The organism is Pantoea sp. EABMAA-21 (assembly GCF_030053335.1).
GTDB lineage: Bacteria > Pseudomonadota > Gammaproteobacteria > Enterobacterales > Enterobacteriaceae > Pantoea > Pantoea communis.
In genome coordinates, this window is sequence record NZ_JASGBX010000001.1 from 572952 (window position 1) to 680310 (window position 107359).

142 protein-coding genes and 1 tRNA gene (2 of these 143 only partly in view) are annotated in these 107359 nt (G+C 51.9%); 52 read left to right on the forward strand and 91 right to left on the reverse strand.

Annotated elements, in window-relative coordinates; all coding sequences use genetic code 11:
* Nucleotides 1–213, forward strand: partial view of a type I glyceraldehyde-3-phosphate dehydrogenase gene (gene gap, locus QMZ65_RS02695; protein WP_097116819.1) — the 3' portion only. The gene continues 798 nt to the left of window position 1, outside the view; 213 of the gene's 1011 nt are visible here — the last part of the coding sequence; its start codon lies off the left edge, out of view; the stop codon is at nucleotides 211–213.
* A 66-nt stretch (nucleotides 214–279) separates the two neighbouring features.
* Here the strand turns inward: gap and phoA are convergent, their stop codons facing one another.
* Nucleotides 280–1686, reverse strand: a complete 1407-nt coding sequence (phoA, locus tag QMZ65_RS02700) for an alkaline phosphatase (protein ID WP_283215322.1) — start codon at nucleotides 1684–1686, stop codon at nucleotides 280–282.
* Between the two features lie 245 nt (nucleotides 1687–1931).
* Between phoA and QMZ65_RS02705 the strand changes: the two genes are divergently transcribed.
* A tRNA-Ser gene (locus tag QMZ65_RS02705) sits at nucleotides 1932–2019 on the forward strand.
* A 63-nt stretch (nucleotides 2020–2082) separates the two neighbouring features.
* Here the strand turns inward: QMZ65_RS02705 and QMZ65_RS02710 are convergent.
* A complete protein-coding gene (locus tag QMZ65_RS02710) occupies nucleotides 2083–2958 on the reverse strand; it encodes a LysR family transcriptional regulator (protein ID WP_160832801.1) in 876 nt (291 codons plus the stop codon).
* 93 nt (nucleotides 2959–3051) lie between these two features.
* Between QMZ65_RS02710 and QMZ65_RS02715 the strand changes: the two genes are divergently transcribed.
* Both QMZ65_RS02715 and QMZ65_RS02720 read left to right on the forward strand, forming a co-directional pair.
* On the forward strand, nucleotides 3052–4065 hold the full coding sequence (locus QMZ65_RS02715; protein WP_160832800.1) for a nitrilase family protein: 1014 nt from the start codon (nucleotides 3052–3054) through the stop codon (nucleotides 4063–4065).
* A gap of 91 nt (nucleotides 4066–4156) precedes the next feature.
* Nucleotides 4157–5026 (forward strand): pepsin/retropepsin-like aspartic protease family protein, encoded by an 870-nt coding sequence (locus QMZ65_RS02720; protein ID WP_283215323.1) that lies wholly within the window; start codon nucleotides 4157–4159, stop codon nucleotides 5024–5026.
* Between the two features lie 71 nt (nucleotides 5027–5097).
* Here the strand turns inward: QMZ65_RS02720 and phoH are convergent, their stop codons facing one another.
* From phoH to putP, 5 genes are all read right to left on the reverse strand, one after another.
* Complete coding sequence (phoH, locus tag QMZ65_RS02725) at nucleotides 5098–5886, reverse strand: phosphate starvation-inducible protein PhoH (RefSeq protein ID WP_034824330.1); 789 nt, start codon at nucleotides 5884–5886, stop codon at nucleotides 5098–5100.
* 574 nt (nucleotides 5887–6460) lie between these two features.
* Nucleotides 6461–7741: an iron uptake transporter deferrochelatase/peroxidase subunit gene (gene efeB / locus QMZ65_RS02730; protein ID WP_097116814.1), complete on the reverse strand. Its 1281-nt coding sequence runs from the start codon at nucleotides 7739–7741 to the stop codon at nucleotides 6461–6463.
* A gap of 2 nt (nucleotides 7742–7743) precedes the next feature.
* A complete protein-coding gene (efeO, locus tag QMZ65_RS02735; RefSeq protein ID WP_283215324.1) occupies nucleotides 7744–8862 on the reverse strand; it encodes an iron uptake system protein EfeO in 1119 nt (372 codons plus the stop codon).
* A 54-nt stretch (nucleotides 8863–8916) separates the two neighbouring features.
* Nucleotides 8917–9750, reverse strand: a complete 834-nt coding sequence (gene efeU / locus QMZ65_RS02740; protein ID WP_058959854.1) for an iron uptake transporter permease EfeU — start codon at nucleotides 9748–9750, stop codon at nucleotides 8917–8919.
* A gap of 525 nt (nucleotides 9751–10275) precedes the next feature.
* Complete coding sequence (gene putP / locus QMZ65_RS02745) at nucleotides 10276–11760, reverse strand: sodium/proline symporter PutP (RefSeq protein ID WP_283215325.1); 1485 nt, start codon at nucleotides 11758–11760, stop codon at nucleotides 10276–10278.
* A 445-nt stretch (nucleotides 11761–12205) separates the two neighbouring features.
* On the opposite strand from putP, the gene putA reads away from it, so the two are divergent.
* Nucleotides 12206–16150: a trifunctional transcriptional regulator/proline dehydrogenase/L-glutamate gamma-semialdehyde dehydrogenase gene (gene putA, locus QMZ65_RS02750; protein WP_283215326.1), complete on the forward strand. Its 3945-nt coding sequence runs from the start codon at nucleotides 12206–12208 to the stop codon at nucleotides 16148–16150.
* 89 nt (nucleotides 16151–16239) lie between these two features.
* On the opposite strand, the gene QMZ65_RS02755 is transcribed toward putA, so the two are convergent.
* The 11 genes from QMZ65_RS02755 to QMZ65_RS02805 form a co-directional block, all read right to left on the reverse strand.
* On the reverse strand, nucleotides 16240–17322 hold the full coding sequence (locus QMZ65_RS02755; RefSeq protein WP_097116809.1) for an acyltransferase family protein: 1083 nt from the start codon (nucleotides 17320–17322) through the stop codon (nucleotides 16240–16242).
* Nucleotides 17323–17731: 409 nt separating this feature from the next.
* Nucleotides 17732–18820 (reverse strand): acyltransferase family protein, encoded by a 1089-nt coding sequence (locus QMZ65_RS02760; RefSeq protein ID WP_097116808.1) that lies wholly within the window; start codon nucleotides 18818–18820, stop codon nucleotides 17732–17734.
* A gap of 236 nt (nucleotides 18821–19056) precedes the next feature.
* Nucleotides 19057–19809, reverse strand: coding sequence for an L-cystine ABC transporter ATP-binding protein TcyN (gene tcyN / locus QMZ65_RS02765; RefSeq protein ID WP_034824347.1), 753 nt, complete (start codon nucleotides 19807–19809; stop codon nucleotides 19057–19059).
* On the reverse strand, nucleotides 19806–20474 hold the full coding sequence (gene tcyL / locus QMZ65_RS02770; RefSeq protein WP_045815117.1) for a cystine ABC transporter permease: 669 nt from the start codon (nucleotides 20472–20474) through the stop codon (nucleotides 19806–19808). The genes tcyN and tcyL overlap by 4 nt, the downstream gene beginning before the upstream one ends.
* Nucleotides 20474–21274 carry a cystine ABC transporter substrate-binding protein gene (gene tcyJ, locus QMZ65_RS02775; RefSeq protein ID WP_283215327.1) on the reverse strand — a complete coding sequence of 267 codons (801 nt, stop codon included), beginning with the start codon at nucleotides 21272–21274 and terminating at the stop codon, nucleotides 20474–20476. Before tcyJ ends, tcyL begins: the two co-directional genes overlap by 1 nt.
* Before the next feature lie 142 nt (nucleotides 21275–21416).
* Nucleotides 21417–22403, reverse strand: a complete 987-nt coding sequence (locus QMZ65_RS02780; protein WP_097117246.1) for a D-cysteine desulfhydrase — start codon at nucleotides 22401–22403, stop codon at nucleotides 21417–21419.
* Nucleotides 22404–22534: 131 nt separating this feature from the next.
* Complete coding sequence (gene fliZ, locus QMZ65_RS02785) at nucleotides 22535–23038, reverse strand: flagella biosynthesis regulatory protein FliZ (RefSeq protein WP_034824353.1); 504 nt, start codon at nucleotides 23036–23038, stop codon at nucleotides 22535–22537.
* 49 nt (nucleotides 23039–23087) lie between these two features.
* The gene (locus QMZ65_RS02790) at nucleotides 23088–23810 is read right to left on the reverse strand and encodes an RNA polymerase sigma factor FliA (RefSeq protein ID WP_038646384.1); all 723 of its coding nucleotides are present in this window, start codon (nucleotides 23808–23810) and stop codon (nucleotides 23088–23090) included.
* A gap of 143 nt (nucleotides 23811–23953) precedes the next feature.
* Nucleotides 23954–24922 carry an HNH endonuclease signature motif containing protein gene (locus tag QMZ65_RS02795; protein ID WP_283215328.1) on the reverse strand — a complete coding sequence of 323 codons (969 nt, stop codon included), beginning with the start codon at nucleotides 24920–24922 and terminating at the stop codon, nucleotides 23954–23956.
* A gap of 226 nt (nucleotides 24923–25148) precedes the next feature.
* A complete protein-coding gene (locus tag QMZ65_RS02800; RefSeq protein WP_283215422.1) occupies nucleotides 25149–28664 on the reverse strand; it encodes a glycosyltransferase in 3516 nt (1171 codons plus the stop codon).
* Between the two features lie 202 nt (nucleotides 28665–28866).
* Entirely contained in the window at nucleotides 28867–30153 is a 1287-nt protein-coding gene (locus QMZ65_RS02805) for a FliC/FljB family flagellin (RefSeq protein WP_283215329.1), read from the reverse strand.
* Between the two features lie 335 nt (nucleotides 30154–30488).
* Between QMZ65_RS02805 and fliD the strand changes: the two genes are divergently transcribed.
* The 3 genes from fliD to fliT are packed head-to-tail and all read left to right on the forward strand — an operon-like array spanning nucleotide 30489 to nucleotide 32689.
* Entirely contained in the window at nucleotides 30489–31916 is a 1428-nt protein-coding gene (gene fliD / locus QMZ65_RS02810; RefSeq protein ID WP_211728383.1) for a flagellar filament capping protein FliD, read from the forward strand.
* 12 nt (nucleotides 31917–31928) lie between these two features.
* Nucleotides 31929–32336: a flagellar export chaperone FliS gene (gene fliS / locus QMZ65_RS02815; protein WP_034824372.1), complete on the forward strand. Its 408-nt coding sequence runs from the start codon at nucleotides 31929–31931 to the stop codon at nucleotides 32334–32336.
* Nucleotides 32336–32689: a flagella biosynthesis regulatory protein FliT gene (gene fliT / locus QMZ65_RS02820; RefSeq protein ID WP_283215330.1), complete on the forward strand. Its 354-nt coding sequence runs from the start codon at nucleotides 32336–32338 to the stop codon at nucleotides 32687–32689. The genes fliS and fliT overlap by 1 nt, the downstream gene beginning before the upstream one ends.
* Before the next feature lie 72 nt (nucleotides 32690–32761).
* Here the strand turns inward: fliT and yedD are convergent, their stop codons facing one another.
* Nucleotides 32762–33229 carry a lipoprotein YedD gene (gene yedD, locus QMZ65_RS02825; RefSeq protein WP_058959874.1) on the reverse strand — a complete coding sequence of 156 codons (468 nt, stop codon included), beginning with the start codon at nucleotides 33227–33229 and terminating at the stop codon, nucleotides 32762–32764.
* Between the two features lie 148 nt (nucleotides 33230–33377).
* Here yedD and QMZ65_RS02830 point away from each other — a divergent pair, with 148 nt between their 5' ends.
* Nucleotides 33378–33701, forward strand: a complete 324-nt coding sequence (locus QMZ65_RS02830) for a DUF6388 family protein (RefSeq protein WP_034824381.1) — start codon at nucleotides 33378–33380, stop codon at nucleotides 33699–33701.
* A 197-nt stretch (nucleotides 33702–33898) separates the two neighbouring features.
* Here QMZ65_RS02830 and iraP read toward each other — a convergent pair whose 3' ends face one another.
* Nucleotides 33899–34192, reverse strand: a complete 294-nt coding sequence (iraP, locus tag QMZ65_RS02835; protein WP_058959875.1) for an anti-adapter protein IraP — start codon at nucleotides 34190–34192, stop codon at nucleotides 33899–33901.
* A 171-nt stretch (nucleotides 34193–34363) separates the two neighbouring features.
* Between iraP and QMZ65_RS02840 the strand changes: the two genes are divergently transcribed.
* Complete coding sequence (locus tag QMZ65_RS02840) at nucleotides 34364–34603, forward strand: DinI-like family protein (RefSeq protein ID WP_160832792.1); 240 nt, start codon at nucleotides 34364–34366, stop codon at nucleotides 34601–34603.
* Nucleotides 34604–34622: 19 nt separating this feature from the next.
* On the opposite strand, the gene QMZ65_RS02845 is transcribed toward QMZ65_RS02840, so the two are convergent.
* From QMZ65_RS02845 to QMZ65_RS02860, 4 genes are all read right to left on the reverse strand, one after another.
* Nucleotides 34623–34889 (reverse strand): hypothetical protein, encoded by a 267-nt coding sequence (locus QMZ65_RS02845; RefSeq protein ID WP_034824391.1) that lies wholly within the window; start codon nucleotides 34887–34889, stop codon nucleotides 34623–34625.
* Nucleotides 34890–35016: 127 nt separating this feature from the next.
* On the reverse strand, nucleotides 35017–35619 hold the full coding sequence (locus tag QMZ65_RS02850; RefSeq protein WP_283215331.1) for a hypothetical protein: 603 nt from the start codon (nucleotides 35617–35619) through the stop codon (nucleotides 35017–35019).
* A gap of 82 nt (nucleotides 35620–35701) precedes the next feature.
* Nucleotides 35702–36031 (reverse strand): hypothetical protein, encoded by a 330-nt coding sequence (locus QMZ65_RS02855; protein WP_097116800.1) that lies wholly within the window; start codon nucleotides 36029–36031, stop codon nucleotides 35702–35704.
* Nucleotides 36012–36401: a hypothetical protein gene (locus QMZ65_RS02860; RefSeq protein ID WP_283215332.1), complete on the reverse strand. Its 390-nt coding sequence runs from the start codon at nucleotides 36399–36401 to the stop codon at nucleotides 36012–36014. The genes QMZ65_RS02855 and QMZ65_RS02860 overlap by 20 nt, the downstream gene beginning before the upstream one ends.
* A 144-nt stretch (nucleotides 36402–36545) precedes the next feature.
* On the opposite strand from QMZ65_RS02860, the gene QMZ65_RS02865 reads away from it, so the two are divergent.
* Entirely contained in the window at nucleotides 36546–37193 is a 648-nt protein-coding gene (locus QMZ65_RS02865; protein WP_160832790.1) for a helix-turn-helix domain-containing protein, read from the forward strand.
* Between the two features lie 57 nt (nucleotides 37194–37250).
* On the opposite strand, the gene QMZ65_RS02870 is transcribed toward QMZ65_RS02865, so the two are convergent.
* Entirely contained in the window at nucleotides 37251–37499 is a 249-nt protein-coding gene (locus QMZ65_RS02870; RefSeq protein ID WP_038646357.1) for a hypothetical protein, read from the reverse strand.
* A 248-nt stretch (nucleotides 37500–37747) separates the two neighbouring features.
* On the opposite strand from QMZ65_RS02870, the gene QMZ65_RS02875 reads away from it, so the two are divergent.
* A complete protein-coding gene (locus QMZ65_RS02875; protein ID WP_097116797.1) occupies nucleotides 37748–38959 on the forward strand; it encodes a diguanylate phosphodiesterase in 1212 nt (403 codons plus the stop codon).
* A 51-nt stretch (nucleotides 38960–39010) separates the two neighbouring features.
* Here the strand turns inward: QMZ65_RS02875 and QMZ65_RS02880 are convergent, their stop codons facing one another.
* From QMZ65_RS02880 to QMZ65_RS02890, 3 genes are all read right to left on the reverse strand, one after another.
* Nucleotides 39011–39193, reverse strand: a complete 183-nt coding sequence (locus QMZ65_RS02880; protein ID WP_045815127.1) for a hypothetical protein — start codon at nucleotides 39191–39193, stop codon at nucleotides 39011–39013.
* Between the two features lie 229 nt (nucleotides 39194–39422).
* Nucleotides 39423–40130 carry a YnfC family lipoprotein gene (locus tag QMZ65_RS02885; protein ID WP_283215333.1) on the reverse strand — a complete coding sequence of 236 codons (708 nt, stop codon included), beginning with the start codon at nucleotides 40128–40130 and terminating at the stop codon, nucleotides 39423–39425.
* Nucleotides 40131–40398: 268 nt separating this feature from the next.
* Nucleotides 40399–40719: a S24/S26 family peptidase gene (locus QMZ65_RS02890; RefSeq protein WP_283215334.1), complete on the reverse strand. Its 321-nt coding sequence runs from the start codon at nucleotides 40717–40719 to the stop codon at nucleotides 40399–40401.
* Nucleotides 40720–41110: 391 nt separating this feature from the next.
* Between QMZ65_RS02890 and QMZ65_RS02895 the strand changes: the two genes are divergently transcribed.
* Nucleotides 41111–41356, forward strand: a complete 246-nt coding sequence (locus QMZ65_RS02895; RefSeq protein ID WP_283215335.1) for a hypothetical protein — start codon at nucleotides 41111–41113, stop codon at nucleotides 41354–41356.
* Between the two features lie 292 nt (nucleotides 41357–41648).
* Nucleotides 41649–41870, forward strand: coding sequence for a hypothetical protein (locus QMZ65_RS02900; RefSeq protein ID WP_283215336.1), 222 nt, complete (start codon nucleotides 41649–41651; stop codon nucleotides 41868–41870).
* A gap of 142 nt (nucleotides 41871–42012) precedes the next feature.
* On the opposite strand, the gene QMZ65_RS02905 is transcribed toward QMZ65_RS02900, so the two are convergent.
* The 58 genes from QMZ65_RS02905 to QMZ65_RS03185 all read right to left on the reverse strand — a co-directional run bounded on the left by QMZ65_RS02905 (nucleotide 42013) and on the right by QMZ65_RS03185 (nucleotide 77565).
* The gene (locus tag QMZ65_RS02905; protein ID WP_283215337.1) at nucleotides 42013–43056 is read right to left on the reverse strand and encodes a glycosyltransferase domain-containing protein; all 1044 of its coding nucleotides are present in this window, start codon (nucleotides 43054–43056) and stop codon (nucleotides 42013–42015) included.
* A gap of 28 nt (nucleotides 43057–43084) precedes the next feature.
* Entirely contained in the window at nucleotides 43085–43507 is a 423-nt protein-coding gene (locus QMZ65_RS02910) for a tail fiber assembly protein (RefSeq protein ID WP_283215338.1), read from the reverse strand.
* The gene (locus QMZ65_RS02915) at nucleotides 43507–44847 is read right to left on the reverse strand and encodes a glycine-rich domain-containing protein (RefSeq protein WP_283215339.1); all 1341 of its coding nucleotides are present in this window, start codon (nucleotides 44845–44847) and stop codon (nucleotides 43507–43509) included. The genes QMZ65_RS02910 and QMZ65_RS02915 overlap by 1 nt, the downstream gene beginning before the upstream one ends.
* Nucleotides 44825–45511, reverse strand: coding sequence for a DUF2612 domain-containing protein (locus tag QMZ65_RS02920; protein ID WP_283215340.1), 687 nt, complete (start codon nucleotides 45509–45511; stop codon nucleotides 44825–44827). The genes QMZ65_RS02915 and QMZ65_RS02920 overlap by 23 nt, the downstream gene beginning before the upstream one ends.
* Nucleotides 45508–46746 carry a baseplate J/gp47 family protein gene (locus QMZ65_RS02925; protein WP_283215341.1) on the reverse strand — a complete coding sequence of 413 codons (1239 nt, stop codon included), beginning with the start codon at nucleotides 46744–46746 and terminating at the stop codon, nucleotides 45508–45510. Before QMZ65_RS02925 ends, QMZ65_RS02920 begins: the two co-directional genes overlap by 4 nt.
* Nucleotides 46747–46753: 7 nt before the next feature.
* Entirely contained in the window at nucleotides 46754–47113 is a 360-nt protein-coding gene (locus QMZ65_RS02930) for a contractile injection system sheath initiator (RefSeq protein WP_283215342.1), read from the reverse strand.
* Nucleotides 47114–47149: 36 nt separating this feature from the next.
* Nucleotides 47150–47527 carry a hypothetical protein gene (locus tag QMZ65_RS02935; RefSeq protein WP_283215343.1) on the reverse strand — a complete coding sequence of 126 codons (378 nt, stop codon included), beginning with the start codon at nucleotides 47525–47527 and terminating at the stop codon, nucleotides 47150–47152.
* A gap of 58 nt (nucleotides 47528–47585) precedes the next feature.
* Nucleotides 47586–48287 (reverse strand): Gp138 family membrane-puncturing spike protein, encoded by a 702-nt coding sequence (locus QMZ65_RS02940; protein ID WP_283215344.1) that lies wholly within the window; start codon nucleotides 48285–48287, stop codon nucleotides 47586–47588.
* A 1-nt stretch (nucleotide 48288) separates the two neighbouring features.
* Complete coding sequence (locus QMZ65_RS02945) at nucleotides 48289–49146, reverse strand: hypothetical protein (protein WP_283215345.1); 858 nt, start codon at nucleotides 49144–49146, stop codon at nucleotides 48289–48291.
* Complete coding sequence (locus QMZ65_RS02950; RefSeq protein WP_283215346.1) at nucleotides 49143–49454, reverse strand: phage baseplate plug family protein; 312 nt, start codon at nucleotides 49452–49454, stop codon at nucleotides 49143–49145. The genes QMZ65_RS02945 and QMZ65_RS02950 overlap by 4 nt, the downstream gene beginning before the upstream one ends.
* Entirely contained in the window at nucleotides 49454–50260 is an 807-nt protein-coding gene (locus QMZ65_RS02955) for a hypothetical protein (protein WP_283215347.1), read from the reverse strand. The genes QMZ65_RS02950 and QMZ65_RS02955 overlap by 1 nt, the downstream gene beginning before the upstream one ends.
* Complete coding sequence (locus QMZ65_RS02960; protein WP_283215348.1) at nucleotides 50260–52098, reverse strand: hypothetical protein; 1839 nt, start codon at nucleotides 52096–52098, stop codon at nucleotides 50260–50262. Before QMZ65_RS02960 ends, QMZ65_RS02955 begins: the two co-directional genes overlap by 1 nt.
* Nucleotides 52098–52292, reverse strand: a complete 195-nt coding sequence (locus QMZ65_RS02965; protein ID WP_283215349.1) for a transglycosylase — start codon at nucleotides 52290–52292, stop codon at nucleotides 52098–52100. The genes QMZ65_RS02960 and QMZ65_RS02965 overlap by 1 nt, the downstream gene beginning before the upstream one ends.
* A 14-nt stretch (nucleotides 52293–52306) precedes the next feature.
* Nucleotides 52307–52711, reverse strand: coding sequence for a hypothetical protein (locus QMZ65_RS02970; protein ID WP_283215350.1), 405 nt, complete (start codon nucleotides 52709–52711; stop codon nucleotides 52307–52309).
* A gap of 8 nt (nucleotides 52712–52719) precedes the next feature.
* The gene (locus tag QMZ65_RS02975; protein WP_283215351.1) at nucleotides 52720–53160 is read right to left on the reverse strand and encodes a phage tail fiber protein; all 441 of its coding nucleotides are present in this window, start codon (nucleotides 53158–53160) and stop codon (nucleotides 52720–52722) included.
* A 12-nt stretch (nucleotides 53161–53172) separates the two neighbouring features.
* Nucleotides 53173–54651, reverse strand: a complete 1479-nt coding sequence (locus tag QMZ65_RS02980; RefSeq protein ID WP_283215352.1) for a DUF3383 domain-containing protein — start codon at nucleotides 54649–54651, stop codon at nucleotides 53173–53175.
* A complete protein-coding gene (locus QMZ65_RS02985) occupies nucleotides 54652–55191 on the reverse strand; it encodes a phage neck terminator protein (RefSeq protein WP_283215353.1) in 540 nt (179 codons plus the stop codon).
* Nucleotides 55188–55559, reverse strand: coding sequence for a hypothetical protein (locus QMZ65_RS02990; RefSeq protein WP_283215354.1), 372 nt, complete (start codon nucleotides 55557–55559; stop codon nucleotides 55188–55190). The genes QMZ65_RS02985 and QMZ65_RS02990 overlap by 4 nt, the downstream gene beginning before the upstream one ends.
* A complete protein-coding gene (locus QMZ65_RS02995) occupies nucleotides 55556–56008 on the reverse strand; it encodes a hypothetical protein (protein WP_283215355.1) in 453 nt (150 codons plus the stop codon). Before QMZ65_RS02995 ends, QMZ65_RS02990 begins: the two co-directional genes overlap by 4 nt.
* Before the next feature lie 2 nt (nucleotides 56009–56010).
* Nucleotides 56011–56454, reverse strand: coding sequence for a DUF4054 domain-containing protein (locus QMZ65_RS03000; protein ID WP_283215356.1), 444 nt, complete (start codon nucleotides 56452–56454; stop codon nucleotides 56011–56013).
* 2 nt (nucleotides 56455–56456) lie between these two features.
* Entirely contained in the window at nucleotides 56457–56786 is a 330-nt protein-coding gene (locus tag QMZ65_RS03005) for a hypothetical protein (RefSeq protein WP_283215357.1), read from the reverse strand.
* A 2-nt stretch (nucleotides 56787–56788) separates the two neighbouring features.
* Nucleotides 56789–57823, reverse strand: a complete 1035-nt coding sequence (locus tag QMZ65_RS03010; protein ID WP_283215358.1) for a major capsid family protein — start codon at nucleotides 57821–57823, stop codon at nucleotides 56789–56791.
* On the reverse strand, nucleotides 57823–58305 hold the full coding sequence (locus QMZ65_RS03015) for a structural cement protein Gp24 (protein WP_283215359.1): 483 nt from the start codon (nucleotides 58303–58305) through the stop codon (nucleotides 57823–57825). The genes QMZ65_RS03010 and QMZ65_RS03015 overlap by 1 nt, the downstream gene beginning before the upstream one ends.
* Nucleotide 58306: 1 nt before the next feature.
* Nucleotides 58307–59626 carry a DUF2213 domain-containing protein gene (locus QMZ65_RS03020; protein ID WP_283215360.1) on the reverse strand — a complete coding sequence of 440 codons (1320 nt, stop codon included), beginning with the start codon at nucleotides 59624–59626 and terminating at the stop codon, nucleotides 58307–58309.
* Between the two features lie 12 nt (nucleotides 59627–59638).
* Nucleotides 59639–60325, reverse strand: coding sequence for a phage head morphogenesis protein (locus tag QMZ65_RS03025; RefSeq protein WP_283215423.1), 687 nt, complete (start codon nucleotides 60323–60325; stop codon nucleotides 59639–59641).
* A 52-nt stretch (nucleotides 60326–60377) separates the two neighbouring features.
* Nucleotides 60378–61901 (reverse strand): DUF1073 domain-containing protein, encoded by a 1524-nt coding sequence (locus tag QMZ65_RS03030; protein ID WP_283215361.1) that lies wholly within the window; start codon nucleotides 61899–61901, stop codon nucleotides 60378–60380.
* On the reverse strand, nucleotides 61901–63241 hold the full coding sequence (locus QMZ65_RS03035; protein WP_349306763.1) for a PBSX family phage terminase large subunit: 1341 nt from the start codon (nucleotides 63239–63241) through the stop codon (nucleotides 61901–61903). Before QMZ65_RS03035 ends, QMZ65_RS03030 begins: the two co-directional genes overlap by 1 nt.
* A gap of 15 nt (nucleotides 63242–63256) precedes the next feature.
* The gene (locus QMZ65_RS03040; RefSeq protein ID WP_283215362.1) at nucleotides 63257–63802 is read right to left on the reverse strand and encodes a terminase small subunit; all 546 of its coding nucleotides are present in this window, start codon (nucleotides 63800–63802) and stop codon (nucleotides 63257–63259) included.
* Between the two features lie 3 nt (nucleotides 63803–63805).
* Complete coding sequence (locus tag QMZ65_RS03045) at nucleotides 63806–64009, reverse strand: hypothetical protein (protein ID WP_283215363.1); 204 nt, start codon at nucleotides 64007–64009, stop codon at nucleotides 63806–63808.
* Entirely contained in the window at nucleotides 64009–64947 is a 939-nt protein-coding gene (locus QMZ65_RS03050) for a collagen-like domain-containing protein (protein WP_283215364.1), read from the reverse strand. Before QMZ65_RS03050 ends, QMZ65_RS03045 begins: the two co-directional genes overlap by 1 nt.
* A gap of 70 nt (nucleotides 64948–65017) precedes the next feature.
* The gene (locus QMZ65_RS03055; RefSeq protein ID WP_283215365.1) at nucleotides 65018–65215 is read right to left on the reverse strand and encodes a hypothetical protein; all 198 of its coding nucleotides are present in this window, start codon (nucleotides 65213–65215) and stop codon (nucleotides 65018–65020) included.
* Nucleotides 65216–65424: 209 nt separating this feature from the next.
* On the reverse strand, nucleotides 65425–65709 hold the full coding sequence (locus QMZ65_RS03060; RefSeq protein WP_283215366.1) for a hypothetical protein: 285 nt from the start codon (nucleotides 65707–65709) through the stop codon (nucleotides 65425–65427).
* A gap of 169 nt (nucleotides 65710–65878) precedes the next feature.
* The gene (locus tag QMZ65_RS03065; RefSeq protein ID WP_283215367.1) at nucleotides 65879–66229 is read right to left on the reverse strand and encodes a DUF7940 domain-containing protein; all 351 of its coding nucleotides are present in this window, start codon (nucleotides 66227–66229) and stop codon (nucleotides 65879–65881) included.
* Nucleotides 66226–66696, reverse strand: coding sequence for a lysozyme family protein (locus QMZ65_RS03070; RefSeq protein ID WP_283215368.1), 471 nt, complete (start codon nucleotides 66694–66696; stop codon nucleotides 66226–66228). Before QMZ65_RS03070 ends, QMZ65_RS03065 begins: the two co-directional genes overlap by 4 nt.
* A complete protein-coding gene (locus QMZ65_RS03075; protein WP_283215369.1) occupies nucleotides 66693–66923 on the reverse strand; it encodes a hypothetical protein in 231 nt (76 codons plus the stop codon). Before QMZ65_RS03075 ends, QMZ65_RS03070 begins: the two co-directional genes overlap by 4 nt.
* On the reverse strand, nucleotides 66920–67330 hold the full coding sequence (locus tag QMZ65_RS03080) for a hypothetical protein (RefSeq protein ID WP_283215370.1): 411 nt from the start codon (nucleotides 67328–67330) through the stop codon (nucleotides 66920–66922). Before QMZ65_RS03080 ends, QMZ65_RS03075 begins: the two co-directional genes overlap by 4 nt.
* 521 nt (nucleotides 67331–67851) lie before the next feature.
* On the reverse strand, nucleotides 67852–68391 hold the full coding sequence (locus QMZ65_RS03085) for a Rha family transcriptional regulator (RefSeq protein WP_283215371.1): 540 nt from the start codon (nucleotides 68389–68391) through the stop codon (nucleotides 67852–67854).
* A 326-nt stretch (nucleotides 68392–68717) separates the two neighbouring features.
* Nucleotides 68718–69320, reverse strand: coding sequence for a hypothetical protein (locus tag QMZ65_RS03090; protein ID WP_283215372.1), 603 nt, complete (start codon nucleotides 69318–69320; stop codon nucleotides 68718–68720).
* Nucleotides 69310–69438 carry a YlcG family protein gene (locus QMZ65_RS25320; RefSeq protein ID WP_166931467.1) on the reverse strand — a complete coding sequence of 43 codons (129 nt, stop codon included), beginning with the start codon at nucleotides 69436–69438 and terminating at the stop codon, nucleotides 69310–69312. The genes QMZ65_RS03090 and QMZ65_RS25320 overlap by 11 nt, the downstream gene beginning before the upstream one ends.
* A 154-nt stretch (nucleotides 69439–69592) precedes the next feature.
* Entirely contained in the window at nucleotides 69593–70186 is a 594-nt protein-coding gene (locus QMZ65_RS03095; protein WP_283215373.1) for a recombination protein NinG, read from the reverse strand.
* Nucleotides 70179–70475 carry a hypothetical protein gene (locus QMZ65_RS03100; protein WP_283215374.1) on the reverse strand — a complete coding sequence of 99 codons (297 nt, stop codon included), beginning with the start codon at nucleotides 70473–70475 and terminating at the stop codon, nucleotides 70179–70181. Before QMZ65_RS03100 ends, QMZ65_RS03095 begins: the two co-directional genes overlap by 8 nt.
* 267 nt (nucleotides 70476–70742) lie before the next feature.
* Nucleotides 70743–70949, reverse strand: coding sequence for a hypothetical protein (locus tag QMZ65_RS03105; RefSeq protein WP_283215375.1), 207 nt, complete (start codon nucleotides 70947–70949; stop codon nucleotides 70743–70745).
* On the reverse strand, nucleotides 70946–71119 hold the full coding sequence (locus QMZ65_RS03110; protein ID WP_283215376.1) for a NinE family protein: 174 nt from the start codon (nucleotides 71117–71119) through the stop codon (nucleotides 70946–70948). The genes QMZ65_RS03105 and QMZ65_RS03110 overlap by 4 nt, the downstream gene beginning before the upstream one ends.
* On the reverse strand, nucleotides 71106–71324 hold the full coding sequence (locus tag QMZ65_RS03115) for a hypothetical protein (RefSeq protein WP_283215377.1): 219 nt from the start codon (nucleotides 71322–71324) through the stop codon (nucleotides 71106–71108). Before QMZ65_RS03115 ends, QMZ65_RS03110 begins: the two co-directional genes overlap by 14 nt.
* Complete coding sequence (locus QMZ65_RS03120; RefSeq protein ID WP_283215378.1) at nucleotides 71317–71772, reverse strand: YbcN family protein; 456 nt, start codon at nucleotides 71770–71772, stop codon at nucleotides 71317–71319. Before QMZ65_RS03120 ends, QMZ65_RS03115 begins: the two co-directional genes overlap by 8 nt.
* A 341-nt stretch (nucleotides 71773–72113) precedes the next feature.
* Nucleotides 72114–72290: a hypothetical protein gene (locus tag QMZ65_RS03125; protein ID WP_283215379.1), complete on the reverse strand. Its 177-nt coding sequence runs from the start codon at nucleotides 72288–72290 to the stop codon at nucleotides 72114–72116.
* Nucleotides 72287–72583: a DUF4406 domain-containing protein gene (locus tag QMZ65_RS03130; protein WP_283215380.1), complete on the reverse strand. Its 297-nt coding sequence runs from the start codon at nucleotides 72581–72583 to the stop codon at nucleotides 72287–72289. The genes QMZ65_RS03125 and QMZ65_RS03130 overlap by 4 nt, the downstream gene beginning before the upstream one ends.
* The gene (locus QMZ65_RS03135; RefSeq protein WP_283215381.1) at nucleotides 72583–73098 is read right to left on the reverse strand and encodes a hypothetical protein; all 516 of its coding nucleotides are present in this window, start codon (nucleotides 73096–73098) and stop codon (nucleotides 72583–72585) included. The genes QMZ65_RS03130 and QMZ65_RS03135 overlap by 1 nt, the downstream gene beginning before the upstream one ends.
* Before the next feature lie 105 nt (nucleotides 73099–73203).
* Nucleotides 73204–73683, reverse strand: coding sequence for a hypothetical protein (locus QMZ65_RS03140; RefSeq protein WP_283215382.1), 480 nt, complete (start codon nucleotides 73681–73683; stop codon nucleotides 73204–73206).
* Entirely contained in the window at nucleotides 73676–73921 is a 246-nt protein-coding gene (locus QMZ65_RS03145; protein ID WP_283215383.1) for a hypothetical protein, read from the reverse strand. Before QMZ65_RS03145 ends, QMZ65_RS03140 begins: the two co-directional genes overlap by 8 nt.
* Before the next feature lies 1 nt (nucleotide 73922).
* Complete coding sequence (locus QMZ65_RS03150; RefSeq protein ID WP_283215384.1) at nucleotides 73923–74045, reverse strand: hypothetical protein; 123 nt, start codon at nucleotides 74043–74045, stop codon at nucleotides 73923–73925.
* The gene (locus tag QMZ65_RS03155; protein ID WP_283215385.1) at nucleotides 74042–74386 is read right to left on the reverse strand and encodes a LexA family protein; all 345 of its coding nucleotides are present in this window, start codon (nucleotides 74384–74386) and stop codon (nucleotides 74042–74044) included. Before QMZ65_RS03155 ends, QMZ65_RS03150 begins: the two co-directional genes overlap by 4 nt.
* On the reverse strand, nucleotides 74383–74532 hold the full coding sequence (locus QMZ65_RS03160; protein WP_283215386.1) for a hypothetical protein: 150 nt from the start codon (nucleotides 74530–74532) through the stop codon (nucleotides 74383–74385). Before QMZ65_RS03160 ends, QMZ65_RS03155 begins: the two co-directional genes overlap by 4 nt.
* A complete protein-coding gene (locus QMZ65_RS03165) occupies nucleotides 74529–75224 on the reverse strand; it encodes a replication protein P (protein WP_283215387.1) in 696 nt (231 codons plus the stop codon). Before QMZ65_RS03165 ends, QMZ65_RS03160 begins: the two co-directional genes overlap by 4 nt.
* The gene (locus tag QMZ65_RS03170; protein WP_283215388.1) at nucleotides 75221–76078 is read right to left on the reverse strand and encodes a hypothetical protein; all 858 of its coding nucleotides are present in this window, start codon (nucleotides 76076–76078) and stop codon (nucleotides 75221–75223) included. The genes QMZ65_RS03165 and QMZ65_RS03170 overlap by 4 nt, the downstream gene beginning before the upstream one ends.
* 9 nt (nucleotides 76079–76087) lie before the next feature.
* Nucleotides 76088–76888 carry an HNH endonuclease gene (locus QMZ65_RS03175; RefSeq protein WP_283215389.1) on the reverse strand — a complete coding sequence of 267 codons (801 nt, stop codon included), beginning with the start codon at nucleotides 76886–76888 and terminating at the stop codon, nucleotides 76088–76090.
* A gap of 34 nt (nucleotides 76889–76922) precedes the next feature.
* On the reverse strand, nucleotides 76923–77201 hold the full coding sequence (locus QMZ65_RS03180; RefSeq protein ID WP_283215390.1) for a CII family transcriptional regulator: 279 nt from the start codon (nucleotides 77199–77201) through the stop codon (nucleotides 76923–76925).
* Nucleotides 77202–77334: 133 nt separating this feature from the next.
* Nucleotides 77335–77565: a helix-turn-helix domain-containing protein gene (locus QMZ65_RS03185; protein ID WP_283215391.1), complete on the reverse strand. Its 231-nt coding sequence runs from the start codon at nucleotides 77563–77565 to the stop codon at nucleotides 77335–77337.
* 80 nt (nucleotides 77566–77645) lie between these two features.
* Here QMZ65_RS03185 and QMZ65_RS03190 point away from each other — a divergent pair, with 80 nt between their 5' ends.
* The 20 genes from QMZ65_RS03190 (at nucleotide 77646) to QMZ65_RS03285 (ending at nucleotide 87494) form a co-directional block, all read left to right on the forward strand.
* A complete protein-coding gene (locus tag QMZ65_RS03190) occupies nucleotides 77646–78353 on the forward strand; it encodes a LexA family transcriptional regulator (RefSeq protein ID WP_502921515.1) in 708 nt (235 codons plus the stop codon).
* 313 nt (nucleotides 78354–78666) lie between these two features.
* The gene (locus QMZ65_RS03195) at nucleotides 78667–78915 is read left to right on the forward strand and encodes a transcriptional antitermination N peptide (protein ID WP_283215393.1); all 249 of its coding nucleotides are present in this window, start codon (nucleotides 78667–78669) and stop codon (nucleotides 78913–78915) included.
* Between the two features lie 6 nt (nucleotides 78916–78921).
* Nucleotides 78922–79404 carry a hypothetical protein gene (locus QMZ65_RS03200; protein WP_283215394.1) on the forward strand — a complete coding sequence of 161 codons (483 nt, stop codon included), beginning with the start codon at nucleotides 78922–78924 and terminating at the stop codon, nucleotides 79402–79404.
* A gap of 68 nt (nucleotides 79405–79472) precedes the next feature.
* Nucleotides 79473–79664, forward strand: coding sequence for a DUF7167 family protein (locus QMZ65_RS03205; protein WP_283215395.1), 192 nt, complete (start codon nucleotides 79473–79475; stop codon nucleotides 79662–79664).
* A 189-nt stretch (nucleotides 79665–79853) separates the two neighbouring features.
* Nucleotides 79854–80606, forward strand: a complete 753-nt coding sequence (locus QMZ65_RS03210) for a methyltransferase (RefSeq protein WP_283215396.1) — start codon at nucleotides 79854–79856, stop codon at nucleotides 80604–80606.
* A gap of 39 nt (nucleotides 80607–80645) precedes the next feature.
* Nucleotides 80646–80792: a hypothetical protein gene (locus QMZ65_RS03215; RefSeq protein ID WP_283215397.1), complete on the forward strand. Its 147-nt coding sequence runs from the start codon at nucleotides 80646–80648 to the stop codon at nucleotides 80790–80792.
* A 70-nt stretch (nucleotides 80793–80862) separates the two neighbouring features.
* Nucleotides 80863–81129: an XkdD/Y8K6 family phage-associated protein gene (locus tag QMZ65_RS03220; RefSeq protein WP_283215398.1), complete on the forward strand. Its 267-nt coding sequence runs from the start codon at nucleotides 80863–80865 to the stop codon at nucleotides 81127–81129.
* A gap of 19 nt (nucleotides 81130–81148) precedes the next feature.
* Complete coding sequence (locus tag QMZ65_RS03225; RefSeq protein WP_283215399.1) at nucleotides 81149–81412, forward strand: hypothetical protein; 264 nt, start codon at nucleotides 81149–81151, stop codon at nucleotides 81410–81412.
* Between the two features lie 152 nt (nucleotides 81413–81564).
* On the forward strand, nucleotides 81565–81717 hold the full coding sequence (locus QMZ65_RS03230; RefSeq protein ID WP_502921514.1) for a protease FtsH-inhibitory lysogeny factor CIII: 153 nt from the start codon (nucleotides 81565–81567) through the stop codon (nucleotides 81715–81717).
* Between the two features lie 106 nt (nucleotides 81718–81823).
* Nucleotides 81824–82129, forward strand: coding sequence for a hypothetical protein (locus tag QMZ65_RS03235; RefSeq protein WP_283215400.1), 306 nt, complete (start codon nucleotides 81824–81826; stop codon nucleotides 82127–82129).
* Complete coding sequence (locus QMZ65_RS03240; RefSeq protein WP_283215401.1) at nucleotides 82129–83040, forward strand: RecT family recombinase; 912 nt, start codon at nucleotides 82129–82131, stop codon at nucleotides 83038–83040. Before QMZ65_RS03235 ends, QMZ65_RS03240 begins: the two co-directional genes overlap by 1 nt.
* On the forward strand, nucleotides 83037–83519 hold the full coding sequence (locus tag QMZ65_RS03245) for a siphovirus Gp157 family protein (protein WP_283215402.1): 483 nt from the start codon (nucleotides 83037–83039) through the stop codon (nucleotides 83517–83519). Before QMZ65_RS03240 ends, QMZ65_RS03245 begins: the two co-directional genes overlap by 4 nt.
* Before the next feature lie 10 nt (nucleotides 83520–83529).
* Entirely contained in the window at nucleotides 83530–83925 is a 396-nt protein-coding gene (locus QMZ65_RS03250) for a hypothetical protein (protein WP_283215403.1), read from the forward strand.
* An 11-nt stretch (nucleotides 83926–83936) separates the two neighbouring features.
* The gene (locus QMZ65_RS03255) at nucleotides 83937–84236 is read left to right on the forward strand and encodes a hypothetical protein (protein ID WP_283215404.1); all 300 of its coding nucleotides are present in this window, start codon (nucleotides 83937–83939) and stop codon (nucleotides 84234–84236) included.
* Nucleotides 84229–84462: a hypothetical protein gene (locus QMZ65_RS03260; protein WP_283215405.1), complete on the forward strand. Its 234-nt coding sequence runs from the start codon at nucleotides 84229–84231 to the stop codon at nucleotides 84460–84462. Before QMZ65_RS03255 ends, QMZ65_RS03260 begins: the two co-directional genes overlap by 8 nt.
* A gap of 51 nt (nucleotides 84463–84513) precedes the next feature.
* The gene (locus tag QMZ65_RS03265; protein ID WP_283215406.1) at nucleotides 84514–84984 is read left to right on the forward strand and encodes a hypothetical protein; all 471 of its coding nucleotides are present in this window, start codon (nucleotides 84514–84516) and stop codon (nucleotides 84982–84984) included.
* A gap of 67 nt (nucleotides 84985–85051) precedes the next feature.
* Entirely contained in the window at nucleotides 85052–85327 is a 276-nt protein-coding gene (locus tag QMZ65_RS03270) for a DUF5405 family protein (protein WP_283215407.1), read from the forward strand.
* A 198-nt stretch (nucleotides 85328–85525) separates the two neighbouring features.
* Nucleotides 85526–85756, forward strand: a complete 231-nt coding sequence (locus QMZ65_RS03275) for a hypothetical protein (protein WP_283215408.1) — start codon at nucleotides 85526–85528, stop codon at nucleotides 85754–85756.
* A gap of 168 nt (nucleotides 85757–85924) precedes the next feature.
* Nucleotides 85925–86182, forward strand: coding sequence for an excisionase family protein (locus QMZ65_RS03280; RefSeq protein WP_283215409.1), 258 nt, complete (start codon nucleotides 85925–85927; stop codon nucleotides 86180–86182).
* A gap of 34 nt (nucleotides 86183–86216) precedes the next feature.
* Nucleotides 86217–87494: an Arm DNA-binding domain-containing protein gene (locus QMZ65_RS03285; protein ID WP_283215410.1), complete on the forward strand. Its 1278-nt coding sequence runs from the start codon at nucleotides 86217–86219 to the stop codon at nucleotides 87492–87494.
* Between the two features lie 35 nt (nucleotides 87495–87529).
* Here the strand turns inward: QMZ65_RS03285 and fliE are convergent, their stop codons facing one another.
* Nucleotides 87530–87841, reverse strand: coding sequence for a flagellar hook-basal body complex protein FliE (gene fliE, locus QMZ65_RS03290; protein ID WP_034824419.1), 312 nt, complete (start codon nucleotides 87839–87841; stop codon nucleotides 87530–87532).
* 234 nt (nucleotides 87842–88075) lie between these two features.
* Between fliE and fliF the strand changes: the two genes are divergently transcribed.
* The 15 genes from fliF (at nucleotide 88076) to QMZ65_RS03365 (ending at nucleotide 102025) form a co-directional block, all read left to right on the forward strand.
* The gene (gene fliF, locus QMZ65_RS03295; RefSeq protein ID WP_097116795.1) at nucleotides 88076–89797 is read left to right on the forward strand and encodes a flagellar basal-body MS-ring/collar protein FliF; all 1722 of its coding nucleotides are present in this window, start codon (nucleotides 88076–88078) and stop codon (nucleotides 89795–89797) included.
* A complete protein-coding gene (fliG, locus tag QMZ65_RS03300) occupies nucleotides 89794–90786 on the forward strand; it encodes a flagellar motor switch protein FliG (protein ID WP_058959881.1) in 993 nt (330 codons plus the stop codon). Before fliF ends, fliG begins: the two co-directional genes overlap by 4 nt.
* Nucleotides 90779–91480 (forward strand): flagellar assembly protein FliH, encoded by a 702-nt coding sequence (gene fliH, locus QMZ65_RS03305; protein WP_034824427.1) that lies wholly within the window; start codon nucleotides 90779–90781, stop codon nucleotides 91478–91480. The genes fliG and fliH overlap by 8 nt, the downstream gene beginning before the upstream one ends.
* The gene (gene fliI / locus QMZ65_RS03310; protein WP_045815130.1) at nucleotides 91480–92844 is read left to right on the forward strand and encodes a flagellar protein export ATPase FliI; all 1365 of its coding nucleotides are present in this window, start codon (nucleotides 91480–91482) and stop codon (nucleotides 92842–92844) included. The genes fliH and fliI overlap by 1 nt, the downstream gene beginning before the upstream one ends.
* A gap of 23 nt (nucleotides 92845–92867) precedes the next feature.
* Nucleotides 92868–93311 carry a flagellar export protein FliJ gene (gene fliJ / locus QMZ65_RS03315; protein WP_038646338.1) on the forward strand — a complete coding sequence of 148 codons (444 nt, stop codon included), beginning with the start codon at nucleotides 92868–92870 and terminating at the stop codon, nucleotides 93309–93311.
* Nucleotides 93308–94585 carry a flagellar hook-length control protein FliK gene (locus QMZ65_RS03320; protein ID WP_166932197.1) on the forward strand — a complete coding sequence of 426 codons (1278 nt, stop codon included), beginning with the start codon at nucleotides 93308–93310 and terminating at the stop codon, nucleotides 94583–94585. Before fliJ ends, QMZ65_RS03320 begins: the two co-directional genes overlap by 4 nt.
* Before the next feature lie 130 nt (nucleotides 94586–94715).
* A complete protein-coding gene (fliL, locus tag QMZ65_RS03325; RefSeq protein WP_034824439.1) occupies nucleotides 94716–95201 on the forward strand; it encodes a flagellar basal body-associated protein FliL in 486 nt (161 codons plus the stop codon).
* Nucleotides 95202–95205: 4 nt separating this feature from the next.
* Complete coding sequence (fliM, locus tag QMZ65_RS03330) at nucleotides 95206–96213, forward strand: flagellar motor switch protein FliM (RefSeq protein ID WP_166932195.1); 1008 nt, start codon at nucleotides 95206–95208, stop codon at nucleotides 96211–96213.
* Nucleotides 96206–96613, forward strand: a complete 408-nt coding sequence (gene fliN, locus QMZ65_RS03335; protein WP_034824445.1) for a flagellar motor switch protein FliN — start codon at nucleotides 96206–96208, stop codon at nucleotides 96611–96613. The genes fliM and fliN overlap by 8 nt, the downstream gene beginning before the upstream one ends.
* Before the next feature lie 2 nt (nucleotides 96614–96615).
* Nucleotides 96616–97011 carry a flagellar biosynthetic protein FliO gene (gene fliO, locus QMZ65_RS03340; protein ID WP_034824448.1) on the forward strand — a complete coding sequence of 132 codons (396 nt, stop codon included), beginning with the start codon at nucleotides 96616–96618 and terminating at the stop codon, nucleotides 97009–97011.
* Nucleotides 97011–97742: a flagellar type III secretion system pore protein FliP gene (fliP, locus tag QMZ65_RS03345; protein ID WP_034825234.1), complete on the forward strand. Its 732-nt coding sequence runs from the start codon at nucleotides 97011–97013 to the stop codon at nucleotides 97740–97742. The genes fliO and fliP overlap by 1 nt, the downstream gene beginning before the upstream one ends.
* A gap of 77 nt (nucleotides 97743–97819) precedes the next feature.
* Nucleotides 97820–98089, forward strand: a complete 270-nt coding sequence (gene fliQ / locus QMZ65_RS03350; RefSeq protein WP_034824451.1) for a flagellar biosynthesis protein FliQ — start codon at nucleotides 97820–97822, stop codon at nucleotides 98087–98089.
* Nucleotides 98089–98877: a flagellar biosynthetic protein FliR gene (gene fliR, locus QMZ65_RS03355; RefSeq protein WP_160832785.1), complete on the forward strand. Its 789-nt coding sequence runs from the start codon at nucleotides 98089–98091 to the stop codon at nucleotides 98875–98877. Before fliQ ends, fliR begins: the two co-directional genes overlap by 1 nt.
* Nucleotides 98878–99506: 629 nt before the next feature.
* Nucleotides 99507–100142 carry a transcriptional regulator RcsA gene (gene rcsA / locus QMZ65_RS03360; RefSeq protein WP_097116789.1) on the forward strand — a complete coding sequence of 212 codons (636 nt, stop codon included), beginning with the start codon at nucleotides 99507–99509 and terminating at the stop codon, nucleotides 100140–100142.
* A 176-nt stretch (nucleotides 100143–100318) separates the two neighbouring features.
* Nucleotides 100319–102025, forward strand: coding sequence for a methyl-accepting chemotaxis protein (locus tag QMZ65_RS03365; RefSeq protein ID WP_097116788.1), 1707 nt, complete (start codon nucleotides 100319–100321; stop codon nucleotides 102023–102025).
* A gap of 78 nt (nucleotides 102026–102103) precedes the next feature.
* Here the strand turns inward: QMZ65_RS03365 and dsrB are convergent, their stop codons facing one another.
* The gene (gene dsrB, locus QMZ65_RS03370) at nucleotides 102104–102298 is read right to left on the reverse strand and encodes a protein DsrB (protein ID WP_034824463.1); all 195 of its coding nucleotides are present in this window, start codon (nucleotides 102296–102298) and stop codon (nucleotides 102104–102106) included.
* Between the two features lie 67 nt (nucleotides 102299–102365).
* Nucleotides 102366–102524: a YqaE/Pmp3 family membrane protein gene (locus QMZ65_RS03375; RefSeq protein WP_034824466.1), complete on the reverse strand. Its 159-nt coding sequence runs from the start codon at nucleotides 102522–102524 to the stop codon at nucleotides 102366–102368.
* A 318-nt stretch (nucleotides 102525–102842) separates the two neighbouring features.
* Between QMZ65_RS03375 and yodD the strand changes: the two genes are divergently transcribed.
* From yodD to QMZ65_RS03390, 3 genes are all read left to right on the forward strand, one after another.
* Complete coding sequence (gene yodD, locus QMZ65_RS03380; RefSeq protein ID WP_038646324.1) at nucleotides 102843–103076, forward strand: YodD family peroxide/acid resistance protein; 234 nt, start codon at nucleotides 102843–102845, stop codon at nucleotides 103074–103076.
* Between the two features lie 360 nt (nucleotides 103077–103436).
* On the forward strand, nucleotides 103437–104234 hold the full coding sequence (locus QMZ65_RS03385) for a mannosyl-3-phosphoglycerate phosphatase-related protein (protein ID WP_097116786.1): 798 nt from the start codon (nucleotides 103437–103439) through the stop codon (nucleotides 104232–104234).
* 23 nt (nucleotides 104235–104257) lie between these two features.
* Nucleotides 104258–105478, forward strand: a complete 1221-nt coding sequence (locus QMZ65_RS03390; RefSeq protein WP_034824481.1) for a glycosyltransferase family protein — start codon at nucleotides 104258–104260, stop codon at nucleotides 105476–105478.
* Here the strand turns inward: QMZ65_RS03390 and dgcQ are convergent.
* Nucleotides 105475–107127 (reverse strand): cellulose biosynthesis regulator diguanylate cyclase DgcQ, encoded by a 1653-nt coding sequence (dgcQ, locus tag QMZ65_RS03395; RefSeq protein WP_097116785.1) that lies wholly within the window; start codon nucleotides 107125–107127, stop codon nucleotides 105475–105477. The genes QMZ65_RS03390 and dgcQ overlap by 4 nt on opposite strands.
* 131 nt (nucleotides 107128–107258) lie before the next feature.
* Nucleotides 107259–107359: the 3' portion of a YodC family protein gene (locus QMZ65_RS03400; RefSeq protein WP_034824498.1), read on the reverse strand. The gene runs 79 nt beyond the window's last position; only the last 101 of its 180 coding nucleotides appear in the window; the start codon falls outside the window, past its right edge; it ends in the stop codon at nucleotides 107259–107261.

Genomic DNA, 107359 nt, shown 5'->3' on the forward strand with positions numbered 1-107359 from the left:
GAAGGTCCATTAAAAGGCATTCTGGGATACAGCGATGAGCCACTGGTCTCCAGCGATTATCAGGGCGATCCACGTTCATCGATCATTGATGGGCTCTCTACCCTGGTGATTGGTGGCAACCTGGTCAAAATCCTCGCCTGGTACGATAACGAGTGGGGCTTCTCAAATCGTCTGGTGGATTTAGCGCGCTTAATGGCGCAGCGCGGATTGTAATTCGCACCAATCTGCAGCCAAAAAAATCCCCGCTGATGCGGGGATTCTCGTTGCTGCCGGGCGTGGTTACTTAATGCCCATCGCATCCTTCAGCGTAAAGAACAAGTCCGTCTGATCGGTCAGGCCCACCACGTTAGCCGCATAAGGACCATAGGCCGCGATGCGCAACTGTGTGCCGGTATGCCCCTGAGAATCCTCTTCAGAGTTACCATAACTGATGGTCATGACCGCACCATCTTTGGTGTTCACCGCCTGGGTCAGGCCTGGGGCTTTGCTGCCATTTTCAATAATCTGGCTGCTATGCGCATGGTCTGCCGTCACTACCACCAGCGTGTCACCGTGTTCACGTGCAAAAGCCAGCGCCTGCTGCACGGCCTCATCCAGATCCACCGTTTCGCCAATCTGGCCGCACGGGTTCGCCGCGTGATCCTGTTTATCTATTGAAGCCCCTTCTACCTGCAGGAAGAAGCCTTTCTCATTGGTGCTCAGCAGATCAATCGCCTTTTTGGTCATCTGCGCCAATGTTGGTGTTGATGCCGGGCGATCTTTATTGACTTCACAGGTCACCACCGGTTTATCGATATTGCCGTGATAGCTGGCTTTCGGTCCCTGCCAGCGAACCGGCATATTGCCGTCAGAGAACAGCCCGAGCACCGGCTTCGTCTGATCGGCCTGTTTAATTGCATTCATGCCATCAAGGTTATCGACCAGCTGGAAGCCCAGTGCCTGAGCCTGCTCGCGCAGGGTTTTACCCTGATATTCACCCGCTTTGGCGCTTTCAGAGAACGATTTCGCCCCGCCGCCAAGGGTGACATCTGGACGGGTTTTCAGCATCTGCTCGCTGATGGACCCTTTACCGCCCTGCTCCAGCGCATTGGTGGGACACAGCTCGCTGGTTTTCTCCGGGCCATAACATTTACGCGACGTGACATGCGCCATTAAAGCGGCGGGCGTGGCATCCTGCAATTCTGCAGTCGAGACGTTACCGGTGGCTTTCCCAGCGGCTTTCGCCAACTCCAGAATGGTGACCTGATCCTTGCCATTAACGTCTACGCCGATGGCGCCGTTATAAGATTTGGTGCCCGTCGCCCAGGCGGTCGCGGAGGCAGCCGAATCGGTCACGTAATTCGGTTTGTGAGTTTTCTTGTCTAACGAGTAGTGGGTGTACTGACCGGTTAACGGCAGCGCATCAATGCCTGGGAAGAAACCACCCGCGCCCATCGCCTGATTTCGTGCAGCGGTGATTTCCGAGTCACCCATGCCATCGCCGATCAATAAGATGATGTTTTTGGCCGTGGTATTAACGAGTGAGGCTTTCAGCGCTTCCGTCTGGTCGCTGCTGAGGCGGCGCGCGCCACCGTGTTCGGTGATATCACCGGTGGCGGCGCGGCTATACGTTGTTGTGTCTGCCACTGCTGACGTCGCGATGAGTGAAGCCAGCAGAGAAACCGTGAAAAGAGGTATGTGTTTCATTTATAAGCATCCTTATCAGTAAATATAACCAAATGTTTCCGCAGACAAGTCTGCGACAGTCTGGTGACACTTTTGTGGCAGAGAAGGAATAATTTGATGACAGAACACGCAGTTCGGCGAGAGATGCAGCAAGCTGCATAGAGCTTAAGCGGATAGAACAAAAGGAGAAAATAGGGCTTGACCGTATTCAGGTAACTCCCTATAGTAGCGCCCCGTTGACCCAGTGCGGTTGGCAGAAAAAATGTGGTGAGATGTCCGAGTGGCTGAAGGAGCACGCCTGGAAAGTGTGTATACGGCAACGTATCGGGGGTTCGAATCCCCCTCTCACCGCCATCATTTTGAAGAAGAGCCTGAACGAAAGTTCAGGCTTTTTTTGTCTTCAATTCAGCCACATCGTTAATTTATCTGGCCATCTTCCATTACCATCGCTAAAAACTTGTCTCTTAGCGGGTCCTTAATATGACCATTCCACGCCAAACCGGTGTGCCATTGGGTATGCTCGCCTTCCAGAAGCAATAGTGTGACGCCTACAGGCAGGATGTGTTTCACACTCGCCGGCAGTAACGCCACACCATCACCAGCGGCCACCAGCGCCAGTAACGTCTGAATATCATCAGCAGCCGACACCGTGCGCGGCGTGAGGTTTCTTGCGGTCAGGAATTGATCGGCCTGCGTAGTGAGCCCTTCGCCCCGCTGAGGTGCCAACTGTAAGAGTTGATGATTTTCAATAACCTGTGTTGTTTCTAAGTGACTCGATAATTGATCAGCGGCTACCGCCAGCACTAATTGTTCCGTATCCAGACTGTGACTTTGCAGTGGTTCAGGCACGGGTAAGCGCACAAATCCCACCTGCAGTCGTCCTTCAGCAAGCCATTGGGTCTGAACCGCCGAAGGCATATCGTTGAGCGAGACCTGTACGCCGGGATAACGAACGCGAAAGGCAGCGACACGTTTGGCAGCAAAAAGATAAGAAGAGATGCCAAAACCCAGAGTGAGTTTTCCTGAATCCCCTCTTTGGATCGCCGTCACGTCAGCGAAAAAATCCGCATAGCGCTCCACTGCCTCGCTGGCAGCCGCTAACAATTGATCTCCCGCCACCGTTAACCGCGCACCATGCCGTCCGCGATGAAATAACGTCACACCAGAAAGGTGCTCCAGTGTCTGGATCTGTTTCGAGAGTGCGGGCTGGGTGATGCAGAGCTTATTGGCCGCCGAGTGGTAGGTGCCTTCTTGCGCCAGCGTCACAAAGGCGCGTAACAGTTTAATATCCATTCCAATCGGTTATCAAAGTGGGAGAAGTTGTGATTATACACGGTGGTTTTCCCTCTGGTGAAATAGCGACCTGGTTCCTTTTGGAGAATCACCATGGAACATTCACTTCGCGTTGCCACCGTGCAGTTTTGCCATCGCGCCAGCGACAAAGCTTACAATCTTTCCGTGATGGAGCGCTTTATCGCGCAGGCCGCACAAGAAGAAGTCAAAATATTAGCCTTTCCTGAAATGTGCATCACGGGTTACTGGCATGTGCCGGATCTGCCCATTACAGAGGTCGAAGCCCTGGCCGAGCGCACGGAAAACAGCCCGTCACTGGCGCGTATCGCGAGCCTGGCGGAAAAGCATCAGATGGCGATCGGCGCCGGCTACATCGAAAAGCATGATAATGGACTGCTCTACAATGCCTATGCGGTCTGCATGCCGGATGGCCAACGCCATGTACATCGTAAGATCCATGCTTTCGAACATGCGGGCATCGCCCAGGGAAATGAATTCACCGTGTTTGACACGCCATGGGGGGTGAAAGTCGGGATTCTGATTTGCTGGGACAATAATTTAACCGATAACGTCCGCATCACCGCGCTCATGGGAGCCGATATTCTGATTGCCCCGCATCAAACAGGTGGCACCCATTCACGCAGTCCCTTTGGTATGAAACCCTTTCCGGTGAGTCTGTGGGAAAACCGAGAAAGCGATCCCAGCGCACTGGAAATCGCTCTGGCTAGCGACAGCGGTCGAGGCTGGTTGATGCGCTGGCTGCCTTCGCGTGCGCACGATAACGGTCTTTTCGTCCTGTTCAGTAATGGCGTCGGACTGGATAACGGCGAGATCCGTACCGGCAATGCGATGGTGATTGATCCCTATGGCCGCATCGTTAACGAAACCACTTCCTTCAGGGATACGCTGGTGAGTGCCGACCTGGATCTCTCGTTACTGGCGATGTCTACCGGACGCCGCTGGATCCACGGTCGTCGCCCGGAGCTTTATCAACTCCTGTGTGAACCTCAGGGCTATGAGCGTGATGCACGTACTGCACGGTTCTCCGAAGATGTTCCTGAGTTCGATCACAAAATGGCGCGTAAAACATTTTTGGATAAAAAATAACGCAGCATGAGGAGTAAACCTTTCGCTTTTTATGAATATCGACACTGAAGACGCCTGGGGAAGTTAATACTAATATAGGGAAAAACAATAAATGAAGGGATTTATGCATCATGGCATTTTTATCTGCGCCATGACATTCACCTCGTTAGCTGAAGCGGTAATAGAAATTCCGTTTAAATTCGATGAGAGTGCAGTACCGATTGCAACACTGAATATTAATGGTCAGGATGGCGAGTTCATGCTTGATACCGGCTCCGCATTTGCTTTCCATTTTGATCAGTCATTTATACGACAGGTGCCCTGGTTAAAACCCCTAAAGGAGAAAGTGCGCACCACCGATCTGACCGGCGAAGTGTTCCTGCATGATAAATTCATGTTCCACCATGTTTACGTCAATGGTATGAACTTTGAGAATGTTGAAGGGATTTCCCTGGTTCCATGGGGGCTGACGCTGCAGCCTGACGGCAAACGTCCGGAAAGTATGGTTATCGGATTGGGGCTATTCCGGCAGAAAGCCCTGCTCATCGATTATCAGCATCGCCTTTTTTCCGTTGCTGATCGGCTGGACGATTTCAATATCGATCGTCAGCAATGGTTAGCGCTGCCGTTAACCTTAACCCATGAGGGTATTATCATTGAGGCAATGAAGAATAATGAAACCTTTAATATGCTGCTGGATACCGGTGCATCACACTCAATGCTGTGGAGTAAACGTTTAAATAGAACAGAGAACGTTTATCCCTGCAAAGAAGTCATCGACGAATTGGATTATGAAGGCTGCCGGGCGACTCAAATAAATATCAAAAACGCGACATCCGGGGAAATAGATATCGATGTCGTGCTATTAGATGATGTTGACTCGCGAATGGCAGCGGAGGGTTTATTAGGCACCGATTTCTTACAGCACCATCGTGTTCTGATCGATTTTCCTAACCAGCAGTTATTCATTGAACCAGGCTAAGTAGCAATAAAAAAACCCGGCTTGCGCCGGGTTTTGCTTCGCAACACTCTCAATCAACTACGACTCAATGGTTAACCGTAAGCCAGCAGCGTGCGCTGGCAAAGTGCCGAACGGACGCAGTCGTTTTTGTCGAAACGCACCACACCAATCATCTCGTCTTCTTCGAAACGCGCCAGCGCATCAGCAAGACCGGATTTGACATGGGACGGCAAGTCACACTGGGTGATATCTCCGTTGACGATAACCGTCACGTTCTCGCCTAAGCGTGTCAGGAACATCTTCATCTGTGCCGCAGTGACGTTTTGTGCCTCATCAAGGATCACTACCGCATTTTCAAACGTACGTCCGCGCATATATGCGAAGGGCGCAATCTCTACCTTGGCAATTTCAGGCCGCAGGCAGTACTGCATAAAAGAAGCGCCGAGACGTTTAACCAGAACGTCGTATACCGGTCGGAAATACGGGGCGAACTTCTCGGAAATATCCCCAGGAAGGAAACCGAGGTCTTCATCCGCCTGCAGAACCGGGCGCGTCACAATAATCCTTTCGATATCCTTATTGATCAGGGCCTCAGCCGCTTTGGCTGCGCTAATCCAGGTTTTACCGCAACCGGCTTCACCGGTGGCGAATATCAGCTGTTTCGTTTCTATGGCATTAAGATAGTGCGCCTGAGCTTCATTTCTGGCTTCAATCGGGCCACGATCGCGTGAATCACGCGCCATACCAATTGAGTCCAACCCACCCATCTGCACCAGCGAAGTGACCGATTCTTCTTCGCGCTGACGGTGACTGCGAGAATCACTACGAACGACTCTTCTTGCTTCACGACGCGCTTTGATCACTGCTTTCTGTCTTCCCATAGTGGCACCTTACAGTTGGTTTCATTTATCGCGGCGGATCACCCGCGGCGATGACTTGAACGCTTTAGAGGTTTGTTTGGCTTCCTTGTAAGCCGGGTCTGGCCATTGAAAATAGTGCGCAACAACGACGAAGCGCTGAAGCGCACCGGTAGAGAATTGGCGTTAGTTCGGAAACGATAATTGAAAAGTGAAGAGGATACTTTGGAGGGAAGAAATCCCCCGCAGTGTACTGCGCTAGCTGAAGTGTATTTAACTGTCCATAGAAGGACCGGGTCATGCGCGAACTCCAGTGGACTTAGCCACACAACTGACAACGCTTATGAGTAAAGTGCATCATATTAACCATGCTTTGCAACAGTATTTTTACGTCACGACAAAGAAAAACAGATAAGCGAAGCACGAGAATTTTCGTCTTAAATTAAATTATCTCGCATTTTCAGTTAGATGGATTATTTGACGTGCGACGAACTTTTTCGGAACATTCGGAACAGGAAGCGACCAGGGGAAAGTTTACGGTCGGTGAAAAAAGCGCCAGCGCAACCTTATCGCTGTGCTGGCACGGTGCGTTTATTAATCAGGCCTGCAGTAAAGGCTGGCCAAGGTAATGTTTTTCGTCAGGGACGCCGGGCAAAACGAAAAAGTATCCGCCGCCAATCGGACGAATATATTCTTCCAGCGCTTCGCCATTGAGACGTTTTTGCACGGTGATAAAGCCTTTGGCTAAATCATGCTGATAGCAAACGAACAAGAGTCCCATATCTAGCTGCCCCGAACCGGTAATCCCTGAGGAGTAACTGTAACCCCGGCGCAGCATTAAACTGCTGTCGGTTTCCGGCGTGCGTGGGTTAGCGAGACGGATATGCGCATCCAGCGCGATGACATCGCCATCCGGGTCTTTGCTGTAATCCGGCACGTCATGTTCCTCTTTCATGCCCAGCGGCGCACCGGAAAGTTTCTCACGACCGAATATCGTTTGCTGTTCACCCAGTGGAGTGCGATCCCACATTTCAACGTGGAAACGAATGATACGCACCGCCTGATAACTGCCTCCCTGCGTCCATGCGGGTTCTTGTTGATTTGCAGTGACCCACAGCAACTGATCCATCAACGCAGGATTATGCGTGTCAGGGTTAGCGGTGCCATCTTTAAAGCCCAGCAGATTGATCGGCGTTTCTTTACCGTGACTGCGTGCGGCGTGGTCGGCGATAAAGCCGTCGCGCCGCCAGCGCACGGCCAGCAGATCGGGCGTGTACTTAATGATGTCGCGCAGTGCGTGTATCACCGTATCTTGCGTATTGGCGCAGATTTGCAGCAGAAGATCGCCGTGACACTGATCGGCATCCAGCGAATCGTTGGGGAAGCGCGTCATGCTTTGCAGTTGCGTCGGTTTGTGTGCACTCAAACCAAAGCGCTCATCAAACAACGAGGTGCCCACGGACAGCGTCATGGTGAGATTATCGGGTGCGATATCGGCGCCAAGAATGCCGGAATCCATTGGCGGCAGCTGCGGGTTGGTGACAACTGGCGCGGCGCCTCCTTTTGTCAGGAAAGCGAAGCGCGCTGTTAGCAGACGGAACAGACGCTCGAGGTCACTTTTATCACTGGCTAAGACGTCAAAGGCCACCAGCATCATCGAAGCTTGCTGCGGGGTGATAATGCCAGCCTGATGCGGGCCGTAGAAAGGTTGCGCCTGCTGGCGCGCATCGGGTGCAACCGTGCCAGGAGAGAAGCTGTCAGCCGCGGCTGCCGTATGGAATGGACAACCGCCACTCAGGGCGGCCGCGCCGCCCAACATACCTAACCCCTGCAATAAACGACGACGCGACGGCTCTGCCGCGTCATTTTTATGGCTCATGATTAGTCGAGACCTAAAGTTCCGCGCAGCAGGGAGAGATCTTCCGCCAGAGTGGTGATCGGCCCTTTCAGCGCATTGCGGTCAGCGGTAGTCAGTTTCTCGTAAGATTCGAAACCGTCTTTGGTGCGGTATTTGCTGAGGATGCTGTCGACTTTCTTAAAGTTAGCATCGACTTTCGCCAGCAGCTGCGGGTTAGCTTTTTGCAACTGTGGACGCAGCAGATCAACGATTTTCTTTGCGCCGTCGATATTGGCCTGGAAGTCGGACAGGTCGGTACGGCTGTAACGATCTTCTTCACCCGAGATTTTGCTGGCCGCCACTTCTTCGATCAGGCCAGCTGCGCCACCGACCACTTTCGCCGGAGGGAAGGCCAGTTCACTGATGCGGGTCTGCAGATCCAGCACGTCCTGATTCAGCTTAGTCGCAAACTCTTCTGCACCTTTGGTGGTTTTGTCGGCCCAGAGGATTTTTTCGATGCGGTGGAAACCGGTGAATTTCGGATCATCCGCTTTTTTCTCGAAGTCATCTTCACGGGCATCGATGCTGCTGTCCAGATCGGAGAACAGTTCTGCAATCGGTTCGATACGTTCGTAGTGCGCACGGGTTGGTGCGTACAGCGCTTTGGCTTTTTCCAGGTCGCCCGCTTTAACCGCATCGGTGAAGGCCTGAGTGCCCGCCACCAACTCTTTGACTTCGCTCATCACGTAGGTTTTGTAGTCTGTGATTGGGCCAGCCAGCTGCATGATGTCGGTTTTACCTTTGGCAGCGGTTTTCGACTCACCCGATACCACCAATTTGCCTTTCGGGTTGGTCAGCAAGCCACAGGTCATGTCATATTCGCCCGCTTCGAGGTTCGCAGTCAGTTTCTGGCTAAAACCCGGCGCGATGTTTTCACGCTCTTCTACCACCATCACCCCTTTCAGGATTTCCCACTCCAGCGCTTTCTGGCTGTTGTTTTTAATGATGAACTGGGTTTTACCCGCCTGCACATTGAGTGACATCGGCTCACACTGTTTGTCAGTGACGGTAACCGTGACTTGCGGGATGGATGCAGCAGATGCGGCGCCTGAGAGAGCCAGCATTGAAACCAACAGCGCCTTACGGCGGAAGCGAATCGTCATAGTGATATCCCTGTTACATGGAAGAACAGACGCGCAATCGCGCCTGATTTAATTTCAGCGTGTGGTGCGCGCAGCACTGGCCGTTGGGCGCGCCGGGAAGAAGAACAGCAGCAGCGCCGGAATCAGGTAGATAAGCCAGGCCGCCACTTCACTGACGCTTGGCGTTTCCTGATAGCCGAGAATGCCTTCCAGCAGCGTACCGACCACCGAGTGGGTGGAGAGCGTGTTGCTGAGGTCGAAAGCAATGTCCTGGAAGTGGTTCCAGAGCCCCGCTTCGTGGAAAGCACGGATCGCACCTGCCGCGAGACCTGCGGCAACAAAGAGAATGAATAAGCTGGTCCAGCGGAAGAAGCTCGCCAGGTTGAGGCGGATGCCGCCGTAGTAGAGCAGCATGCCCAAAACAATCGCCGTTAATAAGCCCAGCACCGCGCCAATCGGCGGCGCGTAGCCAACATCCTGGGTGAAAGCCGCCAGCAGGAAGAAGACGGATTCGAGACCTTCACGCGCCACGGCCAGAAAGACCATGAGGACCAGCGGGAAGCCACCGCCGCCCTGCTTTTGTAATGCCTGATCGACCGATCGTTCCAGTGTGGCTTTGATGTTACGTGAGACTTTGCGCATCCAGAACACCATGGACGTGAGGATGACCACCGCGACGACCGCGACGATGCCTTCAAACAGTTCTTGCTGTTTTTGCGGGAATTCGCCGGTGGTTTCATTGATGAAGATGCCAAGGCCTAAGCAGAGTGCCGCGGCAATGAAGACACCCGCCCACATCGCGGGGAACCACTGAGTGCGCTGGGTGCGTTTCAGGTAGCTGGCAATCAGGCTGACGATGAGAGCTGCTTCAAGACCTTCACGCAGCATAATGAGAAACGGTACGAACATCACCAACCTCTTGATTGTTAAGGAGGGTAAACCTTAGGTAAAAATACGTAAAGTGCAAACGATATCGATTATCATTATCGCGGGTAAAATTACAAGTCACTGAATGAAATTATTTCTCATTTGCGGGCTGTAATACGGATTCACTGAAAATGGGTGATGGGGATTTCAGCGTTCAGATAAATATTCAGTGCTGGGGTGTGGCTGCAAGCTCAGTGCCGGGATATCGCTGCAGGTTCAGTGCCGGGTTTTCGCTGCACGTTCGGTGCAGAGTTATCGCTTCAGGTTCAGTGTAGAGGTGTCGCTTTGAGTTCAGCGCATTGTCCACTAAAGGCCATCCCGATCGCGAAGAAACCACGCATCCCTGCAGATCGGCCGCGCCGTCCATGGCGCGGACGCTTCGCTCCCCGGAATGGCCTTTATCGGACGACTAACTATGTCATTGCTTTGAAGGGAATGCTGAAGCCTGGTCGATTCCATAAAAAAAGCCCGCCGTATACGGGCGGGCTTAGTGTGTCAGAGACAGAATTACTTGGTGTTGTATTCAGCTTCAGCGGCGGCGAAGCGCGCTTGTGCTTCTTTTGATGGGCCTTTGCCGATCAGGCTGAACACCACAATCGCGATGCTGGCGAAGATGAAGCCAGGAATGATTTCATACAGTTCGGTGTAACCATACTGTTTCCACAGCAGCACCGTCAGTGCACCAATCACCATCCCGGCCAGCGCGCCATTGCGGGTCATACGTTTCCAGCATACGCCGAACAGAACAACCGGACCGAAGGCAGCACCAAAGCCCGCCCATGCATAGCTGACTAAGCCGAGCACACGGTTTTCCGGATTGGCCGCCAGCGCGATGGCGATCAACGCAATCAGCAGCACCATGAAACGCCCTACCCACACCAGCTCTTTCTGACTGGCATTTTTACGCAGGAAGCCTTTGTAGAGATCTTCTGTCAGGGCGCTTGAGCACACCAGCAGCTGGCAGCTTAGGGTGGACATCACCGCTGCCAGAATCGCAGACAGCAGGATGCCAGCAATCCACGGGTTAAACAGGATACGCGCCAGTTCAATGAACACGCGTTCGCCGTTCTGGCTTACGCCTGCCGCTTGCTCAGGGTGGTTCTGGAAGTAGGCGATACCGAAGAAGCCCACCGCCACGGCACCGGCCAGGCACAGGATCATCCAGGTCATGCCAATGCGACGTGCAGTGCGAATCGAGTGATGTGAATCCGCCGCCATAAAGCGCGCCAGGATATGCGGTTGTCCAAAGTAACCCAGGCCCCATCCGAGTAAGGAGATAACGGCAACGAAGTTGAGCCCTTTCAGCATGTCGAGGTTTTCAAGACTTTTTGCTTCGATCACCGCCAGTGAATCATCCAGGCCACCTACCGCGATAATCACAAACACCGGGGTGAGGATCAGCGCGAAGATCATCAGGCTGGCCTGCACGGTATCGGTCCAGCTCACCGCCAGGAATCCGCCCACCAGCGTATAAAGAATGGTGGCAGCAGCACCGGCCCACAGCGCAGTTTGGTAATCCATACCGAAGGTGCTTTCAAACAGACGTGCACCCGCAACCACGCCTGATGCGCAATAAATGGTGAAGAAGATGAGAATAACTACAGCGGAGATAACACGCAGCAACTTGCTTTTGTCTTCGAAACGGCTGGAGAAGAAGTCCGGCAGCGTTAAGGCATTATCGTGATGTTCGGTCTGCACGCGCAGGCGACCTGCCACAATTTTCCAGTTAAGCCAGGCACCGATGGTCAGGCCAATGGCGATCCAGCTTTCTGAAATGCCGGAAAGGAAGATGGCGCCGGGTAAACCCATCAGCAACCAACCGCTCATATCTGATGCACCCGCTGACAGTGCGGTGACCACACTGCCTAAACTGCGCCCGCCCAGTATGTAGTCGTCAAAGTTTTTGGTCGAACGGTAGGCAATAAAGCCAATCAGCACCATTCCCAGGATATAAATTACAAAGGTCACCAACATCGGTGTACTCATACTCATACTCTCTCCACTTATTATTTAATCCGTTAAGAGAAATCTTTTTTCCTGAGCCATCGGAACGGGACGGCATCAGGGCTTTACCTCATCCAGAGAAAGCGATTTCTCTTAAGGCGCGGTATCCTGCCGCAAAGGGGCGGCGCGCACAATGCATTTAACACAGCTGTCACAATGGTTTCACCTGACTTCGCTGATTTAATGCCAATAGGTTGCACACGCTCACACTTTGAGTTGCACCTTGTTCAACATGAGAGTGCTCTCGTTGACGGGAGTTGCAACTTTGGCGAGCTTCTTGCAGCAAGTTTTGTGCCGTTTCTTCACATGACCGATTTTAAGTGTTGATAAACGTGCAACTCAGGTCACATTTAACATGGTTGCACAAAGTTGCAACATGAGTGATAGTGCAGCCCACGCTGATGTTGAATCATATTTTGAGGACGAGGAAATCATGGGAACGACCACCATGGGGGTGAAGTTGGATGAAGCCACCCGCGATCGCATTAAATTGGCGGCAGGCAAAATTGACCGCACCCCACACTGGCTGATCAAACAGGCGATTTTTAACTACCTTTCGCAGCTGGAAGCCGGTGAATCTTTGCCGGAAATTCCCCTACAGCTCGCCGACGCCGCCAGTGAAGAAGGCACGGCAGACGAGTCATTCCAGCCCTTCCTCGACTTCGCTGAACATATTTTGCCGCAGTCGGTCACGCGCTCTGCCATCACCGCTGCGTGGCGTCGTCCGGAAACGGATGCGGTACCGATGCTGCTGGAGCAGGCGCGTCTCCCTGCCCCGCTGGCCGAGAAAACCCATCAGCTGGCTTATAGCCTGGCGGATAAGTTGCGTCACCAAAAAGGTGCAACCGGACGCGCCGGAATGGTGCAAAGTCTGTTACAAGAGTTCTCCCTCTCTTCGCAGGAAGGCGTGGCGCTGATGTGTCTGGCGGAAGCGCTGCTGCGTATTCCCGACAAACCAACTCGTGACGCGCTGATTCGCGACAAAATCAGCAATGGCAACTGGCAGTCGCATCTGGGCCGCAGCCCGTCGATGTTCGTTAACGCCGCAACCTGGGGTCTGCTGTTTACCGGACGTCTGGTATCGACTCACAATGAAGCCAACTTGTCGCGTTCACTTAATCGCATTATTGGTAAGAGTGGAGAACCGCTGATCCGCAAAGGCGTGGATATGGCGATGCGCCTGATGGGCGAGCAGTTCGTCACCGGCGAAACCATTGCGGAAGCACTGGCCAATGCGCGCAAACTGGAAGAGAAAGGCTTCCGCTACTCCTACGATATGCTGGGTGAAGCAGCGCTGACCGCCAGTGATGCCAAAGCTTATCTGGTGTCCTATCAGCAGGCGATCCATGCCATTGGTAAAGCTTCCAATGGCCGTGGCATCTATGAAGGTCCAGGCATCTCGATCAAACTGTCGGCCCTGCATCCTCGCTATAGCCGCGCGCAGTATGAACGCGTGATGGAAGAGCTATATCCGATCCTTAAATCACTGACCTTACTGGCGCGCTCTTACGACATTGGTATCAATATCGATGCGGAAGAAGCAGACCGTCTGGAACTGTCGCTCGATCTGCTGGAAAAACTGTGCTTCGAGCCGGAACTGGACGGCTGGAACGGGATTGGCTTTGTGATTCAGGCATACCAGAAGCGCTGCCCGTTTGTGATCGACTCCCTGATCGATCTCGCCCAACGCAGCCGCCGTCGCCTGATGATCCGTCTGGTGAAAGGCGCGTATTGGGATAGCGAAATCAAACGTGCGCAGATTGATGGGCTGGAAGGTTATCCGGTTTATACCCGCAAGGTGTACACCGACATCTCTTACCTGGCTTGCGCCCGCAAACTGCTGGCGGTACCGAATCTGATCTATCCGCAATTTGCTACTCATAACGCTCACACGCTGGCAGCGATCTATCAGCTGGCAGGCAATAACTACTATCCGGGTCAGTACGAGTTCCAGTGCCTGCACGGCATGGGCGAACCGCTGTATGAGCAGGTGGTCGGCAAAGTGGCAGACGGCAAACTGAACCGTCCGTGCCGTATCTACGCACCGGTCGGCACCCATGAAACCCTGCTCGCCTATCTGGTACGTCGCTTACTGGAAAACGGGGCCAACACCTCGTTTGTTAACCGCATCGCAGATAACACCCTGCCGCTGGATGAGCTGGTTGCCGATCCGGTTTCTGCGGTGGAGAAGATGGCGCTGACCGAAGGCGCAGTCGGTTTACCGCATCCGAAAATCCCGCTGCCGCGCGATCTGTATGGTGATAAGCGCGCCAACTCAGCCGGTCTGGATTTGGCTAACGAACATCGTCTGGCATCACTCTCCAGCGCCCTGCTCAATAGCGCCAGCCAGCCATGGATTGCCCAGCCGTTGGTCGAAGGTGAGCTGGGTGACGGCGTGAGCCGTCCGGTACTCAACCCTTCTGCGCCAGCCGATGTGGTGGGCAGCGTGCGCGATGCCAGCGAAGCAGAAGTCTCGGAAGCGCTGGATGCCGCAGTAAATGCCGGTCCAATCTGGTTTGCCACCCCGCCACAAGAACGTGCAGCCATTTTGGAGCGCGCCGCCGAAGCGATGGAAGGCCAGATGCAGCAGCTGATTGGCCTGCTGGTGCGTGAAGCAGGTAAGACCTACAACAACGCCATTGCCGAGGTGCGTGAAGCGGTTGATTTCCTCTATTACTACGCCGGTATGGTGCGTGATGATTTCGATAACGAAACCCATCGTCCGCTCGGCCCAGTGGTGTGCATCAGCCCGTGGAACTTCCCGCTGGCGATCTTCACCGGTCAGATTGCTGCAGCACTGGCAGCCGGTAACAGCGTGCTGGCGAAACCCGCTGAGCAGACGCCGCTGATAGCCGCGCAGGCGGTACAAATCATGCTGGATGCGGGCGTGCCATCAGGTGTGCTGCAACTGCTGCCGGGCCAGGGCGAGACTGTCGGTGCACAGTTAACGGGTGACGAGCGAGTACGCGGTGTGATGTTCACCGGATCCACCGCCGTCGCGACGCTGCTGCAACGCAATCTGGCGGGTCGTCTGGATCCGCAAGGCCGCCCAACGCCGCTGATTGCTGAAACCGGCGGCATGAACGCCATGATCGTGGATTCTTCGGCGCTGACTGAGCAGGTGGTGGTCGATATCGTTGCCTCCGCCTTTGACAGCGCCGGACAGCGTTGCTCGGCGCTGCGTCTGCTGTGCGTACAAGATGATGTCGCCGATCACACCCTGAAAATGCTGCGTGGCGCGATGGCCGAATGCCGCATGGGCAATCCGGAACGTCTCTCTACGGATATCGGCCCGGTAATCGACGCCGAAGCCAAAGGTAACATCGAGCGCCACATTCAGGCGATGCGCAATAAGGGTTTCACCGTGTATCAGGCGGCGCAGGACAATCCGCAAGACAGCAAAGAGTGGACCAGCGGCACCTTTATCAAGCCAACCCTGATCGAGCTGGGTCAGGTAAGCGATCTGGATAAAGAAGTGTTTGGCCCAGTGCTGCACGTGGTGCGTTATGCGCGTAACAGCCTGCCACAGCTGATCGATCAGATTAACGCCTCTGGTTACGGTCTGACACTGGGTGTGCATACGCGTATTGATGAAACCATCGCGCAAGTCACGGCAGGCGCGAAGGTCGGTAACCTGTATGTGAACCGCAATATGGTCGGCGCGGTCGTCGGCGTGCAGCCCTTTGGTGGAGAAGGTTTATCCGGCACCGGTCCAAAAGCCGGAGGTCCTTTGTATCTCTATCGCCTGCTGGCAAACCGCCCAGACAGTGCACTGCGTAAGACCTTTGATCGTCAGGATGCCGAGCGTCCAGTCGACAGTTCCGTACGTGCTGAGCTGATGAGCGCGCACCAGTCATTGCAGAGCTGGGCGCAGGATAAACCTGAACTGCTGGCACTCTGTCAGCGTTATGACGAGCTGGCGCAGGCGGGTACGGTGCGACTGCTGCCTGGCCCAACCGGTGAACGTAACACCTTCACGCTTCTGCCGCGTGATCATGTCCTCTGTATTGCGGATAACGAGCAGGACGCACTGACGCAACTGGCAGCAGTGACCAGCGTGGGCAGTCAGGCAATCTGGCAGGATGATGAGTTGCATCGCGCACTGCGCAAATCACTACCTGCCGCCGTGCAAAAACACGTGGTGTTGGTGAAAGATTTGCTGGCCGCCGGGTTTGATGCGGTGATCTATCACGGTGACGCCGATCAGTTACGTGTGCTGTGCGAGCAGGTTGCTGCGCGTGACGGCGCGATTGTTTCGGTACAGGGCTTCGCGCGTGGCGAAACCAATCTGCTGCTGGAACGTCTGTTGATAGAGCGCTCACTGAGCGTGAATACCGCCGCAGCGGGTGGTAACGCCAGTCTGATGACCATTGGTTAAAAAGATAAGGGCCCGCAAGGGCCCTTTTTCATGGCGCGCCGCGACGAGTATATCCACTTGTTGCGGCGCTACTGTTTTGTACTTTGAGCTTAAGCCACAGACTTGTTGCGCTTCAGGCCAATCAAGGTCGGGAAGACAAACAGCGACTGCCCCAACCCGCGATTGGTGACAGACCACACCGCCACCGACAGCAGCGAGCAAATCCCCACAATCGCCACCGGATAGAAACATGCCCACAACACGGAGAACCAGGCATAGTCAAACAGATGATGGCGCTGAGCGAACAGAATCGCTGACATGCCAAAATACTCAATGAAAATACGATGGATCACGTAGATTTGCAGGGTGTTACGGCCAATCCAGTTAAAGTACGTCATCTTAAAGTGCGCGTTAAGCCAGCGGCAGGCCGCCACGCTCGCCAGCACCGCGATGATGCACAGGAACAGGCTCTTATCCAGACCGAAGATAATGTGAATCCCTGATACCGTCGCCAGCAGCGCCCATGGCACGAGATTTTCACGACGCCATTCGCTCATACGCAGCATCAGCGGGCTCCAGAACGCGCCCAGCAGGAAGAACAGGAAGTACTGCGCCACGCTTTGCGGTCCCCAGTATGGAATGATCTTCTCCACCGCCAGATAGTTAAGCGCAACCGCGACCACCAGCAACGCCACTTTCTGTTTGTGGAAGATCTTCGCACACAGGAAATACAGTGCCAGTCCGTACAGATACCACGAGGTGCTCATCGCCATAAACGTCAGTTTCAGGAACTCAAACAGTGAACCCGCATAGGCGGCATTCAGATTGTGTGAGATACGCTGGCCGGTAATCTCTGTCGAGATACCCACAATCGACCACCACTGAATAAAGCCCCACAAAATATAGAGATAGAACAGGTTGGTAATACGACTGGTAAATACCTGCTTCCACGGACGATTAAGAATCCCGTTGGTTGCCAGCAAGCCCGAAACAAAGAAAAAGGCTGGCATACGCAGCGGAGATAAAACAGTATTAAACTGCACCCATATTTCTGCCGGTATCCAACCCGCCGTCAATAATTTCACCGTTCCTTCAAATCCGGGTAATACGGTGTGGTACAACACCACCAGCAATATGCAGGCCCCTTTTAGGGTATTGACCCATGCAATATCTTCTTTCCTGGCGTTATTCATATGATTAACTCCCGCTGCTGTGTAGGTCTTTAAGGAGAAGTATGAGGAAATAAACAATGATGCATTTCTGGTTATTCAACGATTATTAAACAAGCTGGCGGGGGATGACTCTAGCGAAAGTCCTAAAAGTTTTTTACTGGTCCTGATATAACAATACTTTACAGTTCCAGACACTAATCAAATGCTAAGCAGGCTAACAATATCTTCCCAAATTAGAGTCACTAAGGGTATGACGAGGGAAATAAGGTTAGCAATTAATACAGGGAAATTAAGAACAATCCATCACAAACAAACCAAATTAAAATCAAATTTTATTCGGACAATTATGATATGTGGCAGATGGATAAACGCGGATATTAATATTGTGCTATGAGAAAATAATTAGGGCCAGCGAACTGGCCCTTTTTGATTATTGCAGCGGTGCCGCTTTTGTCTCTGGCACGGGTTTTCTCAACAGTCGCGGATAGATGAATAACATTCTGCCTGGACCGCGATTCAGCAGTGACCACACCGCCAGTGAGATCGTCACGCAGAGCGCCACGCCCGTCATCGGCATCAGCAGCGCCCATGCCCAACTGAAGGCCGCATGACCAAACCAGCCGTAATGCAGCGCCAGGGCAATCGCGCTCAGTCCCAGCAACTCTATGAAGATGCGGTGCAGTACGTAAATCTGCAGCGTGTTACGGCCAATCCAGTTCAGCCACGCCATGTTCAGGCGCTCATTGAGGAAACGGCACACGACGATACCAAACACGATGGTCAGCAGGCTGTAGAACGGGTTTTTATAGATGCCCCCCACATGATGTACCACGCCAATCACCGCGATGCCTGCCAGCAGTAGCCAGTGTTGGCGCTTAAGCTGGCTCATCTCAATCAAAGACTGGCTGAAGAATACGCCGAGCAGGAAGTAGAGATAGTTTTGCGCCACGCTGGCCGGCCCCCAACCAGGGATCAGGCTAAACTGCGCAGCGTAGGTCGCGACAATCGCCAGTGCCATCAGCGCCATTTTCTGGCGGTGGAACAGCTTGGTGAACAGGAAGAAGCCCGCCAGCGCGTACAGATACCAGAGGCTGGTCATGGAAGTCAGCAGCAGTTTAAGGAACTCAAACGGCGTGTCGGCATAGGCAGCGTTTTTAGTGCTGGACAGCCGCTCACCGAGGTGCGTGGAGATATAGTGAATGCTCAGCCACTGAATCACCCCCCACAGCAAATAGAGATACACGATATTGCTGAACTTCTTGGTGAACACCTCTTTCCAGCTCTTTTTGACGATCGAACTGGCCGCCAGCAGGCCTGAGACAAAGAAAAAAGCGGGCATACGCAGCGGTGAAAGATAGGTATTGAAGGTCACCCACCAGTGCGCGGGGACCATGCCGGCCGTGAGGTGATGCAGTGAGGGAGCGAAAGTGGTGATAATCGAGTGGTGCAACACCACCAGCAAGATGCAGGCACCTTTTAACGTGTTGATCCAGAGGACTTCATTTCTGGCATGTGTCATTTTATGATCCTGATTGCGCCATGAATTTGTAAAGAATTATTTATATTTACTAAGATGTCTCAATCGGGGGCGTCTTAAAAATCCTTCTGCTCCTTGCCAGCAAAATTTAATAGGCAATAAAACATTATTTTTCAGATGGTTAATTGAAAGTTCTTTGACAATTTTCAGAGGAAACTGAGAGAAGGGATTCAGATGAGAAAAGAGAAAGCGCCGTCAGAACCAGACGACGCTTGAGACTATTGGTTAAGAAACTTGTCAAGAAATTGGCGGGTGCGTGCCTGCTGCGGATGGCTGAACAGCTCTTTCGCTGCGCCCTGCTCCACGATACGGCCCTGATCCATAAAGATCGCCCGATCGGCCACGTCACGCGCAAAACTCATCTCATGCGTAACGATCACCATGGTGCGTTTCTCCTGCGCCAGCGCGCGGATGGTATTCAGCACTTCACCCACCAGCTCAGGATCCAGCGCCGAAGTCGGCTCATCGAACAGAATCACTTCCGGTCGCATCGCCAGCGCACGCGCAATGGCGACACGCTGCTGCTGCCCGCCAGAAAGGCGACGCGGGAAGCTCTCCTCTTTGCCGTGCAGACCGACCTTCTCCAGCAAGCTGCGGGCTCGCGCCACGGCTTCTGCTTTCGGTTCACCCTTCACGATCACCGGCCCTTCAATGATGTTCTCCAGCACTGAACGATGCGGGAACAGATTGAAGTTCTGGAACACGAAACCCACCTGCTGACGCAAACGGCGAACCTGCTCTTTCTGCTTGTTGAGCCCGATACTGGCATCAATGGTGATATTACCCACCGTGACGCGGCCGCTATCGGGCACTTCCAGCAGATTGATACTGCGCAGCAAGGTGGTTTTCCCCGAACCGCTTGGCCCGATAATCGCCACCACTTCACCCGGTGCCACATCCAGATCGATGCCGTGCAACACGGTCTGGCCGTGAAACTGCTTGACCAGCTGACGTACTTCAATCGCACTCATTTCGCCTCCCGATCCTGTCGATTCACATGCGCTTCCAGGCGATTTTGCAATGCCGACAGCACCGTCGCCATTACCCAGTAAATCAGCGAGGCAGCCAGATACATGGTGAACACTTCCAGCGTACGTGAGGTGATCAATTGCGCCTGACGGAACAGCTCCGGCACCTGAATGGTGGCCGCCAGCGAGGTGTCTTTCACCAGGCTGATAAAGCTATTACCAAGCGGTGGCAAGGCGGTACGTGCCGCTTGCGGCAGGATGACACGACGCAAGGTTTGCCATGGCGTCATGCCAATACTCGCCGCCGCTTCCCACTGCCCACGTTCAATCGCCGCAATCGCGCCACGCAGGGATTCAGAGGCGTAAGCGGCAGTATTGAGTGACAAACCGATCATCGCTGATGGGATAGGATCCAGCTCAATACCGAACTGCGGCAGGCCGTAGTAGATCATAAACAGCTGGGCGATCAGCGGCGTGCCACGAAAAATCGACACATAGATACGCGCCAGCCAGTTTACTGGCCAGAAATGTGACAGGCGCATCAGCGCCAGCACAAAGCCAAGTACCAGACCGAAGAACATCCCGCCGATACTCAGCTGCAGCGTGAACAGCGCGCCTTTGAGTAAGAATGGTGCTGAATCCAGCACCAGTTGTAAGCTTTCCTGCATTATTTAGTGACGTCCGCGCCGAACCATTTCTCAGAGAGTTTGCTCAGCGAGCCATCTTTCTGCATATCAGCAATCGCTGCATCAATGGCTTTCAGCAGGTCGTCATTGCCTTTACGCAGCGCCACGCCGGATTCGAGTCGAGAGAAGGCCGGGCCCGCTACCGCCATGGTGTCGCCGGTTTTCTTCACCAGATCCAGCGCCGCTAAACGGTCCACCAGAATGGCATCAACACGACCTGAACGCAGATCCTGGTATTTGGTTGGGTCATCATCATAGGTACGGATATCGACGCCTTTGACGTTGTCACGCAGCCACTGTTCGTAGTTAGACCCCAGGCCGACACCGACTTTCTTACCAGAGAGATCCTCTGGCTTGGTGATGCTGCCAGCATTTTTCTTCATCGTCAGCGCCTGAACGCCAGAGATGGTGTATGGCGTGGAGAAGTCATACTTCTTCTTACGCTCGGGTGAAATCGTTACCTGATTGATCACCACGTCGATACGTTTAGAATCCAATGCCGCCAGCATGCCATCCCACTTGGTCGGTTTCAGATCCGCTTTGACGCCAAGGTGTTGCGCCAGCTCTTGCGCAAACTCCACTTCGAAACCAGTCAGCTTGCCGCTCTTATCCTGGAAACTGAACGGCGGATAGGTGCCTTCCAGACCCACGCGCAGCTCACCTTTGCTCTTCACCTGTGCCAGCAGATCTTCTGCGGCGAACGTTTTAACGTTAACGCCCGCGACCAGCGCGACCGCCATCATGCCCATCACCAGTTGGCGACGAATTGGAGAGAAAGCCATGTTTACCCCATTATTGTGATGTGTTGTGTGCTATGAGGCGGCGAAACCGGGATTTGCCGCCTTTTCGTTATTGGCGCTGCATTCAGGCCCATTTCAGGCCAGAACAACAGCTGCCGGATTATAAACCTTTTTTATCTTAGCCTTAGACCGAAGGATGATAAGCAAATAACGCAGGCGCGCCGCCAGTATGAATAAACAGCAGCGGCCCTTCACGACGGAAACGATTCTGCGCAATGCCATCTATCAATCCGGCCATCGCTTTACCGGTGTAGACCGGGTCCAGCATGATGCCTTCAAGACGCGCCAGCAGTTTCACCGCTTCCATGCCTTCATCATTAGGTTCACCGTAACGCGGCGCGAAATAGTCATCCCAAAGCGTGATCGGCGCGTGCGTCTGCACTTCCAACTGTTCAGCCAGCGCGCTGCGGATGCGCTCTACCACCGGCAACTGCGCGTCGACTTTGCGTGAAACCGTCACACCGACCAGCTCGGTATCAGGCAGCAACTGCTCAAGACCTACCGCTAAACCTGCATGGGTGCCGGCGCTGCCCGATGCAACCACCACAGCGGCGAAATCCACCACGCCTTCGCTTTGGTGCGCGATCTCCTGCGCACACTCCACGTAACCGAGCGCGCCCAGTGCGTTGGAACCGCCAACCGGCACAATATAAGGACGGAAACCCTGGGCTTCGAGACGTTCAGCCTGTTCGGCCAGCTGTTCAGTGGGGTTGTGCAACGCATCGACCATCACCACCTCGACATCCATCAGGTCGAGCATCAGGCGATTACCGTTGGTGAGGTAGTTTTCTGAGGTCGTGCCAATTGGATTTTCCAGCAGCGCCACACACTTGAGGCCAAGGCGCGCCGCCACCGCCGCCGTCTGGCGCACATGGTTGGATTGAATCGCGCCCGCCGTCAGCAGGACATCCGCGCCCTCGCGCAGCGCATCGGCCGCCAGGAATTCAAGTTTGCGCAGTTTGTTGCCGCCCATGGCCACAGGCGTGAAGTCATCACGCTTAATAAAGATATCGCGACCGAGATAATCAGAAAGCCGTGGCAGATGCTCAAGCGGCGTAGGTGCACCGAGTAATTCAAGACGTGGGAACTGGTGCAAGAGATGTAAAGACAATGCAGCCTCCATTCGGGCAATGTGCAATTATCCATACAGTGTTGCAGAAGATGAGAAAAGTCGCACCCGGAATTCTGCGAGTGCGTCCCCTGTTGCTGCTATGCTCAGCAACAACAAGGGCAGGATCACAATCAGCCCTGCTGCCAGCCTAAAAACTGGTCATATTTACGCAGTGCGATGCGGTAATTGTTGTTACCCGCATCCGGCAAATCGTTTTCCAGGCATTCATGCCAGCTGTTGCCCCGTAATCTGTCGGCCGGGAAATTTTTCGCTTTCAGCATGTCATCAAGACGACGCAGCCGCACCACATACTCGCGAATGGTGCTGTGACTCATCTCGGTCTGCTCAAACAGATACTGTTTGAACGCCATAATGTCGAAGTAATTAGGATGGGTATTACAAAAAATATCGCTGCAGAAACGACATAACGCGGTCAGTTCCGGCTGGAGTTTCATCCATACCTGGTCATCAATCATCTGGTCCATCCGCGCGATGGCCTCTTTATTGATGATCTGTCCACGAAACACTAACGCCATACGATCTAAAACTTTGCCACAATGTGAACAGTTGCTTTGGCTGTGTTTATAGTCTTTAAGATAACGACTTAAAGGTCTGGCTTTGGCTTTGGCTCCCATTGCTGAGTCCCCGGTATTTTTATTTTTTCGATGCCAGGTACTGAGTCTGTCAGCGCGCCCCCGCTAACCGGGCACGCAGGCGTTTAATCGCCTGACTGTGCAGTTGACTGACGCGGGATTCCCCCACTTCCAGCACTGCGCCAATCTCTTTCAGGTTCAGTTCTTCCTGGTAGTACAGTGTGAGCACTAATTTTTCACGATCGGGCAATGCCTCGATGGCTTCAATCACGCGATCACGCAGGTTTCCTTCCATTAACTGATGAAGCGGGTTGGCTTCTTCATGCCCCTCCGTCACCAGCTCCGCACTGTCACCGTGTTCTTCCCGATACTCGTCGTAGGAGAAGAGTTGGCTGTTATTGGTATCGAGCAGAATCTGCCGATACTCTTCCAGCGAAACATTCAACTGTTCAGCCACTTCCTGCTCAGTAGCCGAGCGCCCCAACGCTTGTTCTACCTGATGCATAGCACCGGCCACCTCGCGCGCATTACGACGCACGCTACGAGGTGCCCAGTCGCGGCTGCGCAGTTCATCCAGCATCGCCCCTCGGATTCGCTGCACGGCATAGGTGGTAAAGGCGGTGCCTTGCAGCGCGTCGTAGCGCTCCACGGCATTCAATAAACCAATGCCACCGGCCTGCAGCAGATCGTCAAGCTCAACGCTGGCTGGCAAACGTACCTGCAAGCGCAACGCTTCGTGTCGCACCAGAGGAACGTAGCGCTGCCAGAGCGAATGTTTATCCATCACGCCTTCGGGCGTATAGAGATCGTTCACGATGACTACCCTGCGTTAATAAAGTTATCGGCATGATTATCCAATTCTGTAGGGGTTTCGATTGGCAGAATAGGCGGGCAAAAGCGAGGTTATTTCAAATTTGTTATGGATGGCGGTGGAATACACCGCCATTCAGGGTTTCTTTAGCGCAGGTTTTTTAGCCGTAGCCGCGTGCCAGGCGGCACCGCGTCCCACAGAGCACAGGTTTTGCCATCAAGTGTCTGATAAAAATCGCTAATCGGCGCTTCTGTTTCCAGTGCCGGATTAAACATCACCTGCCCGGTTTCGGCGTTAATGCTTATCATTTTGTTGATAAACAGACGCTGTAAGTCACTGCGCAGGAACAATCCGTTATCGACGCTGTTATCGGCAAGAAAACCTTCTTCATTTTCCTGGGTATCGATATAGCAGGCCTCCACCCACGGCCAGCTGTGGCGCTCCGTGAGCTGCGTGCCGGTAATAATACAGGCGCCATAGCGCGCTTTAACGGCTGAATTAAACTCTGCCTGGCTGGCTCGCTGGAACACTTTCGCCTTTACGCGCCGCCCGACTTCTGTGCCTGGCATCACTGCTGTCGGCACTTTATGCTGCGGCGTGCTCAGCACCACCAGAAACTGAATTTTGCGCGACAGTGGGAAGCAAGGGTGCGCATGCGGGTCGAACAGCTGCCAGTACTCCTCCTCTTCCGTCTGTCGCATCAACACCAGCTTGAAGCCCCGACTGGTGAGCAGGTTCTGCGCTTCTGCCGAATTCGGATCCAGCATGGCGTACACCTGGGTTTCACCCACCACCTTCCAGCGCCCTTCCTTCTTAATCTCATCATTACGACGGAAATAAAGGAAAGCTTGTTGGCTTTTGAGATAGTGCTCAAAACGACGCAGATAGTTTTTGCGCTCGTTATCGTCAGAGACGAACAGCAGATCCTCTAACGGACTGTTGATCTCCTCCTGCGCGAATACCGCGCGGATCACCAAATTGCGAAAGCTGGTCGACGGGCTCAGCAACCCGCGGGCGGTGAGTTCTTTCTCATCAGGATGCTGCTGCGCATAGCGCAACGCGATCTCTTCGAAGGTCAGTAGCTCACCCGGTAACAAGTCATAATTGAAGCGCATAGACACCCCAGAAATAGAAAAAAAGTCGTGCAAAAGATGGGAATGATTCTGGGGAAGTTATCGGCAATTCTGTGCGGGACTGTAACAGGATGGTTACTTTTTTTGGGGTTATAGGGGGATGGGGGAAATCACCCTGTTGGATGGGGAGGAATTTGATTTAGTATGGGTAAATTGACTACAGCTAACAGGGCCAGCATCAAAGCTGGCCCTGTTTATTCTGCCGTTTTTATTTACCGGTCCAGACGTTTATCCATTGGTGCAAATTGTCACCGGTCAGCATCCAGTCACGACGCAATTCAGCCTGCAAGGCCAAACCGGTGCGTTCACTGTGCGCGCTATCGTCGAGATGCATGCGGATCGCATCTACCCAGTCTTTAAAGCGGTTTTTAACGCGCGTCACTGGCAAGGTGGTGTTGCGATAGCACTCCACATCACTGCAAATCACCGGGATGCCACAGGCTCCGTATTCCAGAAGGCGCAGATTACTTTTGCAACTGTTAAACAAGTTGTCTTCAACCGGTGCCAGCGCCAGATCAAGATTCAGCGACGCCAGTTTTGCCGGATAAAGCGTGATATCTACACCACAGTGCAATTCATCAATGTAAGGTCTCAATTTCATCGGGCACATGCCAAAGAAAACCCATTCCACCTCTCCGGAAAACTCTTTGACGATATCGACGATCATTTCCAGATCACCGGTATGACTCGCGCCTCCCGCCCAACCGATACGCGGCTTTTTCCCCTGATTACGCAGACTATGCAGATTTCCCCACCAGTTGACAGGCAGGCGATTTGGCATCACCACGATGTCGTCATGCATATCACCCAAGGCTTCCGCCAGAGGGTGCGTGGAGACCACAAAGCGGTCGAAATAACCCAATGTTTTTCTGAGTTGACCGGCGATCTCTTGGCGGAAATCCCCGCGTCGATAGTGCTTCATCGGCACGTTTAAGATGTAGTCATCAAGTTCAAATACTTTATACACATCGCTTAAACGACCAGCTCGCTCGATCCACTGCTGGAATGCCGGTGAATAGCGCCGCTGGATCAATAAGGTGTCTGGCTTATATTGACCCAGTTCACTGTGGCTAAGTAACTGGATGCTTGTCTTACCTTCAGCAATACCCTCAGCCTGCATCGCCTCTAATGGCGTGATGACACGGTAATATCCGCAACCCGCAACATCAGCATGGTGTGCCATTATCACCGGCAATCCTGGACGCTCAACCGGGCGCCAGCTTAAGTTGCTGTGTTTATTGACATCGAAATGACGGCTCTTCAATGACAAATTAGCGTTGAACGCAGGATCGTGCGCGACAATCGGCATCCAGCGGGTGAAGATTTTGTCTTCTTCAATTTGTTTCAAACGAGCCGTGTTGTGTACGCTTGTGCCCTGGAAAGGATTCTGCCGGGCGGCCGGTCGCAGAATACGCGCATAAGGTGTCCAGACGGTCATATAGCCCGATTCACGCACGCGCAGGCAAAAATCCACATCAGCATAAAGCGTCATGTTTTTGTCGAAGCCACCCAACTCATCAAACACGGCTTTTCTTACCAGCATAAAATCGCCGGAAACCGCGCTGTAGTTTTGGTCGGTATGCAATCTGCCCAAATAACTGGGTTGATTATCTTCAAGTCCACGAAACGCATCGCTGGCAGCACCATTAACCCCAAGCAGGTAGCCTGCATGACGGACTTTATTGCCTGCCATTAATTGCTTACCACCCACAATCGCAACTTCAGGCCGCAGCGCATGGTTTAGCAAATTGCCGAGCCATTCACCGTCAGTTACCGCCAACTCACAATGTAGTAATGCAAGGTATTCACCCTTAGCATGAGCAGCAGCGAGGTTTGCCATTTCCGCTTGCTGCCATTCACTCTCATATTGAACGACGCGTATGCGTTGCACATCAATAGCACTGATGCCTTTTAACCAGCTTTCACGTTCTGGCGAAGTTTGGTTATCCACAACAATGACTATTTCGTAATGGTGATAACTGGTTTTTTCTAACACTGTCGTTACGCAACTCAGCAACGATGGCAGATGCCAGTTTGCCAGAATCGCCAGGGTGACCTTAGGCTGCACGTCATGCTCGTAGCGCAAGCGATAGTTGTAGTAATTGTCGAGCGCTATTTGGGCATTGGGATAACCACGATGCTGCAAATGTCGCTCAATAATAGCGACATCTTCAGTTGCTGTGCGCCCACGCAGTGGTGCCAGTAATAGCGGTTCACTTAAATGTCCAATGACACCAAATCCCTGCGATTCAATCAATTTAACGATCAAATCCAGTTCCGCAGCAGCGGGATATTCTGCATCCAGTCCATCAGCGGCCAATAACAGCTCACGTCGATATAACCAATGCTGGGACATGGTTTTAGGCGAGCTTAATATCAGGTCAAGGTTGAAGTCTGGGCGGAATGCAGTGCCGTTAGGTTGGCCATCAATGTAGAAAAACTCATCGGCATACACTGCCAGTACTTCACCGGCATTAAACAAACTGGCGGCTAATGCGATGACGCCAGATGACTGAAATTCAGTGCCGGCTTCTACATACATGAACCAATTATGGTGATGCTCTTGAGTCAGATGATTAATGACGGCAATACGTTCAACGGGCGTGTTTGCCTGGTAATGCGCTCCCTCTGCATTGCCAATCACCAAAGGGTGAATTTGCAATGGCCCCTGACGCTCAGGCAAGGAGGCAAGGGTTTTGGCCAGTTTATCTTCTTGCCCCGCCCAGGCGGTGATCACTATCGCCAGGCTGGTAAACTCGCCATTTTCTTGTTGCTGACTTTGTAGATAATCCTGCTGGAAGGGTAATAATTTACGTGCACCCTGCCAGTGTTGTAATGCGTTCAGATTGAGGTTGCTGTGCTGAATGGCACTCAAATTTTGCCGGGTTAAATTATTCGGTTCTTCTAGCGGGGCAATATTGACCATATTTAACGCCCCTTGATGCTGCGAATACCACTCTTTGCAGCGTACGGAGTCAAATACGGCTTCACGTTTGACAATAATGTGTTCACGTCCCTCATGTTGCTGAGGTTGAGTATAAACATCGGAAACGCGGATTGAGCATAATGCCAGCGGGTGATAAGCCAAGTGACCTTTGGCCAGTAATTTGCTGTATATCACCAGTGACTGCATCCCTGGCATCTCTTCACCATCCAGATGGGTTAACGGCTGTTCTTCACTGTGGAGAGCCATCAGGTCTTCACGCCGGAACAGTGCCGCCGTCAACTCACCAATCAGGTTAAAGTGCAGAGTGGTTTGATAGCGCAAAAAGTCTAGTCCATGAATCATCGACGGCTCGCGGGTAAACGCAGCTGTGGCGATCAGATCAGGCAGCGGGACGCCCAGAGCATTAATACGTTCACGTTTAGAGGCGGCCACCACGCAATCAAAATGCGCCTCCATGGTGGCAACTAATTGGCTAACGCAGTTCGGCGCCAGACGCTCAGCATCGGTCATGAACTTAATATAGGTGCCCTCAGCCGCAGCGATCACTTCTTCATGTAACTTAGGGTAATCAACGTCATAGGTTATATGGCGCAGGGTAAATCCAGGCTTGGCCTGGTAGGGCTGTAACAACTCAGTGATATATTTATCACCGCTACAGTCTGCAATGATGATCTCGCAGGATGGATAATCCTGTGCCAGAGCACTGTCTAACGCCTCGGCAAACCACGTAGGTATTTGGGCATTAATAATAATGGTGACTAATGCATTTTGCGTCATAACCGATCTGTCTCCCAGGGAACCTGTGCGCGGCTCATGGCGACAGGTCAATACAGTTTTGCCTATAATATAAAGCTGTCGTGGAATCAATCGGCCAATCAAGCAAGCAAATTTGGGGTATTCATTCCCATAAAAAAACCCTTCTGACCAAAGGCCAGAAGGGTTGCGTAAAATTGAAACTTTAACTGATTTGTAAGGCTTATTAGCCCTGCAGCAGAGACAGAACCTGCTGTGGAACCTGGTTAGCTTTAGCCAACACTGAGTTACCCGCCTGCTGGATGATCTGCGCTTTAGACATGTTTGAAACTTCAGTTGCGTAGTCAGCATCCTGAATACGAGACTGTGCTTCAGACAGGTTAGTCGTGGTGTTGTTCAGGTTGGTGATAGCAGAATCCAGACGGTTCTGTACCGCACCCAGGCTTGAACGGAATTTGTCAACAGACGCGATAGCTTTATCCAACAGCGCTAATGGGTCATTAGTTGAAGCACCGCTGTAAAGTTTTGCGTTTCCAGTAGAAGAGATATCGCCCACGTCACTGCTGGTGGTGTCGTTAGCTGTGTCACCGCCGTTAGCAAGCGCACCGGTATCCGCGTTGTAGTTTTTACCCTGTACAGTCACGAAGCCGACTGCGTTGCCGCTGGCATCAGCGCCAACTTTGATGGCAATACCGGTCATCACACCACTGGTAACACCATTTTCGCTGTCAGTATAATCAACTTCAGTTTTGTTCAGGGTAACTGCGCCGCCTGAACCTACAGATACTGCGTAGTTGTCATCGCCAGAAGAAACAACGTAAGTAGAGGTTGCTGCGCCGCTCGCATCCAGTACTGAGTGCAGTGACAGACCGCTTGCATCCACACCCAAGTCTGTTGCTACAGAAGACAGGTCAACGTTAGCCATTGAGCCAGTTGAAGCATCACCCACTTTAGTGATGGTGTCACTCAGTTTCAGAGCGTTGCCATCTACAGAGAAACCTTTCAGACCCAGAGTAGTCGAGTCAATTTTCTGCAGGTCGATAGAGATGGTTTCGCCATCGTTAGAGCCAACCTGAATTTTCATGGTGCCGTCTTTAGCCAACACGTTCACGCCGTTGAACTGAGTCTGACCAGATACACGGTCAATTTCGTCCAGACGGGATTTGATTTCGTCCTGGATTGAAGACAGGTCAGAATCAGAGTTGGTGCCGTTCTGAGCCTGTACGGTCAGTTCACGAACACGCTGCAAGTTGTTGTTGATTTCTGACAGTGCGCCTTCAGTAGTCTGAGCAGCAGAGATACCGTCGTTGGCGTTACGCGCAGCCTGAGTCAGGCCGTTGATGTTAGAGGTGAAGCGGTTGGCAATTGCCTGACCAGCAGCGTCATCTTTAGCGCTGTTGATACGAAGACCAGAAGACAGACGCTCAATAGAAGTAGACAGAGCAGACTGGTTCTTGTTGATGTTGTTCTGGGTGATCAGCGAGAGGCTGTTGGTGTTAATTACTTGAGCCATGGTTTAAGTTCCTATTAATCAAGTCTTTGGTTATGGTTTGGGCTTCAACCCGCCGGCTTCAGCGCCGTCAAAGTTGTTATCGTCTGTGCTTAAACAACCTTTAGAGATTTTTTAGTACCAGGCGAAATTTTTTCTCTTCAACCTGTCACGCTTATCTTTATCGCCCTCACCTCGCACTTCTTTAGTGCAAACCCAATACTTTTCTAGCGCCGGAAATACCCTTCTCTATATGCCTTATTCGCTTTATCACTCGCAGGTAAATAATTTTAAACTTTGCCTATTAAGAGCCGATAACCCCGGTATTCACTCTCCGTGTCGGTATAAAAGGAAACAACATGGCTAGTATCTCTACCCTCGGTATCGGTTCAGGACTCGACTTAAGTACTATTCTGGATAGCCTGACCACCGCCGAGAAAGCGTCTTTAACCCCTATCTCTACTCAGCAAACGGCGTACACCGCTAAGCTGAGTGCATACGCGACGCTGAAAAGCTCACTTTCAACCTTCCAGACTGCGAACACCGCGCTTAACAGTGCTGACTTGTTTACTGCGACATCCGCGACCAGCAGTTCCAGCGCTTTCAGTGCCACCACATCCGGTACGGTTGTCGCCGGTAAATACACCATTAGCGTGACCCAGCTGGCCCAGGCGCAAACGCTGACTTCAGCGGTGCAGACCAGCAACACCACCGCTCTGGGTGACAGTTCTGCCAGCAGCCGCACCTTAAGCATCGCGCTGAAGGATGGCACCAGCAAAGACATCACCTTAACCAGCGATCAGACTTCGCTGACCGGTATGCGTGATGCAATCAACAGCGCTGATGCAGGCGTCTCTGCCACTATTATCAAGGTGGGCGATGGGAGCTACCGTCTGTCACTGACCTCAAGCGAAACGGGCAGTGATAACGCGGTAAGTTCAATCAAAGTCACGGGTGATGACACCCTGCAGGGTATCGTCGGTTACGACTCAACTGCCAGCAGCAATGCGATGACCGAAAGCGTCACCGCGCAAAATGCCAAACTGACTGTGAACAACGTTGAAATTGAGAACAGCAGCAACACCATCAGCGATGCACTGGAAGGCATCACTCTCAATCTCAATGACACTACCAGCGGAAACCAGACGCTGACCATCACCAAAGACACGTCGAAAGCTGAAAGTGCTATCAAGACCTGGACCGATGCCTACAACACCCTGCTGGATCAGTTCAACACCCTGACCAAATACACTGCGGTGGATGTCGGAGCTGACTCTCAGGATTCCAGCAACGGTGCATTAGTCGGCGATAGCACGCTGCGCACGATCCAGACCCAGTTGAAAAGCATGCTGACTAATGCGCAAAGTTCTTCAACCTATAAGACCCTGGCGCAGATCGGTATCACTACCGACCCGACTACTGGTTCACTAGAGCTGGATTCTGACAAGTTAGAAACTGCCCTAAGCAGCGATGCAGATGGCGTGAAAGAGATGATCGTCGGTGACGGTAAAACCACCGGTATCACCACAACCATTGCGACGAATCTGACCGGCTGGCTGTCAAGCACCGGTATTGTGCAGGCTGCCACCGACGGCGTAAGTAAAACGCTGAATCAATTGACCGATCAGTACAACACCATGAGCACCCGCATCGACAACATGGTGGCGCGCTACAAAACGCAATTTACTCAGCTTGATGTTCTGATGAGTTCGCTGAACCAAACCAGTAGCTATCTGACGCAGCAGTTCGAGTCATCAAGCAGCTCTAGCTCCAGCAGCTCATCGTAATAAGGAGTGATCATGTACAGCGCAAATGGCACTAAAGCCTATGCAAAAATTGGTGTGGAGAGCGCAGTCATGAGCGCCAACCAGCAGCAGCTGGTCTCCATGCTGTTTGACGGCGCGCTCAGCGCGCTGGTTCGTGCCCGCCTGTTTTTGCAGGATGGCAATATTGAAGGCAAAGGTTCATCGCTGTCTAAAGCGATCAACATCATCGAAAACGGACTTAAGCAGGGTCTGGTGGAAGGTAGCGGCGATGAGCTCACCGATAATCTGGTGGGACTTTACGCCTATATGGTCCGCCGTCTGCTGCAGGCCAACCTGCGTAATGACGTAGAAGCCATCGAAGAAGTCGAAGGTCTCCTGCGTAATATCGCTGACGCCTGGAAAGAAGTCGCACAACCTCAACACCTTCAGGACGCCGTTTAATGAACAATGCACCGCATCTGATTACCGTTTACCAACAGTTACTCGATCTCAGCCATGGAATGCTGCGCCTGGCCGCAGACGGCGAATGGGATGACCTGATTACAAAGGAAGTGGATTACGTCAGTGCGGTGCAAACCTTGGCCCGCTCGACCGAAGCGGCGCCGCCCTCCAGCCAGTTGCAGGATCAGCTGCGTCCGGTACTGCGCCATATCCTCGACAATGAGAGTGAAGTCAAACGTCTGTTGAAATTGCGTATGGACGAGCTGAAGCAACTGGTGGGCCAGTCATCGAAGCAGAAATCGGTGATGAGCGCGTACGGCAAGCAAGGCAATGTCTATCTGCCACAGAATTAATTTACGGCGGGCTAAATAAGAAACGGGTGAGCTGATGCTCACCCGTTTTTATTTGGAACTGTGCTCACAAAATCACTTCTGCGCAGGGACCGACACCGGCTCCATAATCTGCGGCTGAATATCCTGAATCACCGCATCCTTCGGACGCTTCGCCACTTCTTTCAGCGCCTGCTGGCACTCAACAGTGGGTTGGTCGACCTTACGCATGCGCAAGCCGTCATAACGCAGTTCACCGTTCTCCAGCGTCAGCGGCATCACGCGCACCTGACGCGTCACGTTGACCCACTCATCGCTCAGGCGGGTTAACTTGCCTGGCTTGGCAATTACGCGCTGCCACTGGCGGCAGTCCAGCGTGTCGCCTTCTGCACCGATGATCAGGCTGCCCATCGCCTGGCCACTGATCAACTTGCTCTGCGGTCCGACAGTCTGCCAGTTACCTTGCAATTCCACTGGTGCCGGGGTTTTTACCGCTTCATCGTAATTGCTGATTTGCGCACATCCGCTCAAGCCCAGCGCGGCCAATACCATCCACTTTTTCATTCCTGGTCCCTACACTCGCCTCAATGGCGGCTACGTTACAATTTTTCGCGTAAGTTACGCAAGGAATCTCGGCGAAAACCCGGCTGAGCCTGACAAGACACTTCGCGCACGTTACACTAGCGCGCAAGTCGATAAGCAGGAAATTCGCATGAAAACCCCAGAAGAGTATTACGCCCAGGCACGCACGATGTTTTTTGCCGCGCACGCCGATTTTCAAGCCGCGCTGGATGAACTAACCGAGAGCGACGCGCGCGCGGCCAACTTGTCACTGCGCCAACTGCGCGAGTGGCACGCTGAGCGCATTTATGCCGCATTCTTACGCCAGAAAAAGCTGGATGGCATGCTGTTTTCCATCCAACTGGCAGAGCCTGATAAAGCGGTTGCTGCTGAAGCGATTGAAACTTACCTGAAATCTCATGCGGAAGCGCTCGGCATGACGTGGGAAGAGTTTTGCATCAAGAACGAACTTTAAGCGCAGCGGCCCTAAAAATATATCTCAAACACACCTCCAACCACACAAATCGGCAAGGAAAAAGTTGTACAAGTCAGCCGGAGTTGTATAACTTGTATCTGACGGCTTCGGTCGTAGATTGTCCTTGAACGAAGGTGCTATTGCGCCGCCTCTGGAGGAGTTGCTGGATTTCCCCTCCAGAGGTAGTATTTTCTTGCTTACCCCTCGCGCTCAATCCCTTTCACTTCCACATAACTTGCCACCGCCAATAGACGATTGATGTGCGTCAGCAGTAGATCCACATCTGACTGTAAAAATTGCTGCCCGGCACGCGATGCGGTCAAAATGGCATCCTGAACGGTGTCGCTGATCGTTAAGTTATTATCCTGCTTCGCCTGAATCAATAAGGCCGCAATCAGTAATGACTGTGCCTCAACCTGCGCCACCAACTCTTTTGCTTCCGTATCCATTTTTGCCATTTTCAACAAAATATCGATCACCAGTTGACGCATGTTTACCCCCTAAAAAAGCCAATTCGCTTTGTAACGCTGTTGAGTATCAGTGCAAATCCCGCTAACTGTATCTCAGATAGAAAAATATTCTTACCTATAGGGCTTCGAGCCTTGCCACTGTTTTTATTTACAGTAATATGACGCACCCTCTTTAAAGAATGGACTGCCCTGATGTTTGTGGAGTTGATTTACGATAAACGCAACGTTGCCGGTTTACCAGGCGCACGTGAGATGATATTGCAGGAGCTTGAGAAGCGCGTGCAACGCGTATTTCCTGAGATCGAGGTACGCGTCAAGCCAATGGAGCGAAACGCCATTGATACCGATCTGAGTAAGAATGATAAAGCGACGGTGGCACGTATTGTCGAAGAGATGTTCGATGAAGCAGACATGTGGCTGGTGGCCGATTAAGCCACCAGCGCGGGGGAACTTAGCTTTCTTGCTCGCTGTGATTGATGGCGATCTCTAAATCCTGAATCGCCAACTCAATATCATCTAACAGCTGTCCCTGCTTGTTGAGCAGCGTGTCAAAACGTCCCGCATACTCTTTGTCTTTGTACTCGCCTGCATCAAATGCCAACCAGTGGCTGGATAGCGTCTCAGTATTGGTCTGCGCATAGTGACGCATCTCTTTTAACTGGGAGGTGACATCACGCAGGTAGTCAGTTTTGGTTTTGATTGCCTCTGTATCACTCATGCTATCTTCCTTTTCGCTAATTAAACCCGTTTAAATAACGTTTGAATGATTAAAGTTAGTAGAAAATAGCGAGACCGCATTAAGAATAATCGGAAGATGAAAAGGCGACCCGAAGGCCGCCTGAGGACTACAGATACTTGCGCGCCAGGGCGATCAGCTCATCCTTTGCCGCCACACCTAACTTCTCAACCCCACTTTCGACAAAGTTAAATGCCTGAGTGAAGTCCTTCACGCTGGCGTTGATGTGCTGACTGACAGCATCCGTACTCACTCCCACGACAGGCTGCCCAGCGAGATCCCCGAGGGTAGAAGCCGATGACGGCCCGGCGCTGGCAGAACCGTTTGCCAGGGGATCAGGCGTGGCCAACTGCTGGGTAAGATCCGTCGCATCCGTAGCCGCCGCAGCTTGAGCCTCGCTGCCAGCGTTCGCGGCTGGCGTTGAGGTGTCCGGCGCGGGCACGCTGCTTGCTGTAGACAATGAAACGTCCGGAGCTGGCGCATTGCTCTCGGCGGGCACTGAGACGTCAGGTGCTGGCGCACTGCTTATCGCTGGCGTTGTGGCTTCCTGCCCTGCCGCGCTGCTAAAGGCTGCCGTTGAGGCATCCGCAGCGGGCGCACTGCTTGCCACCGGCACCGCCACCTCATTCGCAAAACTCTCTAACGGTGACAGCGTGCTGGCATCCGGTGTTGCCGTTGCTGCACTATTTTCGATTACAGTTTGGTCGCTCATAATTTTCTCCTTCTTGCTTAATAAAGACCACAGTCGGCCGAAGCTGGCTGCAATCCGCTCGGTAATACTCATCCTGGCCTCCTTAATGCGTCGATTCGGGTGGCGCGTCTTCCCCCACAACCTGCTTCACTTTGTCCGCTGTCTTGTTAGCGGTGCGGTCCGGCAAGCCATCGAGTTTTTTCTGCAATGTCACCAGTTGGCTGGTCAATTCCGCCACCCGCGCTTCCCGGCGATCAGAGATCGCACGATACTGCTGTCGGATATCCTCCACCCGCCGGTTGGCGCTGTTATTCACGAAAACGAACATAATGGTCATTGCCGCACACAGTAGCGACAGCATCAGCAGCAGACCGCCAAGCAGCAGCTGACGCCGATGGCCGCGTACTGAAAATTCACTGTTTATCTGCACCATCGCGACTCTCCTCTAAGGTGGTGATCAGTTGATTGATCTGACTGCGGAATTTATCGCTGTGATCAGATTCCGTGGTGGCTAACAGAATGCCCAGCGCGTTCTTAATCAGCCGTAGATCGGTCTCCAGCGAAGAGATGCGCCGCAGATTCTTGTCGTGGCGAATACGCAGGTCATCGTTCTCCTGGCGCATCAGCGCGTGGCTCTCTTTGAGAAGCATCACCTGCTCTTTGTAGCTGGTGATGATCTCGCCGCCGGCGCGATTGCTGGTGACGATGGCCGCGATGCCGGCCATTAAGGGTTTCCAGAACACAGCTGCCGCACCGCCACCGAGAAGCAGCGCACTGACGCTGGTCACCAAACTACTTTCCATGCCTCACCTCTCTTCACTGGCAAGGGAGCCGCCTGAAGAACATGTTGTCCGCCCTTGCCAGTTGCGCGGCCAACACCAGAATTTAAGTTTACTTTAATTAATGAATTTAAGTATACTTAAGTAAAACCCAACAGAGTTGTCAAGATGATGAAAAAAGAATCTGCAGGTGAACGCATTCGCAGCCGTCGTAAAGCGCTGAAGCTCACGCAGTTAGTGGTGGCAAGTGGCATTGGCGTGTCACATGTCGCTGTTTCACAATGGGAAAAAGATGAGACCGTTCCGCGCGGCGAGAACCTGTTGCGGCTGGCAGAACTGCTGCAATGTACGGCAGCATGGATAATTGATGGCGAGGGCGAGGTGTTTGCCGCCCCGCTTAACGTCAGTGGTGTCAGTGCTCTGCCGTTGATCACTCTGGCGCAAGCGGCTGCGTGGATGCAGGAGCAACGCTTATTGATTCAGCAGCAGGCGACCCGCTTTCTCTACAGCGATAGCAGACTGAGTGAATCGGCGTTGGCGATCACCCTGGAGGATACCGCCATGCAACCTGACTACCGACCCGGCGACACACTGATATTCGATCCTGCCGTTAATCCACAACCGGGTGATGTGGTGCTGGCACACATCAATGGCGAGGTTCTGATACGTATTTATCGCCTGATGGCCGAACAGCATGACGAGCAAATTTTCTCGTTGCGGCCGTTGAATGACGATTTTCCTGTGCATGCATCGTCGGAGAAAAGGATTGAATTAATTGGAACTATGATGGAAATGCGCCGCTATCGCGCCAGATAAGAGAATGCAAAAAACCCGCCTATGAGCGGGTCAAAACCAGCAAAACTACGGCAATTATTACAAAACGTCGGTCAAATGATCGACGACAACCCTCCCGTGCACATCCTTCTGCGTAATGCGATAGTTAACACAATATGAGCGGCGGTTGCAGAGCTTATCGAACAGCGTCACGCTGCCTTTTTGCTTGCCGTCTACGCTTACAATATGCCATTCAGTGACATCTTCCTGACCGCGGTTGTTGAGTCTTAATACGCTCTGTTCAACTAAACGGTCGCTATCATCAATCTTTAAATAGTCGCGTAACATTATGCTCACCTCTGGTTAACGAGGGTCAAGATACGCTTTTTATTTATCCATTCAATCGAAATTATTTATCGTAAATACACCCCCGGAGCAATTAATTAACAATTCGATTTGACGCCGTTTCGCTAGCCGTTTCGGTTAACTCATTAATTGGAAAATACTTTACGATTCGAGTCTGTATTGGTGGACAGCCCCCGCCCCAGGCCTGCTAATGTAGACGCCACAATAAAAAAGTTGTTCGGACAATCGCTATGCTCACCACCATCATTTATCGCAGTCACCTCCATGATCATGTTCCTATCAAAACCCTTGAAGACATGGTGGCGAAAGCGAATAACAAAAACAGCTCGCACGATGTCACAGGCATTCTGCTATTTGATGGACTGCACTTCTTCCAGTTACTTGAAGGGCCCCGTGACGCTGTGCAGGGTATTTATGATCGCATTTGCCTGGACGCCCGCCACCACAATCTGGTGGAGTTGATGCATGACTTTGCTCCCGCTCGCCGCTTTGGCAAAGTGGGTATGGAGCTGTTTGATTTACGCGAGCATGATAAATCCATGGTGCTGCAAGCCGTGTTAGACAAAGGCACCTCTCGCTATCAACTGACCTACGATGATCGCGCGTTGCAGTTCCTGCGCACCTTTGTTATCGCCCGTGATAAAGAGAACTATTTTGAAATCCCCGCAGCCAGCACCTGGGAATTTATTGCGGATGAGCCATCTCGTACCCTTCAGGATGAAGTCATTGACTCACTGAAAGAGTGCCACTTCGCCTTTCAGCCGATTATCGATCCGTTCGCACGCCGCGTGGCATCGTATGAGGCGTTAATCCGTACCCCGAATGGCGGTTCGCCAGGCGAATACTTTTCTGCCTTCGGTGGCGAGGCTGTTTATCATGCGGATATTCAGTCTAAAAAACTGGCGTTCGAACTGGCGAAAAAGTTAGGTATTGGCGAACACAGTATCTCCATCAACTTGCTGCCAATGTCCCTGGTCACGGTTCCTGATGCGGTGGATTTTCTGCTGACGCAGATTGAAGCCAATGGTTTGGTCCCCGAGCAGGTGATTGTTGAAGTCACAGAAAATGAGATCATCTCGCGCACCGATGAGTTTGCGGCACAGGTGCGCAAACTAAAATCGGCGGGTATCAGTCTGGCCCTGGATGATTTTGGTGCGGGCTTTGCTGGCCTGTCACTGTTATCAAGATTCCAGCCGGACAAGATTAAGATTGATCGTGAACTGATTAGCGATGTGCATAAAAGCGGTCCTAAACAGGCCATTTTGCATGCCATCATTAAGTGCTGTAACTCGCTGGAGATTGCGGTGATTGCAGAGGGCGTGGAGAAAGCCGAGGAGTGGATGTGGCTGGAAGCGGCAGGCATTAGCCAGTTCCAGGGGTATCTGTTCGCGCGTCCGCAGTTAAATGGTTTCCCGGCTATCGCCTGGCCGGAAATCAAATAGCGAACGGTTAGAGAGAATAAAAAAACCGCCTTTAACCGGCGGTTTTTGCATTTAAAGCGGGAAGTAACCCGGTGGTAATAATCGATCGCTGATGACCTGGTAGTTCATCAACTTAAAAGAACTTAAGGTGATGGGCACGGCAACGCAGGGACGGTACCAGCCAAATTGCTTTATATATCGCCAGACTTCTGGTGGGTTATCTTTATCTCTAACCCAGTAATAACCTTCTTTCATTCTTACAAGCTTCTTGTCGCTGCAGCACTTACTCAACACTCCTCAACGCCTCGCGTGATGCGCATGTTGCACACCGAGTTCCCTGCTCTGACGAATGCTTATCTAAGGCCCACACTTTAACATATCGAGCGCGCAATTGATCAGTAAGTGATTGTTTTATTTAGCGCTTCGCTTATCGACGCCGATATTAACGGCATAAAAAAAGCCGCATTCGCGGCTTACTCAGGCATCAATAATAGGTGACATCAATGGTGCCGTACTGCCTGTCCGTGACTTGCCCTTCGGCATCAGTGGTCACGGTATCGCAGCGAAAAGGAACATCATTCTTATACTGGCATTGCGTGGTAACCGTCTTGCTTTGCTCGTTTCTTTGCACCGTCGTCACCACATCGGATATCTTTTTTGCGTCCGTATCATGTTTGGCAGTGGCGCGTGACACTTCCTCATCGCCCTTCTTAATACTCAACAGCGTCATATCACCGACGTTATTGTAGGTCAGATGGAATTTAACATCGGAGGCGGGAGAGGAGATTTGATCAACCCAACCCTGATCGTTATAGCCAATATCCACCGTCATGCTGGGAGTGACTTTTTTTATTACCGCGCACTGCTTATTCAGCGTGACGACCACATCCTGACCGTTCTCTGTGCCAGTCAGTTTATCGCCTTCCCGCGTCACTTCGGTGATCTCTCCGGCTTTATCAATGGATTTCACATGGGCAATGCAGCCTTGCCCATCGAAGGCGATATCGACATCAAAGATTGGCGTGTCGTCGGCGCTAAACAGGCGCTGATGCGTGCTTTTGACTTTGCCGGGAATAGCTTCGAACTGATAGAGGTAAGCGTAATTTTTCATCTGCGGTGCAAAGTCCGCATTTTTATTATCACAGCCGGATAGCATGATCGTTGCCATCAACAGCAGCAGGGTGGGCTTCACGTGAGAATCCTCTTCTCGATATACGCTGTGTGTCAGGCCAGCATCATGCCGCTGTTACTGAAAAAGATAAATGCTTTCCCGCCTGACACCGCAACAATCTTTGCAGCCACTACACCTGCATATTCATGATGCAATGGTAGGAAAAATAGAGCATACAAAGGGTTAGCAAGGATCCCGCACCAACAGAGCATTGCCGCAATCCCTTACCTCACTGGTAGCACAGAGATGGTAAAGATTGCGGCAATTTTTTGTCCCATACATGCCCCATTCAAATCGTTGGCCGCCACTTCTCATCCAGCGTCAGCACTTCCACCGTCACTGCACCTAACACGATCACATCCTCCAGTTGCTCACCCTCTATCAATCCGTCTTCCGTCATCAGGTGCTTCGGGTACCACTTTCCAAGCATGGGATTGCCTTCCATCTGGAACGCGACCAAATCACCTGGTTTAATTCTGGTCACGCCGTCAACCAGCATGAAGCCGGTAGCAGTTTCAATCCGGAAAGTGCTGTTACGGTTAGGCATGAATATCTCGTTCAGGTCGAGTCTCATCTCGACATAGTCTTGTGCTGGAGATGGAAATCCCATGGTTGCGCCCTCTCACTTAAACTGTATAAGCATACAGTATTATTTGTGAGGAGGCGCTGATCAAGATGCTGTGGATGGGGTTTTTGTAAAGTCGTTGGCAGGCATGGGAATTTTGTTATTGCTGGGAGAGTGACTGGCTGGATTAACAGGTGTAAAAAAATACAGATGTAAGATGATCTTTTTATTGAGGTTTTTGTGCTGCCTGGATATTATCCGGAATTGTGTGGTCAGTTAGTGAACGCCACATAAGGGAAGGCCCCAAGTTGCGTCAACAACACGGGGCCGATAAAAACAGTCAGTGCTTGAATGTTTTCTTGAGATCTCGCCAAAGAGACTATCTCAAGCGAGATCCCGTGTAAAGCGTTCAGCATCTTATTTTTAAAGGTGCGTTATGAAGGCTATTTGCAGCAAGAATCATCGCTACAACCCTATGTTCTCCGTACTGCCAGAGAACCAAGGTAAAACCGGACGCCACAAATGTGCAGGTTGCGCGGTTGAACTTGCCATGCTCAACAAGGCTAAAGGTATTCCAGCCTCACGGGATGATTCAATCCTAGCTGAGCTGCCAGAAAGCCAAGCAGGCAACGTGCGCCATAAGGACGCTTATGCTGCCTACCAAATGGTGTACCAGTACTGATTCCCCCTCCCGGCCACCGAGCCGGGTTTTTTGTGCCTGTAGTTTTGCACTGTCCCATGGACCGTTCTACGGTTAAGGTTCCCACCCCGTAGTCTGCAAAAAGATAGTCGCGGTACATGTCTGCCCCGTCGCCGGGGCTTTTTGGTGTTAGTTTTATAATTCATCCATGCCATATAGTTACCAACATCAATAAAAAATACATATCGTAATAATAGACTTTTTAGATTGTGCGGTTTATCTAAAAGACCCAATATCACTGTTACCAAATTCAATATTTTAATTAGGAAATAAAATGAAAAAACAAGAATTATTTCTTTGGGGGGTGCAAGCTATTTTATCTTCAACTGCAATGAATTCTGCTGAATTATGGGATATAAAAAGGCTCGTTCTGGAAGCTTTATCAGCTAGCTTGAAGATACCGCGAAAAATGTCCGCGGAGCAGGCCGTGGATGTCTTTTACCTCCACATAATAAATGCAAAAAGTGGTAAGGTGGAGGCATTCTCAGCCTGGTAATCGCGTTAAGTTAAGCGTATATTATTTTTTAATTATAGATTAACATTGCAAGCCCCATCAAAGGGGCTGCTTATGTGATATTTCAACTTAAACACTTCAAGGTCTAATTTAAATAAAATCAGCATTTAACATTATATAAAGATCATCTCCATCTCCGCCCCTCCTTCCATCCATGTTCAAGATAGTGCTTCTCTGGGTCTACGCCAGATTCTGCCACATCTTTATGCAAGGACAGATAAAGTTGAGGGTCAAACCCATCTGGTAATTTTTGAGGTTTATAATTTTTAATAACATCATCGTTCATCATCAATAGATTATTAATTTTATTATCTAAATCACTTTCAAGTGATTTTATTTTCTTTATTTTTTCAAATATTGGCATGCCACCCGAGAGAGATGGAGACCAAGAGCGCTTACTAGCATGTCTACTGCTTTCAATTGGCCAGATGTGGTATTCTGATTGCATATTATCGAAGGTAAGCTTGTTTATTTTTGTACCTGTCATTAACTCCGAGTACACCAAAGATAGCTGATCTCTCCTGCTATATCTTAGGATTTGGTTATACCATGTCTCCATCAAATGGATTACTGACCTTTCTAAGTGATTTCTAATTATAATCCCCGCCCAGTAAGGTTTCCTATGTAGAGCAACTGGGCATATAATTTGATAATGGTTTAGTTGCTCATAAATTCTTGCCGAATCATCTAAACCAGAGTCAATCACAGCAAAGAACTCCTCATATACACTATTTCTAAAAGAATGCATGGGGAAAGACACGTTGCTGGATTTGCAATTCAACTCAATCAATTGAAGAGGGTCTACTGTTAGTTGAACCGTATTGTCTATATAAACAGAGCTTTTGAATTTTGGAAGGAATTTATGAGGATTTATTTTAATCATTCGCTGACTTCTTACAGAATCTAATGGAAATTCAGGCTTTACTATTCTAATTTCCCATGTTTCACTTGTAAGATTTTCGTCATCAGTAAAGCATATTTTTTTGATTTTTGAATCCTTTGCGGCTCCTACAAGTTCATTAAGTTTTTCATACCCACCGAATACCCCAGTGTAGAGGCAGTTAGAATTTCCTGAAAACATCATAATTAACCTATCCAAAGTGATTTGGATCAGGATACACAATACATCACTAAAACTAAACATTTCTGCAGAGATACGAGCACCCACTCTGTTCAAATGAGTGCCTAATATCGCTTTAGTCAGGTAATGCAGGCCAAGTTATATCATCTGACGTATTTGCATCAATCCTATTGACTGCCACACGATACTGCTTCCACGCCTTTAAGAATGCAGTTTCATCATCAGTTGCTTCTCCCAAATCAATTGCATCTTGCAATGGAGCTATCGAAATTGTGGCCTGAGCGATAAGGCTGGTTTTGGTCGCCACATTGTTTGCAGTTTTTTGTTGATTCTGCGCCGCTATTTGCTCATCCGTCATAGGTGGCGCTGTAAATATCGATCCATCATAGAGCCAGCCTATTGATGGATGATTACCAGCATCATCGGGTATTTCAATGTAAACCACACCATCATCAAACGCCATCGGAGCAATATCCGGCCCATCCCAAAGTATTGTATTTGATACTTTGCCATCAAGAATTAAAGCGTATGAACCCATTATGCATACTCCCATACAATAACAATCCCATTACCGCCTTTCCCGCCTACTGCTTGAGCAGATGAGTTGTTGACCACACTGCACCCTGTCCCACCCGAACCAAGAATACCGGCAATGCCAGTCTCTCTATTCTCATTATTATATCCGCCAGAGTAAACCGAGCTGCCGCCCCCGCCGCCAGTCGCATTTGACGCTGTAAAAATGAATCCTGGCAAACCTCCCCCACCTAAAGAGTTGAGGATGTTCCCATTCGATCCCGCACCGGGAAGTCCACCAGTAATATGGATAGGTGTTGTATATTGCCCAGTCAAACTGCTTCCGCCACCCCCACCGCCAGTAGCTGATAAAAGAGATCCGAAAGATGAGTTACCTCCAGCAGATCCGGTCGTTGCGGTTCCTCCGGACTGCCAAGTACCAGCTGCACCGCCTACCCCAACAGTTACTACTGCTGAACTAGGAACAGATGTAATCAGTGATTTAGCATACCCTCCACCACCACCTCCACCTGCCGTGGATGCATTGCCGGAAGAGACTGCCCTGGCTCCTCCTCCACCTCCGCCTGCCCCTAAAACCTCTACGATTATTTTCTTCGTACCCGCAGTAGGTGTATATGTGCCACTCGACGTGAAAACCTGAGGAGGGCCAATCAGCACGCCAGAAGCATAACTGCTGACAATATTTGTTCCATCCCCAAACACTGTCATGTTTGAACCAGAAGCAACCGAAACCCCTGTTCCTCCTGGCGTCTTGACTGTAACGCTGAATGCACCGGTACAGTTGTTCACGATCTCCCAGCGCTTAATCCATGCAGGTACTACAAGGTTGATATTGGCGGTAAGTGTGCCGGCAAGTGTGATGCGATCGCGCCCAGCCTGCAGTGTCGTAAGAGTAACGCTGGAGCCAGCCAGCCCGGTTAATGCTGCCACACCATAGAAACCAGTTGGCACCCAGCCAGTAAGAGCAGAGGTAGTGTTTTCCGGGTTAACGGCGTTACCATCAGTTGTGTTAAGCCAGAAACCATCAAAGGTGGAGTTGGGAATTTTCGCTCCCTTGGGGAAGCCGGTGATCGCCGTATTAAATGTGGCGTTAAAGGGATAACCCGCGCCAGCCTGAGCCCATCTAACAGCTGCAGTGATGTCGTTTAACACGCCGTTAAAGTCAGTGCCGAATGGTGGCACGCCACCGGCTGCCAGTGGCGTTCTGGTCAGTGGGGGGAAGCCATCGGTATAAGATGCGCGCCCAGCAATAACGCCAATCTGTGAATCGTTAGGAATGTCCTGTTTAGATCCGCCATTGGCAAATGGAATCGGTAAAAGTTTAGGCTGTGAGCTGGTTTGCATTTTGAATTCCTGAATCAGGGAAGAAGGTGCCGCTATCGAATGGCTGTAGCCCGGCCTCTGCGAAGCCAAATGTGTTATCGAAGTCGAGTGACATGATGTTGACGCTCACGCCTGCAGGCTTTGCAATGGCGGTTGAGTTCAGCAATATTGCCCACTCAACATCACTCAGGTTGAAATTGAATACGTAGCTCATTGACATCACGCCGGTGATTGCCACGAACGCATCACCCTCCCCACCAAAAAGGTAATTTAGCGCGCTGTTCAGTGTGGGTATTGTGCAGTCGGTGATGTTTGCCATCGCCTTAGCCATGATGAGCTTTCGGTATCCGTCATCAGCCAGCCTGACGGTAGTAGTCAGCTGAACGCTCTCGAAAAATGGCGCTTCGTTGAATGGCTTGGGTGAGCTATCCGAATCACTGATGTACGACTCATCAAACCCAAAATAAGTAGACTGCTGCGGAACGTTAAGCAGCCTGGACACGCCGACTATCTTCCCCCACACATCAAGCCCGTAACCGGTAGCCGTAGAAACATCCCAAATGGCGGTCAGGAATTCATCGGTGAACTCCGTCATATCCATCGTGGTGTTGAATGATTCAATCAGGCTTCGTAGGTTGGGGCTGGCGGCGTATTGCGTGAGGATTGTGTCTCTCACATTATTCATACGAGCGTCACGCTTATGTCGTTAGCATCAAGGGAAGGAATCTGGTCAACGCCGTATTCAACTGACGTTCCGTAGTTGGTGCCGTCGATGCTCACGGTTACCGAGAGAACATTGACCGATGCGGTGTCGATGTTATTCAGCACCGAGTAGTATCCGCCGGCGAACACCTTAGAAGCTATGCGCGCTTTGGATACCAGGTCACTGTTACCGTTAAACGCGCTGATGATCGCATCCTGTGCCTGCGCGATAATGTCAGAAGGCAGCGTGGATACGTTCTCAAGCTGCACTTTGAAATAGGTGCGCGTCTGTGTCGGTGTGTTCCAGGTGATCGTGTATTGCGGTGAGATGTTGGTGCCGCGTGACGTGTCGGTCACAACTGCGGATGTGTTACCCACCATCCCGCACGCTGCCTGATTCTTCACGTAGATGGCCTGAGCAATATCAGCAGGCTCACCGCCGTAGACAGCGATATAAACGCTGTGCGCCGGTACCGGATAATTGGTGGAGCCGATGTTTATCGTTGCGCCAGTATGGTTTGACCAGACATAGGCATCTGCCACACCGTCAACATCGAGTACTGCCGCATAGATGGATTCAGGCGTTCCCTTTGCGTTCAGGGCTACTGACTGCTTGCGGCGATACTCAAAATTGGCGCGGGATTCGACCGCGTTGCCCAGCACACCAGCCGCAGCGTTGGTGATGCCAGACCAGCCGTTAACAGCGCGGTAAATCGTATTCAATGAGCCAATCGGACAGGAAATAGCTCCTGTTGTCTGATTCTGGAAAACAATATCCACTGCACCCGATGCGGGAATCGTCGCATCGGCCAGTGAAGAGTAAATGTATCCTGCATCGTCCTGAGCAGTACTACCTGCGGGGATAACCGTGCCTACCAGACCTGTTGCGGTGGCGGTGACTGTGGTTCCCTGCGCCGCAATCCTGTCGATAAAGTAGATGCGCCCAATAGCATCCTGAAATCTACCGGTTGAGTAATCAGGGTTGATGCCGTTAACGATTGAAAGAAGTTGATCGTTTTTATCCGCAATGATGGCTGTCTCGCTCATGGCGATTTGCCCCTGCGGAGTGGTCAGGCTCTTACTCATCCCGCCACCTAACGCATCATCCAGATCGCTTAGTCGCCCATCGAGGATGTCTTTCTCATCCGGTACCGACAGCCCGATATCGGAAAACGTGGCCGCCGGCACGGAGGTTGTGACAATTACGGTATCTGCCATGTTGGCCTCAGAAATTAATGGTGCTCTGGTTGTAATTCGTGTCGGTGATTGTCATCACGCCGGATGCAATGCGGTCCTGCTTTCCAATGACGGTTGTGCAGGTGGCAGACTGGACGTAATCCAGCTTTAACGCCTCTGACTGCATCTTGGTGTTGATTAGCTGAGTGCCAGGCCAGTGGCCGAGGATGCGCTGGTAATATGGGATGCCCAGCGTGGTGTCATACCAGACTTCACCCAGGAAGGTTTTGCAGGCGCAAGCCACATCCTGAGCTACTGCGTAGGGGTTCTGCGTTTGTGCCAGATTGCCGGAACCGTCAAGTGTGATATCCCAGGAATCCGTGTTCAGAAGAAGGCTTTTGGTGAGCATGTGATCTCCGGGCAATAAAAAACCCGCCGGAGCGGGTTAGTGAATGTTAAATTTTCCGGCCCTGAGTAGCCGTTGATAACTTGGTATGTATTTGGAAGGCTCAAGCATGCAACTTTCCATAAACTTTGGATCTGATTGGCCTGTTCCTGATTGAATGAAGGAATTGGCGATATCTTTATTTTGACGAAGAGAATCAATAATGCGGTCTGCTTCATTATTGCCAATCATTATTTCTGTGGCAACTTTATAGGTTGCTTCTCTCCACTGAGAGTCATCTTTGTCAAATGCAGCCAAAGATGCGACAGAGTAAAGCCGTGGTACTGCGCTACATGCATTTATGATGGCGCTGGTATCTAGTTGCTTAGCTTGGATCAAGCTGGAGAACAGCAAAGTAAGATAGATAAATTTCTTCATAAATCCTCCTGATTTTCTCTGGAGTTTAATGCATCTCTGTTGCAATTGAGCGCAAAATTTACTGTGGCTTACCTGTGTTTCCGCTACCAGTCTGCACGCCGGTGTGAATGTGATCAGAAAGCTTGACGCCTTTCCCGGTTACTTCACCTAAAGCTGTGATATTCCCCTGGAACTCGAAGTCACCTGCATAACTACCAGCCCCCTGGCTTACCGGGCCATTCATTACGATGTTAGCGGAGTTAAACGTCAGTGAGGTATCAGAGTTAATCTCAACCACCGGGGCGGTCATTGTCACGGACAGAGGAGACACGATATCTATGCCATCATCGCGGAATTTCACATATTGAGTTGGCTCGGCATTCAGGACACCACCCAAGTACAAGGCATCTGCGTAATTGTGAGTCCTGCTTGAGCCTGGTAATGATGAATCCTTGGTCGCCTTAACGCCGCTGATGTCTCGGTCGCAGATGGCTATCATCCCGATATCACCGACTACGGGAGGCATGATTACCGCGCTTGCACCGCGCTGTAAGCGCCAGACAGGAACGCCGTAAATCTCCGTTTTCGGTATTCTCTCACCTGCTCCAGTGAACCCCTCAACCATCGGTTTTACAGAAACTTGCTCGCCTGAATCATCCGCCTCAGTAACAACAGCGAGCGTAATGAACGCATTGCTCATCAGCATTCTCTGGAATAGAAATGCCTGCACTCCTGCATCACTTGAGGTGTCTTGCGGCCTGATTGCAAAAATATTATCCATTTTATTGCCTTACTGCAGATATCTGAGCAGAGCTGGCCTGGACAATGGTTGACCATGGCCCCCCCTCAGTCCAGGTTGAAAGGTGATGCTTTGCTGAGGTGATCGTATAAATTCCACTGGCGTTCTCTAACTCTGTGTTGAGTTGAATGCGCCTTCCAATAACAAATAAGTTACTGAATATACTCTGGAAATAAACACCGTAATTGTTGAAAACTGGATAGCCAAACAACCCCGTTTCTTTCGATACCAAAGGTTTGACGTCATCCACCTCGCCAGTCTGTGGCCAGATGTAAATCACACCAATCCTGTTGTCGATATTGAAACCGCAAGCCCTTGCGACCTTATTCATTTGCTCAATGGGATCACCATCGAAATAAGGGTTCAGGAGGGGGTAGGACACGCCATTATTAACGACAGTGAAGCCAATGCTTTTAGCTATGGAAGTAATGATGTCCGCAGCGTCAACGCCACCTCTTGCGCTGAATGGAGGGGCGGTTATTGACTGGTCAAAGCCGGTTGCAAACGCGCTTACAATAAGCGGCGCGTCTGGCATCTGGTTCATGTCAGCAAAGCAGTTTGTTATGGAGCCGAAAAATATGGGATTACCATCCGCCCACACCTTCATCATGTTCTGTTGTGCGCCATTCCACTGAACGCCTTTGTAGCTCAACTTTGACATCAGTTTTAAGCTTAGCCCGAATATTCTGGCCTCAAGAGTCGTTCCTGGTGATCCTCCATACGCCCCGACCTCAACTTCAGCCTTAACGTTATCAATGGTGAGCGTGTCATTGCCCTTGTCATCAAATGAGCCGGACTTAAGCTTAAACTCGAATTTAAGGCTGCGTTTTTTGTAGGTCATGCTGCGGCACTCATTTCATCTGCGGTGGCGTAGAAAAGAAGGAAGCGATCACCAAGACCATCATAAACAGGGTCGTCACTACCCTTGGTATCAGCGAAAAACAACTCGCCACTGAAGCCAAGGTATGGATAGCGAACCAGGCGATTACCGTTCAGGCAAGCAACGCCCTGCGCAATCCACAGGTCATCTATGCCGATGTCTGCAAACAGACCAGTAGCCCGCTGATAGATGCGCAGAGTCACCGTCTGGTCACCCAGCCTTACCGTCATCTCCTGCGCCTTAATGGCCTGCAATGTGATCGTCTGCATCAGGTGATCGCCTTAACCAGTTCGGTGACGGTGGATGAGAGTTTGTTGATTGCTGACGTAGCGGCACCATTGATTGATGCCGTGGTTGTCTGCGTTATATTGCTCGCCACCGACGACACCTTATTCGCTACAGTCGTGGCAGCGCTGGAAACAGAGTTTTTCAGGCCGGTAAGCGCTGACGAAACTCCGCTCTGAGTCGCTTCACTTGTTGAAGAATTCACCTTCTCAGTGACAGCACTGGATGCCTGACTGGTAGCATTTGAGGTGGTCTTGCTCTGCGCCGTAGTGCTGGTCAGAGTGACTTCAGCCTCCTCCAGTACAGACTGGAAAATAGCCTCCACCGTTAGCAGGGTGACATCGCGATCTGATGTTCGGTAGTTGTAGCGCACCAGGTCGTACTTTTCATACGTGGTGTCAGGCGTCTCGATATCATAGGTGACTGCATCAGCCACCATCGCATCGAGAGAAGCCAGCATATCGGCTCGACTCGTCAGTGAGAAATTTGTGAGGTTTGGCAGTGAGCCGGATAATCCAGACCATCCCTCAAGCACGAACAGGACGCGAATAACCGGCGGTCTCTTCACCTTGTTATAAGAGCTGTAAGAACCACTCTCGATAGGTGCAGACACCACCGATGCATCAGCACCATATTCAATGCCGAGGAATGAGGAAGGGCTAACAGCCTTTCCTGTGCCGTTGTTGAAGTAGATGCCGTAGCTCGGGCTGATAATGCTGTTGATGACAGAAAAAATGCCGCCACCCTGTACGGCATTCAGTAGCGTTGTTTCGTTCAGAGAAAAGTTCATTATCCACCCTGCCCTGACATAGATGGAACGAGGAGGCTGTTGCGGCTTATGCTGCGTTTGACATCCTGACCTAGCGCGTCAACGTTTCCAGCGCTGCTCTGCACATTCATCTCACCGATGTGAATGCTTGTCCCGTTTTGCTGCTGCATTGCAGATTGTCGCATGGCGGTAGCTGTTGAACCGACCTGAATACCACTCATGATGTCCTGGTCGGTCACGTAACCTTTACCATTCTCATGGTTGATGATTCCCCGAATCAGCTTAAATATCGTGCTCTGGTCATCGCCAGATATCGTCTCATTTGCACCTTTACCTGTGGCACCAACCAGTTGCTGGATGTAAGAAGCAACGTTGTTACCGTCAGATGAAGGTGCGTATTTGTTGACGATTGATTCGATAGTGTTGATGCCGCGGCTGAAATACAGCTGAACCTGACGATGCAGTGCAGAAATACCTTCTCGCATACTCCCAAATACCGCAAATCGGCCATTTTCACCGCCTTCTTTGGTAGCTCCAGACTGACCGGCATAGTTAAGGTTGCCGGGGTTATTGTTTCTAACCCCTCGCGGTAGTCCAAGCAATGCGGGGAATCCTGAGTTATTAATTGCATCCTGCGCGGCCTGCTGCTGAGGTGAAAGAGCAAGTTGGGAATCTCCGCCAGTGACGGTCTTCCACCATCTTGTCAGGCGATCGGTAATCGTATCTCCTGATGACAGGCGCTTTTTGTCTTCTTCTTTCATTCTGTCAACAAGGTATGTTCCAACATCCTTACCTTGTTTTTTAGCATCATCCTGAGCCTCACCGATCTTATCCCATGAGCTAACCGCCGCCATTGCAGCCAGGAGCGGGCCAAATCCTCCGGTCACACGGGTGATGCCAGAAAGCATTTTAAGAGCCCAGCTACCCGCTACAAATGCCGCAAGTATTTCCAGAGCGTTCTGCCAGCCTCCTACCGCATCGACAACCTTGTTGATTTCATCAGCTGAGTCAGAGAAGAACTTTTGAATTTCAGGCCCATGCTGCGTTATCCAGATGCCAAGCTTCTCAATGAGCGGGATAAGCTTTTCCACATAAGGGATGACAGCCTCATACAGCACCTGAGCAGCAGCCGAGAAGTTCTGTTTCATCTCTATCAGGCGGCGATTGAAGTCCTGCGCCTTTTGCGTGGCATCCTCAGTTGCTCTGGAAATCTGCGCAAAGCGATCGGCATCGGTAACCAGTCTGCCATTCGTTAGTGCCTGCTGAGTCTGGTTGTCGAAACCAAACATACCACCGAAACGGCGCTGTGCATCCTTACTCAGTTTTCCCCAGTTATCCGCAATCTTGCGCATAACCTGTTCGGAGTTGTCATTCTGGAAATCGAAGTTAGCGCCAGTCGCACCAGCGAAGGAGGATAGCGCCTGCCAGAGAGGGTTATCCTGACCACCACCAGTGCGAATCTGCGTCAGCACGTTCTGGAAGCCAGAAAGCGTGCCAGTCATCTTCTCCGCACTGGAGCCTGCCGCCTCTGCCGCCCGCTGCCAGCCATCAAGAGACTTGGCGGACATATCGAGTGACTTGGAGTTAACCGCCAGTTGCTGCAGGTTATCCGTCATCCCAGTGACGAAGTTCTTAAACCCCTGAATAGACAGCGTGACGCCAACCAGCGCCAGTAGCTCAGTGCGGATCGAGCCAAAGAAAGAGGCCGCTCTTTTACCTGCGGCCTCCATATCTTTTGCGGTCTGCTCCGCCTGCTTGCGGGTGTCATCTAAACCACCCTTGATATCCTTCTGCCCCTTCTTAAAGCCTGAAGGGTCAAGGCCAAGCGTTACAACCAGAGAGTCGATAATCGTTGGCATTACTCACCACCCTGTTTATTAGCCACCATCCGGTTGTAGTTATCCACGGTAATTATCTCCAGCCACCACCATAAATCCTCTACGCCCAGCGTCGTGCTGAGTTCCGTCAGGGAGCACTTCCCCGACGAAAGCACGGTCGCAATGGTTTTTGGTACGTTCACATAATCAGCCAGGCCAATGATGGTCTCGCTCATTATCGGGGGGATATCTAACTGGCGGCGGCGGTGAAAAAATCGACGTGAAGCTTGAACACTTCCATGCGGAGTTTGAGTCGCGTGGCGATCTCTTCGATATCATCATCAATGAGTTTGCGCTTAATGTTCTGGTTGCCGGAATCGGGCACCATCTGCACGCAATCCATCAACTCATCGAGAAGCGGCTTTGCTTCCTGCGGGGGAATCTGTGAGACCATTTTCAGGCCCGTTCCCGCCATTGCCGCAATGCCCATATCCGCGAAGTTATCCGGCAACTCAACGCCGCTGCGAGCCATCGCCATTCCTGCGCGGATTGCCCACCACTCAGCCTGAGTCGCGGACATCTCGCGGATGAAGAAGGTTTTGCCAAGGTCGCGGCCTTTACCCTCTTCGGTGTAATAAATCTCTTTACGTGCCATGAGGTGCCTTAAGCAGTGTAGGAAGCGCCGGTGACCGACTCCCAATTTATTTGGAAGGTCTGAGCAGCCAGAACGCGCTGTGCGTCAGGGATTGCTTTAACGCGCTGCAGGACGCCATTGACCAGCGTGTACTTGCGGCTGATGGCAGGCAGGATGATCGTCGCGTTGCAGCGGAATACTGCTTTCGACGTCAGCGAGGTAAGTTGCCAGGTCTCGAAGATGTCTCGGCTTGGGCTGTCAGGCATGATGGTGATCGTCTGAAGGTATTCTCCGAAAACGAAACCGGCAGAAAGCTTGCCATCTGCGCCACGCACGGTGGTTGCCATTTCAGTGTCGCCGAGCGCAAACATTGCGTCAGCTGCATACCCTTCCAGCGTTTGTGCTGATGGGTACAGGTTTGTGACAGTGAGAGCGAAAATAGCGTCAGCACTGGTGATGGTATTAGCCATTTAATCCGCTCCTTACTGAACTTCAATTGAGGCGAGAGTGATTTTCTGCACTGCACCGCCATCGCAATACCAGAATGTCATGGTCGGGCTGGTGCGGTCTGCGCGCTGCTGAGCGGTAGGGTCTGCGATATACAGATACCAGCCTTTTGCCAGCAGGGTAGCGCTTACGTCAGTACCCACTGCATTCATGATTTCTGATTGCTGAGAGCTGGACAGCGTCACACCGGTGCGGATGCCGCCAAACAACACACCCTGATTGATGGTGTCTGCGAATCCGGCTTCGATGATGGCCTTGCCGCGTGCGTTGTACGGGATTGAGCGGTTTGACTGCAGCGTGATGATTGCATCCTGCATCAGATTAGCGTTGAGCCAAATTTGGAAGCAGAAGCTGTCGAACCACTTGAAGTCACCAGTAATGGTGCCGTCAGCCCAATAGCTTGTTGAGTAGTTATTGGCTGTGTACGCGCCGTAGAAGTTGTATCCGTTCGCAATCAGCGCATCGTAATCACTGGATGACGTCACGCTTGCTGTCAGTCCAGAGTTAGAGCGGAACTTAGCCGGCACGCGGCCTTCCTGACGTGAGAAATCCAGCGCTGCCGCATAGCCAAGCATTGAAGCTGCATGAAGGTGTGAGCCGTAAACAGGCACTGAGTTGGCGTAATCATTCACTGTGATGATCTGATAGGCCAGCGTCTCGGTGCTGCCTGAAACCAACGCTGCGCCTTCAGTCGTACTTGGCACATAGCCGAAACGGAAGTTCTGCGAGTTAGTCCACGCTGCGAAAGCCAGGTGCTGGTCATTGGTCGCATCAAATGCGGTGGTGAAGATTGCCCAGTCCTGAGACTTATCCAGCAGAGCGATAAAGAAGTCAGTCGGATTCTGCAAATCCGCACCCTGAGAAAGCACAGCGCCGGTTGCGGCGGTGAGTTTCAGGTCTGTCGCGATCGCACCGGTTGCGTAAGTAATGGTGCTGCCCGCGCCAGTGGTGTCAGATGCGATTACGAAAGCCTTTTGTATGGTGTCGTATGTCACCACTACGGAGTTGCCGATCGCTGACTCAATCAGGTCAGCCGCTGCCGCAAAGCTCGTTGCGCCGCTCAGGTCGATATTGGTTGAAGCGTGTGAGGTGCCATCGACGGTGATCGTCAGGACGCCACTCATCAGTTTCAACTGGTCAAGCGTGACGCTCGCCATGGATGCAGAGCGCAGCCAGGCAGAAACTGGCGCTGTGTTGTACTGACCAAACAGCAGGTTGCCCGGCTTCTTGGTTGAGTTGTCATAGCCGTTGAAGTAAATGGTCGCCATCTCATATTCGTCAGATGCGCTACCAAAATATTTCGCCACATCCTCTTTGGTGGAGAACGTAACGACATTACCCACCGGTGCATATGTGCTTTGGGTGAGGATAAGACCATTCAGATCAACCGCGTTGCCGCCAGCAGCGAGCACGCCAGGGTTAATCTGGACATCTTTTGTTAACGGAATTGCCATTTATGAATTCTCCGGTGGGAATTTCAAATCTGCGGCGACTACGCCGACTTGTATGCTGTCCATGAAATCCAGAGGGGTGGCTATCACGGCGTTAAATTGCGCGATGAAATCAAGCGTCCAGCGGTTTTCATACTGCTGCTCGGCGTTAATCATCGTAGTCTGATGCGGCTCACCTGCGTAAAGCGGGGTCACCGGCATGTTGTTTTGTCTGAACCAGTTCGCGGCGTACTCTGAGCGGATCATGGTGCCGACAATCGATGCCATTTCCGGGGCGGTGTCGCCGTAGAAATCCAACTGGCAACGCCACTGGTTACTGCGCTGAGTTTGCTCACTACCCTCTCCCACGCCGGGGTCGTTATAGGCGACACGGTTGGTGGACAGTCCGGTGATATACATCGGCGTCATGGTTATGAAGTCTTCATTCGGCATCGGCACAAGATTTTCCTGCGCCAGAAAAACCTCTACGTCGACGAGAGACAATAAAAAACCGCGCAAGGCGGTCGTTAAATCATCCTGTTTGATGCTGATAGTTGCGCTCATGTGCTCACCTGCAGCGTTACCGCGAAGGCGCACCAGTCAGGCCACTCTTCCAGAGGTTGAGTAATCAGCCACGTTTCTCCGTTCACAATGAGCTTGTCGCCGCCCTTTTGCTTGGGTCGGTTGACGCCTTCAAAGTTACCGTTCACGTAGGCTTTCTTTTTGATGCCCTGCAGGTTTAGCCCGTCAATCTTCATCAGGTCGGTGTAGCTGAGTGCCTGCAACTGCACCGTGACATCCTGTTCACTGTAAGCAGGAACGCGATGACCGGCGGCATCGGTGGTGTAGGTGCCAAGGCTAACCATCATCACGCCCTGAACATCAGGGTTAACTGTGGTGATAGCGCGGCGCACAATGCCGTGAAGGTTCATACGCCGTCCTTAACGTCATAATCGACAGAGTTGAGCATGTGCCCGGTTTCAATAAGCGGCTTATCAAACCCTTTTCTGTCTATAGTGGATTGAGCCAGAGCGGGGTCTATAAGCTCGCGAATCGATTCCTGCAGCTGAGCCTTTATGTGCTCTCCCATGAGAGGAAGAAACACCTTTGGGTCATAGCCTGAAGCCATAGCCACCTTTGAAAGGTCACTTCCCCAATCGGGTGACTTGGCGGCTATCATGCGACGAAAGAATGGTCGCGGCGGTCTGTTCATGCCCGGGTCGCCAAACTCGTTAGCAGCGGTTACCAGTGGCACCGGCGTTCCATCGGGATAAGTTGCACCCTCAAGAAATCCAACGCGCAGTGTAGCCCCGCCACCTAATCGCTCGGCAATCTCAGCTAATTTAGCCTCAAGTGCAGCGCCACCAGAAAAGCTTGTCATAGCTACCTCCGGTAAGCGCCTCGGCGATTGTAGTGATAGGGATACATTGAAGGAGACGCGCCAGGCAGGTAACGAATCGTTCTGTAAGGCAATGTCGCCTGCCAGTACAGCGCACCATAAGGCGTCTGCATGTACCACCATGAGGAGGCGCTGGATGGGCCAGCGTCAACCGAGACAGACACAGAACCTTCAGATGCGCTCGTTACCCGCCCAACTAACCCTGAGGCCGCTTGCCCGTTTACGCCGCTTGTGAGGGCAGTAATATGGGCAACCAGCATATTCAGGAATACCGCCCGCTGATCAACATCAGTGATAGGGCTTGTATCGGTGTTGTTCAGGTAAATCGTTGCCTTAACGAAGTTCGCATTCAGCAGCGAGTCACTTACGGTATCGAATTCCGGGTAACTTTCGCGGAACGCCGCGACATCAAAAACAACGATCGCCATGATTACTTACCGTCTGATTTGGTAACGCCCGGTGCCGGGTTGTCCTGAGGCAGGCCTTCGAGACCGGATTTAACATCACCGTTCTCTTTTGCCTTGGACTCGGCGCTGTTGGTTTTGGCCTGCGCAAACACCAGTTCGTTTTTTACGTAAGGCTGGTCTTTGTGCTGCTCAACCCACTTATCGAAGGTAGCTTTGTCGACGTTTTCAGTCAGACCATAACCACCAACGATATTGGACGCGTTTGCGCCATTCAGCACGATAGGCTGTGCACCATCAACATCCAGCACAAGGCCATTTGGTAGCTTACAAGCCACTGTGACTACTTCAGCCATGATCAGACTCCTAACATTGTGGCGATTGCCAGCGGTTGACGGATGATTGCACCCCAGGTGCCGCCAGATTTTTTCTGCTTCCATGATGACTCTTCAGTCACCACCGCGTGCGCACGCATCTTCTCAGTGAAAGCGGCGTAAGCGGTGTCCTGCTCGCCCAAGCGATCTGCAATCAGCTGAACCATCTCACCTGCAGTGGTTGAGTACTCGATAGCAGTCTCAATCTTCAGGTTCGGGAAGTTCTTCTTCAGCAGGTCAGAGACGTTCACGTTATACATGTTCGTCTTAGCCAGGTTTACAGACATGGCCGGAGACATCGCCAGCGTCATCGGTGTGCTCATATCCAGCAGACCTTTAGTCTGGGATACCAGCTGGCCGAAAAGTTTCAGGATGTCGTCATACACAGCCTGACCATCTTTTGTTGACCAGGTAACGCCGCTACTGGTGCCGGTTGCATTTGGCGTGATTGATGCAGGCAATGACGGATCGTTAAGCAGGCCGTAGTTCTGCAGGCCAGCGATGCCGTAGAAGTAGGATTTGTTCTGGAACTTGTTCAGCACCAGGGCAGAAGCAACGTTCAGCTCAGCCGCATAACCGATACGCGCTGCACCGTACATATCCAGTTCGCGCTCACCCCAGCGGGTGTGAGTCTGGTAGTGGTAAGACTGGCGCGGCACCCAGTTCACGTTCGCGGCGGTCATACCGTTGTGGTTGTAGTCGCCGTATGAACTGGTTTCACCTGCAGATTCCACGATCGGGAACTGAGCGGTAAGAGTTGTCCAGTCACCTTTCTTCACTTCACCGATGATTTCTGCTGCTTTCATCGGGGTTACCAGTACGCGGATCAGCTCAGGGTCAACGTAGTTGGTGAAGTAAGCAGGGATACCTGAGTTACCGGTGGTAACCATGGTTGGCTGAGCATCCATTGCCAGAGAGTAATTTTCTGCGAATTCCGGCTTCAGGTACTCTTTCGCGCCCGGCAGCACGATGCCGTACTTGCCGCTGGCTGCGGCGTAGTGCTGTTGAAACTTATTCATTAGTTGCTCCAGGTGCTGATTTTGACCAGTTCGCCCGCTGCTGCGACACTGCCTACTTTGAATGGGGTTTCGACGTAACCAGTGATGGTTGCGCCAGCGGCACCAGTCTGAACTTCACCAGTGGTCAGGGATGCAAACACTTTCTGACCGCGAGTAGCAGCGGTAGAGGTGCGCGCCCAGAAGTCACCCGCAACCATCAGGGTTACTTCGCGACCGGACTGGATAACGTTTGACGCTGCGCCCAGCCAGGTGGTGATGACAGCCTGACCGTCACGATGCACGAAACCAGATGGTGCGCCGGTGCCGGCATTAGATGCCACGCCGCTAACGTCCCATGCAAAGCGACCGATGGTAAGGCCATCTTCACCTGCTACCAGAGCAGCCTCACCAGCCAGATAGGTGGCATGTTCATTGGTGCTCGCAAAGCCACCTTCAACGCCCGGTGCCGGGTATTGATTAATTACGCTCTGAAATCCTGACATCTCAGTAACCTCGTTTCAGTTTGCCAGCGGTCGGGAACTCTTTCTCGAAGTCGCTGATGGATGCGGCATCCTGGGCCAGTGGAGCAGGACGTGAGTTTTCTTTGTGGCTGATAGCCTGAGCCACCATTGCGCGGAACGCAGAAGGATGGACGCCTTCGACATCAACGCCGTGCTGCTCGAGCGCGGTGCGGTAGACATCTTCAGCAGAGTCCATTGCTACCAGGTCGCCAACCAGTGGCTTAACGTCCTGCTCGGCCTGACGTACCAGGCGGAAGTTTTCAGCGGCTTTCTTCGTGGCGCTATCAGCAGCCAGTCGGATAGCGGCATCCATAGCGGGTTTATCCACTTTTTTGTCCTTATCGTCTTTGTCGTCGTCTTTATCTTCATCAGCAGCAACGGCAGGTGACAGAGCGGCAGCAATCTTGGCGATCAACTCTTCAGACACGCCTGCTTCACGCAGCGCAGCCATGATGCCTTCTTTGTCATCGTCGCCACTCACCTTCACCTCTTCGTCAGGCTCAACGCCTTCAGATGATGCTTCGATGATTTCAACCAGTTCCTCCGGCTCAAGCTCCATGTCGGCAGCCAGTGACGGTTTGTATTTGGCAGTAATGGCCTGCGCGATTGCCTTCGGTGTTTTGTGGGCATTCAGGATGGCCGTCAGGTCTTTCGGGGCTGCATCCTGAGCCAGTCGCGGCTTAAGGATCGCTCCCAGCGCTGCACGAATGGCTACGCCTTTGCGGTCTAACTTCATGTGTTTAAACTCCTGTGGGAGAGAATCGCCGACGACTACGTCAGCTCCTGCGCGGCCGGTTTCGACCAGTGCAACGTGGTTCCCGACGATGTCACGCATCACGCCTTCGTACTCATCGCCTTCAGGTGATTCGCCGGGAGTCATGTCAGCCCTGTACTGGTACGAGGACGACAGTTCTTTCTGCTCTTCCGTCTCAATGCCTGCGATAGCCGAGTTATCCCAGATGGACAGACCATTGGTCAGATATGTGCCATCGAAGGAAGCGCTTGAGTGGGTAGAGCCAACCCGGTATTCACGCGGCGGGTCGCCGGGAAAGTCGGGGGTGTGAATGCAGAGGATCGGAATGTTGTTGAATGTGTCGGAGGCTTTCTTCAGTTCATCAGGGTCGCGGTACAGCCGGTAGATTTTATCGGGGTCTAGCCCCAACTCTTCGTGGCCGGGAATCTCTCGCCCATAGTAGGGGCAGACATTCGCTTTACTGATGTTGCTGACTGAAACCTGAAGCCTGCCGACATGATCGAGTTTGCGCACGGATGCGCGGTCAAACGCTAACCGTTCGATAGTCATGTGTGTTTCCGATTAATTAAGTCCGGGAATGACCGGCGACCATGTGCATCGGCAGTTAATCTCCTCACCCGGAAGAGTCCACTTACCATCCAGATAAAGCCCTTTAGACAGGTCGAACTTCTTACCATCTGCTTTGACGTGTGATGGTCTTGGCTCTTTACCAGCGTGAGAGTGCCGCCAGATGCCCTCGGTGATACCGAGTGACTGCTGCCTTGCTGTCTGCATAACTGCGGTGGCTTTGTTGTTCTGGTCACGTGCGATGAGTGCTGCTCGGCGGCGGGTTATGCCGTAACGGCGCTGTAGATCATCAGTCAGCGTCGAAAGGTCACGCCCGCGGCTGACCGACTGCATCACCAGCGTTTGCACCTGCGTTAGATACTGCTCAGGGATACTGGTAATCAGGTTGATGTTTTCAGTGATGCTGGCCTGCAATGCGTTATTCATCGCAGGCGTCATCTTGAACTGCACTGTCATGCCAGCAGTCTCCAGCGCGTTATACAGCGACACGTCAGAGTTTTTCATGGCATCACCAGCAAATCGCTCTGCAATCTTTGCGGCCACATCATCGAAACGCTTCTGCCAGCGCCTGGCTAATTTCTTCATCGCGTCACGCATAAACACCGCCGGGGATGCGTCCATTGCCATTGCGCCTGATGCCCGGTAATTCGCACGAAGCCAGTAAGTCACCGAGTCGTTCATTTCGGTGATGAGCTTATCCAGCTTCTTGCGATACCAGGCTTCAACGCCTGCGTTAGGCCTTGTCGGGCGGATCGTCTTCGGACTCGGTTTCTTCGTCTTCGTCGAAGTCACCTTCTTCGATTTCAATGCCATCGCTTAAGTCCAGTGAGTGGTAAGGGCTTTCCGGGTCATCGGCAATCTTCTCGCGCACCTCGTTGGCAGACAGTGCGCCTGCTGTGATGTAAACCGCGTCAGTGTCAGCGTCAACCTTGCGGATGTCCGCTTTCTCTTTCGCGCTCATCTCAAACAGCGGCTCGAACTCGAAATAAATATCGGGGTCGATGTCACCAAACTCGGATAGCTGAATAACGTCCATCACGCGCTTCAGGGGCGATTTGAACATTGCCTGCTGCAACGAGTGGATGTAGTCGTAGAAAACGCGAATCTCGCCGTCTGACGAAGCATTCAGGCCATTGGGAGTAATGCCCAGCAGCTTAACCAGCGGGATGCCGGAGACTGACGCCATATGCTCCTGAGACTGAGCCTGCAAGACATCGAGGCCAGACAGTGGGGCATTGACGAACTCAACTGACTCCTCGTTATCCTGAGCGTTGTTTTTGGCAAACACGCCACGGTTATCGCGGGTGCGGTTGAACAACTCCATGCGGTTGATCAGTTGCTCAGCGCCATTGCCCATCAGCACCTGCGCCATATCAGTGCCGAGTACCGGGATACTGAACGAGTGGATCATGTCGCTGACGCTGTCACGCGTGCGCAGCCAATTGTTCACGTAAGGCTCTGCCATCTGCACCAGTGAGAGCCCACGGAAGTTATACGAGGCTTTCAGCAGGTCTGGCACCTGACGCGATACGAAGTCAATCATGCGGCTTGCATGTACCGTTCTGCCCATCACAAACCATTCTGTCGGCTTGTAGAAGTCTGGGCTGAGCGGGTTCTGCGCGTTATAGATGCCGGGATAAGTCCAGACAGGCTCAATCACCTGCAAGCCTTTCAGGCTGCCTTTCGGTATCTTCTTGTCGCTGATGAAAAGCTTGCTTTGCAGTTCAGTGTCATCAGTCCAGGCTGAAACATTTTTCGGCGACAGGACATCGATATAAATCTGTCCGCCACCAAAGTAACCATCATGCTCAGCAGCCTCTTTGAACTTCTCACGCACCTGAAATCGTTCCAGCGCATCGACCAGTTGCTTAACGCGCTCTGACTTGTCGTCATCACCAACGGTTTTCAGCTTGATCCACTTGCGCGTCATTTCCTCAGCGATGGTGCCCACCATCTTGCGATATTCTGGCTTCTGCGCCATTGCCGCGAGATAGGGGTAGCCGGGGAATGAATCCAGTGTGCCGTAGCCCATCGGATAGGCATCATTCATCATGGTGTAATCGGTGGAGTCCATTGCAAGAATGGCTTTCTCGATCGCTGCAGGGATGACGCCTTTGGGTGGGGTGTACTGCTGGAACTCTCTGGCTTGTTTTCCGGTCACCGAGGCAACCGCCTCTGGCTTGATGTTCATCACCGACTTTTCAGGCGGCTTCACCGGCTCAGGCGCAGCGATTTCTTTTTTCTTAAACCACCACATTAAATTCTCCCGAGTTGGCGTGGGTCGATGACCATTGGCTTCCTGATGAGTGGGGCGAACGCCATAATCAATGAGTCAGCCATGTTTGGTGATGGTATCCCGCGTTTCTTCATGTCTTTCTTGCTCTCCACCTTCACCTTACCGTTGCCGTCATAGTCCACCCATGGGCGTGACAGTTCAGCCTTGAGGTATTCAAGTTTCGGGATGGCAGAAGAGAGGCTAATCAGTTCGTCAGGTTGGTATTCGAGGGTGCAATTCGGATCTCCTTTACGCGCCTCAACACTGCGCCATGTCTTGTAGAAGCGATCGCGCACGCTCCACCACGCCTGAGCCTTGATGTTGGCGAACATGTCTTTGTTCTTCTTCCCGGACATATATTCAGACTCAGGATGCAGAACAGCGCCACCGGCATTGAATCCCTGAATGTTGATTTTTGCTATGCGTCCTAACTGAGCCTTAACGCCAGCACCAACACCAATGGAGTCATAGATGATTTCATCGGCTTTCTGCTGCTCGGAGTACAGGTTCACGCGGTTAGAGGATTCAATCACATCGCCTCTGTCCCACTCCTGCACATCAATGGCTACAGAGCCATGGCGCAGAGTTGTCGCATTGCTATCCTCACCCTCATCTGCCACATCGAAGCCAACGCGCTTCTCGCCAGCCACATCGAAGCCAAGAAACTTGTGAGCATCCACAGCAGCCGCAATCCAGGATGGTTTGATAATTGCCATGTCACTATCAGCAACCGGTTCGCCTTCCCAGATATGCAGGTACAGGTCATAGTCTTTGCGCTTGCACTCCTCCATCTCCAGCCTCAGAACGTCAGGGAACCATGGGTTCTCGCTGTAGTTCACAGTGAGGAGGCAGATGTCATCAGGAGGCGCAATTACGAAGCGCTGGTGTGTATCGTCGAGGATGTTCTTAGGGTTGTAGCTGACCCAGATTTCAGAGCCAGGCTTACGAATGGTTGGGATCAGGATATCCCATGACTCTTTGGAAACTGCCTCGGCTTCTTCCATCCAGCAGATGTCGATGCCTTCCAGTGATTTAATCTTCGTCGGGTTGTTCTTGATGCCATAAAACATGAACTCACTACCGGTAATCAGGTGGCGAATACTGGCGCGCTGCACCTCAAACTCAGCCTGATACCCCTCGCGGTTGATTGTGTCATCAAGTAATCGGATAACCGAATCACTGATACTGTTCTGCAATTCGCGGGCGCAGAGAAAGCGATAAGCACCCCGCCTGGCTATCTCTACCAGTAAGCGTGCGATCGTCCAACTCTTCCCTGACCCGCGTCCACCTTTGCGACTTTGTAGCGCGATGGCTTCACGAATGGCCTGAAGATGGGATTAATTGCCGTCATCGTCGAATAGCTCACTGAGGGATTTGTTTAGGTTCAGGCCGATTGTTCCGCCATGCTCGGTTTTCACATTCTCTTTGAATGCCTGCACTGTGACGTGCTTCCCGAGCAGCTCGAGGTTCTTGACCTTGTCAGGCCATTTAATTTTTTTGAGGATCGTTTCCATATCCTCATCGTCTTTGCCGCCCCACTTAATCTCGCTGATGTCCAATCCAGACAGCGTGGTGCGCCAGACTTTAGGCCACTCCCAAATCTGTTTGAGTGAGCCGTCATCCTTCAATATGTCCAGCACGTCCATCTGGTCTATTTCAACCAAGCGGCGCAGCACATACGCAGCATCAATACCAACCTCTTCGTTACGCTCAGACTTCAGTGCAGTGATGCGATCCTGAACCATAACATTTGATAACAGACGGCTTGATTGCTCTTGGGCGGTCTTCTCGCTGTAACCCGCCCTGATAGCTGCCTGAGTGGCATTGAGGTCTTTCAGGTACTCACGGGCAAACAGCTCTTGTTTGTCGGTGAGCTTTGCCATTTATTACTCTTCTTTGATTGTCTCAATTACGAATGCGCTCAGCTTTTCAAGGCTAAGGTATGTGCGCCTCAAGCCTTCCTCATCACTAAGAACAAGGAAGCCATTTAATATTTCTGGATTTGGCTCTTTTTGATAACCAACCGATACCAATGTTGAGACATTTTCATACGCTGAAATCTTCCAGTGCTTAACTACGCTGACCATCATCAACTCCCAATCACGAACATCTGGAACTTGGCACCCGCTGCGGCATTCTCAAACGGACCTGTCGACAGAAGCAGCGTTCCGCGAGACTGATAGACCAGCACGTTACAGCCAGTCGTGGTTATATCTGACGCCTGAGCGAGGAAGCATTGCACGCCATTCCATATCGTTGAGGGCTGAACAGCAGGTGGAGTGGTGTATGTTTTGGCAAACTTGATGGCAACCTTTGTACCGGCAGTGACTACGGTTCCTGATACATACTCAAAGTTGATTGGTGTTGCGTTTGTACCCGCAGCGCCTGTATCTCCTTTCGGACCCTGAGCACCTGTTGCCCCAGTCGCACCGGTATCACCTTTAGCTCCTGCAGGTCCGGTAGCTCCAGTGTCGCCCTTTGGCCCCTGAATGCCCTGGTCGCCTTTCGCGCCAGTATCACCCTTGAGACCTTGCGCTCCTGCTGCTCCCGTATCTCCTTTGGCACCAGTGGCACCTTTAGCGCCCGCGACTCCAGCATCGCCCTGGTCACCTTTCAGGCCTTGCATACCCTGAACGCCCTGAGCGCCAGTATCGCCTTTGTCACCCTTCGGGCCGGTTAATCCGGTTGCGCCAGTTTCACCTGCCGGGCCAGTGTCTCCGGCGTCACCTTTCTCTCCAGGTTGCCCAGCATCACCTTTTTCTCCGGTAATACCTTGTGGGCCAACATCACCCTGCAATCCCGTTTCTCCGGGGATTCCCTGAATACCTTGCGGGCCCTGTGGCCCCATCGGTCCTGTATCACCCTTTACAGCAATGCCAGAATCAACAATCCCGGCCGCATCGCGAACCTGCTCTGGTGTTTTGGCTGCCAGCATGGCCATAACTGTTGGGCTTAAACCGGATATCTGATCGAAACTTGGCTGCATGTCAGTCGGGTAACCGCCAGTGCTGATTAATTTCTTAGCCATCTTTCGCTCCCTGTTTTATCGGTAAGCATTATCAGAGCCACCTGAAAAAGGTGATGGCTCTTGTAATGTCTTACAGGTATTTCTGAGCCAGTGCTTTCAACTCGTCTTTCGCTGCACTACCAAGCTGAGCAACACCCTGCTCAACAAAGGTGAATGCGGCTTCAAAGTCTTTCACGCCTGTCTTTACTTCAATGACTGGTGCCGACTGTGCTACTTCTGCTGCGGGCTGTGGATCTACTACTGTATCAGTTGCGGTGATATCGCTCACGGTGCTTTCCTTGGTTGCTGGCTCAACTTTGGTGAGAAGCCATTTAAGGGGATTGAACATTCGTTTTGTCTCCGCAGATGCGGTCCCAGGTATCGTTATGGGTGTTTATCGCCCTGACGGTGCGGACATCCATAACCTTGTAATCGTCGCCATGGGTGTAGATGGGTGAGAACAGTGTGCAGGATGAGTCAACAACCTGTGTCGGCTGGTTAGTCTGCTGAGTTGTATTTCGACTGCTGCAACTTGTCGCGAGCAGCACTATCGCTAATGCTGGAATTAATCGACTGAACATTCTTGGCGATCTCCGTGTTCTCACTTTGCTTTTTGGCTACCGCTTCAACCTGGCTCTTATCTTTTTCAGCAGAAGCCACATCTGCTTTTGCCTGCGTCTGGACTGTGCCAACTCTCTTACCTCCGAAGTAACTCGTCAGTAATGCGGCCACCACTGCCAGAGCAGCGAGGATGTAATTCCACCAATTAGCAATCAAGCTCATGGCTTTGCCTCTTTAAGGTAATCAGCCTCAGCAGTGCACAGCTTGCAAACGACCCGGCGTTTATATCCGTGAAAGTTATAGTTGCATAGCAGGCAGTAGCACATGTATTGGCCGTTTTCATGAGATGCATCCTCAGGAAAACTTCGTGGGTCAACAGGCTCTAAATTCTTCACGGCTGTTTGTCCTGTCTAATCTGGTCTGCTTTATCCTTCAGCTTATTCTGCCTGACGTACTGAGCCAGCACCGCAAGCACCATCATCGTTGGGCTGATATACCCAAGAAGGTGGGGAGGAATGAAGCCTTTCAGGTCGGGCGGTAGTGAATTCCACGCCTCGAGCGCGGCATTCGGGAATTGCATCATGTAGCCGGTAATGGCTGCTGATATCGCACCCAACCAGACTGACCACGCCTTAAATAGCAATCTGGCGTGAGCAACGAATTCCAGTGATGTGTATTTGCGGATCAGCAGCAGCGAGATAATCATCAGGGAGATAACAATTAGCCAGGTGAAGAAGCTCATATAAGCCCCTTGTAGATATCGTAGTTTCCGGTTCGCATCACATCTGCATGCCGCTTAGCCCGGGAAGGAGACTGCGTTTTGGCCCATGAGCTGTTAAGCATCTCATTGGCTGCGCTGGTGAAGTCTGCATTCGAAATGTAAATCAGAGATTTTTTGAATTTAACCAGCCCCGGAACGCCCATCTGATAGGCCATAGACTGGAGAACATCCTGTCGAGCTGGATTACACTGCGCCAAAGCGGCAACAAGGCTTGGATATTGCTTCATTTCGTTCAGCATTCCAGTGACGATGGAGAGCTTCCATACGTCACCTACCTGCTTAGGTACGGTGAAGATGTAATTCGCCAGGCTTGCCCCTTGCGGTCCAATTTTAATGCCGCCCGCCACGGTAGGATATCCAAGCGTATCGAGATACGGCTTTTCTCTATAGCCTTCCTCGAAATTCATGATCTGAATAATCTGTGTCATCGATTCTGATCCTCTTTGATGTCGCGGTTTATCTGCTGGGGTAGCTGGTCAACTTTCTGCTTAATTTCATTAACCACTTTGTCTCTTGCCTCTGTCTTGGGCATAAACTCTGACCGGGCAAGGAAATATCCCGATGACATGCCCCCGAGGAAGATAGCCAGTGAGGTAAGCAGAACAATCAGGACGGTGCGCAATGTCACCGGACGGTCATCCAGTAATTCGGTCATCGCTCAACCCTCAGTGAATTTCTAAGCTCTACTACCTGTTTGACCAACTCAAGGTTGGAGGCTGTTAGCTCGGAAACCTGCTCTTTAAGTAAGACGTTTTGCTCTTCGAGATGGCGCTGAGATTCCTGGATGAGCCGCAGTGATGTTTTTGTCTCTGCTATTTCCGCCCAGTACTTTCGGATCGTCTCATCTCGCTGCTCTATCTCATCACGGAGTTCTTTGTTTTCAGCCTTGGTGGCCTTCAACTCATCAGTGAGGAACTGGAGCATGTTGATCTGAGAGCGGTCATTGGCGTTACTCGCCTTTCCGCTTATCCAGTACCGGGAGAATCCAAGAACACCTGCGGCACACGCAGCCAGAGAGCTACCTGCCCCAATGAAAAACTCTTTAGTGATTTCAAAGTCCATAGCCGTCTCCGGCGATTCGGGAGAACCGGCCCATTGCTGTGTAAAAGACGCCCGATGCCACACAGGATAACGAGGGATGTTTGTTTGATTGGCAGGGGCGAAAACGAGAAAGGTCAACTCTGTGGCTGACCTTTGAATAATCTCACGCAATCGTAAAAGTGCGTGATTTTGAGATTTGGTGCTGTGGTGGCGACCCTTGCATGCCGCAGTAACGCCGTTTCCCTCCAGTCCGCGCTCTGACTGTTACCCCTGCGCAACGTGAAAGGTTGCCGGGCTTTAATCACCACAACGGACAGGGCACTCCGCCAAGGATTGCGGGGAACGGAGATGTAACCCGCAAAATGCCCTTTCCTGTTATGTGCTGGATGCCGCAGTTTCGAACCGTCCAGCGCGGAAACATCATGACCCATCAGCGGCGTTGGTTCCCACATCATCCTTTCAGATGTGGGGCATTCCAGCTGGCTGCCAGAATTCTTGGAGTAAACATCATCAGGCGCACGGTTAAATGCGCCTTGGGATGTTCACTTTGGCAAGCCGGGTATAGTGATTTGCCCATGCTGATCGATAAGCTCAATGCGAGCCAGCAATTGCGGTTTCTTCACTCTGCCCCAGCGGTTAAGCAATCGGCCTGACATGCTTGCCACGTCTTTCTCTTTCATGAATTCAAGCACGGCAGCGTTTCTTTCTGCCTCAAGGTTCGCAATACCCTGCCGGATCATGTCAGTCATCCAGTTGAAAGCTGCTATGTAAGCCTCTTTGAATGCCATGGCGGCTTTGCCGGTGAAGCTGAATACCAGCATCGTCCAACCGTCACGAGTCATCTGGTAGAAAGGCTGCGGCTTACCGTTCTGTAACTCATTGTTTTCATGGCAAAGCGTAAAATTGCGCTCTGCAAACTCTGTCGAACACTGGCTAATTACGGCTCTGGTTTTTCGCAGTACGTCTTTGTGATCCTTTCCAAAGGCCAGCGCCACTTTGAAAGTATCGGTTGATGACTCCGCACCAGTAAGAAATACAAGCTCACGAAAGTCCATGCCATTCACTACAGTTGGATATGTCATTGCGTTTACCTTACTTTGAGATGAACCTTTGCCGCATAGGAAATCAGCCCATCGAAGGCTCGCCAGCACACACTGACTTCCTCAAAGGCTCATTTCAAAGGGTTGGGTTCGATGGAGTTTTAAAGCGCTTGCGGAGCGCGGAGGGGTATTTCAGGCAATAAAAAAGCGCCTTCGGCTGGTAACCGTGGCGCTTTTAATCACTCACTTGTGATGGAACTGCTCAGTCCGCTTTGCTTCCCGAGCGTATATGACTATGCCAGGCTTCCCTGCCCTTTGTCTTTAGCTATTCGTGCTGTTCATTCTCCTTAGGCAGCAATTTTAGAAATCTACTTCTCCATTTCTCGCTTAATTGCGTAAAACATTTCTCCTTCGAGGATATCCAGCGCCCATTCCATTCTGTTGCGGGCTTCCTTGGTGCTGATGCCGGTGAAATAAATCAGAGAAGCTCCGATGTTTTGCACGCTCTTGCGTTTGCAATATCGTAATCTGGCTACGTTCTTAATCGGGTTGTCCTTCCCGAAGGTTTTAACCATGACAGCCTCAACGAAAGCAGCATCATCTGATTCTTTGGCGAGAGCGATGATGTTTGCTGTTGAAGTTTGCGGCATCAGCAGGTCGCGGGCTTTGCGGAATAGCTCTTCCCCACGCAGGCCTTCACAGTGCAACTCTGACACGATTTTCTCTATCTGCTTACCCTTCTGTTCGCTCCATTCGCAGCGCATCATCAGGCGGCCGATAACGTTCACTTCACCGCGATCGTAATCTTCATTGCCCAGGTGCTGTCCCCATACGGTGAGCATGTGGCGAACCCATGCCTGTTGGGAGGTGTTGATGGTCTTCCATCCATTGCCAAACAGTCGGCGCATGTCAGCTGAGCTACGCACACCGGCAAGCCTGACGATTTGCTGAAAGTCTCGTTCAATGCGCATGTTTCATCCCCATGATTTTGGCTGTGTGCTTGATGATCCGGTAATCAACCGGGAAGGTATTGCGGGCGCGGTACATCCTGAGAAACCGCCATTTGTCTCGCAGGTAATCGGCGATCATGCGAACCACCAATTAAACAGGCGCCGGGAAAACGGTAAGTGGCGGCGTGGTTGATGCTGCACACGCTCAATCTTTGCGTTCACTTCATCAAGGCGCTGCTGTAGAAGCTTCCTGGTGTGCAGGTACATTGATAGTCGGTAGTGATCGAGTGGTTTCATGCTGCCTCTCTTTGCTTATTCAGCTCTCTGGTTTTTTGCCGGTAATGCGCAGCCAGTTCCTGCAACTCTTCCCGCGTCCACTTCTTCATCTCATGCGGACCCATCAGGCGGTCGAAGGCTTCCTGACCGATTTTGGCGATGAGGTTCGGTTTATATCCGGGGATATTTCCACTGAGGTGGTGATTGCAAGGCATACACTGCTTGTGACATCCGTCTTCATCGAAGCGGGTTTCTGGTGAAGCCTTTACCGTTCTGTAATGCCCTGCGTGCCATTGGCCTTCGTGCATACGTCCGCAGCTGATACAGCAATCGTCCGCGTCACGGGTTCTGATGAACTCGTTAAACGCCTGCTGAGCCAGCTTCGTCCAGTGGCTTAATGGCTTTGCATCTGCTTTCCGCTGGTTCCATTCCGCCCTGTCTGCTTTGTCCTGCTTGCGCTTTTTACGCGCGGCATTACGCTCATCAACCTGTCGATTGAATTCCATGGCGCATTTGTAGTTGTGGCAGACTTTCTGGAGAGAACTTCGGGGGATGTATTCAGTGGAGCAGATGGGGCAGGTACGCGGCTTTGGCTGTTTGCCATTAGCCATCTATCAGCCCCTTCTCTCGCTCGTCTTCGTGTTGGAAGTCGCCATCAAGTGGCATTAAATATTTCGGGCTGGTAGTTCCGACTATTTCACCATCAGTAACAAGCCAGGTGTCTATGGCATGTTTAAACGGCCGTCCATCATTCAAGTCTGGGCAGTCATTTATAACGGAATGAGCTGGAGCAAATCTAATCAGTAGAACCGTGGCGCCCACCCAATCATTGTGAATGATCGCATTGTTATGGCTTGATGGAAGAACCATAGCTAGCCCACCTGCTTTTAACTCAGTCATTATCGCTCTCTCCGTGCATTCTGAAGTTGTCGTCTTGCATCCAGCCTGCCGCGCAGCCATCGCATGCATAGGTTTCCTGCTGCTGCAGGAGAATGCCGCAACCAACGCAGACCAAAGCAGATTGCTCGCCAGCGCCAGTGGGCTGATTTGATGGGGTTATGTTGCTCATACTCTTCCCACTTGAGGTCGGTTTCACAGGACTCACATGCGACTCCATACCAATGCTTGTCTTCACTGGTGAGGATGGTGTGGCAGCGGTGGCAGCGTTCACGGCACATTGGCGGCATCCTGTTTGTTTTTGGTGTAAATAGCCCACCCGATGTTGTCCAGCTTCTTCCGGCCCTTTGCGTCGACCAGGTGGATACCATCCTCACAGGCGTGCTCTTCCGTTACTTGCCGGGACAATGTCTCCAGCTCTTCGTAGCTGAGCGCGGTCATCTTCAGGCGGTCATAGCCAAACGTTTTTATTTTCATCTTGTCAGCCTCATGCGATTCCACTTGGCGCGCAGCAATCCGTAGGTGTAGTCGAATGTCTTTACCTCACTGGCTGGCGGGATAGGCTTTCGTTTTGAACGCGATCGCTTGGTTGGCTGGAAGATGAGATGGTCGATGCAAATTTGAGTCGGGCTCTTACGCTGCTTCATGAGGGTGCCCTTTGCCGACAAAATCAGGCCAGTGTTTCTTCAGGATTGATGTTGGCACCTTGAGTTTCAGACCAAGAGAATGTGCTTTACCCGTTACTGCTGATACCGACTTGTTGATTGCGGCAGCCATAACAGGAACTGGAACTTTCCCGGCTACACGCTCGATGTATTCTAAGTCTTTATCGGACCATGTCTTTTTAGGCATTTTGTTTTTCCTTTAAAATTTGATACTCCGAATTAATTGGAATGGTCAGCGCCAGCCCGAACTGCGCGCACCATTGCTCAACCTGATTCAGGAAGAAATGCATATCTCCGGTATCGAGGCTGGATGTGTGGCGTGGTTCGTAGGTGGTGACCTTCTCGCCGGTAACGAAGTCGGTGTAAGTGATTTCTTCGCAGCCAAGGTAAGTGCGCTTGAGGTTGCGCTTTACCCAGTCGGGGGTTGCGTCGCTGCGGCCGGATTTGATGAGGTATTCGCTGATTTCGCCGAACCACATATGGGCCAGGCTGTTCTGTGAGAGGCTGCGTTTTTCTTTCCAAGGTTTTAAGGTAAGCCGAAAGCATTCGCCGGATTCGAGCAGCGGTTGAAGCTCTTGCCCGATGGCGTTGAAATTACCTCTATGAAGCTTCAGGCCCTCTTTCGGTATCTCCATCTCTGGCCTCAATCATGTTCTGCACCAATGCCAAAGCCTCATCAGTGATGCGCTCGGTTTCTGGTGAAGGGTTGGTGTCGTGGATGCTGTCGATTAGCTGGTAGAGATTGCGGAGTGGGTCAGGTCTGAGGGGGATTACGTTGCTCATGCTCGATTACCTCTGCCGATAAACCATTCAAGCGCTTTGACGATTATCGGATTTTCATACCATTCGTCTATTAGCCGGCGCTCCAGCTTGTCGTGGTAGAAAGTTGGTCCACAGTAGTCATGCCAGCTCATGTAAACACAGGTTCCATCCTCTAGGCGCAGCCGGTAACTGGGATGGACGCTGATGTGGATTATCATGCTTCCTCCTGCTTGCTGCGGGCCAGCCACCCTTCCCAGGCGTAATTCACGAAATGGTTGCTGTACTCTCCATCCTCAAACACAAGGTTTCCTGTTGTCTGAGGCCACCACCCTTGAATCCAGCGCTCAAACTTCTTCCGCTCCAGCTCATCGCCGTTGGTTTGGATTGTCATGAACCCTCCGCAGATACGTCATAAGCTTTGATTTTCAGTTTCTTGGCTAGCGCTAACTCAGCTTTTGCTCCTTCTGATTTTTGCCAACCGGGAAGCATGAAGATTGCGTCAGCACACCTCAGCATTGCTATGCATATATCCATGTACTGAAACTGTGACAATCCATCAGGAAGAATTGCCGGGTTGAGAGGTATCAAGCCGCCAGACCTTATGCGCTCAGCCTCTTCGTTGAATGCATCGCGGTTAAAGTTTGCATATCCCGTCATCGGGCCTGAAATATAAACTTTCTCCATTAACCTTCCCTCCCATCATTCTCAATCACCCGATAGGCGATGATGTCGTCATCATCTCCGCCATGACTCCAGACCCAGCAATCAGAATGAGTTTCGGTCATAACTGTTCCGTCTCGGAATTTAATAGCCAATTCCCGGTCATTAGCGATTGGCTGTTTACCGCCGCGCCACTCAATCCACCCATCATTATCAATCTGAGGGGTGGAGGCGGGTTGGTGAACCTTCATCATCTCCAGCCTGCAAACATTCCATATGGCCTGCGCATCATCCTCATCGAAGGTGATTCCAATCCCTTCAGAGATTAACCCAACCAGGCTTTCCGGCATGGTGTGCTGAACGTCATATGGTGATATCTCGCTTAATTCTGTAAACCCTTCCTCCTGCTCCAGCACTGGCAGCGCAATCTCAAGGGCTTGCAGATAGTCTTCTTCGTAAATGCTAAGGCATCGCTGTTCACCGCCATCAGATAGACGGTCGATGTGATGCCTGCATTTTTCAGCGGTTAGCTTGTTCATTCGGTCACCCCACGTGGCGCAAAATAAGCGCAATAAACACCATGCTTATTGCAAAGCCAGCAGCCGCACCTGCAAATCGAGGCGCCCATTTCTTTGAAAAATTGTTCATTCGGTCACCCCGTTAAGCTTTTTGACGTAATTTATGCCCATGACAAACCCATCAAACTTACGCATGAAATCTTGTCCATCCCAGTTATTAAAAGAATGGCTGCAATAACTTTCTCCGCATCGCGATGTTTGCGATGGGATTTTATTGTCTATTTCGAAAGCATCTCTTAAATCATCTGGCAGCTTCAACGCAGGAAGTGGCGGCGCGGTGTAGAGCGGCTCTATTTTTATGGCGGTATCAGCAACATACGCTACAGCTTGGGTCATGTTTTCAAGTAATTGCTCACGGCATTTAAAGGCGACAGGTTCAGTCGTCAGCGCGGCATAGGAAATTTGCAGCAATTCCAGATATGCCTTAGCCGACACATCAAGCGGGTTATTTTCAACGGATCGTTCCGCTGCTTCGATGTATCCTTCAGCCCACTCAATCAGAGAGCGCCTGCGGTCTTCTGTCAGCACTGGCATGGTGTTAGTCATGGGTTTCTCCGTATTTTTCCACTATCAAAAATGGCTCATCACCGTAATGGATCACCACTTTATCGGTCCGGGTTACGTCATATTTTTCGTAAATGTAATCCCAGCCATTTTGCAGGCCTGCCTTAGCCTCGGTTAGCGCTTTACTGGCCTCGTGAAGATCGTTCATGGCCTCAGTTTTCAGTTCATGCAGCCCTTTCATTAGCTGCTCGTCTTCTTTACTGACCTGTATTTTTTCCATCTCATTCTCCCTTCTTGCTCTTGCCGCCATTGTCGGAACGGGAACCGCGCTGTGCCGGTTTGCTTTCGCCGAATACACGCTTGATCAATTGCTCGCGGGTCAGTCCGTGAATTACCTGTGTCATGATGTCTCCTTAACTTTCATCCCGGCCGATTTGATAGCATCAACAACGTCACGCTGGTAAAGCTGAGGCTTGAATACGCCGTCATACCAGTACTCTTCGTCGTTGATGTCAGGCAGTACGATGTCCGCGTGGTCGGTAAGCGTCAGGCCGCGACACACTCCCTTGATACGATTCACGTAACCCTTGCGAGCCAGAATCTCGATGGTCTGATAGGCGTTTCCGGGGTTGAAGCCGAAGTGGTTGGCGATGTCGGTATAGGTTGGTGACATGCCGTGCTCACCGATGTAACTGCGCAGGTAGGCCATCACCTTGGATTGTGCTTTGGTTAGTTCGGCTTTCATGCTCCCTCCCTGCCTTCCAGCCAGAAGAAAAACGCCCGATCGACAAATTCATTCCGATAGCCCAGGTAAGTGCGGCGCATGTCATGCTTATCGCCGTGCACACTGCGGTACAGGCGCTCGAAGCGGATGCGGATTCCTTCGCTCATGATTTGCCTCGCTTCATGGTGGCGCGGAGAAGTGCGACGCCTTCAAGTGCCTTTTCAGTGGTTGACGGGATGGATAGCTTCAGCAGCTGCTTGCGCGGCTCCGGGATTTCTTCGCCAGCCTCGATGCGCTGTGACATCTTGCGAAGCTCGGATCGGCACTTAACGCGCAACTCGGATTCGCTCAGGTTGTTGGCGCGCATCATGCTGTACAAGCCGGTGACCATCCAGTATTCGGCGTTGCTGCCCCACGGGTATTCTTCTGCAGTGACATAGCCTCCACGCTTGGCGCAGTAAGTCATCACCAGCGAATAGAGCGTGTCTTCGTCTGGCAGGCCTGCGGCGACCAGAGTGCCCTTCTTGCACCATGCGATGAACTCACCAGGTGACGGCAGGAATGGTGAGCCACTGGCGCGCGCTTCACGCATACCGGCTGAAAGCTGCTGGCGATTGTGAATGCCGTTTTCAGCGAAAGCGGCGATCCACTGACGCTTGGCGGCCGCTTCATCCTCGGGGCGCTTCCATGCAGTACTAACCGATGCCGGGAATACCTGCTTAAGGTTGCTGAACAGGGCGTCTACCAGACGTTCAACGTCTTCGTGCACGCCGCGATCAACAGGTTGCGGACCATCACCAGCGATGCGAGCCAGAGCGCTACTGTCACGATTCTGAATTGCTGATACGAGGTTTCTCATAGGAATTCATTCTCCCATGCATCGCGGCTGTTCCAGTGCTGGACAGGCGCATTCACAGCCTGCTGCATTGGGCGCGCATTTTTGTTCTGGTAACTGAGCTTCTGGCTGGCAGTGATAAACCAGTTTTTCGGCTTCTCGTGGGTAAACTCGATATCCAGCTTTTGCAGTTCGTAATTCAAGTCGATATTCGGGTAAAGCAGCTTCCAGGCTTCGTAGTCCTTGTGGTTCAACCGAACGATATTTCCTTCGAACGCATAGCGACCTGACATGGCATGAACCGTTGCCTGCGCCTCACCTTCGCAAGTCGCGTCAGCGGCTTGGGTGTTATAGGGAATCAGGTTAAGGGAATCAGGAATCAGGTTAAGGGAATCAGCAGGATTTAAATTGTTCTCAACTGGTGATTGCACCGTACTTGCACTGCGCCCTTCTGGTGCTTCATTGATTTCAATAGGTTGAGAGCTTATTTCCGGTTCTTCTATCGGTTCAGCATCGTTCTTTACTGGTGCTTCTTCCGGTTCAGGTTGTGATTCACATTGTTCTGGTATCTCACTAGCCGCTTCTTTGCAGTGAGGGTTCTGGTGTTTCTTCCAGTTCGAGATCTGGATGTAACCATTGCCTTCAACTGAATAACGGGTAATGAACTGACGATCGTGAAGCTGTTTCAGGCAGTCATCACAATCAACATTATCGAATGGCAGAACAAGCGCCTTAATCTTCTTAGGGCGGTCGTCTAAGCGCCCCTCTTTATCTGCAATGGTCCAAAGCCCGGCAAACAATAGGCGAGCAATTGGAGTGCATTCAGCAAGTTCATCGTTCGTGAAGAAGCCGGGTTTGATGTTTCGGGATCTAGCCATTATTTCACCTTAAAACGGTACGTCCTGACGTGCCTCTTCAAGGCGCTCAGAAACCCATAATTTGAAAGTCGTCCAGTTAGGCACTACCTTTGCAAACTCGGTTAATTCATCGAGATCAAGCCCATAACTATTCCAGGCTTTTAGGTAGCTCATGATGTGAGTCTGATTGATGTAGATTCTGTTTTTAAGAATCCCTCGGATGTAATAAATCCGCTGTTCTTCTGGAGGCTTGCGCTTAGTGGCAGCTACTCGGGGAATGTAATTGAAGAATTCTGCAGTAAGATCCTGAGTAACTTCTTGCGTTAGCTTTCTGTCAGCAGCAATTTCGATCGCATCCAAGATTTCCTCAACCTTGTAAATGCGAAGCCACCGCTTGATGGCTTTCTTTCCGTTGTCGTTAACGCAGAACGGCTCAATACACTCTTCGATTTTGGTGGCAACAATATCAACCACGTCATCCTTTAGGCTTTTGAGCCCGTCGCGCCAGCTGATCATCATTTCCAGTTGTTCGCGCTTAAGGTTCAATTCCTGAAGCTGCATGCGCTGTTTCTCAAGCACAGAGTTGTCGGTGAGCTCACGATCACTCTTGCCTCCATTACAGCTCTCACATGAAGTGATGAGATTCATCAAGTCGTTGTCGCCACCCTTACTTACCGGCGTAACATGGTCGACATGAAGAATTACATCCGGTGCCGAACTTCCGCAGTACTGACATTTGAAGCCATCGCGCTTAAAGACTTCAAAACGTATTTTTTTGGTTACCCCTGAGCGGATTTTTTTAACCTGGTCAGGCGTTGGTTTCTTTGGCATAATTACCCCTGTGATTTGATCCAGTCATTTCGCATTAGGCCGGGAATGAGTTGCTGCTCATCCCGGCTTTTTCATTGGTGAGAATGCTCGCCACCTGTCTGGCTAAATGAGCCATCTCGTCATCAACGACACCCCATTCAAGCACTGCCAGTAGCATCGAGAACTTAGGCAGCCAGTCGCGTTTCCAGCGGCTAATCTGCGCTTTATCGACGCCCATGGCGGCAGCTGTCTTTTCAGTGCCAATCATTGCGATCTTGTTCAGTAAGGCGCTTTCAATCTTCAGCGCCTCGTTGCGTTTGTTTGCGCGTTCCATTCGTTATATTTCCTTGTGATGTAAGAACTTGCTGTACCTTGCAGTAACAAGGTCAGTTGGTTTTGCCCTGGAGTTCCGAGGGCGGTCAGATTGATAAAGAGCGGTGTGGCAACAGGTACTAACAGTTCCTGTTTTAAGCGGCGATTTGCTGCTTACTGATCCGACGAATCTCTGAAGCTGAATACTTGCCGCCTGATGCTTTGGCGATTTTCCCTGCGTAGTCCGTTTCGCCAGTGAATTCGGTACGAGGCAGTGAGCCACGCTCTATCCACTTGTAAACGGCCTTTGGCGTCAGGCCGCAAATATCAGCCACAACAGATACGCGAACGCCTTTAATAACGTCTCCCAACGTAATTACGTTCATGTGAGTCTCCTGCGGTTGAACTTGGAGTTCATATTATGTCGGAACTGAAAGTACAGTCAACTAAATATACTATTGAACCCATGGTTCATGGAAAAGAGCGTGAAAGTTTCTCGCATAGGCTTGCGCTGGCCTGCGAAAAGGCGGGGATCGATACTTATGGCAGGCAGGCTGAGTTAGCTGTCAGGTTGAAAGTCACACCTAAGGCGGTAAGCAAATGGTTTAATGGAGAATCCATCCCACGCCAAGCGATGATGGAAAAGTTAGCAAACCTTCTTGGTTCCACCGCGCAATACCTGTATGGATATACAGATAATGATGGTATAGACTCAGATCATTATAAGCGGGCATCAGACTACTATCGTGTTGATGTTCTTGATGTCCAAGCCAGCGCGGGGCCAGGGACGATGCTATCTAATGAGTTTGTAGAAAAAATTCGAGCTATTGAATACACAACCGAACAGGCACGATCAATGTTCAATGGCAGGCCACAAGAAAGCGTGAAAGTAGTCACGGTTAATGGCGATAGCATGGAAGGAACCATCAATCCCGGTGATGAAATCTTCGTGGACATATCCGTGAACCAGTTCGACGGTGATGGCATATATGTTTTCGTCTTTGGGCGATCCCTTCACGTCAAGCGACTTCAAATGCTTAAAGACCGACTCGCGGTCATCTCAGACAACCAGGCATACGAGCGCTGGTTCATTGAAAATAACGAAGAAGACCAACTCTTTGTTATGGCAAAAGTTCTAATCAGGCAGTCAATCGACTTACGCCGCTTCGGATAAAAATTATTTTACCTTAAAGTTCATAGAGTTAACCCTCTGTGAACTTCTTTTATCTATTTTATGTACTTTAGGTACTTTACTTTGATGAACTACAAGTACATCATAAGTCCATCAGCAGGACGCTGGCGAACAACGAAACGGACTTTTGCTCTTTAACAATTTAGCCCTGTGAATACACAGGCCGAGGCGAGTGCTTCGGGCAAGAGATAGGTGGAGCTTACGCCAGTCAGGACGGTGGACCTGAGAAGCCTATGAAATTCGGAAACGTCACGGGTTCCGGCTCTTGCACCCAAGCACTCATCGAGGAAAACCCATGACCAGAAATCAACGCCGTATGGCGGCCTACAACGCGAAGAAAGCAGCAGAGGCTACCGACGCTAACCGCTTCGGGAAAAAGCTCACTGTGGCTCTCTCAGGATGCAGCTTAAACGTATCCCGCGCCACATCCTCACCAAGTCTGCGTGAGAAGCATGAGAGCACAGCGATGTGCTTACCGGAAATCGCGATTTATAACGCAGGCTACCGAACTGTCCGTAAGGGCGCGGTTCATATCACTAAGTGAGGGAACATGAAAATCATCAGTATCGAGGTATTCAACCTCAACACCACCGGCTGCCACGTATGTCAGCCAGTGCCCAAAGGATGCCTTGGCGTTGTGGTTGACCGTTACAAATTCGACTTATACCAAGAGTTGCCCGGTGGAGTTTATTTCTCTGAGTGTGGCGGCCTGTTGAATATTTATAAGCACTCACCCGGCACTAATGATGGGTTTGCTGGGCGAACCATAGCGCTTGCAGTCATGGAGCCATCAGTAATATCAAAAAACATCATGGCTAGACGAATCAGGGTTTTCAAAGGAAGCCTTTGGGATTCTCATTTAGCTGATAAAGCAGTAGCTGCGCACCTTGGAACCACACTGAGAAGTATAGGGGTAAGGGACTTAAATGACCGATATCAGGTTTATTGTTCTGCAAAAGCAACAGAGCAGTTTATGACCCGGCTATCGAAGGTAGTTGTTCTCGGTAAAGCGGAATCAAGCCCGCTGCTATAGGTCGCTCAGGCGGCCTTTTTTATTGGCTATCGCAAATCAAAAGACATCGTAACGGCTAGGAGCTGAGCATGAGCAAGAAATTCCGTGTGTATCTGGATTCAGGAGCCAATATCCACTCCAAGTATGAGCAGGAGGTTGACCTTGATGATCTCGGCATCACCGATGAGGAGTGGGATGAAATGGATGGCGATGAAAGAAACGAGGTGATGAAAGAGATTGCCTGGGAAAGGGTTGATTGGGGTTTTGAAGAGATTAACTGAGGTCGCTTAGCCGGCCTTTTTCATATCTGGAGCCACCCATGAGCAACACAGATAACGCCATAGCCTGGCTGGTCATAGCTTTGCTTATGGTGGCTGGTTGGTTGAGTAAGGTGCCGTGTTAACGGCGTGGACGCAGCAAATTAATCACGGCTCCTGATGGAGCTTTTTTTTACGCCTAAAGGAAACCAAATGCGTGTAGATAACGAAGTGTTGAATGTACTTAGTGCCTGCCAGTGCGAAGGTAACAACTTGATTCTTACTGGTCAGCTAGACCGCAATTTATACACCCGAACCAACAAGGTGATTGAAGCAGCAGGCGGTAAGTGGAACCGCAAAGTCAAAGCGCACATCTTCGATATCGATGCAGCAGAACGCATTGAGCAAATCATCCTTACCGGTGATGTCGTGGTGCCGAAAGATGATTTTGAGTTCTTCCCTACCCCGCCAGATGTTGTCCGGCACGTAATCCATTTGGCAGATATTCGCGATGGAATGAAAGTTCTTGAGCCTAGCGCTGGTCAAGGCGCAATTGCTAAGGCAGCCCATGAAGCGGCAGCAGATGTGATGATTGATATGTACGAGATTATGCCAGCCAACAATGATGCGTTACACGCTCTGAATCTTCGCCTGTCAGGCATTGGCGATCCCACTGACTTCCTTACTGTCGAGCCAACCCCTGTTTATGACCGCGTGGTAATGAACCCGCCTTTTGGTCGCCAGGCTGATATCAAGCATGTAACTCACGCACTTAAATTCCTGAAACCTGACGGCCTGTTAGTTTCAGTTATGGCTTCATCGGTGACGTTCCGTAGCAACAAACTAACTTCGGATTTCCGCCAACTGATTGAACAACGCGGAGGACACATTGAAGAGTTACCCGAAGGTGCATTTAAGTCATCTGGAACGATGGTAAACACAGTGATCGTGGTGATTCCAGCATAAAGCTGTTTCGTGGACGCAGCAGAACTTATAGAGGTGAGTATGGATAAGACTTTGGCAGAAAATGAAGCAATGTATGTGCGCAACTTCCTTGAAGAGCACTGGCATGAATTCGTTCAAGCGCTGGAAGAAAACTATGACGACGAAGCGGAAGAAATCGCCGAGGAAATCGTTAACAAATTGGCATAACGCATAGCCCGCCCCGAGCGGGTTTATTTTTGTCAGTAGTTCGGTAATGCCGGATATGAGGGAGTGAGACATGAAGAATCAAGAATTTGAGCCCGGCCCGTGGATTCTGGGTGGATGCAGTGGACGCATGATTACCACGCCTGATGGCTATGTTGGTGATGGATTTATTGCTGATGTGGATACGCTAGCGAATGCAAGGCTTATAGCCGCGGCACCTGAGCTTTTAGAGGCGCTTAAGGCGATGCTCAACAAGGCGTACAAACAGAACTGGAATGACCAATATCCAGATGAAATTGAGGCTGCTCAAAATGCGATTTCGAAGGCGCTGGGCCAGTAACAACTGACAGGAGGATGAGATGAGCAAACCAAAGGCTGGAGACAAAGTCAGGGTGATGAAATTCATCTTTGGGCACTTTAGCCATTTCGATGAATTTGTCCTGGAGGAATTCCACTATTGCCTGGGGTTCTTCCAAAGTGACGCGCATCGCGCAGACAGCAAGTTCACCCCGCTGAGTGATCTGATTGAACCGGCACCTGATTCAGCCAGAAGATACTGGAGTCACTACGGTGAATATTTCACTGATTACGTTGCAACATACGAAATCATCAAAGCCGCATAGCAGCGCAATGGCTTGTTGCGACAGGCCATGACGGTGCTAGTCACCACCGCCTTAGAGGGCTTCCAGAACCAGAAAGTATCATCCCTTATGCCTGGCGCAATGCCGGGCTTCTTTTTTCCAACACCAACCAACTAATTTCAGGAGCACTACCCATGATGAGCTATTCCATCGCGGGCGGCGTCAGCATGGGCGCTGCTCAGTTAAACGAGTCACAACTCGACCGAGTTATCGGCCGCATCCGCACCAGCGTTAAGAAAGGCTGGCGCTCCCTTATGGACACTCTAAATCAGCCAGGTAACCCATGAAAAATCGCTACTTCACGAAGGCTCAGGAGCTTTCACGAGAGGCCCATCTCTTCGGCGACAAAGCGAAGTGGGCAATGGCAATGCAGCTGTTACGGAGGTCAGTTAAATGAGCCGATTCACACTGAACGCACGCGACAAAGTCGAAGTGCAAAAAATTGCTGACGCACTGCCCGATGATGAATTGCAGCAGGTGGCGGCAGAAGCCGACGACTGGATGAACCGAAATCACGTCAACCCGCTGATGATGGCTGCACAGAACTTCCTGCAGCAGAACTACGGCAGCGCGGCAGTATCGATGCTGGACAGCGACGATGACTGGCACATCCGGTTTGATGAAATGCTTCGCGACCTGATGGTAGATACCGGGAAGCGCGAGCGCGGTATTCACGTTCTGATTAACAAGGTGGCGTGATGAGCTTCGATTTAATTGAGTTCGTAAAAAAGCAGGAGCCGCTATTTGTTGGTGCGGTTTCCGACCAGTCGATCACATGGGCTAAGGAAAGCCAGTTCGCCATTCAGCTATTCCAGAAAAATGACTTTCTGGCTAAGACAGCCATTAGCAACCCCATCAGTGCACAGAACGCGATCATCAACGTTGCAGCCATTGGTATAAGCCTCAACCCGGCAAGCAAGCTGGCATACCTGGTTCCGCGCGACGGGATGATTTGCCTCGACATCAGCTATATGGGACTTCTGCACATCGCTCAGGCGGCGGGAGTCATTAAATGGGGCCAGTGCAAGCTGGTGCACGCCAGCGACACATACGAAACCAACGGACTGGATAAAGCGCCAACCCACAAATACAACGCCTTCGTGACTCCGGAGGAACGCGGCGCGGTGATTGGTGGCTACTGCACAGTTAAGACGGCAGACGGAGATTACCTCACGGAAGAGATGAGCCTGGCTGAAATTGAAGACATCAGGAAGGTCAGCAAAGCCGGCACGTCACCCAAGGGACCATGGGTTAACTTCTGGTCGGAGATGGCAAGGAAAACCATCGTAAAACGCGCCAGCAAGTACTGGCCTCGCGCTGACCGCCTCGATAACGCAACGGACATGCTGAACGAGACCGAAGGCGTTTTCACTGAGCCGACAATGCCATACATGCCTGAGGAGAAGGTTGTTCAGGACGAGCAGCAGCGCAACGAAGAATTCGCCAGCAACCTCAATGAACTCTGCGAACAGATGCCACTTTGCTCGTCAATTAACGAGCTTAAATCGGTATTCCAGAAAGCCTACAAGATGACAGCTGGAATGCCAGTACAACAGAACGTTCAGCAGATTTATCACGAAGCCAAAAACAAACTGGAGGCAGTCGTATGACAGCTCTATATCAAATCGCAAATGACTTCGCTGCATTAACCGATTCTGGCATGGAGCCGGAAATGATTGCTGACACGCTGGACGCTATCGAGTGGGAGCTTGAGGAGAAGGTTGAGCAGTGCCTGGCTGTATGTAAAAACGAATCGGCGTACGCGGAAACCCTCAAGGAAGAGAGCCGCAAACTGGCAGAGCGCGCCCGTGCCGCAGAAAACCGCGTAAGCAGCATCAAAGAGTACGTTGCCAAATCGCTGGAAACCGCTGGCAAGAAATCACTCAAGGCGGGCATTCACCAGGTAACAGTTCGTGCACCGTCCAAGTCAGTTGAAATTACAGATGCTGGCTCGATCCCCGCTGACTATGTTGAGTACGAAACCACGATTAAGCCTAACAAGCTGGCTATCAAGCAGCAGATTGAGGCAGGTATCGAGATTCCCGGCGCACACATCAAGCTGGGCAAGCCGTCACTCATCATCAAATAGGCGGTGAGCCATGATGAAACTCCCTAACTACCGCCGGAACAATCACCCGAATTCGGGATTTAAGGAAAAGGTAGTTTTCCAGCTGAGTAAGGGACCACGAACAGGGCGCGAATTAAGCGCCCTTTTTCATATGTCGCTCGGACAGTTCAACAGCATCATGCGCGGCTGCCTGCGCGGTGAGACGGCGGTGATTGCCGCCAGCGACCCGGTGCCTGTAGATGGCTGCACCGACTTCACTTACACGCTGGTCAGCACAAGGCGCATCACTCACAAGAACCCGAAGGCGATCGTCGTTTCATGGCGCGCTTTCGGCATGGCTACCAATGACAGCCAGCGCATAAACACAGAGGCGGCACAGCGCCGCGCCAGATTAATCAAGGCTGGCCTGTGGCCGGTTGGCGAATAAGGGGAAAGAGCATGGAGCGTTGCAAACAGTGCCATAAGTGGTACGGGAAGCCAAAAGAAGTGAAGGTTGGCGATGATGTTGCTTTCACTTTCGAAAAAGTCAGCGGTAAGCGTCGCCAGATTTGCGGAAGAGTTGGAAAGCTGTTTCTGATTAAAGACGATGGGTTCAGCGTCATTTACCGCGGGACTGTCCATCACGCCGATGAGGTTGCATCACCCGATGAGCCTTCTCCATTAACTTTAGCGTTCTGCGGGGTGTGTGAATGCGAAGGCCGCAGCGCAGATTCAGCTAAAGGTGGCAGCGATGATTAGCGATGAACGTTTGGCAGAGATTGCTGAAGATGGGTTTGTTCAGCATGGCGATTCAAAGGAAATGGCGAGGGAGCTGTTGGCGCTGCGCAAGGCGTTCAGTGAGCCTGATTGCTGGGAAATAGCTGGCAACATCTTTAGCACTGAAGAGGAAGCGCTTAAGCCGGGTTTCCGTGGAAAGCCTGAGCCACTGTTCAGCAAACCTGATTACCTTAACGGCACCACTTGAGTGCTCACCTACCGATAGTGCGATATGATTTTCATCTCAGGAGGGATCGCTATGAAGCTCAGTTCGACAAAGCTTATTTGGATATTATCGCTATCGGTGTTGCCAGCTTTTTATTCTTACTCATTTGTAATTCATGACAGTAAAAACAACTTAGATTGCGAGTTCTCAGTTAACCAGTACGGATTTGCACAGACTGAAGAAGCAGCGCCTAAGGGATCAGGCCTTTGCTGGAGAAAGAAGATCGTGGACGAAGCAGACCGATATGTCAGGGAAAATAAGTTGCGACATGTCCAACCTAAGTCAAACTTTGACATTGCTGTCGATATGGCAAGTGTTTGTAATTTAGGCGTAGATGGTCACGCCACGGGCGACTATTATGGGGCCGCAAAAAAATATCTGGATGTTATATCAAAATACTCTGGACATTCTGAAGCCATAACAAAGCTCAGGCGCGCCTACGACTATGGCAGGCTCAATGCCAAGACGCCTCGTGATTGCACGAATTATGTAATGGGAAGATAGAGAGCTTATCACCTAACTGACCTCGCCACGGCGGGGTTTTTTATTGCCTGTAATCTGGAGAAATACCATGCAAATAGACATCGGCGACAAATACGTCCTGACCGCTGACCAGTATCAGTACATCGTTCAGGAGAAGAAGACAGTTAAGGAAGGTAAGAACGCTGGCAGTGAGTACCTGTCACTCGTCGGATACTACCCAAAACTCAGCCAGGCGATTAACTGGCTGATTCATCTGGATGTGCAGCTGTCAGATGTGCAGACGTTGCAAGCGATGGAGCAACATATCAACCGCGTGGCGCTGCAATGTGAGCAGGCATTCAAGGAGATGGAAAATGTGCGATGAAATTGACGCAGCATCAGACCTCGAAATCCTCAACACAGAGATAGCGCTGGCTAATCGCCCGATACCCGCGCCGCGCTCCCCGGTTTGTTTAAATGCTGATTGCGGCGAGCCATCACTTGAAGGGACAAGCTATTGCTCGAAAGAGTGCTGCGAGGATCATGCAAGGGAATTGTGGGCGCAGCGGCACAGGAGGGTGGCATGACGCCCGCCACCGAAAACGCGTTAAGGGCCGTAGCGCGTAAGTGCAGAACGGAAATCCGCACCGCCATTGATGGCAGGCCTAAATCAGAACACGACCGCATCATCACCAAAATTCTTGATCACCACGCCAAAACCATTAACTGCCTGCCACCGAATACGTTCCGGCCAAAAGCCTGGCTGATTCATTACGTGCGGCAGATTGATAAAGATATGCGGACGGCAAAATGACTGCCACATGCGACGAGGTCGACACGGGCTGGGTTATCACAAACCTGGCCCTTTCTATTGCCCTGCTCTTGGCATGGATCTGGCCACCAAAAGAGTAAATGTTGCCATATAGCCACATCCCACACGATTACCCCTATTTGTTGTCATATACCAACATCCGGAGAGCCAATGGAAAACGTTATTCAACTGGCACCCAATAAATGGGTGTCCGAACAGGTATTGATTGCCGTCACCGGTATGCGCCCCGGAACGATTAAGCGAGCGCGTGAAAAAGCCTGGCTGCAAGGGCGTGAATATCTGCTCATGTCGCCTGAAGGCGTGCCGGGATTCAACAGCCAGTGCATGTATAACCGGGAAGCCATCGATAAGTGGATCGAGGCGCAAGCGAAGAAACAGCCTGATGCGGCAGAACGCAAAAAAGCATAACCTGATCGCCCTTTTCACTTTGTGAGGATCGCAAATGGCTGTCTATCCAAAAGGCGTGGAGAACCATGGAGGGTTTCTGCGCATCAGCTTCCAGTATCAGGGGGTGCGAGTGAGGGAATCACTTGGCATACCCGACACCGTGAAGAACCGAAAATCTGCGGGTGAATTGCGCGCCAACGTGGTTTATGAAATCAAAACGGGAGCATTCAATTACCAGAAGGCCTTTCCCAACTCACAGAATCTGTCACGGTTCTGCGCGGTATCGGAAGAGCTGACTGTCACCAGAATGGCTGAGCGTTGGCTACAGGTTAAGGAGACAGAGGTAAGCCGCAACACACTGGCTTCTTATAAGACCCGCCTGGCAACCTGCATCGGGATTATGGGCGGTGAAAGGATGATCCGCGCTATCAGAACAGAGGATGTTCAGCGCCTGAGAATGGAATTGCTCAAGGGGGATTATGTTTACGGACGTGGGAAGAACATGCACAGAAAAGGCCGTTCGGTGGCCTACGTAAACACTTGCATGTCTGACCTGTATTCCCTGTTTAAGTTTGCACACGAAAACGGATACGCAGATCGAAATGTTGTCGCTACGCTGTCACCACTGAAAAAGGATAAGCCTCAACCGGATCCTCTGACGCGGGATGAGTTCGCCAGGTTGATTGAAGCATGTCAGACACGGCAGTTAAAAAACTTCTGGTCGCTGGCGGTGTATAGCGGGATGCGACACGGAGAGTTATGCGCGCTGGGGTGGGAGGATATCGACCTGGTTAAAGGAACGATATCAGTAAGGCGAAACCTGACAGTACAGGGAGACTTCACGCCTCCTAAAACTTCATCTGGCGTGCGAACGGTTTTCCTCATCGATGCCGCGGTGAAGATACTCAGGGATCAGCTTGAGTTAACTCGCATGCGAGAGGAAGCAACAATCACCCTTCTGTCACGCGAATACGGTCGCAGCAGCGAAGAAGCAATAACTTTCGTGTTTAACCCGAGAGTAAATGCCGTCAACAATGCCAGCGAGAGCTATTACACGGTCGGCTCCATTCCGCAGACGTGGAGGTCTGCAGTTAAGAAGGCCGGCATTACTTATCGGAAGCCATACCAGTCCAGGCACACATACGCATGTTGGTCACTATCAGCCGGTGCGAACCCCAACTTCATTGCCAGTCAGATGGGGCATGCAAACGCGCAGATGGTTTACCAGGTGTACGGATCCTGGATGAAGGAAAACGACGAAGCACAAAGGAGCATTCTGAACGAAAAACTCAACGAGTTTGTCCCATCCCTGCCCCATGCCAAAGCGATCTAATTCTAATATCTATAAATATTAGTCAGTTAGATGTATTACACCTGCATATTCATGATATCGGTGTACGCCGATACCAGTTTGTTACGCACCTGAATACCCATTTGCATGGAAATGGAGGATTTCTGCAGATCGACCATCACATCGTTTAACTGGATGCCCGGTTTGCCCATTTCAAAATCCTGTGCCTGGGTGCGCGCGGCGGTTTGCGTGTCGCTGATCTTATCCAGTGCTGCTTTCATGGTGGCACCAAAATCTACCTGATTGGTTGACTCGGCCTGCTTGCCGCTGGCCTGTAACGACGTTAACTGCAGCTGCTGCAACACACCATCTATTGCCTGAATCGACATGCCTGTACCTCATTAAAGAAGGGTTTAAATTTTCACGCTGCAAAAGTTAACACACTGTCAATAGGACAAAGGCGCTAAATAAACGTAAAAAACCCAGCTTATCCAGCCATCGAAGTGACCCGATTCATCAATAATGCCAGCCATAAGATTGGAATTTCATTTAAGACGTTGCTTCAGGGAGTCTGTTTTGTCACCACAACTAACCCGGTCAATTATGTCAGGCAGGAATCGGTCATGAATGCGAGTGCAGCCGCCACACAAGATACCGCAAAGAAAGGTTTCAATGACCTTCTGGCTCGCCTGCGCGCCAATCCGCGAATTCCAATCATTGTTGCTGCCGCTGCCGCTATCGCAGTGGTTTTTGCCTTGGTGCTGTGGGCTAAAGCCCCTGACTATCGCGTGCTTTATAACAACCTCTCCGATGAAGATGGCGGCGCGATTGTTACCCAGCTAACGCAAATGAACATTCCTTACCAGTTCGCCGAAAACGGCGGTGCCTTGATGGTGCCTGCCGATAAGGTACATGAACTGCGTCTGCGCCTGGCGCAACAGGGGCTGCCGAAAGGTGGCTCTGTTGGCTTTGAGCTGATGGACAAAGAGAAGTTCGGCATCAGCCAGTTTAGCGAGCAGATCAACTACCAGCGTGCGCTGGAAGGTGAGCTGGCCCGCACCATTGAAACGCTCGGCCCGGTCAAGAGCGCGCGCGTGCATCTGGCGATGCCAAAACCTACGCTGTTCGTGCGTGAGCAGAAAGCGCCTTCGGCCTCCGTGACATTGAACCTGCAACCGGGTCGCGCACTCGATGAAGGCCAGATTCAGGCCATTCAGCATATGGTGTCGAGCAGCGTCGCCGGTCTGCCGCCTGGTAACGTGACCGTGGTGGATCAGGCCGGTCGTCTGCTGACCCGTTCTGACAGCGAAGGTCGTGACCTGAATGATGCACAGCTGAAGTACGCGTCTGAAGTGGAAGCGCGTTATCAGCAGCGTATCGAAGCCATCCTGAATCCGATCGTTGGCCAGGGCAATGTGCATGCGCAGGTGACAGCGCAGATCAACTTTGACCGCAGCGAACAAACCGATGAGAAGTACAAACCGAACGCCGATCCGAACAGCACGGCGATTCGCTCGCGTCAGACTAATACCAACCAGCAGAATGGCAGCCCGTACCCAGGTGGCGTGCCGGGTGCGTTGTCGAATCAACCTGCCCCTGCGAATACTGCACCGGTTAACAATCCGCAGCAGCAAAATGCCAACGGCCAGAATGCGAATGGCCAGAACAACGCGGCGAACAATAACGGCACCACAACCAGCACGCAGCAAAGCAGCGGCCCGAGCAGCTCAAGCCGTAACGACACCGTGAACTACGAACTGGACCGCACCATTCGCCACACCAAGGTCAATGTGGGTGATGTGCAGCGTCTGTCGGTGGCCGTGGTGGTGAACTACCGTGATGACGGCAAAGGCAAAGCCGTTGCTCTGAACGATCAGCAGATCAAACAGATTGAAGACCTGACCCGTGAAGCGATGGGTTACTCGCAGAATCGTGGCGACAGCGTCAACGTGGTGAACTCACAGTTCAACATCACTGAGCCGACTGGCGGTGACCTGCCGTTCTGGCAGTCGCAAGCGTTCTTCGACATGTTGATGAGCGGCGGTCGCTGGCTGCTGGTGGCACTGGTTGCCTTCATCCTGTATCGCAAGCTGGTGCGCCCACAGCTGATGCGTAAGAAAGCGCAGGAGCAAGCGGCAGCAGAAGCAGCGGCAGCGCGTGCGGAAGCGCTGGAATCTGAAGAAGCTTACAGCGTGCAGCTCAGCAAAGATGAGCTGGATCAAGAGCGTAAATCAAATAACCGCATGAGCGCCGAGGTGATGAGCCAACGCATCCGCGATATGTCTGAAAACGATCCGCGCGTTGTAGCGCTGGTTATCCGCGAATGGATGAGTAAAGAACTATGAGTCTGACCGGTACTGAAAAAAGCGCCATTCTGATGATGACCATTGGCGAAGAACGTGCGGCCGAGGTGTTCAAACACCTCAACCAGCGTGAAGTGCAGCACCTGAGCGCCGCGATGGCGGGGATGCGTCAGGTGTCGCATAAGCAACTGACCGAAGTGCTGCGCGAGTTTGAAGCAGATGCCGAGCAGTTTGCTGCGCTCAGCCTCAACTCTAATGACTACCTGCGTTCAGTGCTGATCAAAGCGCTGGGCGAGGAGCGTGCTTCAAGCTTGCTGGAAGATATTCTCGAGAAAAACGAGACCACCAGCGGCATGGAAACACTCAACTTTATGGAACCACAGGCAGCGGCCGATCTTATCCGCGACGAACATCCGCAGATTATCGCCACCATTCTGGTGCACCTCAAACGTGGCCAGGCCGCAGATATCCTGGCGCTGTTCGACGAACGTCTGCGTCACGATGTGATGCTGCGTATCGCCACCTTCGGTGGTGTACAGCCAGCGGCGCTGGCAGAACTGACCGAAGTGCTGAACGGCCTGCTGGATGGCACCAACCTCAAGCGCGCGAAGATGGGCGGCGTGAGAACCGCAGCCGAAATCATCAACCTGATGAAGACGCAGCAGGAAGAAGCGGTTATCGAAGCGGTACGCGACTTCGACGGCGAGCTGGCACAGAAGATCATCGACGAGATGTTCCTGTTCGAAAACCTGGTGGAAGTGGACGACCGCAGCATCCAGCGCCTGCTGCAGGAAGTGGAGTCCGAGCAGTTGCTGATCGCCCTGAAAGGTGCCGAACAGCCGCTGCGCGAGAAGTTCCTCAAGAACATGTCAGCGCGTGCAGCCGATATCCTGCGCGACGATCTGGCCAACCGTGGTCCGGTGCGTATGTCGGCCGTGGAGAACGAACAGAAAGCGATCCTGCTGGTGGTCCGTCGCCTGGCAGAATCCGGCGAAATGGTAATTGGTGGTGGCGAGGAAACTTATGTCTGATGCCTTTTCCGCCCGTGCGTGGCAGCGCTGGCAGCCTGATGATTTAGGCAGCACCTTCAAAGTGGCGGAAGAACTGCCGCAGGAAGAGCCGGCTGTGGATGTCGAAATGAGTGCCGAAGCTGAGCAACAGCAGATGCTGGAGCGCATGCAACAGCAGATGCGCAAAGATGCACAGACGCAAGGTTACAGCGAAGGCTATCAAAAGGGTTTTGCCGAGTCACAGCAGAACGGTTACGACGCCGGTTTCCAGCAGGGACTCGCCGATGCCCAACAGCAGCAGGCGCCCTTACAGGCGCGCATGCAGCAGTTAGTCACTGAGTTCCATCACACGCTGGAAGCGCTGGATAGCGTCATCGCCTCACGTCTGATGCAGTTGGCCTTGGAAGCGGCACGCACGGTGATTGGCCAGGCTACACAAGTGGATGGCACCGCCCTGCTGCGCCAGATTCAGCAGCTGATTCAACAAGAACCCATGTTCAGCGGCAAACCGCAGCTGCGTGTGCATCCTGATGATTTACAGCGCATTGAGCAGACACTGGGCCCGACGCTGGATCTGCACGGCTGGAAACTGCTGGCCGATAATTCACTGCATCCCGGCGGCTGTAAACTCAGCGCCGAAGATGGTGATCTCGATGCCAGCGTGGCAACCCGCTGGCAGGAACTGTGCCGTCTGGCCGCACCGGGGACCTTGTAATGACCTCGTCGCGTCTTTCCCGCTGGCTTGGCGCACTCGATGCCTTCGAGGATCGTATTTCGCAGGTGCAAACCGTGCGCCGCTATGGCCGTCTGACCCGTGCTACCGGTTTAGTACTGGAGGCCACCGGGCTGCAACTGCCGCTCGGTGCGACCTGCATCATCGAACGTCACGACGGCAACAACATCACTGAAGTGGAAAGTGAAGTGGTGGGTTTCAACGGTCAGAAACTGTTGATGATGCCGCTGGAAGAAGTGGACGGCATTTTGCCGGGTGCGCGCGTTTATGCCCGTTTTAGCGGTGACAACGCACAAGGCGGTAAACAGCTGTTGCTTGGGCCAGAACTGCTCGGCCGCGTGCTGGATGGCGCAGGCAAACCGCTGGATGGTTTACCTGCCCCGGACACCGGCTATCGTGCGCCATTGATCACCGCCCCGTTTAACCCACTGCAACGTACGCCAATCCACGATGTACTGGATACCGGCGTACGGGCGATCAACGCCCTGCTGACTGTCGGACGGGGTCAGCGTATGGGCCTGTTTGCGGGTTCCGGCGTCGGTAAGTCGGTGTTACTTGGCATGATGGCGCGTTATACCAAAGCCGATGTGATTGTGGTTGGCCTGATCGGTGAACGTGGCCGTGAAGTCAAAGAATTCATTGAGAACATCCTCGGCGCAGAAGGCCGTGCACGCTCGGTGGTGATCGCCGCACCGGCTGACGTTTCGCCGCTGCTGCGTATGCAGGGTGCCGCGTATGCGACACGCATCGCGGAAGATTTTCGCGATCGCGGCCAGCACGTGCTGCTGATCATGGACTCCCTCACCCGCTACGCCATGGCGCAGCGTGAAATCGCCCTGGCGATTGGCGAGCCACCGGCCACCAAAGGTTATCCGCCTTCCGTGTTCGCGAAGCTCCCCGCCCTGGTGGAACGCGCCGGTAACGGCACCCACGGCGGCGGTTCGATTACGGCTTTCTATACCGTGCTTACCGAAGGTGACGATCAGCAAGACCCGATTGCCGACTCGGCGCGCGCCATTCTTGATGGTCACATTGTATTGTCGCGCCGTCTGGCCGAAGCCGGTCACTATCCGGCGATTGATATTGAAGCCTCAATCAGTCGTGCGATGACCGCGTTAATTGATGACACCCACTACGCGCGGGTGCGTCAATTTAAACAACTGCTCTCCAGTTTCCAGCGCAACCGCGATCTGGTGAGTGTAGGCGCGTATGCCGCTGGAAGCGATCCGATGCTCGATAAAGCCATCAAGCTTTACCCGGAGATGGAAGCCTTCCTGCAACAGGGTATTTTCGAACGCAGCGACTATGACGACGCCAGTCTGCACCTGCAGGCCATGTTCGGCTAGCGCGAGCCCAAGCGAGGTAAGCCATGAAAACTGCCAGTGCAATCGATAAGCTGCGCGATATGGCGGAGCAGGATTTGGAACAGGCCGTGATTCATTTAGGTGACATGCGCCGTGGCGTAAAGCAGGCGGATGAGCAGCTCACCATGCTGCTCGACTATCAGGATGAGTACCGCAATAAGCTCAACACCGATATGTCAGGCGGTATTTCCAGCCTGCGCTGGACCAATTACCACCAGTTTATTCAGACGCTGGAGAAAGCCATTGAACAGCATCGGCAACAGCTGAATCAGTGGAATCAACGTCTGGATCAGGCGCTGAGCAGCTGGCAAGAAAAGCATAAGCGATTGAATGCGTATCAAACACTGATCACTCGCGCTGCCGAAAACGCATTACGACAAGAAAACCGTCTCGATCAGAAACGGATGGATGAATTTGCCCAACGGGCCGCTATGAGGAGAGGCGAATGATTACGCTGCCAACTATGGTTACGCAAACCTCTAAAGTCAGCGATGCAGACAGTGCTGTAGCATCGGACAATTTACTGGGTACAGATGCGCTGCCACAGGGATTTATCACTGAACTGGGTAACCGCTTACTGACGCTGGCTCAGCAACAAGGTGTTAACACGCAATCGACTGATCTGACAGCAGAAGTCGATGAAAAAGGCGTCACAAAAGCGTCATTAAGCGCGTTATTGCAAGCACTGGACAAACCAGAGGCGTTAAACGCACTTTTACAACCGGAAAACACTAAAGCCACGCTGAAATCAGCCGATGATAAAGACAAGTCTGAAGCAAGTTCGTTAAGTGCCAGCGACTTACAGAATGTGCAGGCTCTGTTCGCGATGTTACCGGTTGCGGTTGAAGCGAGAAACAGTCAGAGCGCCGTCAGCGCCAGCACGGATAAAACCTCTGCCGATGCAGAGACTACGCTAAACGGATCATTGTTAAGCCGAACGCTGCAGAACGCCGTGAAAGAGGAACAAGAGGCACAGTCCGACAGTGCGCCTCATAAGAAATCCAGCGATGTGCTGAGCGCTGTCAGCCGTGATGTCAGTACAACGACAGCCAGTAGCAGTGCCGCTGCCGCCAGCACCACGGCCAGCACCAGCAATGGCGCACTGTCACTGGATGAGAGCTTTAAGCAGGTGCTGAGTACGCTCAGCAAACCGGAAGAACGTCGTGATACGCAAAGCGACACGGTAACAGCATTAACCAGCGCACCGGTCAGCAGCAGTAGCACACTGACCAACAGTACGGCGACGACCAGCACCACTCCGTCGACGCCGATGCTGAATGCCCAACTCGGCAGCAATGAGTGGCAGCAGGCGTTAAGCCAGCAAATCGTGATGTTCAGTCGCAACGGCCAGCAAAATGCCGAACTGCGCTTACATCCCGAAGATTTGGGTGCTATCCAGATCAACCTGACCCTCGACAAGGATCAGGCGCAGTTAAGTATGGTTTCCAGCCACAGCCAAGTGAGGGCCGCGCTGGAAGCAGCTCTCCCTCAGCTTCGTAGTGCGCTGGCGGAGAGCGGTATTAACCTGGGACAGAGTAATGTCAGCAGCGACGCCTTCGCACAAAGCCAGAATTATCAGGGCCAGCAGGAAGGACGTCGTGATGGCCAGCACGGCAGCTTTACCCTCTCCCAGGACAGTGAAAACGAGATAACGCCTATTGCCGTCCCGGCAGCCCTTCAGGCGCGCGCGACAGGTAACGGCGCTGTCGATATCTTTGCCTGACAGCGGCTAAACGCTGAAGGTAAGCGTAAAACCCGCGTCTTTTCTTCCCATTGTTTGACTTAAGACGCGGGATAATCTGTCCAGGCGAGCCGAGAGGCTTGCCCATAATTCACAGGAAGTAACTGCAAACATGTCTGATAACGCGAAAGCTAAAGGCCGCAAACGTTCACTACTAATACCGGTGTTGCTGATTGTAACGCTGGCCGCTTGCAGCGTGGCAGGCTATGCAGTCTGGCGAATGATGAATAAACACGGGGATGACAAACCGGAAGCGGCGAAAGTAGAGCCACCGGCCGCCCCTGTATTTTTTGCAATGGATACGTTTACGGTTAACCTGGTCAATCCTGACAACGATCCCGACCGTGTGTTGTACGTAGGCTTTACCCTGCGTCTGCCGGATGAGGATACCCGTCGTCGGTTGAATGATTACCTGCCTGAGGTGCGCAGCCGTTTACTGCTGCTGCTCTCGCGTCAAAGTGCCGCTCAGCTTGCCACAGAACAAGGTAAGCAGGCCCTGGTTGAGCAGATCAAACAGGCATTGGCGCCACCGCTGGTAAAAACGCAACCGCCACAGGTGGTCAGTGACGTGCTGTTTACCGCCTTCATTTTGAGGTGATTTAATGGGCGATAGCATTCTCTCCCAGGCTGAGATTGACGCGCTGCTTAATGGCGACAGTGACAGCGCGGAAGTAGAGAACAGTTCCAAAGGGACCGATGGCGATATCCGTCCCTATGATCCTAATACTCAGCGTCGCGTGGTGCGCGAGCGTCTGCAGGCGCTGGAGATCATTAACGAGCGTTTTGCCCGTCATTTTCGTATGGCGCTGTTTAACTTACTGCGCCGTAGCCCGGATATCAGTGTCGGTACGATCAAGATTCAGCCTTACCATGAGTTCGCCCGCAATTTACCGGTGCCAACCAACCTGAACCTGATCCACCTGAAACCGCTGCGCGGAACTGCGCTGGTGGTGTTCTCACCGAGTCTGGTGTTTATCGCCGTAGATAACCTGTTTGGTGGTGATGGCCGTTTCCCGACCAAAGTGGAAGGCCGTGAATTTACCCATACCGAGCAACGCGTCATCCGTCGCATGCTGAAGCTGGCACTGGATGGTTACAGCGATGCCTGGAAAGCGATTTACCCGCTGGATGTTGAGTACGTTCGTTCCGAAATGCAGGTGAAATTTACCAACATCACCACTTCGCCGAACGATATCGTCGTCAACACCCCGTTCCAGGTCGAGATTGGTAACCTGGTGGGTGAATTTAATATCTGTATTCCGTTTTCAATGATTGAGCCGCTGCGCGAGCTGCTGGTCAATCCACCACTGGAAAACTCCCGTCAGGAAGATACGCACTGGCGCGACAATCTGGTGAAACAGGTGCAGCACTCGGAGCTGGAGCTGATTGCCCACTTCGCGGAAACATCCATGCGCCTGTCACGTATTTTGCAACTGAAACCTGGTGACGTCCTGCCCATTGAGAAGCCGGACCGCATCATTGCTCACGTCGATGGCGTACCCGTGCTGACCAGCCAATATGGCACCATGAATGGCCAGTACGCGCTGCGTGTTGAACACCTGATTAACCCGATTTTGAATTCGCTGAACGAGGAACAGCCCGATGAGTGACAGCAAAAAACCGTCCGATGATATTTCTGCGGACGACCTGTGGGCTGAGGCAATGAACGAGCAGGCAACCACCAGCACGCCTGATCCAACCGAGAACGTGTTCAAATCGTTTGAAAGCAACGGTGCCAGTGGCTCGCTGCAAGACATCGATCTGATTATGGATATCCCGGTCAAACTCACCGTGGAACTGGGTCGCACCAAGATGACCATCAAAGAGCTGCTGCGCCTGACGCAGGGTTCCGTGGTGGCTCTGGATGGCCTGGCCGGTGAACCACTGGATATCTTGATCAATGGTTACCTGATTGCGCAGGGCGAAGTCGTCGTCGTGAACGACAAATATGGCGTGCGTATCACCGACATTATTACGCCATCTGAACGTATGCGTCGTCTGAGCCGTTAAGCATGTTAAAGAACGCGCAAATTGGCCAGCCTGTTCATAGCCAGCCGGTGGTCTCTACCGGTTCGGTGATTGGGCAAGTCAGCAGCGTGCTGGCAGTGATTGTTCTGCTGATTCTGGCCTGTGGTTGGCTGGCAAAACGCCTTGGCTTTGCGCCCAAAACCGTCAACACCCAGGCGCTGAAAATTAGCGCCAGCGTGCAGGTGGGTCGTCAGGAGCGGGTGGTGATTGTTGACACCGCCGATGCGCGTTTAGTGCTGGGCGTCACCGCCCAGCAAATTACCCATCTGCATTCGCTGCCACCGCTGCCACCTGAAGAGCTGGTGAACAAAACCGTGGCGCCGCAGGATTTTCGTCAGCTGTTCCAGAATCTGGTTAAACGTCCCGGAAAACCCCAATGATGCGTCGATTGCTTCCCCTCTTGCCGCTTCTGTTGCTGGCACCGGTTGCCCATGCGCAATTGCCTGGTCTGGTCAGTCAGCCATTGGCGAATGGCGGCCAGAGCTGGTCACTGCCGGTGCAGACGCTGGTGTTTATCACCTCGCTGACCTTTATTCCGGCCATCTTGCTGATGATGACCAGCTTCACCCGCATCATAATTGTTTTTGGCTTGCTGCGTAACGCCTTAGGCACGCCTTCTGCCCCCCCCAATCAGGTTTTGCTTGGCCTTGCGCTGTTTTTAACCTTCTTTATTATGGCGCCGACCTTCGACAAGATTTATAGCGACGCCTATTTGCCGTTCAGTCAGGACAAAATCAGCATGGACGTAGCGATCGACAAAGGCGCTCAACCGCTGCGTGAGTTTATGCTGCGTCAGACGCGTGAAGCCGATTTAGCGCTGTTTGCTCGTCTTGCCAACACCGCGCCGATTCAAGGTCCGGAAGCCGTACCGATGCGCATTTTGCTGCCGGCTTACGTCACCAGTGAACTGAAAACCGCTTTCCAGATTGGTTTTACTGTGTTCATCCCGTTCCTGATCATCGACCTGGTGGTTGCCAGCGTGTTGATGGCGCTGGGGATGATGATGGTGCCGCCGGCGACCATTTCTCTGCCATTCAAGCTGATGTTGTTTGTGTTGGTGGATGGCTGGCAGCTGCTGGTGGGTTCACTGGCACAAAGTTTCTACTCCTAGCGGCACACCTGGAAGTCGATGGCAACTCTCAATCCGGTCGGCCTGAAGGCCGCAACATATAACGCCAGGAGCGCAGCATGACACCCGAATCGGTTATGGTCATCGGCCAGGAAGCAATGCGAATTGCCCTGATGCTCGCCGCCCCGCTGTTGCTGGCGGCACTGGTCAGCGGTCTGATCATCAGCCTGTTACAGGCGGCCACGCAGGTCAACGAACAGACACTCTCCTTTATTCCTAAGATCCTTGCCGTTGCCGCCACCGCGGTGATTGCCGGCCCGTGGATGCTGAACCTGATACTGGATTACATGCGTAATCTGTTGACCAACTTACCTTATATCATCGGCTGATGATTAACCTCGATAGCAGCCAGCTGGTCCATTGGGTCGCGCAATTTTTCTGGCCGATGGTACGTTTGCTGGCACTCTTTGCCAGTGCGCCGGTGCTGAGTGAGAAATCCATTCCCAAGCGCGTGAAAGTGGGCCTCGCGGTATTGACGACCTGGATCGTCATTCCCGTGTTGCCTCCGGTGGAAGTCACGTTATTTACCCCTGCGGGTTTCTGGATCCTGTTACAGCAATTACTGATTGGTGTGGGGATTGGCCTGACGATGCAACTGGCGTTTGCCGCGGTGCGTATGGCCGGTGAAGTCGTGGGATTACAGATGGGCTTATCCTTTGCCACCTTCTTTGATCCTGGCAGCCGCCTTAACATGCCCGTGCTGGCGCGTTTTCTCGATATGCTGGCCATGCTGCTGTTTCTGACCTTCAACGGACACTTGTGGCTGATTTCGCTGCTGGTGGACAGTTTTCATACTCTGCCGATTAACGATCAACCCCTCAACGCCAATGCTTTTATGGCGCTGGTGAAGTCCGCCGGGTTAATTTTCCTTAATGGCATGATGTTAGCGCTACCCTTAATTGTTTTATTGCTCACGCTAAACATGGCACTAGGTTTGTTAAACCGTGTTTCACCACAACTCTCGGTTTTCGCGATCGGCTTTCCGATTACCTTAACGGTGGGGATCCTCAGTCTGGGTATGATGATGCCGCTACTCGCCCCCTTCTGCGAACATCTCTTCGGCGAAGTCTTTGATTTACTCGCCCAGTTTGTCTCAGAACTCTCCCGCGCACGCTAATTAACGTTTCTGTAGAAGTTCTTATGCGATAGTTAAGTATTCAAAATCAATCTGTGCATTTTTCGAACCATATTTCTCAGAAATCAACTGAGGTTATTCTGATAAATGCGCATTTCTTGGGAAAATTATTCTTATTAAACGGCGCTTCGCGTATTTTAGTCAGACGATTCCTAAGGTGATAAACCTTGAGAATTGGTTGAATAAATGCTCAAAGGGCTGTTTTTAAACAAAAAAAATATTGCAGCGATTTTTCTTGTCTAAATCCCTTTTTTCCGGCATTGTCAACACTCGCTGAAACGTCACACTTTCGCGATTCAAATGTTTTTAAGAATTGTCCTATCAGATTTGTCTGTGACTTGCGCGATAGTGACAGGGCTCTCAAAAACAGAGCGAATTACACACTTAATGCAAACTCCCGGCGATTCCCACTATCGCGGGGACAAGAGTGACGTGGAAGTAACACAAAAAACTTCGCAGAAGGGTTCAGGGATAGAGTCATGATGGCGCACGGATATCATTCGCCAGTCTGCCGAGCAGAATAAAAAAGTGTCTTTGGAAATCTCTCTCGTACCGCAAACGCGTATTCATCGTTGATTTAAACGGATAACAAATTGGTGAGGGTCGCTATAATGCCAACGATTATTATGGATTCATGTAACTACACACGCCTGGGATTATCAGACTATATGTCGGCCAAAGGAGTTAAAAAGAAAAATATTACTCCGGTCTCTGATATTGAACAACTGCAACAAAGATGTGAACAGTTAAAGCCTGGTGTCGTTTTTATTAATGAAGAATGCTTCATTCATGAATCCGATTCCAGCGATCGTATTCGTGCTATTATTATGCAGCATCCAGATACGCTATTTTTTATCTTTATGGCGATCTCGAATATCCATTTTGAGGAATACCTCTACGTTCGTAAGAACCTGATTATTACGTCAAAATCGGTAAAAACCTCGACTCTGGATTCACTGCTCGGCACTTACCTGCAAAAGAAACTCAGCGCTACCCCGCGTATTTCAGCAGGCCTGGATGTTCACCCACTGACATTAAGTCAGACTGAATCAAATATGCTGAAAATGTGGATGTCAGGACATGACACCATTCAAATTTCAGACAAGATGCAAATTAAAGCCAAAACGGTATCGTCACACAAAGGTAATATAAAACGCAAAATTAAGACACATAATAAACAGGTTATTTATCATGTGGTGCGACTGACCGATAATGTGACCTCCGGTATTTATGTCAACGTGCGATAGTTCTGCATGTAAACAGTTTGAGTAAATAGCCGTAGCCGACAAAGGGCCAATCCGCAGATTGGCCCTTTGTCGTTTTGCCTGGATCTGCGAGCCAGGTCTCACTTCGCCCCCTAATCCTTTAGCCTAAACTGCCGATGCTTGTTCTCAGAACACCTACCCAAAATGAGAGCAAGGATATGAAAACAGCATCGATTGATGAGCAATATAAGCTCAGCATCTGGCAGAACCTGCGCCTGATGCCTCTTTTCAGCATGATCTTTGGTGGCATTCTGCTGCTTTTTGCCCTGTGTATCGGCCTCGCCAGCTATTTTTTAATCCAGAGTAATAATTCCCTCAACGATGCGACGGATGAAATTCAAATCCGTATGGGCATCTCTAATAGCTCAAACCATTTGCGTACCGCTCGTCTGAACGTGCTGCAATCCGGCGCCGCTGCCCGCATCGGTGAAATGGACGGCTATCGTGCCGATCTGGCGCGCACGGAGACCCGCATCAAGCAAGCGCGTGACGGTTTTAAAACTTACATGGACCGCAAGGCGAAAACGCCGGAGGATATCGCGCTGGATGCGCCACTCACCGCGGCATTCAATGACTATATCGACAAGGGATTGAAGCCGATGATTGAGTCGGCTAAGCAAGGCAGCTTCGAAGGGATCGTGGCGCAGGAAACCGACGTGACACGCAAGTTGGATGATGCGTATAACGCGGTATTACTGAAAGCGATAAAAATTCGTACTGACCGTGCCGAAGCGATCAACGCGGAAGCTGCGCACCAGTCCCGCGTTGGCTTTATTGCCATGGCTGTGGCCTTTGCTGCTGCACTGGTATTGGTGCTCCTCACCTTCGTCTTCCTCCGCCGTGTGGTGATCAGCCCGCTGCGTCAGTCGGTTGAGCGTATTGAGCGTATTGCGCAGGGCGATCTGACCGCACCGGAACAAGCGTATGGCCGTAGCGAGATCGGTAGCCTGTTGCATAATCTGCAACTGATGCAGGCCGCACTGGTGCGTACCGTAGGCACCGTCCGCGAAGGCGCCGTTGCCATCTATCAGGGTTCCAGCGAGATCTCAGCCGGTAACACCGATTTGTCTTCACGCACTGAGGAGCAGGCCTCCGCGCTGGAGCAAACCGCTGCCAGCATGGAACAGCTTACCGCGACCGTGAAGCAAAATGCGGAGAACGCCCATCATGCCAGTCAACTGGCTGCGGATGCTTCCGGCAAAGCCCGTAGCGGTGGTGAGTTGGTGCATGGCGTGGTGAAAACCATGAACAATATCTCTGGCAGCTCGAAGAAAATTGCTGAGATCACCAACGTCATTAACAGTATCGCCTTCCAGACCAACATCCTGGCGCTGAACGCGGCGGTAGAAGCAGCGCGTGCTGGTGAGCAAGGACGTGGTTTCGCCGTCGTAGCGAGCGAAGTACGCAATCTGGCCCAGCGCAGTGCCCAGGCCGCGAAAGAGATTGAAACGCTGATTGCCGAGTCGGTTGATCTGATTAATAACGGTTCACATCAGGTGGGTGAAGCCGGCTCAACCATGGGTGAGATCGTCGAGGCGGTGCGTCGCGTCACCGATATTATGTCGGAAATTGCCGCCGCCTCCGATGAGCAGAGCCGTGGCATTCAGCAGGTGAGTCTGGCGGTTACCGAGATGGACAACGTGACGCAGCAGAACGCCTCGCTGGTGGAAGAAGCCTCTTCAGCGGCAGCCTCGCTGGAAGATCAGGCGGGTCGTCTGACACAGGCCGTTGCGGCATTTAAACTTAACGATTCACCCGCATCGCGAGTGATGGCACCTTCATCAGGCACCCTGAAGGCCCCGACGCTGACACCGCGTCCAGCATTGGCAGCGGCGAACAGTAATGACAACTGGGAAACGTTCTAAACCTTCTCGCCGTCATTGATGGCAGCGGTTGATATGCATCAGGTGCACCTTATGTGCACCTGATTTTTTTATGCAGTCTTAAGCTTCCTCGTAGGGCTCAACAAACACCCCTTCCGCATGGTCGCTTTCATTAAAGAACCAAATCCCCAGCGGATAATCCTCCAGCGCCACCAGGTACATGGTCCCTTCATTAAAACCTTCAACTGCCAGTACCGTACCCACGCGACGTGGGCCGCCATCGGTTTTTACCGTTACGCGGTCATTCACCTGCATTGATTACTCTCCAGATATTGTCCTGAATACAGTGTAACGGAAGAAAATGGCGGCCGCCTGATCCGGATCAGCGTCGGGCGATGACCCACACGGCATGCACAATGCCCGGGATATAACCGCACAGTGTGAGCAGGATATTCAGCCAGAAGGCACCGCCAAAGCCCACCTGCAGAAATACACCCAGCGGTGGCAGTAAAATCGCAATCACAATTCGAATAAAATCCATACTAACTCCCTGATATCACTTCTTTATCGTCAAGCTTTAAGCATAGCCGCTGATTCGATTGATGAGATGACAGACGGGTAAAGTTCTGTCAAACCGCGGCTTTTCACTTTCTTAACAGTACGCAGAGAGACTTCTGACGCGGGTAGCCCGTACACTTCTTCGTACTGCACCAACCCCAAAGGCGCAGTCAACCTAAAAGTAACAAGGATTTTTGCCCGCGCAGCGCGGGCTTTTTTTTGCCTGAAATCTGCCCTTTCCTGCCCATTCTTCCCGTTGTCTATACTGATAAAGAATCTCATCGCCTCTGGGAGGCCGACCATGACAACCGCAAAAGAGTACAGTGACAACGTGCAGCGCGAAGTGAACATTGACGTTGAAGCATTGCTGGAAGCGATTCAGAAGAAAACCTCAGGCGAGGTTAAAGAGTTCATGGAAGCGGAACACGCTCACCGGGTGAAAGTGAATGGTGAAGCCTATGACTCTTATATCGAGCTGGCTGAAGCATTTGAACTCGATATCCGTGACTTCTCGATCACTGAAGTTAACCGTTGAAATCGATTTCAAAAAAATACCCGGCGGGATGGCCGGGTAAAGTAAATCAGTGAATTCGTTACACCAGGAAATTCTTAACACCTGAGTCAGACTACGCTTTAGTCAACACAAGACAAGTCCCAATCTTGCGTATAAAACGAACAAAAATGCATTACCTTCCCCATTTGTTACCGAAAACACCGTGTGACTGCTGTGTTTCTTTTATGCGCAATGTGTGCACGTCCCTAATCGTTACCCTGTGGATTTAAGATTTATCCTGGAAATTGACGCAGCAGACTCGCAAAAAAGTGTGATCTTCATAACGCTATTATACTGATTACTCTCTGCTTTACGGACGCGCCTGGCGTAAGGAGTGTGTAGATGCTCAGACTTAACTCGTCGCTGATGATTGTGACCGATCTCGATGGCTCGCTATTGGATCATCATGACTACAACTGGGATGCCGCCAGTGAATGGTTGCAGCGCCTCAAACAGCAGGCGATTCCCGTGGTGTTCTGTTCCAGTAAAACGGCCGCTGAAATGATCCCCTTACAGAAACGCCTGGGTCTTTCCGGTACCCCTTTCATCGCTGAAAACGGGGCGTTTATCGCTTTTGATGGCGAGCAGATTGCAGCGGAGGAACCGGGTGAACACTATCTTGCGCTGTGCCGCTGGTTGAAAACCCTGCAATCCACTTTCCGCTTCAGCGGTTTTCACGACTTTAGCGATGCGGAAGTGGCCCGCTTCACCGGATTAACCCTGGCCGAAGCCAGCCAGAGCCGACTGCGCAATGCTTCAGAAGTCATACTCTGGCGCGATGATAGTGAAAAGCTGGAGGATTTTCGTATGGCGCTGGCGGAACACAACCTGGCGCTCACCCAGGGGGGACGATTCTGGCATGTGATGCCCGCGGGCTGCGGTAAAGGCATCGCACTGCAGCAGCTGCAGCAGCATCTCGAACAGCGCAGTGGAGAGAAGCGGACCACCCTCGGCCTCGGTGATGGCCCCAATGATGTGCCGATGCTGGAGCAGGTCGATTATGCCGTAGTGATTAAAGGATTCAGTAAAACCCCGGTGATCCTCACGCGCCGCGATCAACAAAATGTCTATCACACCGCGCATGCTGGCCCGCTGGGCTGGCGTGAAGGGCTGGACTATTTTCTCGCGCAACCCGAATAACTCTCTGACCTAAGGATGAGAAAATGAGTGATTTTTACCAAAATGGTGTCATTACTAACTTTCATAATCTCACCCAACGCAGCGTTGAATCGCTGGAAAAAGAGATGGTACGTTTCGCGCGTAAACGCAAAATGGGGCTAATCCTGCCTTCCCTGTTCTCAGAACTGGAAGGTCCGGCGCTGGATAACATCGTCAATGAGCTGGCCAAAGTGCCTTATCTGGATGAGATCGTCATCGGTCTCGATCGTGCTGACCGCGACCAGTTTCTGTTTGCTCGTGAGTTCTTTTCTCGTTTGCCACAACGCCATCGCATCCTGTGGAATGATGGACCGCGATTGAAAGCGCTGGATGCTGAACTGGATAAAGAGGGGTTGTCGCCGAGCCAGCCGGGTAAAGGACGCAACGTGTGGTTCTGCACCGGGTATACACTGGCCTCGGATCGCACCCAGTGCGTGGCGCTGCATGACTGCGATATCGTCACCTATGAGCGCAGCATGCTGGCGCGCTTGCTCTATCCGCTTGCCAATCCAGCTTTCCAGTATGAGTTCTGCAAAGGGTTCTACGCGCGCGTTGCGGACGGCAAGCTTAATGGTCGCGTAGGCCGCTTGCTGGTCGGCCCGCTGCTGCGTTCGCTACAAAAAGTGTATGGCCATTCTGAATATCTGGATTACCTCACCAGCTTCCGCTATCCGCTGTCTGGCGAATTCGCCATGCGCACCCATGTGCTGAACGGCATCAAAATTCCCGGCGACTGGGGGCTGGAAATCGGCGTGCTGTCGGAGATTTATCGCAACTACACCACGCGACAAACCTGTCAGGTGGAAATTGCCGATAACTACGATCATAAACATCAACCATTGGCAGAAGAAGATGGCACCGGCGGCCTGAAACGCATGAGCAATGATATTGTCCAGTCGCTGCTGCGCAAGCTGGCGACCATGGGCGTGCCACTCACCAGTGACTCATTCCGCGTGCTCAAAGCCACTTATTATCGCAATGCGCTGGATATGATGGAGATCTACAATCACGAAGCGACAATGAATGGCCTGAAGTTTGATCAGCATATTGAGGAAGCGGCGGTCGAGATGTTCACGCAGGCGATACTTGATGCCGGGCAATCCTTTATTGAGCGGCCCAATGAGAAACCTTTCATTCCCAGCTGGAGCCGCGTGCAATCGGCGTTTCCGGATATCCTGCAGCGCATATATCAGGCGGTGGAGGAGGATAACGAAGGCAAGGTTTAATCTTCTGCCACCACGCGGTTGCGGCCGCCGGTTTTCGCCAGATACAGGCGGCGATCGGCGGTGGCTTGCAGGCTCTCGGCATGATAATCGCCCTGCTCTTCGCTGCCGGTCACGCCAGCCGACAGGGTGACGCTGAACGTGGTACTGGCATTCACCAGAATCGTTTTTGCCGCTAAACGCGCACGGATGCGTTCCGCAATTGCACTGGCATCCGCCAACGTAGTTTCCGGCAGTACAATACAAAACTCCTCTCCGCCGATACGGCCCGCCACATCATACTTACGCAGCGTATGGCTAATCACGCCCGCCACCCGAATCAATGCCTGATCGCCTGCCGCATGTCCCCAGGTATCGTTCACTTTCTTAAAGTGATCGACATCCAACTGAATCACCGCGAGGGGCGTTTGCTGCTGCTGGCTGCGGGCAGAGATCGCCACAAACTGTTCAAAGAACGCATTGCGATTGAGCAACCGCGTCATACCGTCGTAATTGGCACGCCAGGTGAGTTTGGCGGAGAGATCGTCCATACGGCGCACCAGACGAATAATGACCTGATGCACGACCAGCAGTAGCAGTACAAACAGCAACCACATGCCGAGCAAGAACAGCGATACACGGCCAAGTTCCTGTGACATCCCCTGCCTCAGGCTCTGAATATTCACGATATACGCGTCCACATTCTTTAATTTGCTCCAGCTGGCAAACTGGGTGCCAAGGCGCATCACACCTCCAGGCAGTTGCCGGATTTGGCTCTCCAGACGCTCCTGTTGTTCTGGCGTCAAGGGCTCATCGTTGGGTGCATGCAAGCGAGTGATTTCATTTAACGAGCGGTCCACCATGAGCAACTTTCCTTGTAGCAAGCTGTGTCGTGCTTCGGCCATCAGCCCATGTATCCGCGCCTGGGTGAAATCCATCGACAGTACACCGTACCAGTAACCATGACTGACGATCGGCGTGCTCACTGTCATCATTAACCCTTCGTTAAATTCACCTTGATAGGCTTCACTCCAGCGCAATCGACCGCGCTGCGGATTATCCGGTGCCTGATCGCGAAAATAGGGGCGCTCCGTCATGGTGGTATAGCTTTCTATCAGCTCTTGCGGACTTTGCGGAGGCCTTGAACTGATAAAAAAACCGGCGCGCGAGATATACCAAAAGCGTGAGTGAAAATCCTGTCCCGGGTCGCTGAACTGCATGATAAAGCTGAATTCCATGGCGGCGCGCAATTCCGCATTGATGTGATCGCTGTTGCGCAGCAGCAAGGGATCGCGCATTAACCAACTGTCACTCACGCCATTCAACGGCATACTGCGCAGGCTGGCCAACTTTAACTGCCAGGTCGTTTGCTGGCGCAATTGTTGAAAGCGGGTAATGGCTTCGCGCGTTTGACTCGAATCCAGCGGATGCATCAACGCATAGTTGAGCATTCTCTCGTAATACGTCAATTCATCGATGCTTTCCTGAAACCGGCTGTCGAGGTTTTTCTGGATTTCAGCCAGTTGTGCGCGCTGACGCTCCTCATAGTTATTTTTTAGCTCAATCGCTTCATGCACAGTAAGAAATGCAGAGAACAAAAAGACCGCCAGAAAGCAGAGATGCACCGGCAAAAAAGGATTACCTGTGCGTGGCGTCAAAGGCGAAGTGGGCATGGGCAACAGTTATTCAATAAAGGGCGGATGCGAAAAGTGTAGTCAGCAGGAGAAAAGTCGTACAGGCAGGGATCAAAGGAAAATCAGATAGGTAAAAACGCAACGGGACGGATTGTCCGTCCCGCACACGCTTAGCTGGCCAGCTGTCGCGCTCCGGATAAGTGACTCAGTTCGTCACTACGGAACGCCTCGCGTCGCACGCTGTAGCCATCATACCAACGACACTCTACCA

Coding starts and splice junctions, on each gene's coding strand:
- phoA (WP_283215322.1), bottom strand. CDS start 1,686: ATGAAACACATACCTCTTTTCACGGTTTCTCTGCTGGCTTCACTCATC.
- QMZ65_RS02710 (WP_160832801.1), bottom strand. CDS start 2,958: ATGGATATTAAACTGTTACGCGCCTTTGTGACGCTGGCGCAAGAAGGC.
- QMZ65_RS02715 (WP_160832800.1), top strand. CDS start 3,052: ATGGAACATTCACTTCGCGTTGCCACCGTGCAGTTTTGCCATCGCGCC.
- QMZ65_RS02720 (WP_283215323.1), top strand. CDS start 4,157: ATGAAGGGATTTATGCATCATGGCATTTTTATCTGCGCCATGACATTC.
- phoH (WP_034824330.1), bottom strand. CDS start 5,886: ATGGGAAGACAGAAAGCAGTGATCAAAGCGCGTCGTGAAGCAAGAAGA.
- efeB (WP_097116814.1), bottom strand. CDS start 7,741: ATGAGCCATAAAAATGACGCGGCAGAGCCGTCGCGTCGTCGTTTATTG.
- efeO (WP_283215324.1), bottom strand. CDS start 8,862: ATGACGATTCGCTTCCGCCGTAAGGCGCTGTTGGTTTCAATGCTGGCT.
- efeU (WP_058959854.1), bottom strand. CDS start 9,750: ATGTTCGTACCGTTTCTCATTATGCTGCGTGAAGGTCTTGAAGCAGCT.
- putP (WP_283215325.1), bottom strand. CDS start 11,760: ATGAGTATGAGTACACCGATGTTGGTGACCTTTGTAATTTATATCCTG.
- putA (WP_283215326.1), top strand. CDS start 12,206: ATGGGAACGACCACCATGGGGGTGAAGTTGGATGAAGCCACCCGCGAT.
- QMZ65_RS02755 (WP_097116809.1), bottom strand. CDS start 17,322: ATGAATAACGCCAGGAAAGAAGATATTGCATGGGTCAATACCCTAAAA.
- QMZ65_RS02760 (WP_097116808.1), bottom strand. CDS start 18,820: ATGACACATGCCAGAAATGAAGTCCTCTGGATCAACACGTTAAAAGGT.
- tcyN (WP_034824347.1), bottom strand. CDS start 19,809: ATGAGTGCGATTGAAGTACGTCAGCTGGTCAAGCAGTTTCACGGCCAG.
- tcyL (WP_045815117.1), bottom strand. CDS start 20,474: ATGCAGGAAAGCTTACAACTGGTGCTGGATTCAGCACCATTCTTACTC.
- tcyJ (WP_283215327.1), bottom strand. CDS start 21,274: ATGGCTTTCTCTCCAATTCGTCGCCAACTGGTGATGGGCATGATGGCG.
- fliZ (WP_034824353.1), bottom strand. CDS start 23,038: ATGGGAGCCAAAGCCAAAGCCAGACCTTTAAGTCGTTATCTTAAAGAC.
- QMZ65_RS02795 (WP_283215328.1), bottom strand. CDS start 24,922: ATGCGCTTCAATTATGACTTGTTACCGGGTGAGCTACTGACCTTCGAA.
- QMZ65_RS02800 (WP_283215422.1), bottom strand. CDS start 28,664: ATGACGCAAAATGCATTAGTCACCATTATTATTAATGCCCAAATACCT.
- QMZ65_RS02805 (WP_283215329.1), bottom strand. CDS start 30,153: ATGGCTCAAGTAATTAACACCAACAGCCTCTCGCTGATCACCCAGAAC.
- fliD (WP_211728383.1), top strand. CDS start 30,489: ATGGCTAGTATCTCTACCCTCGGTATCGGTTCAGGACTCGACTTAAGT.
- fliS (WP_034824372.1), top strand. CDS start 31,929: ATGTACAGCGCAAATGGCACTAAAGCCTATGCAAAAATTGGTGTGGAG.
- fliT (WP_283215330.1), top strand. CDS start 32,336: ATGAACAATGCACCGCATCTGATTACCGTTTACCAACAGTTACTCGAT.
- yedD (WP_058959874.1), bottom strand. CDS start 33,229: ATGAAAAAGTGGATGGTATTGGCCGCGCTGGGCTTGAGCGGATGTGCG.
- QMZ65_RS02830 (WP_034824381.1), top strand. CDS start 33,378: ATGAAAACCCCAGAAGAGTATTACGCCCAGGCACGCACGATGTTTTTT.
- iraP (WP_058959875.1), bottom strand. CDS start 34,192: ATGCGTCAACTGGTGATCGATATTTTGTTGAAAATGGCAAAAATGGAT.
- QMZ65_RS02840 (WP_160832792.1), top strand. CDS start 34,364: ATGTTTGTGGAGTTGATTTACGATAAACGCAACGTTGCCGGTTTACCA.
- QMZ65_RS02845 (WP_034824391.1), bottom strand. CDS start 34,889: ATGAGTGATACAGAGGCAATCAAAACCAAAACTGACTACCTGCGTGAT.
- QMZ65_RS02850 (WP_283215331.1), bottom strand. CDS start 35,619: ATGAGCGACCAAACTGTAATCGAAAATAGTGCAGCAACGGCAACACCG.
- QMZ65_RS02855 (WP_097116800.1), bottom strand. CDS start 36,031: ATGGTGCAGATAAACAGTGAATTTTCAGTACGCGGCCATCGGCGTCAG.
- QMZ65_RS02860 (WP_283215332.1), bottom strand. CDS start 36,401: ATGGAAAGTAGTTTGGTGACCAGCGTCAGTGCGCTGCTTCTCGGTGGC.
- QMZ65_RS02865 (WP_160832790.1), top strand. CDS start 36,546: ATGATGAAAAAAGAATCTGCAGGTGAACGCATTCGCAGCCGTCGTAAA.
- QMZ65_RS02870 (WP_038646357.1), bottom strand. CDS start 37,499: ATGTTACGCGACTATTTAAAGATTGATGATAGCGACCGTTTAGTTGAA.
- QMZ65_RS02875 (WP_097116797.1), top strand. CDS start 37,748: ATGCTCACCACCATCATTTATCGCAGTCACCTCCATGATCATGTTCCT.
- QMZ65_RS02880 (WP_045815127.1), bottom strand. CDS start 39,193: ATGAAAGAAGGTTATTACTGGGTTAGAGATAAAGATAACCCACCAGAA.
- QMZ65_RS02890 (WP_283215334.1), bottom strand. CDS start 40,719: ATGGGATTTCCATCTCCAGCACAAGACTATGTCGAGATGAGACTCGAC.
- QMZ65_RS02895 (WP_283215335.1), top strand. CDS start 41,111: ATGAAGGCTATTTGCAGCAAGAATCATCGCTACAACCCTATGTTCTCC.
- QMZ65_RS02900 (WP_283215336.1), top strand. CDS start 41,649: ATGAAAAAACAAGAATTATTTCTTTGGGGGGTGCAAGCTATTTTATCT.
- QMZ65_RS02910 (WP_283215338.1), bottom strand. CDS start 43,507: ATGGGTTCATACGCTTTAATTCTTGATGGCAAAGTATCAAATACAATA.
- QMZ65_RS02915 (WP_283215339.1), bottom strand. CDS start 44,847: ATGCAAACCAGCTCACAGCCTAAACTTTTACCGATTCCATTTGCCAAT.
- QMZ65_RS02920 (WP_283215340.1), bottom strand. CDS start 45,511: ATGAATAATGTGAGAGACACAATCCTCACGCAATACGCCGCCAGCCCC.
- QMZ65_RS02925 (WP_283215341.1), bottom strand. CDS start 46,746: ATGGCAGATACCGTAATTGTCACAACCTCCGTGCCGGCGGCCACGTTT.
- QMZ65_RS02930 (WP_283215342.1), bottom strand. CDS start 47,113: ATGCTCACCAAAAGCCTTCTTCTGAACACGGATTCCTGGGATATCACA.
- QMZ65_RS02935 (WP_283215343.1), bottom strand. CDS start 47,527: ATGAAGAAATTTATCTATCTTACTTTGCTGTTCTCCAGCTTGATCCAA.
- QMZ65_RS02940 (WP_283215344.1), bottom strand. CDS start 48,287: ATGGATAATATTTTTGCAATCAGGCCGCAAGACACCTCAAGTGATGCA.
- QMZ65_RS02945 (WP_283215345.1), bottom strand. CDS start 49,146: ATGACCTACAAAAAACGCAGCCTTAAATTCGAGTTTAAGCTTAAGTCC.
- QMZ65_RS02950 (WP_283215346.1), bottom strand. CDS start 49,454: ATGCAGACGATCACATTGCAGGCCATTAAGGCGCAGGAGATGACGGTA.
- QMZ65_RS02955 (WP_283215347.1), bottom strand. CDS start 50,260: ATGAACTTTTCTCTGAACGAAACAACGCTACTGAATGCCGTACAGGGT.
- QMZ65_RS02960 (WP_283215348.1), bottom strand. CDS start 52,098: ATGCCAACGATTATCGACTCTCTGGTTGTAACGCTTGGCCTTGACCCT.
- QMZ65_RS02965 (WP_283215349.1), bottom strand. CDS start 52,292: ATGAGCGAGACCATCATTGGCCTGGCTGATTATGTGAACGTACCAAAA.
- QMZ65_RS02970 (WP_283215350.1), bottom strand. CDS start 52,711: ATGGCACGTAAAGAGATTTATTACACCGAAGAGGGTAAAGGCCGCGAC.
- QMZ65_RS02975 (WP_283215351.1), bottom strand. CDS start 53,160: ATGGCTAATACCATCACCAGTGCTGACGCTATTTTCGCTCTCACTGTC.
- QMZ65_RS02980 (WP_283215352.1), bottom strand. CDS start 54,651: ATGGCAATTCCGTTAACAAAAGATGTCCAGATTAACCCTGGCGTGCTC.
- QMZ65_RS02985 (WP_283215353.1), bottom strand. CDS start 55,191: ATGAGCGCAACTATCAGCATCAAACAGGATGATTTAACGACCGCCTTG.
- QMZ65_RS02990 (WP_283215354.1), bottom strand. CDS start 55,559: ATGAACCTTCACGGCATTGTGCGCCGCGCTATCACCACAGTTAACCCT.
- QMZ65_RS02995 (WP_283215355.1), bottom strand. CDS start 56,008: ATGACAAGCTTTTCTGGTGGCGCTGCACTTGAGGCTAAATTAGCTGAG.
- QMZ65_RS03000 (WP_283215356.1), bottom strand. CDS start 56,454: ATGGCGATCGTTGTTTTTGATGTCGCGGCGTTCCGCGAAAGTTACCCG.
- QMZ65_RS03005 (WP_283215357.1), bottom strand. CDS start 56,786: ATGGCTGAAGTAGTCACAGTGGCTTGTAAGCTACCAAATGGCCTTGTG.
- QMZ65_RS03010 (WP_283215358.1), bottom strand. CDS start 57,823: ATGAATAAGTTTCAACAGCACTACGCCGCAGCCAGCGGCAAGTACGGC.
- QMZ65_RS03015 (WP_283215359.1), bottom strand. CDS start 58,305: ATGTCAGGATTTCAGAGCGTAATTAATCAATACCCGGCACCGGGCGTT.
- QMZ65_RS03020 (WP_283215360.1), bottom strand. CDS start 59,626: ATGACTATCGAACGGTTAGCGTTTGACCGCGCATCCGTGCGCAAACTC.
- QMZ65_RS03025 (WP_283215423.1), bottom strand. CDS start 60,325: ATGAACGACTCGGTGACTTACTGGCTTCGTGCGAATTACCGGGCATCA.
- QMZ65_RS03030 (WP_283215361.1), bottom strand. CDS start 61,901: ATGTGGTGGTTTAAGAAAAAAGAAATCGCTGCGCCTGAGCCGGTGAAG.
- QMZ65_RS03040 (WP_283215362.1), bottom strand. CDS start 63,802: ATGGCAAAGCTCACCGACAAACAAGAGCTGTTTGCCCGTGAGTACCTG.
- QMZ65_RS03045 (WP_283215363.1), bottom strand. CDS start 64,009: ATGATGGTCAGCGTAGTTAAGCACTGGAAGATTTCAGCGTATGAAAAT.
- QMZ65_RS03050 (WP_283215364.1), bottom strand. CDS start 64,947: ATGGCTAAGAAATTAATCAGCACTGGCGGTTACCCGACTGACATGCAG.
- QMZ65_RS03060 (WP_283215366.1), bottom strand. CDS start 65,709: ATGAGCTTGATTGCTAATTGGTGGAATTACATCCTCGCTGCTCTGGCA.
- QMZ65_RS03065 (WP_283215367.1), bottom strand. CDS start 66,229: ATGAGCTTCTTCACCTGGCTAATTGTTATCTCCCTGATGATTATCTCG.
- QMZ65_RS03070 (WP_283215368.1), bottom strand. CDS start 66,696: ATGACACAGATTATTCAGATCATGAATTTCGAGGAAGGCTATAGAGAA.
- QMZ65_RS03075 (WP_283215369.1), bottom strand. CDS start 66,923: ATGACCGAATTACTGGATGACCGTCCGGTGACATTGCGCACCGTCCTG.
- QMZ65_RS03080 (WP_283215370.1), bottom strand. CDS start 67,330: ATGGACTTTGAAATCACTAAAGAGTTTTTCATTGGGGCAGGTAGCTCT.
- QMZ65_RS03085 (WP_283215371.1), bottom strand. CDS start 68,391: ATGACATATCCAACTGTAGTGAATGGCATGGACTTTCGTGAGCTTGTA.
- QMZ65_RS03090 (WP_283215372.1), bottom strand. CDS start 69,320: ATGCGCATTGAACGAGACTTTCAGCAAATCGTCAGGCTTGCCGGTGTG.
- QMZ65_RS25320 (WP_166931467.1), bottom strand. CDS start 69,438: ATGATCGCCGATTACCTGCGAGACAAATGGCGGTTTCTCAGGATGTAC.
- QMZ65_RS03095 (WP_283215373.1), bottom strand. CDS start 70,186: ATGGCTAATGGCAAACAGCCAAAGCCGCGTACCTGCCCCATCTGCTCC.
- QMZ65_RS03100 (WP_283215374.1), bottom strand. CDS start 70,475: ATGACTGAGTTAAAAGCAGGTGGGCTAGCTATGGTTCTTCCATCAAGC.
- QMZ65_RS03105 (WP_283215375.1), bottom strand. CDS start 70,949: ATGAAAATAAAAACGTTTGGCTATGACCGCCTGAAGATGACCGCGCTC.
- QMZ65_RS03110 (WP_283215376.1), bottom strand. CDS start 71,119: ATGAAGCAGCGTAAGAGCCCGACTCAAATTTGCATCGACCATCTCATC.
- QMZ65_RS03115 (WP_283215377.1), bottom strand. CDS start 71,324: ATGCCTAAAAAGACATGGTCCGATAAAGACTTAGAATACATCGAGCGT.
- QMZ65_RS03120 (WP_283215378.1), bottom strand. CDS start 71,772: ATGGAGATACCGAAAGAGGGCCTGAAGCTTCATAGAGGTAATTTCAAC.
- QMZ65_RS03125 (WP_283215379.1), bottom strand. CDS start 72,290: ATGACAATCCAAACCAACGGCGATGAGCTGGAGCGGAAGAAGTTTGAG.
- QMZ65_RS03130 (WP_283215380.1), bottom strand. CDS start 72,583: ATGGAGAAAGTTTATATTTCAGGCCCGATGACGGGATATGCAAACTTT.
- QMZ65_RS03135 (WP_283215381.1), bottom strand. CDS start 73,098: ATGAACAAGCTAACCGCTGAAAAATGCAGGCATCACATCGACCGTCTA.
- QMZ65_RS03140 (WP_283215382.1), bottom strand. CDS start 73,683: ATGACTAACACCATGCCAGTGCTGACAGAAGACCGCAGGCGCTCTCTG.
- QMZ65_RS03145 (WP_283215383.1), bottom strand. CDS start 73,921: ATGGAAAAAATACAGGTCAGTAAAGAAGACGAGCAGCTAATGAAAGGG.
- QMZ65_RS03150 (WP_283215384.1), bottom strand. CDS start 74,045: ATGACACAGGTAATTCACGGACTGACCCGCGAGCAATTGATCAAGCGT.
- QMZ65_RS03155 (WP_283215385.1), bottom strand. CDS start 74,386: ATGAAAGCCGAACTAACCAAAGCACAATCCAAGGTGATGGCCTACCTG.
- QMZ65_RS03160 (WP_283215386.1), bottom strand. CDS start 74,532: ATGAGCGAAGGAATCCGCATCCGCTTCGAGCGCCTGTACCGCAGTGTG.
- QMZ65_RS03165 (WP_283215387.1), bottom strand. CDS start 75,224: ATGAGAAACCTCGTATCAGCAATTCAGAATCGTGACAGTAGCGCTCTG.
- QMZ65_RS03170 (WP_283215388.1), bottom strand. CDS start 76,078: ATGGCTAGATCCCGAAACATCAAACCCGGCTTCTTCACGAACGATGAA.
- QMZ65_RS03175 (WP_283215389.1), bottom strand. CDS start 76,888: ATGCCAAAGAAACCAACGCCTGACCAGGTTAAAAAAATCCGCTCAGGG.
- QMZ65_RS03180 (WP_283215390.1), bottom strand. CDS start 77,201: ATGGAACGCGCAAACAAACGCAACGAGGCGCTGAAGATTGAAAGCGCC.
- QMZ65_RS03185 (WP_283215391.1), bottom strand. CDS start 77,565: ATGAACGTAATTACGTTGGGAGACGTTATTAAAGGCGTTCGCGTATCT.
- QMZ65_RS03190 (WP_502921515.1), top strand. CDS start 77,646: ATGGTTCATGGAAAAGAGCGTGAAAGTTTCTCGCATAGGCTTGCGCTG.
- QMZ65_RS03195 (WP_283215393.1), top strand. CDS start 78,667: ATGACCAGAAATCAACGCCGTATGGCGGCCTACAACGCGAAGAAAGCA.
- QMZ65_RS03200 (WP_283215394.1), top strand. CDS start 78,922: ATGAAAATCATCAGTATCGAGGTATTCAACCTCAACACCACCGGCTGC.
- QMZ65_RS03205 (WP_283215395.1), top strand. CDS start 79,473: ATGAGCAAGAAATTCCGTGTGTATCTGGATTCAGGAGCCAATATCCAC.
- QMZ65_RS03210 (WP_283215396.1), top strand. CDS start 79,854: ATGCGTGTAGATAACGAAGTGTTGAATGTACTTAGTGCCTGCCAGTGC.
- QMZ65_RS03215 (WP_283215397.1), top strand. CDS start 80,646: ATGGATAAGACTTTGGCAGAAAATGAAGCAATGTATGTGCGCAACTTC.
- QMZ65_RS03220 (WP_283215398.1), top strand. CDS start 80,863: ATGAAGAATCAAGAATTTGAGCCCGGCCCGTGGATTCTGGGTGGATGC.
- QMZ65_RS03225 (WP_283215399.1), top strand. CDS start 81,149: ATGAGCAAACCAAAGGCTGGAGACAAAGTCAGGGTGATGAAATTCATC.
- QMZ65_RS03230 (WP_502921514.1), top strand. CDS start 81,565: ATGATGAGCTATTCCATCGCGGGCGGCGTCAGCATGGGCGCTGCTCAG.
- QMZ65_RS03235 (WP_283215400.1), top strand. CDS start 81,824: ATGAGCCGATTCACACTGAACGCACGCGACAAAGTCGAAGTGCAAAAA.
- QMZ65_RS03240 (WP_283215401.1), top strand. CDS start 82,129: ATGAGCTTCGATTTAATTGAGTTCGTAAAAAAGCAGGAGCCGCTATTT.
- QMZ65_RS03245 (WP_283215402.1), top strand. CDS start 83,037: ATGACAGCTCTATATCAAATCGCAAATGACTTCGCTGCATTAACCGAT.
- QMZ65_RS03250 (WP_283215403.1), top strand. CDS start 83,530: ATGATGAAACTCCCTAACTACCGCCGGAACAATCACCCGAATTCGGGA.
- QMZ65_RS03255 (WP_283215404.1), top strand. CDS start 83,937: ATGGAGCGTTGCAAACAGTGCCATAAGTGGTACGGGAAGCCAAAAGAA.
- QMZ65_RS03260 (WP_283215405.1), top strand. CDS start 84,229: ATGATTAGCGATGAACGTTTGGCAGAGATTGCTGAAGATGGGTTTGTT.
- QMZ65_RS03265 (WP_283215406.1), top strand. CDS start 84,514: ATGAAGCTCAGTTCGACAAAGCTTATTTGGATATTATCGCTATCGGTG.
- QMZ65_RS03270 (WP_283215407.1), top strand. CDS start 85,052: ATGCAAATAGACATCGGCGACAAATACGTCCTGACCGCTGACCAGTAT.
- QMZ65_RS03275 (WP_283215408.1), top strand. CDS start 85,526: ATGACGCCCGCCACCGAAAACGCGTTAAGGGCCGTAGCGCGTAAGTGC.
- QMZ65_RS03280 (WP_283215409.1), top strand. CDS start 85,925: ATGGAAAACGTTATTCAACTGGCACCCAATAAATGGGTGTCCGAACAG.
- QMZ65_RS03285 (WP_283215410.1), top strand. CDS start 86,217: ATGGCTGTCTATCCAAAAGGCGTGGAGAACCATGGAGGGTTTCTGCGC.
- fliE (WP_034824419.1), bottom strand. CDS start 87,841: ATGTCGATTCAGGCAATAGATGGTGTGTTGCAGCAGCTGCAGTTAACG.
- fliF (WP_097116795.1), top strand. CDS start 88,076: ATGAATGCGAGTGCAGCCGCCACACAAGATACCGCAAAGAAAGGTTTC.
- fliG (WP_058959881.1), top strand. CDS start 89,794: ATGAGTCTGACCGGTACTGAAAAAAGCGCCATTCTGATGATGACCATT.
- fliH (WP_034824427.1), top strand. CDS start 90,779: ATGTCTGATGCCTTTTCCGCCCGTGCGTGGCAGCGCTGGCAGCCTGAT.
- fliI (WP_045815130.1), top strand. CDS start 91,480: ATGACCTCGTCGCGTCTTTCCCGCTGGCTTGGCGCACTCGATGCCTTC.
- fliJ (WP_038646338.1), top strand. CDS start 92,868: ATGAAAACTGCCAGTGCAATCGATAAGCTGCGCGATATGGCGGAGCAG.
- QMZ65_RS03320 (WP_166932197.1), top strand. CDS start 93,308: ATGATTACGCTGCCAACTATGGTTACGCAAACCTCTAAAGTCAGCGAT.
- fliL (WP_034824439.1), top strand. CDS start 94,716: ATGTCTGATAACGCGAAAGCTAAAGGCCGCAAACGTTCACTACTAATA.
- fliM (WP_166932195.1), top strand. CDS start 95,206: ATGGGCGATAGCATTCTCTCCCAGGCTGAGATTGACGCGCTGCTTAAT.
- fliN (WP_034824445.1), top strand. CDS start 96,206: ATGAGTGACAGCAAAAAACCGTCCGATGATATTTCTGCGGACGACCTG.
- fliO (WP_034824448.1), top strand. CDS start 96,616: ATGTTAAAGAACGCGCAAATTGGCCAGCCTGTTCATAGCCAGCCGGTG.
- fliP (WP_034825234.1), top strand. CDS start 97,011: ATGCGTCGATTGCTTCCCCTCTTGCCGCTTCTGTTGCTGGCACCGGTT.
- fliQ (WP_034824451.1), top strand. CDS start 97,820: ATGACACCCGAATCGGTTATGGTCATCGGCCAGGAAGCAATGCGAATT.
- fliR (WP_160832785.1), top strand. CDS start 98,089: ATGATTAACCTCGATAGCAGCCAGCTGGTCCATTGGGTCGCGCAATTT.
- rcsA (WP_097116789.1), top strand. CDS start 99,507: ATGCCAACGATTATTATGGATTCATGTAACTACACACGCCTGGGATTA.
- QMZ65_RS03365 (WP_097116788.1), top strand. CDS start 100,319: ATGAAAACAGCATCGATTGATGAGCAATATAAGCTCAGCATCTGGCAG.
- dsrB (WP_034824463.1), bottom strand. CDS start 102,298: ATGCAGGTGAATGACCGCGTAACGGTAAAAACCGATGGCGGCCCACGT.
- QMZ65_RS03375 (WP_034824466.1), bottom strand. CDS start 102,524: ATGGATTTTATTCGAATTGTGATTGCGATTTTACTGCCACCGCTGGGT.
- yodD (WP_038646324.1), top strand. CDS start 102,843: ATGACAACCGCAAAAGAGTACAGTGACAACGTGCAGCGCGAAGTGAAC.
- QMZ65_RS03385 (WP_097116786.1), top strand. CDS start 103,437: ATGCTCAGACTTAACTCGTCGCTGATGATTGTGACCGATCTCGATGGC.
- QMZ65_RS03390 (WP_034824481.1), top strand. CDS start 104,258: ATGAGTGATTTTTACCAAAATGGTGTCATTACTAACTTTCATAATCTC.
- dgcQ (WP_097116785.1), bottom strand. CDS start 107,127: ATGCCCACTTCGCCTTTGACGCCACGCACAGGTAATCCTTTTTTGCCG.